Below are 115,343 nucleotides of genomic sequence, written 5' to 3'. Positions count from 1 at the left end.
CAAATCATCCTTCCAAAGCAAAAGATCTCCAAACAAATGATATTCCTTCAGAATATCTCCCGGTATATACTCTTGTACCAGCTGGAATAGCCGCGGATTTGCCAGTGCAAACCATCTGCGATGAGTTACTCCATTGGTAACAGCAAGATATTTTTGCGGATAAATACTGTAAGAGTCATGAAAAAGATTTTTTTTCAGCAGATCCCCATGAAGTTCGGACACCCCATTGACTCTCCGGCACACTGCCACACATAAATTTGCCATGCGGATCTGATTATTTCCTATCATGGACATTCTGGAGATTCGTTCTTCATCGTTGGCATAGTAAATCCGCAGTTTTGCGCAATACTTTTCATTTAAAATACATATAATTTGGTACAATCGCGGAAGCAGCAGCTTAAACATATTTTCATCCCAACATTCCAATGCCTCTGATATCATCGTATGATTAGTGTAATGAAACATCTTTTTCACCATCTGGTATGCCTCATCCCATCCAAAGCCTTCCTCATCCATTAAAATTCTCATCAGTTCCGGAATTGCCAGCGTCGGATGCGTATCATTGATCTGTATCACAGCATAATTCGGTAAGGTGTGCAAATCACCGCGGTGCTTTTTATGCGTCTTTACCATCAGCTGCATCGTTGCCGACGCTAAAAAATAAAATTGTTTTAACCGCAGCATTTTTCCCTGCATATGATCGTCTGCCGGATACAGTACTTTTGATATGACCTCTGCAAATGCCTGATCTGCCATTGCCTTATCATAGATCCCCTCATTAAACGAATGCAGATCAAATCTTTGTTTGCTTCTGGCGCTCCACAACCTTAGCGTCGCCGGCATCTGGCTTTGATATCCCACGACCGGAACATCATAAGGAACCGCAACAACCGTATTGTAATCTTTATGAATAATTTTCAGTCCGTCTTCGGTCCAGTTCTCCTCAATGGTGCCGTTAAAATGTACTTCCACGCTTAGCTCCGGACGTTCAACCTCCCAGATGCAGCCATCCCGCAGCCAGTCATCCTCAACCTCAATCTGTCCCCCGTCCATAATCTTTTGCCGAAACAGACCGAACTCATAACGAATTCCACACCCGACGACCGGAAAACTCTGTGTCGCCAAAGAATCTAAAAAACATGCTGCAAGGCGTCCCAGTCCTCCGTTTCCAAGCCCTGCTTCCGTCTCTTCATCTGCAATCACCTCAAAATCAATCCCCAGTTTCTGAAAAGCTTCTCGATAATCCCAATAAACTCCTAAATTGATCAAGTTGTTTGAGAAGGCCCTGCCCATTAAGAATTCTGCCGACATATAATACAGTCGTTTGACTCCCTGCTCTTCTGCTTTCTTCTTTCCGGCTGCCCATAACATCATAATCTCATCCCGGATGCATCCCGCCGCCGCTTTATAAATCTCATCATTGGTGGCGTCCTCCAGCGTTGTACCCAGTGCATTGATTAATTTATTTTCAATTTTTTTTATAATTCTGTCTGCGCGACTGCCGCCACATAAGCTCATCTGTATTACCCCTTTCCACCCGTTAAAAATCAGGCGTGGCTCCAAAATATCTGATATTGAACCCATAATTAAAGACCAATAGAACCCCCAATTGGATGAGCGCCTATTGGTCTTTTCTTGTTTCTCACTATGATTTTATGCTATTATAACACACTTTGAAACATATCCATATATATTTTTGCAGATCTTGCAAAACTATTATCGGATTCCATTGCCCGACGAATCAACCCATGCTTTCTCTTCGGACTCTGCAGTGTCTGCAGAGCATAGCGGATTGCACCAAGCATCTCGTGTGCATTATAATTTGCAAAAGAAAAACCATTTCCGGTATCTTCGTACTCATTATAACTTTGTACTGTATCCTTAAGACCTCCCGTCTCACGAACAATCGGAAGTGTTCCATAACGAAGAGCGATCATCTGAGATATTCCGCATGGCTCAAATTTGGATGGCATCAGGAATAAATCACTGGCAGCATAAATCTGATGTGCAACGGCATTATCATAGGCAATATAAGAACAGATTCTGCCTTTATATTTTCCTTCCATAAACCGGAAAAATTCTTCATATTCGTAATCTCCGGTGCCAAGAATTGCAAATGCTACATTTTCTGTATACATAATCTCATCCAACATGTATTTTACCAGATCCAGCCCTTTTTGCTCCGTAAGTCTGGTTACCATACCAATGATCGGTACTCCCGGGGTAATTGATAATCCTAAGCGTTTGATCAGCTCCACCTTATTTTTTTTCTTTCCGGATAAATCGTCCTTATTAAAATGGTAAGGAATCAGAGGATCCGTTTCCGGATCAAACTCTTCCATATTCATTCCGTTTAAAATCCCCCATGTATCTCCTGCTCTTGCATTTAAGATTCCTTCCTGCCGGTAAGCAAACGCCGGATTTTTAATTTCCTGTGCATAAGTCGGACTTACTGTGCTTAACCGGTCTGCAAATACCAACGCTGCCTTCATAAAGCTGGCACATTCGTAATTATGCATAAACTCTGGAGTATCATACCTGGGATCAATGCCAAGCCACTGCTGAAACTGCTCAAATGCAAACTCACCCTGATACATCATATTATGGATGGTAAAAATTGTTTTCGCTCTTCCGATTTCCCAGTGTCCATACTGTGTTCTCAAAAGAATCGGAATCAAGCCGGTCTGCCAGTCATTGCAATGAATGACGTCCGGAATAAACCCTATGCGGCTGGCTGCCTCGATGACCGCCCGGCAGAAAAATGCATACTGTTCTCCTTCCGCAACTCCACCCCGATATACAGCATCTCCGAAAAATCCTTCATTGTCAATGAAATAATAAATCACATCGTTATAATACAATTCTTCCACGCCGACATATACTTCTCCGCCATTAAACATAACATTAAAGTCTGCCAGATGTCTGGTCTGAGACGCATATTTCCACTTCATCTGACTGTGAAAGGGCATCATAACTCTGGCATCCGCCCCGATTTTATTTAATTCCCCAGGAAGTGTTCCCATAACGTCAGCCAGTCCGCCCAGCTTTACAAACGGCGCGCATTCTGCCCCGACCAGAAGCACATTTAATACGTTATCTTTACTCATTAATATTTGCTCCTTTCGGAATAAACACTGGATGATTTGAGGAACCGGCCAAATGTGCATTGGAATAAACCTTTACGTGACGATCTAAAATTGTACGGCTGATCTCCGCACCAGGTGCAATAAAGCCTTCTGCCATGACAACAGAATTTTTTACAACTGCACCTTCTGCAATCTGAGATCCACGGAAAATCACTGAATTTTCAACTTTTCCATCAATTTCACATCCGCTGCTGACCAGACTGTTGCTGACTTCAGCTTTCGGTCCGTATTTTGCCGGGGCTCCGTCTGCTGATTTGGTATAAATTTTTCTTCTTCCAAGGAACAGTTCTTCATAAACTTCTCTCTTAATCATATCCATATTGACGTTATAATATGCTTCGAGAGAGGTAATACAGCCCACATATCCTTTGCATTCATATCCCTGAATGGTCAGACGATCAAAATTCGGAACAATGACATCAAAGAAAAAATGTTTCTTATTATGTGCAATCGCGGTTTCAATAAAGTCAATGAGCAGTGTTGTTTTCATAATATAAACATCCATGCTCTTCTTATTGGAGCGATGTTTTCCTTCGGAATAGCACATATCAAGAACACGCTCTGAATCATCTGTTTTTAAATATACGCCATCATGGTCACAATTTGTTGCATCATCGCTGTTATCAAAATACATCAATGTCATATCAGCTCCGGATTTTATATGTTTGTCCAGCATGTCCTGAAAATCCACATTAAAAATCACATAAGAACGACCTAACAGCACATACTGTTCTTTTGCTTTCTTTAAAAATCCAAGAGTTCCCCGAAGACCATCCATAACACTGGCATATTCTCCGGATGGAGACGCGTCATTAATATATGGAGGGAAGATATATAATCCTCCTCGTTTTTTGTTCAATCCCCACTCTTTTCCGGAGCTTACATGACTGAGCAGCGAATCATAATTTCTTCTTGTCAGAAGCCCCACATTCTGGATTCCTGCGTTTACCATATTACTCAGCATAAAGTCTACCGTACGATACCGCCCCCCGATTGGAAGCGCTGATAAACTTCTGGAACGCACAAGGTCTTTTAATTTTCTGTTTTCTTCTCCTGCATTAATAATTCCTAACATTTGCTTATCCATATTTCAATCCTCCTAGTGTAAGATGGTATCAGGGTAAATCATTGCTCCGTCTTCAACAACCGCATTTTCCAATGCAACACAATGATATCCGATTACAGTTACTTCATTTCCTTCTCCCACGGAGCATCCCTGCTCTATGACAACTTCTTCATCAATCAGGGCCTTATCAATCTTACAGTTATTTCTTATAACGGTGTCTTTCATAATAACACTGTTTTTCACAACACTTCCTTTTCCAACTTTAACACCGGAATGGATCACACAGTTTTCAACTTCTCCTTCGATATAGCATCCGTCTGCAAGAATACAGTTCTTCACACTTGCGCCTTCCGCAACAAAATGCGGCGGCAGAGAAAATGTTCTTGTATAAATTCTCATTTTATCATCGTTCAAATTAATCTGAGGGTTCTCATCCAAAAGCTCCATATTGGCTTCCCAGAGACTATCGATGGTTCCTACATCTCTCCAGTATCCGTCAAAGGAGTATGCATACATTTTTCTTCCGTCTTCCAACATACGCGGAATAATATTTTTTCCAAAGTCATGTTCAGAATCCGGGTCATTTCCATCATCAATCAGATACTGCCGAATTAATTTCCATTTGAAAATGTAGATTCCCATAGAAGCCTTCGTACTTTTCGGCTCTGCCGGTTTTTCTTCAAATTCATAAATACGTTCGTCCTCATCGGTATTCATAATTCCAAAGCGTTTTGCTTCTTCGTAAGTTACGTTCAGTACAGAAATTGTGCAATCCGCACCTTTTTCTTTATGATATTGAAGCATCTTATCATAGTCCATCGTACAAATCTGGTCTCCGGACAATACGATAATATGATCCGGATCAAAGTTGTCAATGAAGTTAATGTTCTGATAAATAGCGTCTGCTGTTCCACGATACCAGTTTCCTGTTTCACCGCGCATATACGGAGGCAAAACATAGGCGCCACCATTTAAATTATCCAAATCCCAGAAACCACCGGTTCCGATGTAGGCATTCAACTCTAACGGCTCGTACTGAGTCAACACTCCAACAGTATCAATTCCTGAGTTTGCACAGTTGGAAAGCGGAAAATCAATAATCTTATACTTACCGCCATAGGCTACCGCTGGTTTTGCTTTTTTCTGAGTCAAAGCGAACAGTCTGCTCCCCTGACCTCCTGCAAGCAGCATCGCAACAATTTCTTTCTTGTTAATCATAACTTCCTCCTCCTTTATTTTATACCTTTTTCACTATTTTTTTTGGATGGTTTTTGTAACTTTTTTCTTGCTCTGTGAACTCTCCTTTTCTGTATTGTCTTTTGTGATTGGTTGCTTTTTCTTATTTTGAGTCTTCGGCTCCTTTTTCAAAGAATCCTTTTCTGACTTTACAGACTGTTTTAGTACTTTCACAGATTCCGGCGATGCCGCTTTAGCTTCTGCTTTGATTTCTGTTTTCGTTGAAGCCGCTTTGATCTTCTCTTTCTGCGAAGCATTATTGGTTTCTTCTGGAACTTTCGGTTTCTGTGAAATCGATTTATCTTCTTCCCGAACCGAAGTTTTGATCTCTGTCTTTTTTGCCGGAGCTTTCTTCGCTGTTTTTGTCTTTTTCGCCGCTTTCCTCGGTTTTTCTTCAATCTCTTCGATTTTATAATATACAACACTCAGCGGTTTGAGCGATATCAGCGCCGCATTCTGATAAGAAGCCTTGCCTTTTTCTCCCGGAATTTTCACTCGTTTTGTTCGGATTTTCTCTTCTGAGACGTCTCCGTCCCCGCCAAAATCCAATTCGCTGCTGTCCAGAATTTTGGTGAGTTTCGCTTTTCCTTCCAGCGGAATTTCATATTGATCCCACTCTACCGGTGTAAAATTGCAGACACACAAAATCTGCTCCTGTTTCTTTCCGCGATGGACCTTTCCTTTTCTCACAAACGCCAACACACTGTGATCTGCATCTCTTTGAAGTCTCCACTCAAAGCCTTTCGGATCCTGATCCAGCTCGTACAATGCCGGTTCTGTTTTATAAAGTTCGTTTAACCTTGCCACATACTCATGGAAAGAATCATGCATCTCATAATCATCAATTAAAAACCAGTCCAGCTGCTCCTTATCTCTCCACTCTACAAACTGTGCAAACTCTCCGCCCATAAATAAAAGCTTCTTTCCCGGATGTGCGTAAGTAAATCCGTACAACGCCCGAAGGGAAGCAAACTTCTCTTCATAAGCTCCATACATTTTATTAATCATAGAACCTTTTCCATGTACCACTTCATCATGGGAATACGGCAGAATATAGTTTTCACTGTAAGCGTAATCCATTGAAAATACAATGGCTCCATGGTTGTCTTTTCGATACAAAGGATCCAGCTCCATATAGTAAAGGGAATCATGCATATATCCCATATTCCACTTATAACTGAAACCAAGTCCCTCCGGATCATCCACATCGCTGGTCACCTTCGGATATGCTGTGGATTCCTCTGCAATGGTCAGGAATCCATCATATGTACCTCTAAGCGCTTTATTTAAATTCCGAAGGAAATCAACCGCCTCATAATTGATATTGGTTCCATCTTCATTTGGAACAAACTCACCCTCCTGTTTTCCGAAATCCAGATAGAGCATCGCGCTGACCGCATCAATTCGTATACCATCAATATGATAAACATCTGCAAAAAACATGGCGCTGGAAATCAAGAAGCTTTGAACCTCCGGTTTCCCGTAATTAAAAAGCAGCGTTCCCCAGTCCGGTTGGCTTCCCTTTCTCGGATCCTCATGATCATAAATATGCGTCCCGTCAAACATTGCCAGCCCATGCTCATCTCTTGGAAAATGCGCCGGTACCCAGTCGAGAATCACACAAATTCCTGCCTTGTGAAGCTCATTCACCATGTAATTAAAATCTTCCGGAGTTCCATACCTGGCAGTTACCCCATAATATCCGGTAACCTGATACCCCCAGGAAAGATCAAATGGATATTCTGTAATTGGCATCAGCTCCACATGGGTATATCCCATTTTCTTAAGATAAGGAATCAGCATGTCCGCAATCTCACGATAATTGTAAAACTCCCGGTCTTCTTCCTCCGGCATCTTCCATGTTCCGAGATGCATTTCATAAATGGAAATCGGCTGATCCTTCGCCTGCTTTTTCTTTCTCTGATTGATAAATCGCTTATCCGTCCATTTAAATGAATCAAAATCCCAAACTTTGGAAGCAGTCGCCGGACGACACTCTGAATAAAATGCAAAGGGATCACTTTTGTAACGGCATTTTCCGTCATACCCTTCTACATAATACTTATATAAATCTCCTTTTTTCAATCCCTCGATCTCGATGGTATAAATACCATCCTTGTCCCCCTTCATCGGGTGTGCGAGAGGATTCCAAAAATTAAAATCTCCAACAACACTGACCGATTTGGCGTTTGGCGCCCAAACCGTAAATCTATGAGTGTTTGATGCTTTTTGGTAATGACATCCAAAAGTTAAATAAGCTTTTCGCGCCTTACCGGTCTGAAATAAATACAAATCTTCACGATTTATAGTTTCATTCATAGTTCAGTCCTCCTTACATTTTTCAACAAAAAAACGCAAACAACCATATCCGATGTTCTTGTAAATGGTCATTTGCGTTTCTCGATTCTATCTTCCCATCTCCTGGTGTATAGCAAAGAACGTAACTTCTTGTCCCTTCACAAGATCCTCATATGGTCTCCCCATCTCTTTCGTTTCTCTGACACGTTTCAATCATTCATCGGCAAATTTTAACGTGTCAATTAAGCTATCTTTACTATACCAAAATTTGAAGAAAAATTCAATAAATTGCACAAAATTAAATACATTTAATTTTGTGATTTGTGCATATGTTTCAAAAAATCAAAATACAGATTTTGAATCTCTCATCTGTGGGTTATAGCCCTCATCTGTCAGTGCATTAATTATTTTATTTTTGTGTTCTGTTCCAAAGGCTTCCATTGTAATTGTAAGCTCCACCGCACTGTTTCGGTTGATGCTTACAAACTGGTTATGTTCCAGTTTGATAATATTTCCCTGTGCTTTTGCAATCACCTCCGAAACCCTTGTCAGCTCTCCCGGCTTGTCCGGAAGGAAAACAGAAAGTGTAAAAATTCGGTCTCTTAAAATCAAGCCATGCTGAACAAGAGATGCGATTGTAATAACATCCATGTTTCCGCCGCTGATAATGGAAACCACCTTCTTATTTTTTGCTTTCAAATGTTTCAGTGCCGCGATGGTCAAAAGCCCGGAGTTTTCCGCAAGCATTTTATGATTCTCTAAAAGATCCAAAAAACACGGAATCAGCTCTTCGTCTTCTACCGTAATTACGCGATCCAGATTTTGCTGAATATACGGAAAAATTTCTTTGCCCGGCGTTTGAACCGCCGTTCCATCCGCTATGGTGTTTACATGACTGCAGGATACAACGGCGCCTGCTTTTAAAGACGCCTTCATGCAGGCTGCTCCTGCCGGCTCAACGCCGATCACTTTGATTTTAGGATTCAAAAGTTTTGCAAGAGTTGCAACTCCTGTTGCCAGACCTCCGCCTCCAATTGGCACAAGAATATAATCAACCGTCGGAAGCTCTTTGAAAATATCCATGGCAATGGTTCCCTGACCGGTGGCAACTGCGGTATCATCAAATGGATGCACAAACGTACAGCCATTTTTTTCAGCAAGGGAAAGGGCATAATCGCATGCCTCATCATAGACATCTCCATGGAGAATCACTTCTGCTCCCAAATCCTTCGTGCGGTTTACCTTCAAAAGAGGGGTTGTCGTCGGCATCACAATGGTTGCTTTCACTCCCTGTTTTGCCGCAGCCAAAGCCACTCCCTGCGCATGATTTCCCGCAGAGGCTGTAATCAGACCTTTGGCTTTCTCCTCCTTAGTCAATGTGCTGATTTTATAATAAGCCCCCCGAATTTTATACGCTCCTGTCAGCTGCATATTCTCCGGCTTTAAATAAACCTCATTCCCCGTCTGAGATGAAAAACAATCACTTTTTATTAATTTGGTCGGGAGCACAATCTCCTGTACTTTATTATATGCATCTTCAAAGTCTTTTAATTCTAACATTTTACTAATCTCCTCTTTCAAATAGTGCATTTACGAACATATCCGAATCAAATCTCTGCAAATCATTGACCTGCTCTCCGATTCCGATATATTTCACAGGGATTCCAAGTTCTGATTGAATTGCTATGGCGATTCCGCCCTTAGCAGTTCCATCCAGCTTTGTTAAAATAATTCCGGAAATATCTGTCGCCTCCTTAAATTGTTTTGCCTGCGCCAGAGCATTCTGACCGGTTGTTCCATCCAAAACAATTAACGTTTCCAGGTAGGCTTCGCTATACTCTTTTTGTATGATTCGATTGATCTTACTCAATTCATTCATCAAATTCTTTTTATTGTGGAGACGTCCTGCCGTATCGCAAAGAAGAATATCAACATCTCTTGCCTTCGCTGCGGCAACAGCATCATAGACAACCGCAGCAGGATCTGCTCCTTCTGATTGGCTGATAATGTCAACTCCCGCACGATTTGCCCACTCTTTCAGCTGCTCAATGGCACCCGCACGAAAGGTATCTGCGGCTGCCAAAAGCACTTTCTTCCCCTGACCTTTCAAAATTGCTGCCAGTTTTCCTACGGAAGTGGTTTTTCCCACTCCATTGACTCCAATCACCAGCACAACACTTTTTCGGTTCTGATAGTCATAGGCGTGATCGTCCAGCTTCATTTGATCCTTGATGGAATCAATCAAAAGCTGACGGCACATAGCAGGTTCTTTTATCTTCTGTTCTTTTACTTTTTGCTTCAGATCCTCTATGATGTTCATTGTCGTGTCAATGCCCATATCACTCATAATTAAAATTTCTTCTAATTCCTCATAGAAGTCGTCGTCAATCCCGGAAAACCCGCTGAAAATGGAATCAAAACTTGATGCAATACTATCTCTTGTTTTTGACAGTCCCTGTGCAAGTCTTTTAAAAAAACCTTTTTTTTCTGACATAGCTCTCTCCTTTTACTCCTCTAAATCTTTTTCAATTAAGTTTACGGATACCTGTGTTGAAATTCCTTTTTCCTGCATTGTAATTCCATATAATACGTCTGCTGCCATCATCGTTCCCCGACGATGGGTAATGACAATAAACTGCGTATCCTTTGTTAATTTATGTAAATATTTTGCGAACCTTGTTACGTTGGAATCATCCAGTGCGGCTTCAATCTCATCCAACAGACAAAAAGGCGACGGCTTTAGGTTCTGAATTGCAAACAACAAAGAAATTGCCGTCAAGGCCTTCTCTCCTCCGGAAAGCTGCATCATATTCTGAAGTTTTTTCCCCGGCGGCTGCGCAATAATCTGAATCCCCGATTCCAAAATATCATCATCCGTAAGTTCCAGCCTTGCTTCTCCGCCTCCGAATAATTCTACAAATACTTCCTGAAATACTCTCTGAATATCTTGAAATTTTTCACGAAACTGCCGCTTCATCGCCTCTTCTAATTCCTTCATCAGTCCGGTTAAATGCGCCTCCGCCGTTATAATATCCTCATGCTGTTTTTCCAAAAATTCAAACCGCTTAGCTGCTTCTTTATAATCTTCAATGGCATTGACATTGACCGGACCCAGACTTCTAATCTGGCGTTTTAAGTTTGTAATGGTTTCTTTCATTTTGGAGAGGCTTCCAAATTCTTCTGTCTTCACACGCTCTTTTGCCTGATGATATGTGATTTCATAATTCTCCCACATATAATCAAACAATTCTTTTTGTTTTTCTTCCTGTCTCTGTCTGGCGCTTTCCAGACGGAACATTTCTTTATCGTATGCCCCGGCGCGCTCCATCATCTCTTCCCGGATCTTCACAGCCTGCTGGTAACTCTCTGTTTTTTCCTGTACTTTTTGCTGAACAGTCCGGAGCACTTCTTCTTTTTCCTGAATTTTATGCTGTTTCCCGAGAATCTCTTCTTTCAATCGCTGAATTTTATTTTCCAGCTTCTGAACAATTTCCACCGCATTCCCTGTTTCTGACTCACTGGACTGCAGTTCTTTTTCCATTCTCTCGGCTTCCAGACGAACGCGTTCATAATTGCTTTGCTGAAACTCCAGATTCTGTTTTTCTTTGCTGAGACGCATGTGAATCTCCGCAATGAGATGGGAATGTTCCTCCGCTCTGCTTCTCAAATGCTCAAGCTCTTTTGCAATCTGTGCGGCTCTTTCCTCATCGGTCCGATAAGCAGTTTCCAAATCAGATTTGTGCGTGAGCAGTCCTTTTGCATCCTCCTTCGCGGACAAAAGCTGGGCAGCCAGTTCTCCCTTCTCTTTCTCAAGATTTTCCTTCCGGCGAATCAAATCTTTTTCCTGTTCCAAAAGAGCTGTCAATGACATTTCTTCCGTATTTAATCTCAAAGAACTCTCCTGATGTTCTTCATTTAATCTTATCACACTTTGCCGGTATTCCTGCAATTTTTTTGTATTCTGCTCCCATTTTCTCTCTTCCGTTGCCATTTGCTCCCGGAATTTTAACAGTTTTTTTTCTAACTCCTCCACTTCTCTGGCGCGTCCCAGAAGATTTCCCTTATTTTTAAAGGCGCCTCCTGCCATAGACCCGCCACGGTTTAAAGAGTCTCCCTCTAAAGTTACAATTCTTACACTGTGATGATATTGGTTGGCAATGCGAATTCCCGCATCCATAGTTTCCACAATCAAAATCTGCCCCAAAAGAGAAGCAAACAATCCTTCATATTGTTTCTCATACACCGCCAGCTGATTTGCCGTTCCGATGACACCCGACTCCTTGAGCATTTCCGGTTTTACAAAAGCCTTTCCTCTGACCGCGTCCAGCGGAAGAAATGTAACCCGCCCATAACGGTTTTTTTTCAAAAATTCGATCATTCTTTTGGCAGTTATCTGCGTATCGGTGACAATATTTTGAATGCTTCCTCCAAGTGCAGTCTCAATGGCAGTCTCATATTTTGCTTCCACTTTTATGATATCTGCCACAGGTCCGATAATTCCGGAAATCATCGGCTGCTGCTCCATGACTTTTTTGATTCCAAACCCATATCCGTCATATCGTTCTGCCATATTTTTCAAAGTCTCATAATTGGACTGAAGGCGATGAACTTTTTCTTGTTTTGCAGAGATCTCATTCCGAATTTCATGACGTTCCTTCTCGATGGTCTCCCCAACCGCCTGCAGATCTTTTTTTCTCTGCTCCATTTCCTCCATCGTTTCTTTGATATAAGAAATCTTTTCTTGAACCTTTTCCTGCTGTCGTCTGTTTTCCTGCCGTTTTCCCGACAGCTCTTCACTTCCCGCCTCAAGGCCGCACACCCGGGCATTTAATTGTTCTTCCATTGTATCAAAACGTTCCAGAGCTTTGGATACTTCCATACGGCTGCTGTTTGCCGCCTCCATCTGTCTACGCAGACTTTCCTGTTCCATTTCAAGCTCCTGCATTCCCTTTTGATAAAACGCAACGCCGCTTTCCGTTTCTGTCTTTTCCTGTTCAATTTCCCGGCAGATGCCAAAAAGGCGCTTTGCATCATCAGAAAACTGTTTCATCTGTTTCTGCTTTTCCTGCAGCTCTCTTCTCAGACGTTCCCTCGTCTCAAGGAAATGTGTTTCCTTGGTTTTCTCCGTATTGATCTGTTCTCTTAAAACTTTAATATCGCCTTCCTGCCCCTGAACCGTCATTTTAGTTTGAGAAATTTCTGCCGTCATGGCTTCTGCCCGTTGGTTTAATTCCATCAAAGCACTATTTTCTTCCTCGTACTTTTTCTTGGCATCTTCCATCCTTCGATTGGCTTCTTTCATCTCATTCTCTGCAATGTTTATTTTTTCCTCAAGATTTGTCAGTTCCAGCCGAAGCCTCTGATCCTCCGTCAAAAACAGCTTGATATCTTCTTCTTTCAGCTGCTCTCTTAAATTTAAGTATTCCCTGGCGCGCTCCGACTGCTGTTTTAAAGGTCCCACCTGACGCTTTAATTCCGTCAGAATGTCTGTCACTCTTACTAGATTTTCTCTTTCTGCATCCAGCGCTTTCTGGGTTTCCATTTTATTTTTTTTGTACTTTACAATTCCTGCGGCCTCGTCAAAAAGCTCTCTGCGCTCTTCGGGCTTCCCGCTTAAAATCTGTTCAATCTGCCCTTGCCCGATGATAGAATACCCTTCTTTTCCGATTCCAGTATCAAAAAATAATTCTACAATATCTTTTCTGCGACACGCGCTTCCATTGATCAGATATTCACTCTCACCGGAGCGGTATACTCGCCGGGCAACCGTCACTTCTTCAAACTGAACCGGAAGACTTCCGTCACTGTTATCCAGAGTAATTGCCACATAGGCAGAGCCCATGGGACGGCGCAGTTCTGTGCCGGAAAAAATGACATCTTCCATTTTGGAACCTCGAAGCTGTCTGGCGCTCTGTTCACCAAGCACCCAGCGCACCGCGTCCGCTACGTTGCTCTTGCCGCTGCCGTTGGGACCCACAATCCCCGTAATTCCATGCTCAAACTGAAATATCATCTTATGAGCGAACGATTTAAATCCATTAACCTCAATACTTTTTAAATACATGAATGCTCATCCTCATTCTCTGATCCCATTGTCTGATCATGATATTTCTTAATTGCCTCAAAAGCTGCATGCTGCTCTGCATTTTTTTTGCTTCTTCCGGTTCCTGTTCCGATGACCCGCTCTCCGATCCGAGCCTCTACGGTAAATACTTTCTGATGATCCGGTCCTTCCTCCTTCACCAGCTGATAAGAGAGTTTTCCCTTTCCTTCTCCCTGCACAATCTCCTGAAGATTGGTCTTGGCATCGAAAAACAAAGCTTTATTCTCAACATCATGGAATAAATGCGCTTCGATAAATTTCGCTGCGGTCTCCAGCCCCCGATCTAAATAAATTGCCCCAATCACAGCTTCAAACGCATCCGAAAGAATGGAATCCCGGTCTCTTCCTCCTGTCAGAACTTCTCCTTTGCTGAGCTTTAAATATGTTCCAAGATCAATGTCTCTGGCGCAGCCTGCAAGTGTCGGTTCACAGACCAAACTTGCCCTGAGCTTTGTAAGCTTTCCCTCTGATTCTTCTTTATAAGTCTTATACAGATAATCGCTGCTTACAAGCTCCAAAACAGCATCTCCCAGAAACTCCAGACGCTCATTATTTTTTTCCTTCTTCATCTTGTGCTCATTGGCATAAGAACTATGAATCAATGCGTGCTGTAATAATTTTAAGTCTCGAAATTCAATTCCGATGTTCTTCTGAAATTCTTCAATCTTTTCTATTTCCATCATCTGCCTATCCTTTTACAATCTGTTCTTTGATTTTGTCATTAATTTTCTGTTCTGTAAAAGTAATGCACTGAATTATTGCATTTTTCATCTCTTTTGCCGTAGCTGATCCATGAACTTTGACAACCAGTCCATTTAAGCCAAGCAAAGGCGCTCCTCCATATTCCGATGCATCAAATCGTTTTAAGGTTTTTTTCAATGCCGGCTTCACAAGCAAACCGCCGATCTTACTGCGCATCGAGCTCATCATTCCGCCCTTTATTTCTTTTACCAAAACCGAAGACAATCCCTCTGAGAGCTTTAAGATCACGTTGCCGACAAACGCGTCACAGACAACCACATCTGCGGCGCCAAACGGCACATCTCTCGGTTCGATACTTCCCGTAAAATTCAATTCACTGCAGGCTCTCAAAAGGGGAGCCGTCTCTTTCACCAGCTGATTTCCTTTCGCCTCTTCCATACCGATGTTGACAAGCGCGACTCTCGGTTGCTTCACCCCAATGACATGCTCCATATAAATGGATCCCATCTTTGCAAACTCTACCAAATATTCTGGCTTCGCATCCATATTCGCTCCGGCATCCAACAGCAACATCACGCCTTTCTGCGTTGGCATAATGGCCCCCAACGGAGCTCTCTTTACGCCCTTAATTCGTCCTACTACAAACTGACCGCCGACCAAAATAGCCCCCGAGCTTCCTGCGGAAACGAAAGCATCCGCCGTTTGATCTTTTACCATTTTCATTGCTACCACCATAGAGGAATCTTTTTTCTTGCGAATTGCCTCTACCGGAGGTTCGTCGCAGGAAATTTCCTCCTCGGCATTGATAACCTCAATCTGCTCGCTTTTATATTGATATTTTTTTAATTCCTCATGAATTGTCGGCGCTTTTCCAACCAAAAAAACTTTGATATGATTTACTTCATTAACTGCATCCACAGCCCCTTTTACAATCTCCGCCGGAGCATGATCTCCGCCCATTGCATCCAATGCAACCTTCATTAATTTTTCCATTTTAAATTCTCCATTCTTTTAAAAAATGTAAAGCGCCTTTTTATAGGTCAGGAAATTTCGTTCCTGTCCTATAAAAAGCAAAATGCCACACGCCTGATTCTCAAACAAGATCCAAACGCATGGCATTTTCATACTATACCATTATTCAGCATGTGCTGAAACGATTTCTTTTTTATTGTAAGATCCGCAGGCTTTGCATACTCTGTGAGGCATCATCAGCGCACCACATTTGCTGCATTTTACAAGTGTCGGAGCAGTCATCTTCCAGTTTGCTCTACGTCTGTTTCTTCTTCCTTTGGATGATTTATTCTTTGGACAAATTGACATCAGGTTACACCTCCTTAAAATTCTTAAAAATATCCTGAATCGCTGCCATACGAGGGTCTGCCACCGTACGATCGCAGCCACACTCTTTTTCATTCAGATTCGTTCCGCATACCGGACACAGTCCTCTGCAATCCTCCCGGCACAACACTCTGGAAGGAAGCTTCGGAACAATTTCATCGAAGATCAGCATGTCTAAATCAAGAATTTTATTCTCAAGATATGGAAATTCTTCGTGTTCTTCCATCGTTCCAAAATCAATTTCTTCCACCACCTGAATTGATACCGGATAAGGAACTTCCTCAAGACAGCGGCTACATGGAATTCCCAATACAACTTCTGTCTCAAACCGAAAACATACCTTATCTTTGCCGCGGTTTTGAATCAAAATCGGAAAGCCTGTCCTGGTACGAATGGGATAAGACACACCTGTAAGCTTAATCTCATCCATATCGATGGATGCCTCCATTTTTTCCTCATATTTTGGTACTGAAATAAACTTTGATAATTGGATCTTCATACTATCTCCTAAAAAATCATACTGTACTATTATACGAATGCGGTACAAATTTGTCAAGGAATTTTCCCTATTTATTTTGCAAGCGCGACCGTATCTCTCGCAATCATTAATTCTTCATTGGTCGGAATACAAAGGAGTTTTACTTTTGAGGCATCGGATGAAATAATTGCTGCCTCTCCGTGAACATCATTCTTTGCCGGGTCAATTTCAGCGCCCAAGTATCCTAAATAACTGCAGATTGCAGCCCGAGTGGCATCGTCATTTTCCCCAAGTCCCGCAGTAAAAGCAATCGCGTCCACTCCGTTCATCGCTGCCGTATATGCGCCGATGTATTTTGCCACCCGGTATGTATACGCCTCCAACGCCGCATCTGCCGCATGGTTTCCTTCTTCCTTGGCAGCCTTAACATCTCTGAAGTCGGAGGATACACCGGACATTCCATAAACTCCGGACTCTTTATTTAAAATGGTCAGCACTTCAGAGGCTGTCTTGTTCTCTTTATTGGCAATAAACTCAATAATTGCAGGGTCCATATCTCCGGAACGTGTTCCCATAATCAAGCCTTCCAGCGGTGTAAGGCCCATGGAAGTATCCACAGACTCTCCGCCCTTCACTGCTGTGACACTGGCACCGTTTCCAAGATGGCACACAATAATTTTTAAATCTTTGATATCTTTTTGCAGCATCTTTGCAGTCTCTGCAGACACAAACTGATGTGATGTTCCGTGAAAACCGTAACGACGGATTCCGTCCTCATCGTAATATTTTCTCGGAATTCCGTATAAATAAGCTTTTTCCGGCATTGTCTGATGAAACGCCGTATCGAAGACTGCAACCATCGGAAGATTTGGCATCAGCTCCTGACAAGCCCGAACGCCAATCAATCCTGCCGGGTTATGCAGCGGCGCAAAAACTCCGCACTGTTCCACTTCTTTGATGACTTCATCTGTAATCAGGCAGGATTTTGTAAACTTCTCCCCGCCGTGTACAATTCGATGCCCTACTGCTCCGATCTCGTCCAGACTTTCTACAACCCCATTCTCAGAATCTGTCAATTGTTCAATCACAATTCCAATCGCCGTCTTATGGTCCGGCATCGCAGGTGTTGATTTCATTTTTTCTTTTCCCGCCGGCTCATGCGTTAGCGCACCGTCAATTCCGATTCTTTCACATAATCCTTTTGCTAAAACCTTCTCTGTTTCAGAGTCAATCAGCTGATATTTTAATGATGAGCTTCCACAGTTAATAACTAAAACTTTCATGCACTTTCTCCTTCACCTAAAATCTATTTTTCATTTTGTAAAGCTGCTGCCTGAACGCAGGTGATCGCCACCGCTCCGACGATGTCCTCTGCACAGCATCCTCTGGATAAATCATTGATCGGTTTTGCAATTCCCTGAGTAATCGGACCGTAAGCCTGTGCTCCGCCCAGTCTCTGAACCAATTTATATCCGATATTTCCGGCGTCAAGATCAGGGAACACCAATACGTTGGCTTTTCCTGCAACTTCACTTCTCGGCGCTTTCGTTGCGGCAACTTCCGGTACAATTGCAGCATCCAGCTGCAGCTCTCCGCAGATTAAATATTGAGGATATTTCTCTTTTGCAATCGTTGTCGCCTCTACAACCTTGGTAACATCATCATGCTTTGCACTTCCGCATGTGGAATGAGAAAGCATTGCCACTCTCGGAGTTTCTCCTACCAACTGCTGGAAGGTCTTGGCAGAACTTGCAGCAATTGCCGCCAGCTGCTCCGGATTTGGATTTTGATTTAATCCACAATCCGCAAACACAAAACATCCGTTGGCTCCCATATCTTTTGCCTGTGTGTCCATCAGCATAAACGCAGAAACAATCTCTGTATTCGGGGCAGTCTTTACAACCTGAAGAGCCGCACGCAAAACGTTGGCAGATGAATTAATCGCCCCTGCAACCATTCCGTCTGCATCTCCGACTCTTACCATTGTCGCACCGAAAAATAAAGGATTCGACAACAAAATTTCTTTTGCATCCTCCGGCAAAAGTCCTTTACTCTTTCTCGCCTCACATAAAGACTCAATATATGTATTCAAATTCGCACAGTCCGCCGGATCCACAAAAGATGCGCCAGAAAGATCCAATCCCTCTGCCTTTGCTAAAATCTCATCTTTCTTTCCCACTAAAATAACATCTGCCAATCCTTCTCTCAGCACGACATCTGCCGCGGTTAGGGTTCTCATGTCACTGGTTTCCGGCAATACAACGGTCTTCCTGTCTGCTTTTGCCTTCTCTTTAATCTCATCAATAAAACTCATTTACGTTGCTCCTTTCAACTTTCCAAAAAGATGAATTTAATCCTGTTAAATTATACAACATCATTACTTTACATACAATAAAAGATATGTATTTTTCGTTGTACACATTTCAAAAAAGCTATATTCATTCTACAGTTTTTTGGTGTCTATGACAAGATCGTTCCCCTTTATTTTTTATTTTTTGTGCAATTTTACTTGATTTTTCTTATATTTTATAAAATTCCACTTCATAGTGCTTCGCACTGGACGGACTTCGTCCGATAAGGTATACTATCTGTAAATATTTTGGAATTGGAGAATTTTTTATGAAAACTGCCGCAATTATTTGTGAATACAACCCTTTTCACAATGGTCACGCCTACCATATTCAGAAAACCAAAGACTTTACCGGGGCAGATTTTATCATTGCACTTATGAGTGGAAACTATGTCCAGAGAGGAACTCCTGCAATTATGGAAAAACATCTGCGGACACAGGCAGCTTTGCTTGGCGGAGCAGACCTTGTTTTGGAGCTTCCAATCTGGGCAGCCACAAGCTCTGCTCCTTCGTTTGCTTTGGGCAGTATTCATCTGTTAAACAGTCTGGGCATTGTCGATTTCCTTTCGTTCGGAAGTGAGTGCAGTGATCTCCATTTGCTGACTCGGATTGCTTCCTTCCTTTTGGAATCCGATGAAATCATTGAAAAAGAAACGGCCAAATACAGTCAGTCTGGTCACTCCTATCCCAAAGCAAAAGATCTGGCTTTGAGAGCCCTGCTTCCGGATTCTTCCTGGATTTCAATCATCCGTGAACCGAACAATATTCTCAGTTTAGAATATCTTAAGGCACTGCTTTCTCTGAAAAGCTCTATTGTACCCTGCTGTATTCAGCGGGCATCCAGCGGGCATCACGATGCATCCCTTCACACTTCCATAAGCTCTGCTTCCGCCATCCGAAATATCATGGAACAAGAAGGGCTCACTAGGATTCTTGCCCAGGTTCCGAAAGAAGTGCATACTTTATATCAAACTCATTTCACCAAAGATTTTCCTGTGCGCGCCGATGCTTTTTCTCTTTTGCTCCAAAAGAGTCTCTGTGAAACTTCTGACTACACAAATTTTTGGGAAATTTCAAAAGACTTCAGCGACCGTCTTCGCCGTGTATGGTCTCCAAATTTGTCTTTCACCGAAATAACCGAGCAATGTAAATCCAAAAATATTACATGGAGCCGGGTCAGCCGAAATCTGCTTCACATCATGCTTGGCATGACAAAAAAACAGCATGAAACCTTAAAAACTCTGCATATGATTCCCTATTTTCAGATTCTCGGTTTCAAAAAATCAGCTTCCCATCTGATTGCAAAAATGAAGCAACACACTGCAATCCCAATGGTGCGCCATCTCAGAGAGCTTGATGATCCGCTGACCTTTGAACAAAAGCAGCTCCTTGATGCAGAATATCGCGGAAATCTTTTCTATCATCTGATTCTGGGCAATGAATTTCATATTTCTCAAAAAGATCGTCAAATTATCGTCTAGTTTTCCCTCCCGGCTCATAAAATTATGAAGAAACTTCTGAATCAGATCCGGGAGGGTTATTTATGAAACACAGAAATTTACAGATTTTACTTCTTATCCTTTGCTCCATTTTATTTTTCTTTCCTGAAGCTTCCTCAGAAGGTGCAACAAATGGACTTCTCCTCTGGTCTGGAACCATCGTCCCCACACTGCTTCCCTTTTTTCTGCTCACCGGGATTATGAATAAATATCACGCTTTCTATTTGGTTTCTTACTTATTTTTCCCAATCTATCGCCGTTTTGCCTGGCTGAACCGAGATCTTGCCTATACGCTGATTCTTGGTTTTTTCTGCGGATATCCTCTCGGTGCAAAAATTATCAATGATCTAATTGGATCTGGTTCTTACACAAAAAAAGAAGGACAGAGCCTTCTTGCGGTGTGCAATAATGTCAGCCCCATGTTCACCATCGGTTATACCCTGACGCTCATTCTAAAGGATCAATTATCCATCCCCCTCTTTTTTCTTTGCCTCTACACTCCAAATCTTTGTTATTTCCTTTATCTTATGGCAAATGCAAAGAAAAAAAAGATGTTTTTTGACCGTCAAATCAAAACATCTTTGTTAACACAAAAAACGATGGATGAGATCATTTTTGACAGTCTGCGTTCCATCTTCTCTGTCGGTATTTATATTATGATCTTTTCCATCGGTGCAAATCTTTTAAAAGTTCTGGATCCTGTGCCTTATCTCACAGATTTTATGATCGGTATTCTTGAGATCACCACTGCCGTGACACATTTTGGTTCGATGCAGATCTCTCTGCAGACAAAAGCCTCTATACTCTGCGCTGTCAGCTCCTTCGGAGGTTTATCCGCTATGGCTCAAACCATGAGCGTCTGCCGTTTGGGAAATCTATCTTTCAGAAAATACCTGTTTACAAAAACCACATTTGCAATCCTAAGTTTCCTTCTGGCATGGTTTTTGTTTTAGCGCTGTTTTCGCCGTCAACCCTCGTCAGAGATGAAATCTTCAACCGTTCTCGTTTTAGCCTGCGTCATTGAGACTCCGGATAGTTGTTCTTCAATTTCTTTTGCATTGGATTGTATGGATTTCAAATCAGAGTCCAACGCAGAAAGCAATTGATCAAAGACACTCTGCTGTGCCTCCCGAACACTGGAAACATACCCCTGCACATCTTCCATAATTTCATTGACATAGCGAAGCGCCCCGGCTCGAATCTGATCCGCCTCCTCGTTGGCATTATGTACAACCGCACGGGCAGTCTCTCTGGCATTGGTTTCAATCTCGTCTGCACGCATCTTTGCCATCTCCACAATCTCATTGTGATCAATTAACTCCCCGGCTTCTTTTGCAGCCTGATTTACAATGTTTTGAGCTTTCGCACGCGCATCCTCTAAAATTGCATCCTTGCTTAAGATAATTTTATGACTGCGCTCAATCTCCCCCGGAATCTGTTTTCTCAGCTCCTCAATGACCGTTACTAAAACGTCTTTATCAATGTTAATTTTTCCCGGGCTGAACCGCGCCGGCTTTGCCTCGTCAATTAAAACCTCAATATCATCAATCATCTCGTGTAAATATTTTTCACTCATCTTCCTTCTATGCCTCCTTTAAATTATACTTTGCTTTGAGACATTCCTCTACGTAAGGCGGAACCATTTCTGACACATCCCCGTGATAAGACGCAATTTCCTTTACAATTGTGGAACTTACATAAGAATACTCAATACTGGTTGTAAAAAACATGGTGTCCAAATCTTTATTTAGTCTGCTGTTGGTCTGTGCAATCTGAAGTTCATACTCAAAGTCTGTGACTGCCCGGAGTCCCCGTACGGACACTGCCGCATTCTGCTGCTTTGCAAAATCAACCAATAACCCCGAAAACGATTGTACCTCCACGTTTTTCAGGTGTTTTGTTGTCTCCTGAATCATCTCTATTTTTTCATCCAGAGTAAACATTGGTTTTTTAGCGCTGTTGGTTAGAACAGCAATGATCAGCTTATCAAATACCTTAGCAGAACGTTCAATAATGTCAAGATGTCCATATGTAATCGGATCAAAGCTTCCCGGATAAACGGCAATACTCATCTTAAGAATCCTCCCGTGATTTTTTTAAAAATGTATGTTGATTGGTCTTATATTTTTTTATCTTCTCTACTTTGAGATTCTTATAATCTTTTTCCAAAATCACAGTCTCCACGGAAGACTCCACAATAACAACCGTATGATTGCCGCAAATCGACGACCGGTCAAGCAGTGCAAGAATCCGCTGCTCCCAGCCCTTCTTGTACGGCGGATCCATAAAAATATAATCAAACACGATTCCCCGCTTTTCAAGCGTGCGAATTGCCGACTGCACATCCGCTGCCATGACGACAGCCTTTGCTTCCAGATTTGTATATTTTAAATTCTCACGAATGCAGGATACCGCATTTTTTGCCTTTTCTACAAAATAGGCCTGATCTGCTCCTCTGCTTAAGGCCTCAATTCCAATTCCTCCGCTGCCTGCAAATAAGTCCAAAAAAAGACATCCTGCCACATGATATTGTATCATATTAAACAAGGTTTCCTTAATACGATCCTGCGTCGGTCTTGTTTCCATTCCCTCGATGGTCTTTAACTTCAAACTTTTTGCACTTCCTGATATGACTCTCATAGATCAACATTCCTTTTTACTTTTCTTCTATTGTATTATATACAAAAATTTTGTCAAGAACAAAGCAGAGTCCGCACCGTCTCAAAAAAAATAGGAAGGTCAAAACTTTCCGATATTATAAAAATAAATGCCGAAATTCCTGTTTCCCCAAGAATTCCGGCATCTATCATTCTAAAGATTATCGTTTGTTATCCTATCGGGACATTTCCTCTTCCTGTCTGCGGATCATTTTACGAACCATTTCTCCTCCGACAGAACCTGCCTGTGCAGTTGTCAGATGTCCGTTGTATCCTTCTTTTAAGTCTACCCCAATTTCATTTGCAACCTCAAACTTAAATCTGTCCAAAGCTCCTCTTGCTTCTGGTACCTCAACTCTGTTTGTTCCTTTGCTTCTTGCTGAAGTTCGTTCTTCCATTTTGAAAGTCCTCCATTTCTTTTGTCTTGTTTTTTGTTACAATCATAGTATGCTCTAAGACACAAAAGATACTCTGGGAGTTTTTTCATAGTCTGGAATTTTTTATTTTCATCAGTATCGCACATGAAACCCTTTTTCTTTTTCCACAAAAGGCCGCTCCTCTTTTTCGATCCGGTCAATTCTGAGAAAACGATTTCCTTCCTGCATCAGAGTAAGAAACTGTTTTAACTCAAAGGAATTTCCCTGAACTTCCGCTGTCACAGAGCCGTCAGACATATTTTTGACCCATCCGGTTAAATGACATCGTTCTGCATTCATTGCTGCAAAAAACCGAAATCCCACTCCCTGCACTCTTCCCGTAAACCTTACATAAAAACGTTCCATTGAACTTCCTCCTTTATAAGTTTTTGGCAAGACTGATCTGTTTTTCCAAGCGACTGTTTTGAAGTCTCGAAAAATCAAATCCCTCTTCCTCCAGTTCTCTGACTGCATCTGATGCCTGCTTCAAAAGATCTGCATTAGTATAAATATCTGCCAAAACAAAATCCATCATTCCACTCTGGCGTACTCCGAAAAAGTCCCCCGGTCCCCGCAACTTTAAATCTTCATTTGCAATATAAAATCCGTCGTTGGATCGATTCAGCACCTCAAGCCTGCGCATCGTTTCTTTCTTCCTGGACCCTGTCATAAAAATACAATAGGACTGATGCCTTCCTCTTCCCACACGTCCCCTCAGCTGATGGAGCTGCGCAAGTCCAAATCTTTCGGCATTCTCTACCATCATCACCGTGGCGTTGGGTACATTCACCCCAACTTCCACAACGGTCGTAGACACTAAAACATCAATCTTTCCTTCGGAAAATTCATCCATAACTTTTTGTTTCTGTGCAGACTTCATTTTTCCGTGGAGACAGCAGATCCTTACGGATGGAGGAAGATTATTTTTTAACATTTCTGCGTATTGCATTACATTTTCGCCCTCCATTGTTTCACTTTCCTCTACCATCGGACAAATAATATAAACCTGACGTCCCTGTTGCACCTGCTTCGTCAAAAAACGATAAGCCGTCGGCCGATAATTGGTGTTTACCACACAGTTTTTAATCGGGAGACGTTCCGCCGGAACTTCGTCAATGATGGAAACGTCCAAATCCCCATAAAGAATAATGGCTAAGGTTCTTGGAATCGGCGTCGCACTCATCACCAGTACATGAGGCTTTTCCCCTTTCAAAGACAGACTTTGTCTCTGCCGCACGCCAAACCGGTGCTGTTCGTCTGTAACTACCAGCGCTAATTTGTGATACGTTACTTTTTCCTGAATCACCGCATGAGTTCCTATGATAAGATCCACCTGATGACTTTTCACAGCATCATATATTTCTCGTTTTTCTTTTGCCTTGGTCGATCCCGTCAAAAGAACCGTGCGAATTCCAAACGGATTCAAAAGTTCTTGAAACGTCTCATAGTGCTGGTTTGCCAAAACCTCTGTGGGGGCCATTAAGACGCCTTGATATCCCGCTTTTGCACACATAAAAAGCAAAATTACTGCCAAAATGGTCTTTCCGGACCCCACATCTCCCTGCACCAGACGATTCATCACTTTCCCTGATTTCAAATCTTTTGCCATTTCACGCAGCGCCCGTTTCTGTGCTCCGGTTAATTGGTAAGGGAGACGATCAAGCAGCTTCTTAACCTCTTCACAGACCGGAATCACATATCCCTCCCCATCTTCTTTTTCGTCGGAGGAAATCATGTGCATTGCGGAGATAAAGATAAAAAATTCATCGAAAATCAACCTCTTTTTGGCTTCAATGAGCTGCTTTTTTGACTCCGGAAAATGGATGTTCCAAATGGCATCGCTGTAATTCATAGGATGATACTTTTGCAATATTGTCTCGGGAAGATATTCAGGAATCGCTTTCATATAGCGTTCCGCCTGACGGATCGCTTTTGAAACAATCTTATTGGTAAGCCCGCCAGTCAACGGATAAACCGGCTGGAGCGTCTCTTGTTTTTTCCTGTAATCTTCCTGAGTAAAAATTTCCGCATGTTCTATTGTGATCCGACCGTTTTTAAAAACGGGAGTTCCGCAAAAAATATAATCTCCGCCCTGATGAATCTGCTTTTTCAAATACGGCATGTTGTACCACACAAGGGTGATTGTTCCGGTATGATCTCTTCCGAGACACGTTACAAGCTTCATCCTCCGCACATACTGTACATGGACTTCCGAACAAATCCGCACTGAAACAGAGACTCTCTGTCCGATTTCCAAGTCGCAAATATCTTTCGGATCTTCATAGGTCAGATAATATTTCGGGTACATGCCAATTAGATGATCTACACTTTGAATCCCCAGTCTTCCAAAAGCCGCCGCTGTTTTTTCTCCGATTCCCTTCAATTCTAAAATACTGGTTGTTCCATCCATAGGATACTCCTAATCTGTCAAATCAAAAATGACAGCAGTCCTGACTCGCATTTGGTCGGTGCCGCTGCCATTTGATTCACTTGCATTCTTTTTAAATCTCTGAGTTTCCTTTTCTTTATCTTACTCTACAGACAGAAGGAAATAATAAACCGGCTGTCCTCCGTACTCCAACTGCACATCACAGTCGCCGTAGGTTTCCTCAACCTTTTGCAGCAGCGCTTCCGCCTGTTCCTCTGTGGTATCTTGTCCATAGTAAATGCAAATCAATTCACTGTCTTCATCTACCATCTTATCAAGCAATTCCAGCGTCACATCAGAGATACTGTTTCCAACCTTCTGAATTCCGTCATCGTCAATTCCCATAATATCGTCAATTTTGATTTCCATCCCATTGACTGAGGTATTACGGACCGCATATGTGATCTCTCCGGTTTTCACAGACGCAATGATCTCTTTCATTGTTTCTTCATTGGTCTTCGCATCCTGTTCCGGCTCGAATCCAATAATCGCGGAAAGTCCCTGCGGAACTGTTGTTGTTGGAATGATTACGACTGTTTTATCTTCAATCAACGACTGCGCCTGCGTTGCTGCCAAAATAATATTTTTGTTATTCGGGAAAACAAACACAGTCTCTGCGTGCACATTCTCAATGGCATTGAGCATATCTTCTGTACTTGGATTCATCGTCTGTCCTCCCTCAATGAGAGAATCTACTCCAAGGCTTTTAAAAATCTCATTCATCCCTTCGCCGATGGAAACGGCAACAAAGCCATAATCTTTTTTTGGTCCCTGGGATGTCTCTTGGTTTTCGGAATCCTTATTTTGTGCATTCAATCCCAGTCTTTCCCGATGTTCTTCTCTCATATTGTCGATTTTCATATTGGAAAGCTCGCCAAAAGTCAGCCCCTTCTCGATTGCCTTCCCGGGATGATTGGTATGCACATGAACTTTCACAATCTCTTCATCTGCTACCACAACAATCGAATCTCCAATCTCTGTGAGAAAAGCTTTAAATTCCTGCTCCTCCTTCTGAGTCAGCTCTTTTTTGGTCACTACGATAAACTCTGTACAGTAGCCAAATTTGATTTCTTTTTCAGAAATCGGCTGCTCAGAAACCACAGGCTGTCCGGAAGATTTCGGAACCATCGAAACATCGATTTCTTTTCCCATTAAAACGTCCACTGCTCCGCTTAAAAACTCTACCAGCCCTTGTCCGCCGGAATCTACAACACCTGCTTCTTTTAAAACCGGAAGCATCTCCGGTGTCTGTTTCAGAATTTCATTGGCTTCCTTGAGAACGACTGCAGCAAACTTTTCAAAATCCTGCGTTGTTCTGGCACAGCGAACCGCTTTCTCCGCCGTTATCTTGGCTACCGTAAGAATGGTTCCTTCTTTCGGCTTCATCACTGCTTTATAAGCGGTATCTACGGCATTTTTAAATCCTGCCGCAACCGCTTCTGTTGTAAGAACCTGCTGATCTTTGACCCCCTTATAAAATCCTCGGAACAGCTGTGACAAAATAACACCGGAATTTCCTCTGGCACCTCTTAAGGAACCACTGGACAACCCTCTGGCTACTTCCTTGATTGTAAGCTCTGGGGTATTCGCAACCTCCTTGGCTGCCGCTATCGCGGTCATGGTCATATTGGTTCCGGTATCACCGTCCGGTACCGGAAAGACATTCAACTCATTAATATATTCTTTATGCGCCTCTAAACGCTTTGCTCCGCCAATTAACATCTTCTGCAGCAATGCCGCATCTATTTGATTCATTTTTTTCTTTGCCTCCATATTTCTCATTATCCAATATCTTTTACGCCTTCAACGTAAATATTAATCCGTTCTACCTCCAGGCTTGTAAATTCCTCTACCCGGTATTTTACAGACTCCATGAGATTGCTGGCAACCGTAGAAATGGAAACTCCATAAGATACAATAATATGGAAGTCAATTGTGATCTTATTATGATTGACAGAAACGAAAACGCCCTTGCGGATATTGTCTCTGGTGAGAAGCTTGGCAATCCCATCCTTTACATTGACCATCGCCATGCCTACGATACCAAAACACCCAAGGGCACAGATCCCTGCATATTTTGCGATCACCTGATTTTCAATGGAAATCTCTCCATTCTTTGTATTCATATGTCCTTTCATAAATTATACCTCCAAATGAGAATTCATATATAATATGAGTATACCTTATCCTTTGAAATCCGTCCAGTCCAAAGGCAAAAGAATTCAAAGAAAAGCAAATTTCATCTTGATTTTTCATAATCAATCTGTTAGAATGTAATAGTTGTCGAGCCTGGAATGTAACAGGGATAAGATTGGAAAAGGAGGTGCTAACATGGCAAAATGTGCTATTTGTGGCAAAGGCGCTCATTTTGGAAATGCAGTGAGCCATTCACATAGAAGATCAAACAAAATGTGGAAATCAAATATTAAATCCGTAAAAGTAAAAGTAAATGGTGCAGCAAAAAAAATGTACGTTTGTACTTCATGCTTAAGATCCGGTAAGGTTGAGCGTGCATAAGCATTTACAATTTATTTAATATAGAACCACAAAAGAGCCATTGCAGAATGGTTCTTTTTTCTTTGCGATAGCGATGAGTCAAAGTCCGGGCTTGTCCGGAACCTTGGCGTTCGCTTACCATCCCGGAATGTGCCTTTTGGCGCTTCCGGTGATTTTTCAGGAAATGAATTCCTTGTCTTTATTAGTATGTTCATTCTGCCACATCTTTATCACTCTTTTGCATCAATTACAAACGTCTTTGAAAAATCAATGAAAAAAAAGGCAATATGCAATGACGATACATCCGCATCCCATAATCACCTGCGTCAGACTATGGTCAATACATAATCCAACCTGTAACCCCAGTCCAAAAAAGAAAAAGCCAATTCCCCATACACGCTTCATATTTTCACCTCAAGACCTTATATTCAAAACACATCCATGAGCCTTCGCTTGGAATCGCAGTCCACAATGCAGACAAAATCCCACCTGATATATTCTATGCACCGCCTGCAATTTATGTTCCAAATTTCCTAATTATCAGAACAAATCGGACAAGTCTGTCTCGAACTCTCTACATCCCGCAAGCATTTTATGATAAAAAAATGTAAAAACTTTCCTATATCATAGAAAATCCCGAAAACCATTTTAAAGAATTGTTTCCGGGCGTCTTCTCCATCCTTATTTTTCTTTTTTTTGTTCTTTTTCCAAGTCTTCTACGATATCTTCCAAAGTCTCTTCCTTTTTTGTAAATTTATCAATGACATCTGGTACCATATCTAAAAGCTTTACGATGGTTTCCTGATTCTTTACATTGACCAGCTTGGTCTGTCCATTGCGAATCACCAAAACGGCGCTCGGCGTCATTTTTCCTCCGATTCCGCCTCCGCTGCGATTTTTTTTGTCCGCCGCAAAAGCTCCTGCTCCCATCCCAAAGGATACATCGACCAATGGCAAAATGATCGTATCGTTGATATAGATTGGTTCTCCCACAACAGTCTTTGAGGTCAGAAAGCTTTCCATCCCATCAAACAGCGATCCCACCGTATCCTTTAAATTCTCCTTATTCATCATGTCAACCTCCTAACATTGTGATCACACGGTCTTTTTGCTTCAACAAATCTTTATCTCTGAAAATCTTCCACAATAACATCAATATTCTATATCGTCGGATCCTTCCTCGAACCAGAACCTTCCCTTCCAGAATTTCCCTTGAAAAATCCGGTGTGATTTCAAAATAACGGGCACTTGCCGGCATGATTGCCGCAATCAAGCCAAGTATTTTTCCGGTCAGCGCCGGATCATCGGTCCCGAATACAAGATGTCCTTTTATTTTCTGGGGAAGTAAAAGACGAATTCCGTCAAAACCATAGGTTTTGATTCTGACAACGGCATTCTGAATTTTCTCATCTCCAAAAGCTTCTCCCACAGCTTCCATCTTTTCTGTAAATTCTTGAATTTTCTTTGGAATACTTTTAAGCTTATTATAACACTTTTGAAAGAAATCTACGATTTTTTTTTGATCTTTTACCGGTTTTTCAAGCTTTTGCGGCGTTTCTTTTTTCGCTTTCTTTTCTTCTCCCTCCCACACAAGATCGAAGACATCTTCCGTGTCTCGCTCCTTGTCTGAAACTGCCTCAGTATTCGGATCCTTTTTCTTCTCTTTCGGCGGCTTCGATTTCACTCCCTCTTTTTCTGAGCGCTGCTCTAAAGATGTTTCTTTTTCTTCTGAGCCAAACAAGGACCACCTCCGGGAATCTGACCGGTACATAGGAATCCCAAACACATGGATTCCAAACTCCATCTCATCATTATAGAGAAGCCTTCCCCTTACAATCACCAGAGCCCATGAAAATCGAAGCTTTCCTCTCAGTTTGTTCCCATCAAACTCACCCTCTGCCTGATAGCAAATTGGACAAAGCAAAAGTATCAGGAGAAGCGCCACCGGAATCAAAATCAGTATCCCTAATATTTTTAAAGCAACAAAAATAATACTCATGATTTTACTTCTCCATTAAAATAGATATCCGCATTTTCCAGACAGTCTTCCCGGTACAGCCGATCCACAATACGTCTCAACACTACCAGAGCATCTTCTTTTCCTGCCGCCATACCGACGATCACCATCTCTTTTTCTCTGTAAAAAGCTGACAAAAGCTGATTATATTCATAAATTTCCAGAACACTCCAATTCCAAACAGGCAGAGTGATACAATATAGAACCGGAATCCTTTTTCCCTGCCGAATCCGTTCCATCAATCTGTATTTCTGCGATCTTAAGATTTCTGATATGTATACATGTTCCGCGATCTTCATTCTTTCACCTGCTTTAAGAAAATGGGGATGCATTGCTACATCCCCATTTTAACATATAATCTTGTCGATTACTCGCCAATTTTAACGACTTTCAACATATTTGTGACACCTTTTCCACGGTGATCTGCCGGTCCTCCGCCGGTTAACACAAGAATATCATCCTGCTCAGCCAGACCTGCCTCCAAAACGATATCCGTTGCCTCATCCAAAAGATCCTTGGTTGTTTCTGCCTTATGAGATTTGAACGGACGAACCCCCCAATAAATCTGCATCTGACGAACCACTGCTTCATCTGGAGACAGTCCGATAATCTGTGCATCCGGTTTGAATTTTGATACGATTCTCGCCGTAAATCCAGACATGCTGGATGCCAGAATACATTTTGCATTAATATTATGCGCAGTCTGTACTGCGGAATAAGCAACTGCCGCTGAAATTCCACGATTTACATAAATCGGACGATAGTCTTTGATCTTCGTATCCAAATGAAGTTCTGTGGAAATTGCAATCTGGTTCATCATACGAACTGCTTCTACCGGATGCTTTCCTTTTGCTGTTTCACCGGATAACATGATCGCATCGGTTCCATCATAAATTGCATTGGCAACATCTGTCACCTCTGCTCTTGTCGGGCGTGGATTGCGAATCATAGAATCTAACATCTGTGTCGCTGTGACAACCGGCTTAAATGCATTGTTGCATTTTTTGATAATGGCTTTCTGCATAAACGGTACTTCTTCCGCCGGAATCTCCACACCAAGGTCTCCGCGGGCAATCATAATTCCAGCAGACGCCTGAATAATCTCTTCAATGTGTTCCACACCTTCAATATTTTCAATCTTAGAAATCACACCCACATGCATATTGTGCGCTCCGATGATCTCTTTAATTTCTTCCACCGCCGCTGCATTTCGGATAAAAGATGCCGCAATAAAATCAATTCCATTCTCTAAACCAAATTCAATATCTGCCTTATCCTTTTCTGTGATGGACGGAAGATTCACTCGAACATTTGGTACATTGACACCTTTACGGCTTCCCAGCATTCCTCCATTGACTACCTCACAGACAATGTCCGTGCCATCCTTAATTTCTTTCACATGAAGTTCAATCAGACCATCGTCAATCAGAATTGTATTTCCTGTTTCTACGTCTTTTGGAAGTTCAGCGTATGTAATGCTGACAATTTCATTGGTTCCATCTACTTCTCTTGTTGTCAGAACAAAGTCCTGTCCTTCCACCAACTCTACGTCATCATCGGTTGACAGCAATCCAGTACGGATTTCCGGCCCCTTTGTATCAAGCAAAATTGCAATTGGCAATCCAAGTTCTTCTCTGAATTTTTTAATTCTTTTAATTCTTCCCAGCTGTTCTTCATGATCTCCATGAGAGAAATTCAGTCGCGCAATATCCATTCCCTCTATCATCAGCTGCTTTAATACAGCATCATCGTCCGTTGCAGGACCCATGGTACAAATAATTTTTGTCTTTTTCGTTAGCATAATATTCTCCTTTTGCTTTCATATATAGATATTAGTATCTCACTTTTTCACATGCTTATGGGTAAATAAATGATCCTGACAGTATTCGTAATCCCCATCGCATTTTGAACAGTATCGAAACTCCAATGTCGGATCATCCAATTCTGTTCGATGGCACACTGCACATTCATGCAGCGCACCGTTTTTCTTCTTCGGAACAACCTGCTTCTTTTGAAAGTCCCGGCTCTTTTTTTTCTGAACCGTTCTTTGCGCAAAGGCAGCGCCCCGGCTTCTGATTCTTTTCATAGAGAAGAAAAACAGCAAGAAATTTAATAAAGCTGCTACAATGGATACTTTAACTGAAATTCCCTGTGCTGTAAAGCCTGAGAAGAGAAAAATATACGCGAGATATGCCCCGTCCAAATAAGCAAGCCATTTGACACGGATCGGCAAAATCATGTACAAATATACCTGCATGTCCGGAAACATCGCCGCATAGGCTAAAAACAAAGTCATATTCAAGTAAAAGGTATCCATATATACTGAAGCGCCATACATTTCCCCATAGAAAAAGGTCAGCACTCCATATGTAAGAAACGCTCCGAGAATCGTTCCCAACACTCCGATGAAATAGTACATATTAAACCGAAACGTTCCCCACACTTGTTCCAAGGAAACTCCGATTGAATAATAAAAGAACAATACAAAAAGAATAAAAATCAAACTGGAATCCGGTCCAACCATTAAAAACGTAATCAATCTCCAGACCTGTCCGTGAAGAATCAGATATGGATTCAGCTTTAGCATATAATATAAGGAAGGAGATACCATCTGTATTACATACCCTGCCGCATATAATATGACAATCACCATCGGCAGATTGGGGATCGCAAACTTTCCAAACTTCTTTTCTAATTTATTCAGCCACATAAAAACCCTTTCTTAAAACATGTTTTTCTTTCCTAAGATATATCCCCCGACAATGGTCAAAATCAAGGAGATCACCACAAGAACCGCAAAGCCATAAGGAGAATCCGCCATTGGAACCGGTACATTCATTCCCCAAAAACTGGCTATCATTGTCGGAATGGACATGACAATGGTAATCACGGCCAATACTTTCATCACAATATTCAGATTATTGGAAATAACAGAGGCATAGGCATCCATCGTCCCGCTTAAAATATTACTGTAGATATCCGCCATCTCAATTGCCTGTTTATTCTCAATGATAACGTCATCCAACAGCTCCTCATCCTCCGGATACTGTTTAATTTTCTCTATTTTCAATAACTTTTCTAAAACAAGTTCATTGGAGCGCAATGAAGTTGAAAAATATACCAAACTCTTTTCCAGCTCCAGCAGCTCAATTAATTCCTGATTCTTTGTGGAAATATGAAGCTGTTTTTCTACGGAATCACTCTTTTTATCAATGACTCTCAGATATTGAAGATAAAGAGAAGCATTGCGGTACAGAATCTGCAAAATAAACCGTGTCCTCTTAAATGTCCAAAAATTCCGGACCCTTCCATCGCGAAAATCTGTTAATACCGCCGTATCCATCAGGCAGACGGTAATAATCACCTTCTCTGTCAAAATAATACCGCACGGAATTGTGACAAAATATTCTTTTTCCTTGCGTTCCTCGGTTGTCGGGACATCCACAATAATTAAAGTATATCCCTCCTCTACCTCAATATGAGAGCGTTCTTCTTCATCCAGAGGAGCTCTCAAATCATCTATGTCAATCTTATATTCCATAGCAATTTGGGCAAGTTCTGCTGCTGTGGGGTGAATCAACGATATCCATGCACCTTCCATCGGTTCACTGATTTCATGGATCTGATGGTCCATCGTGCGATAATATTTAATCATTGTCCGCTCCTTTCCCATGGCACAACATGTCCCATAATATTGTGTCAAAACAGGAATCTGCCTTTTATGCCATCCCTGTCTCATCACTTTTGCTATTTTGAATTTTTATCCATTTGGTCTTACTTCATTATAAAGAACTCATTTTGCTTTGTCAATTAACACTACTGTACCAACCGGCAAGGTCAAATCCCTAATTGTTTTGTTAGATTTTGCCAAATTTTCTACCGTTGTTTTGTTAGATTTTGCTATACCAAGAACGGTATCTCCTTTTTTTACCACATATGGAACAAAAGCTCCCTGGATCACCGGAGTAAAACCAGGAATACACAATTCATCTCCCGGCTGAAGATTATACACATTTACAAAAGGATTATGTCGCATAATATCCTTTACCCGTATCCCATATTGCTTCGCAATCTGATATAGAGTATCCTTTTCTTTTACTACATAGACACTTCCTAAACATTTTCGTTCCGCCATTGTTCATTCCTCTGCTTTTTTATTAGACTATGCCCGCAGATTCAAATGTTTCCATTATTGTTTCCGTTTTTCTTAATTTTATACCCTCTTGGACACTGGTGAATTCACAGTACCGCAGACTTTCTTCCCCATATGAACATAACCGCATACAGAACATACAAATTTTTTCATATCCGCTCCCCTTTCAACAATAGTAATAGTTATTAATTATAATGTCACATTTGCAGAAGGATTATAATGTATTTGCGGTTTTATGCGAAAAACAGACCCTGCATTGAAATGTTTTATAGGTAATTTTTCCGTTAAAATAAAAAGATTCCATTTGCAATTATGTCCAGAATGTTTATAATAAATATAATGTTACGGTATTTTTGTAAAATACCATAATAGATAATTTGCAACCTTGAAAGAAAGCAGGTATACGAGAAGATGAAACGATTAGGAATTGATATCGGTTCAACAACAGTGAAAGTTGCTGTTATTGACGAACAACATAATATACTTTTCTCCGACTATCAAAGACATTTTGCAAAAATTCAGGAAACTCTGGCTTCCTTATTACAAAAAGCCAGGGATCAGATTGGAGAAACCATTTTTGCTCCAACCGTTACCGGCTCAGGCGGACTTTCTATCTCCTCTTATTTAGAGATTCCGTTTTGCCAGGAGGTCGTCTGCGTATCCACTGCCCTGCAGGACTACGCACCCCACACAGATGTCGCCATTGAACTTGGCGGTGAAGATGCAAAAATTATCTACTTTACCCACGGAATCGATCAGAGAATGAACGGTGTATGTGCCGGAGGAACTGGTTCGTTTATCGACCAGATGGCCTCCCTTCTCCAGACCGATGCCGCCGGTTTAAACGAATACGCCAAAAGCTATGACACCATTTACCCAATTGCCGCGCGCTGCGGCGTATTTGCAAAAACAGACATTCAGCCATTGATTAATGAGGGAGCTACCAAACCAAACCTTGCGGCTTCCATCTTTCAGGCTGTAGTCAACCAGACCATCAGCGGTCTTGCATGCGGAAAGCCAATCCGCGGAAATGTTGCCTTTCTGGGCGGTCCCCTTCACTTTCTGACAGAGCTTAAAAATGCGTTTATTCGCACGCTGAATTTGAAAGATGAGGAAATTATAGCCCCTGTCCACTCCCATTTATTTGCGGCTGTGGGAGCAGCTCTCAATGCCAGAGAGGAAATCTCAACAGATTTTGAACACCTCTTAAATCAATTTGAGAAAAAAATTCAGCTTCAGCAGGAAGTCGATCGTCTGGAGCCTCTGTTTGGCAGCGAGCAGGAATATAAAAATTTTGTCAAAGAACATAACCGCCACGTGGTCAAACGGGGGGATTTAGCTACATATCAGGGCAATTGTTATCTGGGAATTGACGCCGGTTCCACCACAACCAAAGTTGCTTTAGCCGGTGAAGGCGGAGAGCTTCTCTATAGTTATTATAATAACAATAACGGAAGTCCTCTTCACGCGGTAATTGAAGCGCTTCACGAAATCGATGCCAAAATGCCGGGCACTGCCCACATCGTATCTTCTTGTTCCACCGGATATGGGGAACATTTGATCAAAGCCGCCCTCAATCTGGATTTTGGCGAGGTGGAGACCATTGCACATTATTATGCGGCAGCCTTTTTTGATCCGGAGGTGGACTGTATTTTGGATATCGGCGGACAGGATATGAAGTGCATTCGCATTAAAAATGGCGTCGTAGATGATGTGCAGCTAAACGAAGCATGCTCTTCCGGCTGCGGTTCCTTTATTGAAACCTTTGCCAAATCTTTGAATCACTCTGTGGAGGAGTTTGCAAAAGTTGCCCTGACAGCAAAACATCCAATTGATCTTGGTTCCCGCTGTACAGTCTTTATGAACTCCAAGGTAAAGCAGGCACAAAAAGAGGGCGCAGGTGTCGGTGATATTTCCGCCGGCCTTGCTTACTCTGTCATCAAAAATGCTTTATATAAAGTCATTAAACTTACCGATGCATCTGACCTTGGAAAGCACATTGTCGTACAGGGCGGTACCTTTTATAACGATGCGGTCCTTCGCAGCTTTGAGCGCATCTCCGGATGTCATGCAGTCCGTCCCGATATTGCCGGGATTATGGGAGCATTTGGTTCAGCGCTGATTGCCAGAGAACGCTATGAAAAGGGGATGGAAACTTCGATGCTTCCTCTGGAAGAAATTTTTGCCATGAGCGTAGATACTTCCATGACACGATGCAAAGGATGTACCAACCATTGTCTTCTGACAATCAACAAATTTTCCAATGGACGCCGCTATATTACCGGAAATCGCTGCGAACGTGGAATTGGAAAAGAACCCAACGAAGAAAATATTCCAAATTTATATGATTATAAGCTTCACCGCACTTTTGATTATGAGCCGCTTCCCGAAAAGGAAGCTTCCCGCGGTGTCATCGGAATTCCGAGAGTGCTGAATATTTACGAAAATTACCCGTTCTGGCATACCTTTTTTACAGAACTGGGATTTCGGGTAATCGTTTCACCGGAATCTTCCCGCAAGATCTATGAACTCGGAATCGAATCTATTCCAAGCGAATCCGAGTGCTATCCGGCAAAGCTTGCGCACGGACATGTTATGTGGCTGATTCAGCAGGGGATCAAAGATATTTTTTATCCGTGCATCCCATATGAACGAAACGAAACAGAGGGCGCGAATAATCACTATAATTGCCCAATCGTCACCTCCTATGCGGAGAATATCAAAAATAATATGGAAGAACTTTCCACTGAAAACATTCATTTTATGAATCCATTCCTCGCATTGGATAATGAAGAAGCCTTAAAATCACGTTTATTTGAAGAATTGAAAGAATCTTATTCTCTTTCTTTGGAAGAAGTTGAGCGCGCAGTTACTTTAGCTTACGAGGAACTGGATCAAGTTCGCACGGATATTCAAAACAAGGGGGAGGAGGTTTTGGCATATCTTGCCGAAACCGGCAGAACTGGTATTGTTTTATGCGGACGCCCTTACCACATTGATCCCGAAATCCATCATGGCATTCCAGAATTAATTAATTCCTATGGCATTGCCGTTTTAACAGAAGACTCCATTTCCCATTTATCAAAAGTAGAACGTCCGTTAAATGTACAGGATCAATGGATGTATCATTCCAGATTATATGCCGCCGCAAACTATGCAAAATCAAATAAACAACTGGAGGTTATTCAGCTGAACTCCTTCGGCTGCGGTCTGGATGCAGTTACAACAGACACTGTTAAGGATATTCTAACAAAATCCGGTCGTATTTATACGGTCTTAAAAATTGATGAGGTTAACAATTTAGGTGCTGCCAGAATCCGAATCCGCTCTCTTATCAGTGCGGTTCGTGTCCGCAAAAAACACCGCATTGAGCCAAAACCGGTATCTGCTGCAATCAAACGTGTGGAATTTACCAAAGAGATGCGAAAAGATTATACTCTTCTTGTACCGCAAATGTCTCCGATTCATTTTGAATTCTTAGAGCCGGCTTTAAAGGCATGCGGATATAACGTAAAAGTTCTAAAACAGGGCGGCATGAATGATGTAAACACCGGTTTAAAATATGTAAACAACGATGCTTGTTATCCGTCTTTGATTGTCATCGGACAGCTTATGAACGCTTTATTATCCGGGAAGTATGATACTGACAAAATTGCCCTGGTTATCTCTCAGACCGGCGGCGGATGCCGGGCAACCAACTATATCAGCTTTATCCGCCGTGCTCTGGAAAAAGCAGGTTACGGACATATTCCTGTGGTAGGACTCAGCGCACAGGGAATCGAAAAAAACAGCGGATTTTCCTTTACCCCTGGACTGCTCAACCGTGCAGTTCAAGCCGTAATATACGGAGATGTTTTTATGAGAGTTGTCTACAAAACCAGACCTTACGAGGCAAAACCGGGCTCCGTTAATAAACTTCATCGGCAATGGGCTGCCAAGTGCCGTCGTGACGTTGCCAACGGTAATTTCTTTACCTTCCAGAAAAACATTCGGGGAATTATTCGGGACTTTGACCGGATTCCGTTAAAAAATATTAAAAAACCTCGTGTTGGAATTGTTGGAGAAATTCTTGTCAAATTCCTTCCCGATGCCAACAATCATCTGGTGGAATTGTTGGAACGTGAAGGCGCTGAAGCTGTTGTACCGGATTTGTTAGATTTCTTTATGTATAGTTTCTACAACAGCAACTTTAAGTATCGTTATCTTGGGAAATCCAAAAAATCTGCGATGATCAGCAATTCCGCAATTTGGATTGTAGAGCGTTATCGCCAGACATTGCGAAAAGAGCTTGCCAAAAGCCGGCGCTTCGAGCCGCCTGCATACATTAAAGATCTGGCAGCTTACGCCAAACCATTTGTTTCCATCGGAAACCAAACCGGTGAAGGATGGTTCCTGACCGGTGAAATGATTGAACTGATTCACAGCGGAGCTCCGAATATCGTTTGTACTCAACCTTTTGCCTGCCTGCCGAATCATGTGGTCGGAAAAGGCGTCATCAAAGAACTTCGTCAATCCTTCCCGGAGGCAAACATCGTTGCCATCGACTATGATCCGGGTGCCAGCGAAGTTAACCAGATCAACCGAATCAAACTAATGCTCTCCGCAGCAGAGAAAAACTTAAATTCTTAAGAGCTTTCCTATCGCAAAACACAGCAAAGCAGATCAAATTCCGCAATCATGCGGAACTTGATCTGCTTTTCACATCTTCACCCGGCGCCTTTTTTGCTTCCGTAAACGCCATGTTTTATTTTTCTGCTCGATTCAAAATATCATCCAGCAGCATTGCAGCATCCTTTACGCAATCCGAACAGGCTCTTAACATATTTCCTGTTTCAACGCCCTTTAGATCTTTACAAACCGTCGCTTGATTTTTTTCCTTAAAACGTTGAACCAGCTCTCTTGATTGCTGATATGTATTTGCCTTTGAGTTGGGCTTCTGTAAATTTCCGCTGCTGTTTTTGGCTCCCAAAACAGCCACAGCGCCTGTGATTGCCCCACAGGTCCCTTCCATTCCTCCCATTCCAAGTCCGTGACCTTCTGTCAGCTTAAACATCGTCTCCTCATCAATGCCCGCTTCCTGACAAAATGCACATGCCACTGCCTGTGCACAATTATAGCCTTTTTTATGATTTTCTTCTGCTTTTTTTGCTTTTGCATTCATTTCTTTGTCCTCCTTCGTCAGCTGCATCGAAACACACTTCCTCCTATTATCGTCGAACACTGAGTCCCCGCTTTGCCAGATAATCTTTCAGATCAGAGATTTTTAATTCATTAAAGTGAAACAAAGAGGCTGCCAATGCCGCATCTGCTTTTCCTTCCGTCAGGGTATCATAGAAATGTTCCTTTGTCCCTGCTCCTCCCGATGCAATGACCGGGATATCTACATTTTCCGCTATGATCCGCGTCAGCTCATTATCATATCCTGTTTTTGTCCCATCACAATCCATGCTTGTCAGTAAAATTTCTCCGGCGCCACGGCGCTCTGCCTCCATTGCCCATTCCACGGCATCCAGACCGACATCAATTCTTCCTCCGTTTTTATATACATTCCAGCCGGCTGCGTCGGTTCTTTTCTTAGCGTCAATTGCCACAACCACACATTGACTTCCAAATTTATCTGCAGCCTCATTAATAAGATTCGGCGTATTGATTGCAGAAGAATTAATCGAAATCTTATCCGCGCCTTCCCTTAGAATTGCTTTGAAGTCCTCCACTGTACGGATTCCGCCGCCTACCGTAAAAGGAATGAATACAGTCTCCGCAACCTTTCTTACCATATCAATCATAATGTTTCTTGCATCGGATGACGCTGTAATATCCAGAAATACCAATTCATCCGCGCCTGCCTGATCATAGGCTGCACCAACGGCAACCGGATCTCCGGCATCTATCAAATTTACAAAATTTACGCCCTTTACAACTCGTCCGCCTTTTACATCCAGACATGGAATAATTCTCTTTGTATGCATGTCCATCCCTCCCTATAATGAAATAAAATTTTGAAGTATTTGCAGTCCGACGGTACCGCTCTTTTCCGGATGGAATTGACAGGCAAATATATTTCCCTTCTCCACCGATGCATCAATATCTACTCCATACTGGGTGGTCGCCGCAACAATCCCCGGATCTTCTGCCTTCAAATAATAGGAATGTACAAAATAAACGTATGGATGCTCTGTCATTCCCTGAAACAGCCGAGAATCTTTCTTTGTCTTAAGACTATTCCAGCCCATATGAGGAATTTTCAGATCTCCGGTCTTTGGAATTCGCAGAATCTTCCCTTTTAAAAGCCCCAGACCGGAAACTCCCGGCGCCTCATCGCTTTCTTCAAACATCAATTGAAGCCCCAGGCAAATTCCCAGAAACGGAATCTCTTTCTCTGCCACTGTGTAAATCGTATCCTCCAGTCCGAAGCTTCGGATCTTTTCCATAGCATCTCCAAAAGCCCCGACTCCCGGAAGAATCACCTTATCACTTCCAAGGATTTCGTCACGATCTCTTGTGACTCTTGTTTCCTCTCCTAAAAAATGGAGCGCTTTTTCCACACTTTTTATATTTCCCGCATCATAATCAATAATTGCTATCAATGAAACGTCTCCTCTCTTCCTAATGTATGCCCAAAAATTCACGACTGTCCATCGGAATGGCAATTCCCTTCTTCTTCAGCTCCTTCCCAATTTGATAAAGAGAGTGATGTACTCTCACAAAGGATGCTTTCTCATTGTAGAATGCCATTTTCTCAAATGGCCACCGAAACAGGCTTGGTGTTTCAAACCCTTCTCCTAATTCTAATATAAAAAGCTTTTTATTTAAAGTATTTTGCAGCCATTTTGTATAATTCGCCCAGGAATTTAGATAGGCGCCCTCCAGATAAACTGATTTTGTTTCTTCTGTACGGACATTGAAAATCAGTCGCTCTCCACATTTGGGACACTCCAGGTGTTCAATCTCCCCGCATTCCTCATAGTGAGAAATCAAATCGTTTAATCCCAGATGAGCCGGATACAGCTGTTCCTCACACGGCTGACTGCATTGAAAAAAATCTCCGTTCCCGCAGGGCGCTGTTATATGATCTTTTTTCAACTTCGTATGATAGAGCAGTCCATCATCATTACTGGTCACAATAAAATATTCTGTTCCATCCAACACCTGCTCCAGTTCTCTGAACTGATCTGCCTCTCCCATAGAATACAAAAATTCCCTTTCATACACCGTACGCATCCAGACAGAATCTGCATCTTCTTTTCCAATCAGCGCCTGATATCCCGGATTCTTTATCTCCTTTCCAAAATCAATCAGTCTGTCGGCACAAAGCTCCCTCCCGATTCCTACCAATACCAAATCTGCTTCTTTTATCTGTGTCTTAAAATCTTTTATCATTTTTTCATCCTTTTCCTATGCCATTTCTACCTCGAAATAAAACTCCACTCCATGGTCTACATTTGCCACGCCATAGTCTCTGCCATGGGCTCTCATCGTCGCTTCTACAATGGATAAACCGATGCCGCTTCCGCCATACTCTCTCGTTCTTGCCTTATCAACCTTATAAAACTTCACCCACAATTTATCAATATCCTCCTGCGGAATATGTTTTCCTGTATTAAACACTTTGACCCGCAGATTTCCTCCATGCTGGCAGTAGCGGACTTCAATTCTGCCATTCTCACTGACATGATTGCGCGCATTGCTCAAATAATTGCTGACAACTTCTTCGATCATAAATTCGTCCGCCCAAACATGAACAGAAGGTTCCTCAAACAAAATTTCCACGCCTTCTTTTTCCAACAAGATTTTATTGGCATCCACCATGTTCTGAATCAGTTCCGTAATATCAAATCGTTCCATCTCCACCTGATTGCTGCCGAACTCAATCTGATTTAACGTTAAGAGTTTCTGCACCATCCGGTTCATCTTTTTCGCTTCATCTGTAATGACATCACAATAAAACTCTTTGCTTTCATCATCATCAAAAATATTATCCCGCAATCCCTCCGAATATCCCTGAATCAGAGCAATCGGCGTTTTCAATTCATGCGATACATGAGATAAAAATTCTTTTCGCATTTCATCAATCTGAACTTTTTGTTCAATATCCTTTTGCAGTTCATTATTTGCCGTTTTTAATTCCGATATGGTCTGTTCCAGTCTGGAAGATAATTCGTTGATGCTGTTCCCAAGTCTGCCCAGCTCATCTCTGCTGATATCATTCACCTTCACATCAAAATCTAAATTGGACATCTGTTTTGCCGCTTTCGCCATCTCTTCAATCGGTTTTGTAAAACGCTTGCTGTACAGATACATTGCCACAGCCCCGCCTGCAATTAAAATCAGCCCCACATATAATGTAAATTGTCCCGATAGCTTTGCACTGGTCTGAATACTCTCCATCGGAGTGCTGATAATTACCGTATACTGTCCATCCAGATACCCCATCAGATTAATGCTGGTTCCCATATTTTTATTGGTGTTAATCATCACCGCATATCCCCGGGCATTGATCTGATTGCTGATCTTATCAATATTATCCTTGAGAATATTCCAAAGACTCCGATACATCATGCTCTTTTCTCCCTCGGAACTATATACAATCTGCCCGGAAGGATCATTGATTAAAATTCTGTAATCGAAGTTTTTCGCCACCATGTCAATATCCGACTTGCGCACCGTATCCTTTTCAAAAATGCATTGTATTTTTTGGTAAGACTCCCGAATACTTTTCTTCTCTTTCATAATATAATAAGATTTCAGCATCGTAAAATTAATCAGCACAGAAAGAAGGATCACAGACGTCATAATGACAATCAGCATCAGTGTCATCTTTGTTTTGATAGATTGATTTTTCAAAAATTTCTTTTTCAATTCCCGTCAACCTCAAATTTATACCCCATACCCCAAATCGTATGAATATAGGACCCTTTCTCTCCCAGTTTACTTCTCAGCTTCTTTACATGAGTGTCAATGGTTCTTGCATCTCCAAAATAATCATAATTCCATACTTGATTCAAAATGCTCTCTCTGGTCAGTGCCTTCCCCTGATTGGACATAAAATATTGCAGCAGTTCAAATTCTTTGTAGCTTAAATTAATACTTTTGCCGCCAATCGAAACGTGATGACCTCCTACGTCCATCAGGATTCCTCCAGCCTCCATGGACTCACCTTCACTTTGTACGGTTCTGCGAAGAATCGCCTCCACTCTTGCCACAAGAATTTTAGGGCTGAACGGCTTTGAGACATATTCGTCTACGCCCAGTTCAAATCCCAGAAGTTCGTCCTGTTCCTGATCTTTTGCCGTCAACATAATGATCGGTACGGAAGAAATTTTGCGAATCTCCTTGACCACTTCCCATCCATCCATCTTCGGCATCATCACATCCAGAATCAGCAAATCAATTCCCTTCGTCGAAAAGAAAACATCCACTGCCTCCTCTCCGTCCGCAGCTTCCAACACCTGATATCCTGATCTCACTAAAAAGTCTTTTACCAGCTTTCTCATTCTGCTCTCGTCATCTACAACTAATATTTTCAAATCACTCATCGTGCGAATTCCTCCTGTTTTTTCTATTTTATCACAGGAATATGTAAGAAATGTGAAAAAGAACCTGGAAGACTCAAAAAATCTAACAGGTTCTTGCTTCTGCAATTTTTATTTTTCAGAGATGGATTTGACTTTTTCCAAACCAAATAAAATGACAATTCCTATCAGGAAAAAAATCGGATGGAACGTCTGAACACTCATCGCCGCCTTGGCATGTTCTAAAGTTGTCGGTCCCATGATAATAGCATACAAGGACCCGATCATCATCCCGATGATAAAATAAATCATCCGAGAACGATGCTGCTCCAAAGCCCTCCGAATGGTCTTAATGACAACTGCAATCCCAGCGAGCACGCCCAATCCAAAAATCACCACAACCGGAAGATAAGAAAAATTAAGATGGATGACTTCTTTTAATGCTGAGATAATCGGTACATAGAGTCCAAAAATCAAAAGCATCGTAGATCCTGAAATTCCAGGAAGAACCATCGCGGAAATCGCAATCATAGCAACCACAAAAATATACAGAACCAGAGTTAGATTTAAATGCTCTACGCTGATGTTCACTCCCTTTCCGGAAACCGGATTAAAGAAAGTAATTGCGGCAACTAAAACAACTCCAAGAACTGCCCACGGAATATTCTGATAATTCCCCTTCAAAGCATCTTTTTCTTCCTTCCAGATCATCGGAATCGCAAAAATAATAAGTCCCAGAAACAGGGAACTGATTTCATAAATCCTCTGATCAAAAATACTGGCAAGAACAGAAACTGCTGCTCCCATTCCAACAATCCAACCAACACCGATACGCAGTAAAAATTTAATTGCTTCAATTCGCTGGTCTTTTGTTCCTGACATCAAATGATCCAGAGATGTAATAAACCTATCATAAAATCCCAGCAAAAATGCAATTGTTCCCCCTGAAACACCCGGAACACTATCCGCCAATGCCATACAAAAACCTCGTATAAAATTCAGCATAGTACCTCTTCTCCTATTTTTTCGATTACACTGTCTGCAGCAAACAGAATTTATTGTAACATATCTCTTTCTTCCCGAAAAGATCGAAATAAAGAATCTGGTTTTCTTTTTTTGTACATCGAGGCTGCTTTCCCCTATTCATTTCCTGATTTCAGAATCGTTGCTCCGCCTGCTACAAAATCACCGTCATAAAATACAACAGCCTGTCCCGGTGTAATTGCTCTCTGAGGCTCTTCAAATACAACCTTGATCTGATCTTCCCCCGCCTTGTATACTCTGCACAAAACTTCCGGGCTATTGTAACGAATCTTTGCCCGAAGTCTCATTCCCTCATGAAATTCCGGCACAGACATACAATTCACCTGATTTCCGTATAAGACATTTGACAACAGCTGCTCTTTGCTGCCTACAACCACCTCGTTGGAAGACTCGTTGACGCCTATGACATAGCCCGGCGCCTTCAAAGACAATCCAAGCCCTCTGCGCTGCCCGACCGTATAATAGATAATTCCCTTATGTTTTCCCAAAATCTTTCCCTCAGGATCCACAAAATTTCCTGTAGGAATCTCCATTCCTGTCATTTTCTCAATAAACTGACCATAATCATGATCAATGAAGCAAATATCCTGACTGTCCGGTTTGTTCGCTACCAAAAGTCCCAGATCCTCTGCAATTTTTCGGATTTCGTCCTTGGAATACTGTCCAACCGGCATCAGCGTCCTGGATAATTGATTTTGTGTTAAATTATAGAGAGCATACGTCTGATCTTTTTTCAAGGTTTTTGATTTTTTCAGCGCGTAACGCCCTGTTTCCAGTTGCTCAATTTGTGAATAATGACCCGTGGCAATATAGTCTGCTCCGATATCCAGGCATCGTTTCAAAAGAGATTCCCATTTGATATATCGGTTGCATGCAATGCATGGATTGGGGGTTCTGGCATGTAAATATTCCTCACAAAAATAATCAATGACTTTTTCTTTAAATTCTTTGCGGAAGTTCATAACATAATGAGGAATTCCTAACGTCTGTGCCACATGCCGGGCATCCTCCACCGCTGACAGTCCGCAGCATCCTCCATTTTCTTCTTCCACTTCCCTCTCTTCTTCCTGCCAGATCTGCATCGTTACACCGATTACATCATAACCTTGCTCTTTCAGCAGGTAGGCTGCAACCGATGAATCCACTCCCCCTGACATACCAACCACGACTTTCTCTTTCACATTCTCCTCCTAATACTCTTCCTCTTCTTCCTCTTCGCCAATATCAGATTTAGGCTTTTCCAACCCTTCGATTATAATTCCCTTTTTCTCAGCATAATCCCACAGCGCCGCATGAATTGCCTCTTCTGCCAAAAGCGAACAATGCACTTTCACCGGAGGAAGCCCGTCTAAAGCCTCCAGCACCGCTTTATTGGTAACCTCCAGAGCTTCTTTTACCGTTTTTCCTTTCACCAGCTCTGTTGCCATACTGCTGGTTGCTACAGCTGCACCGCAGCCGAAGGTCTTAAATTTCACATCATTGATAACTCCATCCTCACTGATGTCCAGATAGATTCTCATAATATCTCCGCACTTTGCATTTCCAACGGTTCCAACACCGCTGGCATTTTCAATCTCTCCTACGTTTCTCGGATGCTCAAAATGGTCCATTACTTTTTCACTGTACATTGTGAATTCCTCCTAATTCTATCAATCTTCGTTCTTATCCTCGGCTCTTCTTTACGAAATCTTCGTAGAGAGGAGACATTGTTCTTAATTTCTCCACAATTTCTTTTATTTTTTCTATCACATAATCCATATCTTCCTTGGTTGTTTCTTCTCCCAGAGTCATGCGCAGTGAACCGTGGGCAATCTCATGAGGAAGCCCAATTGCAAGAAGAACATGGGACGGATCTAAAGAACCAGAGGTACATGCAGATCCGCTGGACGCACAGATTCCCGCCATATCCAGCATAATCAGCAGGGATTCTCCCTCAATAAACTGAAAGCTTATATTAATATTGTTGGGAAGTCTGTTCCTGGCATCTCCGTTTAATCGGCAATATGGAACTTCTGCAAGAATCCTCTCAATGGCATAATCCCGAACCTCAATTTCTTTTGCCGTACGCTCCTTCATTGTATCAAGAGCAATTTCCACCGCTTTTCCAAGGCCTACAATTCCAGTGACATTTTCTGTACCTGCACGACGCTTTCGCTCCTGCGCCCCGCCATGTACAAAAGAACGCAGCTTTAACCCCTTGCGGATATATAAAAATCCGATTCCCTTTGGTCCGTTTAGTTTATGCCCACTGGCGCTGAGCATATCAATATGATACTCATCGACATCAATCGGAAGCTGACCATACGCCTGCACTGCATCTGTATGAAAAATGATATCATGTTCTTTTGCAATCTCTCCGATTTCTTTAATCGGTTGAATGGTTCCGATTTCATTATTTGCAAACATCACAGAAATTAAAATTGTATCTGGACGAATTTCCGCTTTTAGCTGATCTAAATTTAAAATTCCTTTCTCATCGACATCAATGTAGGAAATCTCAAATCCTTTCTTTTCCAGATACTCACAAGTATGAAGAACCGCATGATGTTCAATTTTACTTGTAATAATATGTCGGCCCTTGTTTTCATAAGCCTCAGCCGCAGCTTTTAACGCCCAGTTATCGGATTCTGATCCGCCTGCCGTAAAATAAATATTAGGACGTTCGGTTCCAAGAGATTTTGCAATGACGTCTCTGGCTTCGTCTACAGCTTTTCGGTTTTCAAGAGCCGGCGTATACACACTGGATGGATTCCAGAAATTTTCTGTAAAATACGGAAGCATTGCTTCTACAACTTCCGGTCTTGCCGCCGTTGTGGCCGCATGATCTAAGTAAATTACTTTTCCCATAATTATAATTCCTGCCTTTCTGCTTCATGATATTTATTATGTATCTTTTTGGATTCTTCCATTAATTCTTTTAAGGTAATGGAATCAACAGTATTGCGAATGCTCTCATCAATTTTCTTCCAGACAGTTTTTGTTACACAAAATTTCTCCCCGCTGCAGGTTTTATTCTCACCTGTAAACGCTGCACAGTCTACCGGCGTCAAATCGCCTTCCAGCGCTCTTAAAATGTCTCCAACGGAAATGGTTTCCGGATCTGCTGCCAGAAGATATCCTCCCTGAGCTCCCCGAACACTTTGAATCATACCTGCCTTCTTCAATTTCGGTAAAAGCTGCTCTAAATATCTGATCGAGATTTTCTGACGTTTTGCAATGGAACTGATGGACACCGGTTTGTCTTCACTGTAAACAGCCAGATCCACCAAAGCCCTCAGTCCGTAACGTCCTTTTGTCGATAACTTCATTCTATCACCTCAATTCCGACTATTAAGCTCGGATTTATGTTCTTATCTTAACACTCCCCCTTTTTTCTGTCAACTAAATTTGTAATATCTCATTTTTTATTTTCATACAATAAAAAAAAGCACAACAGGTATTGTTTATGAAAAAGGCAAGCCCCTTTATTCAGGGAACTTTAATATTAACCGCTGCAAATCTATTTTCCCGTCTGATCGGCTTCTATAATAGAATATTTTTGGCAGGTCTCATTGGTGCACATCAAATGGGAGTTTATCAGTTAATTTTCCCAATTTATCTTCTGGGCTTTTCCTTCTGCTTTCAGGGATTTCAGTCTGCCCTTTCTAATATTATTGCTTCCAAAAAGGCACAGGGAGCTGAGGCAGATGCAAGAAAAATTTTAAAAATCGGAATTTGCTTTACCCTCATTCTATCTCTTTGTTTTTCCATGGCTGTTTTTTTCTTTGCCGATTACATTTGTCTGACATTCTTAAAGGACTCCGACTGCATTCCATGCCTTAAAATTGCCGTCTGCGCTCTTCCGTTTGTAGGAATCAAAGCCTGTATTCACAGTTATTCCCTTGGAATGGGCAATTCGGGACTTCCTGCCGTCTCTCTTTGCGTTGAACAAATTTCGAGAGTTCTCAGTATTTTTTTGATTTCCGTTACCTTTTTTCAAAATCTGCCCTCCGCAGCTATGATTGCGGTTCTGGGAATGGTTATCGGCGAAATCATCTCATTTTTCTTTACTTTGTTTTTCTACTTTTATCATCACACACAAACACAAACATCTGCCGCCGCTGCCCATTCTCTGCTGAAAGAACTTTTATCTCTGGGCATCCCGCTGACTTTAAATACACTCTCTGTCACGCTGCTTCAGAGCCTTGAGAACATTCTCATTCCCATGATGCTAACCCGCTTTTACGGAAATCAGCATCAGTCCATTGAAATTTACGGCATAATGACAGGAATGGCACTGCCCTTTCTTCTATTTCCGTCCACCATTACCGGCTCCTTGTCTGTGATGCTTCTCCCAAAGGTTTCTGCTGCAAAGGCATCCGGAAATTTGCACGCACTGCACCGTTCTTCAAAATATCCGATTCTTTTTTGTGTATTTCTCGGCATTGCAGGGTTCTTTTGTTTCTTTACGTTTGGTCCGTGGATCGGGACAACGGTTTTTCATAGTGTCCTTTGTGGAAATTATCTGCGCTCCCTGTCCTTCCTATGCCCGTTTTTATATCTCTCCGGAACGCTCTCCAGCATTTTAAACGGATTAGGAAAAACAAAAACCACTCTGCTTCACAATAGTATCTCACTCACGATACAAATTTTGTTTATCCTGTTTTTCATTCCGACAAAAGGAATGATCGGTTATATATGGGGACTGATGGCAAGCGCCATTTTTCTTGTCACAATGAATCTTCGCCATTTGAAAAAAAGCCTGGAACAGACAAAGTAAAAAACGTCTCTTTGCAGACGCACATCTCTAAAATATTTTAACAGATCATCGGAAGTGCCAAAAGGCAAATTCCGGGATTGTAAGCGGCCGTCAGGGTCTCGGGCAAGCCCGGACTTTGACTCATCGCTATCACAAAAAGACAGGAACGAGAAGTATTTGCCTTATCGTTCCTGTTTTAAAACGGATTGCTATCTGATTTTTAGAAACGTCTCGTAAAGATCCAAAGCTCCATATCCCCACTCTCGATTAGGATACACGCGATCCGGTTCTCTTCTTGCTCCTCGAATAAAATAATTCTTAATTCTTGTCGTATTAATTTCCGGATCATTTCCTTTTACACTTCCCCATTCCAGCATCAACGCTGACATTCCCGCAGCAATCGCTCCGGAAACACTGGTTCCTGTTTTTCTCCCATAACGATTTTTCGGAAGCGGTCCCAGCACCTCGACTCCCGGAGCAGCAAAATCAGGCTTTATGGTATTTCTTGGATACCCACGGCTGCTGTCAATAAAAATACTGTTATTATTGGAATTATAATTTGCCGCACACATCAGCAGATCCGTATTGCCCGGTGAAGTCAGCGTATTATAAGGAGTCGATTCCAGAAAAAAAGTATCTTCTGATAAAAAATTCGTAATCGGAAGCCACAAATCAAATTGGCGGTTCCCCATACCATCATCGCTAATATAAATATTCCAGATTCCCTCTGCCGGGTGGCGAAACCGCATCACGACAACCGGCGCCCCTGCTGAAGTATCCACAGTAAAATAATCAACGACAAGGTTTGTTTGTTCCAGAAGAAACGAAACTTCTCTTTGTCCTCGGATTCCTCCTGCAATCCGCCCGGTTTTCTGCCCGGAAGGCGACTCAATATCCACATAATACCGATTTGGCGGAAGTCCCCAAAGTTCCAGTGTAAATCCATACTCCGATCCTCCGACTTTTACTTCCGCTTTTGCTGTTCCATCGGAAATTTCTCCGGCATAGTGATGTCTTGCCTGCCCCTCGTTTCCCCCGCTCGTCACAACGGCTGCCCCCTTCAAAGGCGCAATCATAGAAAGATACTGCTCCAGCGGTCCGGTTCCAAGATGCGATCCCTGACTGGTTCCCACTCCAAAGAATAGAACCAACGGTTTCTGGAGTCGTTCGGCTGTCTGCGTAATATAGCGAATTGCAAGGAGCAGATCAGTCTCTGCGTATGCCTCACTCTCCGGAGCCATACAGTAATATTCTTTCAGATATGCCTTTGCCTCCCGAAGTTTCACCACAATAAGCTCTGCACCGGGTGCAATTCCCGAAAAACCTGCACTCAAATCCTCATTCCCCGCAATCATTCCCGATAAAAAAGTTCCATGCCCGGAGCGATCTGTTGTAGGTACTTTCTCCAGAGGACTGGGAGAATTTAACGCCTCCTCAATCTCTTCTTTTGTGTATTCTGTACCGTAATCAAAAGGTGCATTTTCCTGACCGGTTTCTGCCGTCTGATCCCAAATGGAATAAATTTTTGTAGAGCCGTCTGCATAAAGAAACGCAGGATGCTGATAATCAATTCCCGTATCGGCAATTCCAACCAGAACTCCATTTCCGTACAAATCTAAATTCGCTCTTCTCACTTGTGCCACTCCGATATCTTCCATAACAGATTCATCCATCAGCCCAAAGCATCTGGGGATAGAATTATACTGGTATCGCTCGCTCCGAAACTGTTCCTGACCGTTTTTCGGCACGTAGGCAATCGCAAATCTTGAGTTGATCGGCATAACACATTCCGTCCGAAATTCTTCTTTTACATACTCAATCAGACCGCTGTAATCCGCAATAAACTCAAAAAACTCATCTCCCCGGGCAGCATTCTTACAATCCATTGACAAACCTCAGATTTTTTTACAATATATGCCCGTCCTGAAATTTTTATGTCTGCTAGATCCGCTCCGTCAACAACCCTTTTTGATATGCCCAAAGAAGCTGTTCTAAATCAGAAATTTTTTCTTTTAACTCTTTCCCGTTATCGGTATCCTCCACACGTTTCCTGCGCGTCACTTTATTGATCACAATTGTATCTGAATGGATATCTGTCTCCTCTCGAATTGCCGTGTCTCTGGATACAAAGGGTTCATGGGCAGCCAGTTTCAATCCATAGGAATTTGAAACCAGTGTGTACCCCGCAATCCCTGTTGTCTTTTGATATGCCTTGGAAAATCCTCCGTCAATAACAAATAATTTGCCGCCGCACTTTATCGGGCTTTCTCCCTTTTTCACTGCAACCGGCATATGCCCATTGACAATCTTTCCTGTATTGGGGTCCAAGCCAAATTCCTCTAAAATCTGATTGATCACTTTTTCATTTTCATACCATTGATAATAATAATCCTTTTTCTCTTTCTTAATATCTGCATCTTCCAAAAAGTATCTCTCAAACGTTGCCATTTTTGCTTTTCCGTACACCGGTGAGTTTTCATTGGACCATATAAACCACATAATATCCTGTCCGTACCGGCGGGCTTCTCGGTCCTTTTCCTCATAATATCCCTGCCGCGCAAGATGTTCTAAAACATCATATAGTGTTTTCCCTGAATATTTTTGCCCCTGAATTTCAACTTCCCGAAAGCTCCCATCTTCATTTAACGGCACACACCCATGATATAACAGCATATCATTAAAAACCTTATAAAGACTTCCTTTTGCAAATAAAAATCTTACATGCTCCTGCAAATATGCACAATATTTAAAAGCCGTCACCAGATGTTCCATTACGTATTCTTCTTCTTTCGTCAGCTGATAAGGATCTTTCGGATCAATGGTCGGGAAATTGGTATCTTTCAGTTCATATTCTTGTCCGTCGATTACAATGGTTCCTTTTTCATAATTAATTTTATCCAAAAGCAACCTTTGATCCATTTTAAAATCAGGTCTGCGCATAATCAACTGTCCCTCCAGCTTAAATTGTATCACCGCAATGGCTTTATGCATTTTTTTATTTAATTCCTCTTCTCTCATATTGCGGTCATCCACCTCTCCGGACATATGAAAAAGACTGCATTCATCGTCTTTATAACACTCCAGAGCGAATCTTGCCAGCGGAATCAAATTAATTCCATATCCGTTTTCCAGGACATCCATATTATTATATCTGGCGCAAATACGCACCACATTGCAAATGCATGCCCGATGCCCGGATGCCGCACCCATCCACAAAATATCATGATTTCCCCATTGGATGTCCACATTGGCAGACCGCATAATACAATCCATAATTCGATGCGGTCCCGGACCTCTGTCATAAATATCTCCGATTACATGCAGATAATCTACCGACAAATCCTGAATCAAATGTGCCATTGCCGCAATAAATTGGCGTACTCTTCCGGTTGTAATAATTGTCTCCAAAATCTGTTCCACATACTTTTTTTTATCGGCAGTCCGATGCTCTACCATCAGCTCCTCCATAACATATGCAAATTCCGGCGGCATCGCTTTGCGAACCTTTGATCTGGTATATTTGCTTCCCACGGCTCTTGCCACATGAACCAGACGAATCATTGTATCATGCTGCCAGGTCAGCAAAACATTTCTCGGCAGTTTCTCTTCCATTAAATCCATTTTCTGCTCTGGATAGTATATCACAGATGCAAGATTTTTCTTTTGTTCTTTTGTCAGCCGGTTTCCAAACTCGTCCTCAATCTTGCTTCGGATTGCCCCGGAGCCATTTCTGATAATATGACTGAATTTTTCATATTCTCCGTGAACGTCTGAAATATAGTGCTCCGTCCCCTTCGGCAGGTGCAAAATTGCCTGAAGATTAATGATTTCCGTTGAAGCAGAAGCTACATTCGGATATCTCACCGCAAGTTCCCTTAGATATTTCATCTGATCCATCTGGTAAAACCCTCCCTGTTCAAAATTTGTTCACTGTATTGTAATATTATAGCATTATTTTTAAGACTTTCACAAAAACTTTCTTTTATATTTCTTAAGATATGGCTATCTGCACAAATCCAGAAGCATCTTATGGTATAATAAGGTACCTGCGCAGATCACAGGCGTACATACAATAAGGAGGAGATTTTCATGAAACACAAAAGAATTCTTGCAGCCGTTTTGCTTACTGCAGCTGCTTTTTCAGGCTCGGCATGCATGAAAAAACAAATCAAGGAAACACCGAAGGAACTTCACTGGGAATTCAAAAAAAACGACCGCAGCTGGGAAGACAAATTATCCAAATCAAAACTTCAAATTGTCAGTTCCTATGGCGACACTCAGGCATTTCACCCCAAAGTCCTGCATTTTCCCAAGCCATGGAACGGATACCGTTACTGGATGGCATATACGCCCTACCCGGGTGCAGACCAGAAAAGAGAAAACCCTCATATTCAGGTATCCAACGACAAGATCACATGGAAACCGGTCTCAAAAACAGATCAGCCTCTGGATCCTATCGTTCCATTTGAGTACCCGGACAAGCAGTATAATTCCGATACCCATCTGGTCTACCGAAAAGATTTAGATGTCCTGGAATGTTACTGGCGTCAGGTCGATAATATAAAGCGCATTGACCGTATTTTTAAGCGCACGACCACAGACGGGGTGCACTGGAGCGACCGCCAGCTTGTCTTGGAATCTGACGCGCGCATTGACGGAATCCTGAGTCCCTCCATTCTATATGAAGATGGGAAATACAAAATGTGGACCGTCAATTATTTCGGGGAATATCCAATTCTTTACCGCGAAAGTACCGACGGATTTCACTGGAGCGCACCAAAAGAGATTTATCTTAAATATCCGTCAGACAAATTGCGCAGCTGGCATCTGGATGTGATTCATACAAAAAAGGGATATGAAATCCTTGTGGTCGCTTTTTACCACGGTCATCGACACCGGGATATGAACCTTTATTATACCTCATCAAAAGATAATGAAAACTATTCCGAATGTATTACAGTCCTAAAGCCATCCCGCACAAAAAACGCATGGGATAATCGCGGAATTTACCGCAGCAGCTTTTTCATAGAAGATCATACTTACTATGTCTATTACAGCGGAATCGGTTATCCTGCGGGGCCGAAAAGTTCACAGGGGGTCGGGCTGACTCTGGGACCATCCATCCAACAGCTCAAAGGATATGACAAATAAATCATAACCGAGTACCGTCTGTACAGCAAAAAAGTACCGAAACATTACAATCTGTATCATGTTTCGGTACTTTTTTGTTATTGATCCCGAAGATGAATCTGAGGGCTTCCATGTCCTTCAATATAATCTTTGGTAATGGTCACACTTCCGATGGTATCGTCCTTTGGAATCTCATACATAATATCCAGCATAAATTTTTCAATAATTGCACGAAGCGCTCTTGCACCGGTTTTCTTTTCCAAGGCTTTTTCAGCAATTGCCTCCAACGCCCCCTCATCAAATTCCAGTTTTACTTCATCCAATTCCAAAAGCTTCTGATACTGCTTTAAAATCGCATTTTTCGGTTCCTTTAAAATCTGCACTAACATCTCTTTTGACAGTCCTTCTAAGGTAAAAATCATCGGCAGACGTCCGATAAATTCCGGAATCATTCCATACTCCCTCAAATCTTCATTTGTTACATTGGATAAGAGATTCTCTTCCTTATCAAATCGATCTTTTAAGTCTGCCCCAAACCCAATGGAAGTCTTTTTCATCATGCGTTTTTTGATAATCCCTTCCAGATTCGGAAACGCTCCGCCGCAGATAAAAAGAATATTTTTTGTATTCATTGTGGTAAGGGGTACCATGGCGTTTTTACTGGTTGCGCCCACAGGAACTTCCACCTCGGCTCCCTCCAGCAATTTCAGCAGCCCCTGCTGTACAGATTCTCCACTGACATCCCGGCTGTTTGTATTTTGCTTCTTTGCAATCTTATCAATCTCATCAATGAAAATAATTCCGTGTTCCGCCTGATCCACATCATTATCCGCCGCCTGCAAAAGCTTGGACAGAACGCTCTCCACATCGTCTCCAATGTATCCGGCTTCCGTAAGAGATGTCGCATCTGTAATCGCCAATGGCACCTTTAATAATCTTGCCAAAGTCTTCACAAGATATGTTTTTCCACTTCCGGTCGGACCAATCATCAGCATGTTGGATTTATCAATTTCAATTTCATCCATTGTATTTGTGACGACTCTTTTATAATGATTATAAACGGCAACAGACATCACCTTTTTGGCATAGTCCTGCCCTATCACATATTCATCCAACATCGCCTTGATTTTATGCGGAGCCGGAAGATCCTTCAGCTCAAGCTTTGGCATTTCTTCTTTTTCCTTTTTCTTTTTTTTGACTTCCTGCTGTGGTTGTCTCATCTGCATATCATTCATAATCTTTTGAATGTCAAGGTTGTCAAGATCCATATTTCTTGCATCAATAAAACTAAACTGTCCCTGTCCCATTGTGTTTAATGTCCTTTGCATACAATCTGTGCAAATATAAATATGATTTGGAAGCGACAGCATCTTGCCGGTCTGAGATTCCGGACGGCGGCACAGATAACAATAATGCTCTACCTCTTTTGAATCTTCTTCCTGTTTTACTTCTTCGATTTCATTTTGATTTTTTTCTTCTGACATATACATCGTCCCCCATTTCTTATGTTGTTAAACAGAGTACTTCTCTTATGATTCCGGTTCCTTTTATCATATCCTCTTTTGTCATTCTCGTAAAGCCCAAAATATATTGCTCTCTTTCCGGGCATTTCTCAATCCAATAGCGAGATAACGGATAAATCCTGACGCCTCGTTTCTGAAGATCCTGTTCAAACTTCCGGCAATTTTTTACCGGAAATTCTGTAATCACATGGACGCCTGCTCCCTGTCCCGATACTTTCACCTGATCCCCCATCTTATGCAGACAGGACAGCAAAAGATCATGCTTTTCCTTATAAATGCTTCGCATTCGGTTCAAATGCCGTTCGAAATGTCCTTCTGTCAAAAATAAAGTCAAAACTCTTTGATCAATTCTGGAAACTGCACAGGAAAACGCTTTTCCAACCTTCTGATATGCCGGCATAAGCTTTTGCGGCAGCACCATGTAACTAACACGGATTGCAGGCGCAATTGCCCTGGAGAATGTTCCCATATAAATAATTTTTTCACTTTGCGCAATTCCCTGAAGCGCCGGGATGGGCTTTCCCACATAGCGAAATTCGCTGTCGTAATCATCTTCCAGAATATAGCGATCTTTTTTTTGTGCCGCCCAGCGTATTAACTGGCTGCGTCTTCCGATTGGCATAACAACTCCCGTTGGATATTGGTGTGCCGGCGTCACATAGGCCAGTTCTGCCTGAGATTGCTCCAGTTCTTCCACTAAGAGCCCTGACGAATCCATAGAAATCGGACAAATCTCAAAGCCCAATTCCCTTAGCATTCCATGGGCATGAATATAAACCGGATTTTCGATTCCCACCGTTTTTTTTCTCCCAAAAATCTGACGGAGCAAAAACAACAAATTTTCCATCCCTGCGCCGACAACAATCTGCCCCGCCGTTACATGAACCCCCCGGGACTGTCTCAAGTAATACATAATCGCTCTGCGCAGTTCAAAGTCTCCCTGAAAATGACCTTTTTGAAATAATTCACTGTTGTCATCAATCATAATATCCTTTAACAGTTTTCTCCAAATATGATATGGAAACTGTGACATGTCCGCTCCTGACGGTGAAAAATCATATGGAACGGTTTCAGTCTCCGGCTCTTTTTCTTCCTGCAAAACCTCCGGCGGAATGTTGAAATCCGCCAGCTCTTCCATCGGACAGACAAAAAAACCGCGTTTGGGCTCTGCTTTCACATATCCCTCTGCCGCAAGCTGACTATACGCCGTATCCACGGTATTGCGGCTGACTTCCAAATGTCTGGCAAGTCTCCTCGCCGAAGGAAGTTTGGCTCCAAACGGCAGCGCCCCTGTTCTGATTTCTTCTCTGACCGCCATATAAATCTGCTCGTAGAGAGGAGACTTTTTTTCAAAATCCAGTGGAATTAACAGCATACTGCCACCTACCTACTTTGCATTTGAAATCGTAATCTTTTGAATAACAATATCTTTTACCGGCTGACTTTCTTCTCCGGTTCCATTATCCTTGGTCTTAGATGCCGCAATCCGGTCCAGCACATCATAACCATCAATCATCTGTCCAAATACCGTATAACTTCCATTCAAAGAAGGATATCCTCCCTGATCTAAAAACAGCTGCTTCTGCTTTTCTGTAAATTCCATGGTCCCTTCTTCCATGACTTCCTTTGCCGTATCAGCTTTCGCCTGAACAATAAAAAACTGACTTCCATTACTTCCGTCTGTTCCACTGTTCGCCATGCATAAAGCTCCTCTCAGAGGAAGCAGCTGATCCGAAATTTCATTTTCAAAAGTTTCTCCCCAAATACTCTCTCCTCCGGTTCCCGTACCGGTAGGATCACCGCTTTGAATCATAAAATCATTCATCACACGATGAAACTTTTGTCCGTTAAAATATCCGCTGTCTGCCAGCGTCACAAAATTCTTGACTGCCAGAGGCGCCTGTTTTAAGAAAAACTTAAATTTCAGTTCTCCATAGCCTTTGACTTTCATGACCGCGATCGTTTCTCCTTTTTGCGCATCTGCCAGCTGGTCTGTCTTTTTTGCCGCTGTAATTTGAGGTACCTTATATTTTGACAACACCTTTTTTTCCTTCTCTGTCGTCGCAGTTTCTTTTTTTGACTCACTGCTTTTTCCGATCCCGCATCCTGCAAAAATTGCCGCCGAAAGAAGCAGACATCCCATCACAATGACTTTCTTCATAAACCTGTTCTCCTTTTTACTGCTCTCTGATTTTATCCGCCGGAAATACAATTCCCATCTGACGCCGCGCTTCATCGGTAATTTCCATCTCAATTCTGGAGGACTCCAAAAACGGATGTTCCACATTGTTTGTTTTTATCAGTTCCAGAAAATCTCTCGTCTCAAAAATCATTGGATTCTCTCTGGATTCAAACCCCAGCTCTTCCTGACTTCCATCGCGATAAAAAATCGTAACCTTTTGAATAATTGGACACTGTTCAATTACCATACATCCATTTTCCCCCTGAATCTGTGTGGGAAGCATAGAGTCTGTAATCTTAGAATAGAGAATTTCCGCCTGCTTATCTCCATAAGAAGCAATCAAACTTCCAGCGCCGTCCACGCCATTCTTCAAAAAAATACTATCTGTCAGAATCTTATTTGGTCTGCCAAACAGACTTGCCAGAAAATGAATACAATATGAACCAATATCCATCAAAGCTCCATTGGATAATTTTGGATTAAATGCATTTTCAATAATTCCGTTTTTAAATTTATCATATCTGGATGAATATTGGCAATACTGAATCGTAGCCCGGCGAACATCTCCAATTTTGTAAAGATTTTTAAGAATTGCATCAAACCCCGGTGAATGTACGTTTTTCATAGCTTCCATAAAAACGACGCCCTGTTCCTTCGCTGCCTGAATTAAAAGCTCCAGCTCTGTCTGATTGGAACACACCGGTTTTTCACATAATACATGTTTTCCATGATTGATCATGGTAATAGAATGAATATAATGCATAGAAGTGGGACTCGCTACATAGACGGCGTCAATATCCGGATCTCTTGCCATTTCTTCATAATTATCATAAACTGTTTCAACACCATATTTCGCAGCAAATTGCTGCCCTCTCTCCTTTGTTCTGGAATAAACGGCGGTCAGCTCAATTTCGCCCAGCTCTTTGACCCCTTCCATCAGCCAGTCTGTAATAAAATTTGTCCCGATCACAGCCAATCGTATCTTCATAATCTTCCTCCTGATTTTCTTTTATTCTCAGAAACGCACAGCTGCCCGGCGATCCTCTTTTTTCTAAAAACAGGTACCCAAAGCGAACACTTTTGAGCCCCTTCGGCATGAAAGTGTTCGCTTTGGGTAATGCCGTTACGAAATCAGCCCGTTTGCTGAGCCCATACCGGCACATAGGTTGGTAAAAACTCATTTACCTTAAAAAAAATTAGGCATTCTCAAACTGACTGTTATATAAGTCCGCATAAAATCCGCCTTTTGCCAACAGTTCCTCATGATTTCCCTGCTCTACAATATCCCCGTGGTTCATCACTAGAATCATATCTGCATCTTTAATAGTAGAAAGACGATGAGCAATCACAAAGCTGGTTCTTCCCGCCATCAAATTGTCCATAGCCATCTGAATTCTCTCCTCAGTTCTGGTATCAACCGAACTGGTAGCTTCATCTAAAATCAAAATTTTAGGGTCTGCCAAAATCGCCCGTGCAATGGTTAACAACTGTTTTTGTCCCTGAGATACATTATTGCTTTCTTCATTTATTACCATATCATATCCGCCCGGCTGTGTCACGATAAAATGATGGGCAAATGCGGCTCTCGCCGCTCCCTGAATTTCTTCCTCTGTGGCATCCAGTTTTCCATAACGAATATTATCCCGGACAGACGCATGATAAAGCCATGTATCTTGAAGCACCATTCCAAACATTTCCCGTATGTCACTTCTCACAAATTCCCGTATATCATGACCGTCAATTTTAATAGAACCTCCATTCACATCATAAAAACGCATCAGAAGCTTAATTAATGTAGTCTTTCCGGCTCCGGTTGGTCCCACAATGGCAACCTTCTGTCCTTCTTTTACATTCACAGAAAAATCATGGATAATGGTCTGCTCCGGATCATACCCGAATTTCACATGTTCAAAGCTGACATTTCCCTCCAAAGCAGTAACATCGACCGGATTTTCTAAAACTTCTGTCTCTTCTTCTTCTTCTAAAAATTCAAAAACTCGTTCTGCGGAAGCTGCCGTTGTCTGCATCATATTTCCAACCTGTGCGAGCTGTGTGATCGGCTGACTGAAATTCCTTACATACTGAATAAAAGACTGAATCTGTCCGACCTCAATGGCATCCTTCATTACAAGAAATCCACCCAGAATAGAAACTGCAACATAGCCTAAATTTCCCACAAACTGCATAAGCGGCATCATAGCGCCTGAGAAAAATTGTGATTTCCATGCAGAGTTATATAAGCTTTCATTGACTTTTTTAAAATCCTGAATCACACTCTCCTCTTTATTAAACGCCTTCACGATATTATGACCGCTGTAGATTTCCTCTACCTGACCATTTAATTCTCCAAGATTTGCCTGCTGTGCCTTAAAGTACGGCTGAGATTTTGACATAATCAATCCGATTAAACCGATGGATAATGGCAATGTTAACAAAACTGCTCCGGTCATCGGAAGACTGATCCGAATCATCATCACGACCACTCCGATAATTTGTGTCGCGGAAGTAATAATCTGCGTCATACTCTGATTTAAGCTCTGCCCCAGAGTATCAACATCGTTGGTCACACGAGACAGCACCTCTCCATACGTTCTGCTCTCAAAATATTTCATCGGCATTCGATGAATCTTTTCCGAAATATCTTTTCTCATCTGATACGTTACATGATTGGAGACATGGGTCATAATCAATCCCTGAACAAAGGAAAATACCGCGCTGATTACATACAATCCCAGTAAGAGCAATAAAATATTTCTTACTTTCTCAAAATCAATTCCGCCGCTTCCGCTGACTTTGCGAATCAATCCATTAAAAATTTCAGTGGTAGCATCTCCCAAAATTGTCGGTCCCACAATATTAAATACAGTACTTGCAATGGCAAAAAGAATCACCAATACAATCGGAGCATAGAACCGGCGCATATATCTGATTAGTTTTTTCATGGTTCCTTTTAGATCTTTTGCCTTTTCTGCGGCTCCCAATCCTGCCCCGGGGCCTCTCATGTGACTTCTTTTTTGCTGGTTATGATTACTCATGCTCAGACACCTCCTTGGCTTTCTTAAGGTCTTCCTCTGATAGCTGTGACTTGGCAATCTGCTGATATACCGGACAAGTTTCCAAAAGCTCCTGGTGGGTTCCTTTCCCTACAATATTTCCTTCATCCAAAACAATAATCTGATCCGCATGAAGAATAGTACTGATTCTCTGTGCAACGATCAAAGTGGTACTTCCGTGGGTTTCTTTTTGTAGCGCACTCCGAAGTTTTACATCCGTCTTATAATCTAAAGCGGAAAAGCTATCGTCAAAAATATAAATTTCTGGATCTTTCGCTATGGCGCGAGCTATGGAAAGACGCTGCTTTTGTCCTCCTGATACGTTTGATCCACCCTGAGCAATCGGTGACTGATATTTTTCGTCCTTTTCTTCAATAAACTCCTCAGCCTGAGCAATTCGTGCCGCTCTCCTGATTTCTTCCTCCGTGGCATCCTCTTTTCCGTAAGCTAAATTAGACGCAATCGTTCCGGAAAATAACACGCCTTTTTGAGGAACATATCCGATTTTATCGCATAAATCTGCATGACGTACTTCTTTGACATCCCGTCCGTCAACCAAAATGCTGCCTCTTGTTGCATCAAAAAATCTTGGAATCAGATTAATCAAGGTCGATTTTCCACTTCCGGTACTTCCGATAAAGGCTGTCGTTTTACCCGCCGGCGCCACAAAACTAATGTTGTGCAGCACAGCCTCATCCGCATCCGGATAAACAAAATAAACATTTTTGAATTCGACCTCACCCTTTTTCTCCGGCAAAAATTCTTTCGGATTCTCTGGATCTTTGATCATAATCTCCATATCAAGAATTTCATTGACACGCTCTGCAGCCACCTGTGCCCTCGGCATCATAATTGACACCATAGAAATAAATAAAAACGCCATAATAATTTGCATTGCATACTGAATAAATGCCATCAAATCTCCAACCTGCATTTTTCCAAGATCAATATTATCTGCTCCCACATAAACAATTAAAACAGTTAATGCATTCATAATCAGCATCATTACCGGCATCATAAACGTCATCGCCCGATTCACAAACAAGTTGGTTTTCATTAAATTCTTATTGGCCTCATCGAAACGTCCTTTTTCATGTTTTTCCGTACTAAAAGCACGAATCACAGACAATCCGGTCAAAATTTCTCTTGTCACCAGATTCAGTCGGTCGATTAATTTCTGCAGGGATTTAAATTTGGGCATCGCTACAGAAAATAAGATAAAAATCACTGCCATAATCGCCCCAACTCCCAGGGCAATGGTCCATGTCATCTTAGCGTTGGTTGTTAAGACTTTAAAAATCCCTCCGATTCCCAAAAGCGGCGCATAAATAACAATTCGGAACATCATGGTCACGAACATCTGAATCTGCTGTATATCGTTGGTACTTCGCGTTATCAGAGAAGCCGTTGAAAATTTATCAAATTCAGAATTTGTAAAATCCATAACTTTCTGAAAAATACGATTTCTTAAGACACGGCTTAATCCCGCTGCCACTCTTGCAGATAACAAAGTAACGGAAATCGCAGCTGCCATAATTAAAAACGCCAATCCAACCATTTTAATTCCCGTCATCATCAGATAATGAATTTGCACGTCATCCAAATCAATTCCGATTGCCTGATATTCCGATGTCACAAAGGAAATCGCTGCCTGACTGATCAGACTGTCTGGCATTTTTTCAACATCCATTTGTTCCATTTGCGCCATCATTTTCTTCTGATTATCACTCAAATTTGCAGCAGCTTTCGGATTCGCTTTCATTTGCTTTGCCATCTGCGCGGACAGCTGCAGCATCCCCTTGGACATTGTGTTATCCAGTTTTTCCCTCTCGTCTGAGGAAATATTTTTTCTGACATACAGCCGTCCCTTTTGATAATTTTTATAATCAGAGGCTTTCACATCCTTCTTACTGTAAAGCTCATAGGCATCTTTCATACGGTCTGCGTCTTTTTTCTTCATCACAGACGAAAGTCCTAAGAACGTCTCCTCGCGCATAACATCCGGCACTGCGTCCTCGATTCCCTTTTGCTGGATTCCGATATTTACAATATTGGATGTAAATGTCGGAAGTGACAGGTCGCAGACTGCCTGTACGATCAGCAAGAGTGTGATCGCAACCATCGGCAGATACGCTCTTTTTAAATATCGAAATAATTTAAGCATTGTCTCCATCCTTTCCAAGTTGTAATTCTTCGATTTGTTCATCCAAACGATCTGAAAGTTTTTGAAGAAGTCTTATAAATTCTATTTGTTCCTCTTCGGTGAAAGCTTTCATGACCTCTCTTGCCACAGAATGCGACTTCTCCATTGCATTTCGACAAATTTTTCTTCCATTCTCCGTAAAATAAATTAAACTTCTTCTCTGATCCTTTGGATCTTGCTTTTTGATAATGAAACCATTTTTCTCAAGCCTTCCGATCATTACATTCATTGTCGGCGGCCTGATTCCAAGCTTTGAGGCCAGTTCTCTCTGACTCAATCCCTCTTTTTTCAACAATATCATTAAAAGCGGCATCTGTCCGGGATGAATTTTAGCCTCCTTAAAAAAGCGAAATCCATAGACAAAATTCTTATGATTAATTTCCCCCAACAGATGATAAACACCGCCTTCTGTATACATAATAACTCCTTTCTTTGAAATTTATTTCAGTTTCTCATAGAAATCCAAATAATTAGTCACCTAATCATTAGGTGACTAATTGACATGGTATCATTTTTCTCTGGCAAAATCAACCCCTTTTTTTCTTTTCTTCAAAACCCCTGGAACACTGCTCTTATTTCTTTCGCCTGCCTTTCCAAAAAGAGACAGAAAGAGCTGTCAGTATTTTGATAAACCGACAGCTCTCTCTTTTCTCTTATGCATTTTTACCGCAGCATTTTTTATATTTTTTACCGCTTCCACACGGGCAGGGATCATTTCTCCCCACTTTCTTTCCTTTTACAACTGTTGTTGAATTTCTGGACTCTTTGTACAGTTCCTTTCTCCGCTCTTCTGACAAAATGTCATCCCATTCTTTTAAAGTGTAGAGCCATTCTGCACGGCATCCCACCATATTATAATATAACTTCTCATGATCAATATCCAGCTGAACCTGCGTATCCTCTATCATCTCATCAATTGGATTCGGTTCTTTCAAGCTGTCGTTGATTCCATCTAAGAACCCTACAAACATCTGAAGATCTGTCTCATACTGCTCTGCCAGCTCTTTGACCGTTCCGGATACTACAGTATCTTTATCTGCCAAAAGCTTTTCGTAGATTCCCTTCTCAATATTAAAATACGTCAGCCAAAATTCCTGTCCTTCTCTTGTTCGATCATCAAATTTATATGCATAGTCGCGCCACTCCTGTAATAAAGCCATATTCTTCTCCATCCTTTTTTCTAAAATGTTCTTTGCTCTTGCTACTATAACAAATTTTATGTAATTTTTCAACATGATGTTCTCTATTCATTCCATATAAAATAAAAACAGTGGGAATCCCGCAAAGCGTTTTATAAGATAGGAAAGTCAGAACTTTCCTAATCTTACAAAAAATCCCCCATTCCACGGCTTCGTAGAATGGGGGAATACTTAAGGGGAGGATAAGTATTTCTCATCCAATCATTGATTGGATACTACTATTATGTCCTCCTCTCGGATTTCTATACATATTTTTCTCATTTTTTTATCCACTCAAAACAAATGCTTTCTTTGAGGCTGATTTTAAAATGTTTGTTTTGGGGAAGGATAGAATTTTTAAAAATAATATGTTACAATACAAACCAGAAACCTGACTGAAAGGAGTTTTTATGAATACGAAATATAAGCAAATTTTAGCATCCGCTATGATTCTATCCCTCCTTCTTATCATCGGACTCACCATATTTTTCGCAGTCATCGGAAGCCGCTGGTTTTGGATCATGCTGTTTTTGATGTTCTTTTTCCCGATTTTTCTGTGGGCAATGTCCTTTTTATACAGATGGAGCAAGCATACATCTGATTCCTAATCTAAATGCTTTAGATATTCTTTGATTTTTTTTTCGAATCCATTTTCTGTCGGCTCATAAAACGTTGTTCCCAAAAGCTCATCCGGAAGATATTGCTGTTTCACATAATGCTTTGGATAATTATGTGCATATAGATAATCCATCCCATGCCCTAATTTTGCCGCACCCTTATAATGGGAATCCTTTAAATGATTGGGAACCTCCCCGATTTTATGATTCCTGACCATATCCAACGCCTGATCCACAGCAAGATAGGCTGCATTGCTCTTCGGTGCACCTGCTACATAGGTAACTGCCTGCGCTAAGGGAATTCTGGCTTCCGGCATCCCAATCCGCTCCACTGCCTGCGCTGCTGCCACAGCGACCAGCAGAGCCTGAGGATCAGCATTCCCCACATCTTCCGCAGCACAGATCATGATACGTCTTGCAATAAAAGTTACACTCTCCCCGGCGTCAATCATTCTTGCTAAATAATAAATTGCCGCGTCCGGATCAGATCCCCTCATACTTTTGATAAATGCGGAAATCACATCATAATGGTTATCTCCATCCTTGTCATAGCGTGTAACTCTTCTCTGAATACACTCCTGCGCTACATTCAGATCAATCACGATATCACCGTTGTCATTGGGCTGGGTTGTCAGAATTCCAAGTTCTATGGCATTCAGCGCGCTGCGCGCATCGCCCTCTGCCATATCTGCCATAAAATCCAGTGCATCCTCTGTAATTTTGCCATTATAAATTCCCATTCCCCGCTCTTCGTCCAAAACAGCTCTCTGAATCAGTTTTTTAATATCTTCCTTTTCCAGAGCATACAGTTCAAAGACATTGGACCGGGAAATCAAAGCCTGATTTACCTCAAAATATGGATTCTCTGTTGTCGCTCCAATTAAAATCACCGTTCCGTCTTCTACAAAAGGAAGAAGGTAATCCTGTTGAGCTTTATTAAATCTGTGAATCTCATCAATAAACAAAATTGTCTTTTTCTGATACATGCCAAGGGTTTCTTTTGCCCGACTCACGGCTTCCTGCATATCTTTCTTGCCGGATGTCGTTGCATTCATCTGCACAAAATTTGCCTTAGTCGTATTTGCAATAACCTTGGCAAGCGTTGTCTTCCCCGTTCCCGGCGGTCCGTAAAAAATAATCGAGCTTATCTTATCTGCCTTGATTGCCCGATACAGCAATTTGCCTTTTCCAATAATATGAGACTGCCCCACAACTTCATCCAATGTTTTAGGGCGCATTCTCCCTGCCAAAGGAGCTTCTTTTTCCTGATTCAATTCTCTTGCATATTCAAATAAATCCATAGTCTTCCTCCGAATTTCATCTTAGCACAGCCCGGTTATAAAATCTATGAATTCTTAAGAGTTTTTTTATAAATAAGACATGATTTTGCCTCATTCCTTTGCTATAATAAAAACAAGAAACAATAAATGCCAACAGGGGAATTATTATGAACAATTTGATTGAAAAAATTTCTTATACAGAAGTTACAAAGAATATCAGTCAGACAGAATATGATCAGACGCAAGAAGAATACCTGCTTTCAAAGTCTCCCGAAAAATACATGATCAGTCTCCCGATTCGAGTTCTAATGTTCGAGGGAGCCCAGAACAACTCTCCGTTTACTTACTATTTTTATGAGGAAAACGGAGAAGATTTATTCTTAATCCAACGCCAAAGACACGGATCTGTCGTCAACAAAACTCGATTCTCTCTTTCCAGAGAACAGGGACGTAAAATTTTAAACGGGGATTATCAATTTCTTTTAGACAATGAGGAACCCATGCTGAATTCTCTTTATTTTCAATTTACAGTGAATCAGCTTCATCCAATTTATAAAAAGGAATGTACTAGAAAGATTTTTCATCAAAATCGATTTCTGGATGAAATCATTGATATCTCCATCGCACGCACCCCTTATCATTCAGAGGAAGATTTTTTTGCCGAATCGCCCGCCAGACTCCGGGCAATCAACCACAGCAGTCTGCGCCGAAATACCCGGCAGTATTTAAATCTGTCAAAACCTATGATGGAGCTGGTAAACTTTGAAAATACTCTGATTGAGCAAAAATAGGTACTTCAATTTTGAAGTACCTATTTTTTTAGCTTCTGATATTTTCCTCGGGTTGCAAGTCCACCCCGGATATGACGCTCGGATTTATTTACATCCAGTACTTTCCGGGTTTCCTTCGCCAGCGCATGATTGATCATTTCCAGCCGTTCCGTTACATCTTTATGTACCGTGCTTTTACTGACGCCAAACTGCTTGGCAGTCTGCCGCACCGTTGCATTGTGCTCTATGATATAATTGGCGGTTTCAACGACCCTCTCCTCGATATAATCTTTCAAAAATATCCCCCTGCAAACATCGTTTTTACAATGTATGCAAAGGCTTTCCCACTTATACCTCAATCAACGATGATAACACTTTAAGTTCTTTGTTCCCGTCGTTTCATATAATACAAAATTCCAATCATATCTGCCAGCACCCACCCAATAGGAACTGACATCCAAATTCCCACGACGCCAATTGCCGGCATGGCAGAGAGCATATACGCAAGCAAAACTCTTGTGCCAAGTGATACGATTGTAAGAATTACAGACATCATCGGAAGATTTACCGCCCTATAATATCCATACAATAAGAATAAAACTCCAATTCCGGCATAACATGAACCCTCAATTCTTAAATACCGAACTCCCTCCGCAATCATTTGTGTCTCTGCAGGACTGATAAAAATTTCCATCAGTGGTTTGGCAAATAAAAAAACACACGCGCTGATGATCAGGCAAAAAAGTATGGCGCTGATTCCGGCGCTTACAATTCCTTTTTGAATCCGCTCTTTTTGTCCGGCTCCATGATTTTGTGCCACAAATGTGGAAAATGCATTTCCAAAATCCTGTACCGGCATATAGGCAAACGAGTCAATCTTCACTGCGGCAGCAAATGCAGCCATAATGGCAGTTCCAAAACTGTTCACCAGCCCCTGTACCATTAGAATTCCGAAATTCATAATGGATTGCTGAAGACTGGTCAGAAACGATAAATTTAAAATCACAGAAAGGCTCTCTTTATCCCATCGGCAGTCTTCCCTTTGCGGTCTTAACTGTGGAAATCTTTTCAATGTATAGACGGCAATCCCAATTCCGGAAACATATTGCGAAAATACCGTAGCTGCCGCCGCACCGGCAACTCCCCATTGAAATACTAAGACACAGACAAAATCCAACACCACATTCATAATTGCAGAAACTGCCAAAAAGATCAGCGGAACTACAGAATTTCCGATTGCCCGAAGCAGGCTTGCAAAATAATTATAAAAAAAAGTCGCCAAAATCCCCATGAAAATAATGATTAAATAATTTTTCATCAGTGACTGAATCTTCTGCGGTACTTGGAGAATCCATAAAATAGAATCAAGCCCTGCATAAATTATCAGATTGATGGCAATGGAAACTGCCGCAATCAGCACGAAAGACATAAAAATGCTCTGTCTCATCTTCCGATCCTCACCGGCTCCGTACTGTATGGAAACAGCGGCTCCATTTCCCATGCAAAGCCCTAACAGTATCGAAGTAAGAAATGTCATCAAAGTATAGGACGATCCCACAGCTGCCAGTGCATCAGCCCCCAGAAATCTTCCAACCACCCAGGTGTCTGCAACATTATACATCTGCTGTAAAAGATTTCCTGCCATCAGCGGAAGAGCAAAAAGAAGGATATTCACGGTAATAGGTCCTGTGATCAAACTGCGGTTCTTCTTTGTCTCCATATGCTTCCTATCTTTTCCTCTCTTTAAAAATATACCAATTGCTGCTTCGGCGGATCTGCTTTTTCGATTCGTTCTGCTGTTAATATCGGCATTGTTCGATCATATGCCTCCTGATATTCTGAGTGTATCTTTGCTGTAACCGTCACCCATTCTTTATTTAGTACTCTTTTTAAAGTCTTTGATTTTGTTTGGTGCAGTCTGCAAAGATATCCCACAAACGTAATATCATCCTCACAACAGGTCATGGCTTTTCTCCCCGGAATGATCATTCCGGATGGCATCTTAGGACTTCTCCTAACTTCCGCACGAAATTCTATGGTCTTTCCATCATATACCTCTGGGCGTTCCATGGCATCAATATACCAAATCCCATAATCATCATCTGCAATTTGAATCACATCCGCATCTAAATTGTACGGGAGAATCTCTTCCATATTCATCTCCCTGCCGTCTGCCCTCTCAAATCCGACCTGTGCTCTCGGATTCACTGCTTTTATACTTCTTCGGAAACTTCCAACATTAGTTGTATCGTCGCATCGGTTAAAAATAACCAGATCTGCCATTTGAAACATTTCCACAAACAAAGATTTCATATTTTTCAAATACAGCTCTGCCGTGGAGGCGTCAACGGTCACAATTGTCTGATATAATTCCAAATCGCTTTCATCCGTGGTATCCATCAAATCTTCAATTTGATACATTCCATTAAACTCAATCATTACCCGGTCCGGCGCATAATTTTTCTGACAGGATACCACAAACTCTTTCGTAAAATCTTCTATTTTTTCTAATGCAATGACAAAAGAATTGGTTTCTTCCAGCATCTCCTGATCATATTGTGCCTCTCCTTCTTCAAAGACAAGAATCATCGTCCTCTCCCCGTCATTAAAATAATCCTGACTCAGGGTGTCTTTGATCAGAGTGGTTTTTCCGCTTTCCAGAAATCCCCAAAACAAGTATGTCGGTAATTCATACATGGCTTCTTCCCCCTACGCTCTCAAAAAAATAAATCTTCCAATTCATCTTCTTTTAATTTTGAACCAATGACACAAATTCTTCCGGTATAGTCGGCACCGCCCGTTCGGATTTCATATTCTCCCGGTACCAGATCAAATTGAACCCATGCTCCGTCTTCCATCTGTAAAATTCCTTTGGATCTTAAGATCATTCCATAGGAATCATCCTCAGATAATCGTTTTAAAATTTCTTCCAATTTCTCTGCTTTATATTTCTTTGGCGTCTCTCTTCCCCAGCTTGTAAATACTTCATCCGCATGATGATGGTGATGATCATGTCCGCAGCCACAGCCGTGCTCATGATGGTGATGATGATCGTGTTCATGATGATGTTCATGCTCATGATGATGATCGTGCTCATGATGATGATCGTGCTCATGATGGTGGTCATGCTCATGATGATGCTCTCCGCATACCGGACAGATCTCCTCTTCCTCCAGCAATTCTTTCGCCATATCGTTGCCATCTTCCATCACCTTTAAGATCTGATCTCCGGTCAGCTGCTCCCAATCTGTAGTGATCATTGCCGCTTTCTGATTATGTTCGCGAAGCAGCTTTACACAATGCTCCAGCTTTTCTTCCGGCAGATCTCCAGTACGGCTCAAAATAACGACGCCGGCATATTCGATTTGATTATTATAGAATTCTCCAAAATTTTTCATATACATTTTGCACTTTTTCGCATCTGCCACAGTTACAAAGCTGTTCAGATGAAGTGAGGTATCCTCTGCTACTTCCTGCACGGCTTTGATCACATCCGATAATTTTCCCACTCCAGATGGTTCAATGATGATGCGATCCGGTTCATACTGCTGTACAACTTTTCTCAAAGCGGTTCCAAAATCTCCGACCAAAGAACAGCAGATACAGCCGGAATTCATCTCCGTTACTTCAATTCCCGCATCTTTTAAAAATCCACCGTCAATTCCGATTTCTCCGAATTCATTTTCAATCAGAACAACTTTTTCATTCTTTAACGTTTCTTTTAACAGTTTTTGGATCAGTGTTGTCTTTCCTGCTCCCAAAAATCCTGAAATAATATCAATCTTTGTCATATCGTCCACCTTCTTTTATTTTTGTATTCTAATACAGAGTCGTTTCTGTCCAACATAAGATTATTCTACTACTTCCTCAAGATTTGTCAAAACTTTCTTTCTGCATCCGTGCAAATCAAATCCGTCCGCTTCACGCCATATGAGAAAAAGACACGGAATTCCTAAAAAAACTAAATACCGCATCTATTTTTGTTCCTCCTTTAAATCTGATCTACTCTCCAAGAATCTTATGACATTCATCAATAATACTTTGTTTAATCTTATCTTCGTTGATTCCTGAAATCAGTCCAAATACACTGATGGAAGGTTTTTCTACTGGCTTTCTGTAATTTGTTGTTATTAAGATCAAATCAACATCATTTTGTTTTAAAGGAATCTCACTCATACTTCCTTTTAAGATTTTCCCTGGAATATTAGCTTCCTCTAAAATCTTTTTTACCGCTTCCTGCGCCACCGTTGACGTCGCCACTCCACTTCCGCACGCTACTAAGATTTTTACTTCATTTGCCATAATTTTATCCTCCAAATGCTTCTCCAAATTGTATTTCAACTCGTTACTAATTCATGAATTAACTTATGTCATTATAATATATCCAACCAAAAAACCATTCAAGCCAAGTTTTCGTTTGTACATTTTACCCAAAATGTTCTAAGCCAAATTCCGTTCCTGTTCCCAACATCCATTTTGTACCAATAAATAAGGAAGCAGCTTTGCGTCACTATCGTGCAAAGCTGCTTCCTTTTGCATTCCTCAATTTTAACATTTTCTGTTTTATCAGAATCCAAAATGCGGATTTCCTCTGATGTTCCATCATCAGCCGCGCAATCCAAAAAAAGATTAATTCAGCAGATTTTTTTTAATTTCCAAGGGCGTATGCCCATAGAGCGTATATAACCTCAAATTCATCCAAAGCTCCGTTAACTCCTCTGCAAACTCATCTGCCTGCTCTTGATTCAGGAAACAGATACCTTCGTTTTGCAGCATGGCAAACACTTCTTCCGGATGAACGCCGATCTTTAGCATTCCGGCACAAAGCTCGGTAACTCCCATTGTCTCCTCAATTGAAAAGCGCATCTTTTCCATGAGATAGCTTCCGAAAACCATAAGGGACTCATCCCTTCCCTGAGCCAGCTCCTGAATCTCGTTTTTGGATGGAAGATACGGCTTATATGCTGACCGTTCCTTCAAAATTTTGGAAAGCAGTCCTTCCCCGGAACTCAAAAGCTTTTCTGTAAACATATTTTCTCGATATATAATATAAGGATTCTTTTTCTGTGACGGCAGATAGATGTCCGTCACAATTTCAAACTCACTGATCTCCTTTTTTTCGTACTTTCGGTACAAATCCGCAATATCATGAAGAGATACCGCACCGTAAAGCGCCGTCAGACCTTTACAGTAGTTATAAGCGGTCTCATAATTTTTCTGTTCTCTCCAAAAATCATCGGTGCTGATCTGTTCATAAGCCGTCTTTACCTCTTCTGGAATCAAAAGCCGCCCATCTCCGTCAATGGAAACATACCCGCCCCGAAAAAAATAGGATAACATCAGCGCCAGCTCCTCCTGCTGCCGGGGTTCCTCATTTCCATATAACGCCGCTTCAAAAGCCTCCAGCTCCTCACTGTCCGCACACACAAAAAACGGTCTCATATTTTCTGGATCTATGACACTGGAACTCACGTATCTGATTAACTCCTCTTTTCGATATTTATAGGTTCCTGCAATATCATGCATTCTGGCGATCCCTTTGATTTCATCTACGGTAAATTCGCTGTACATATCTTCCATACTATCCTGCCAGACATCTGGAAACAAAATTACATTATCTTTCATTTTCCATCCTCTACATATTTCTTAAACGGCCGCGGTGTCATAAAGGTACCGCTGGCGCTTCCCACCAGCAGCTCTCCCACATAAGCCTTTCCAACGAAATTCATAATTGTTTTTCCCGTGGATACTGCCTCTGCCTCGATCCGAACGACAGACCCAATTGGAATTCCTTTCAAAAAATTCGTAGACAGCTGTACGGTCGGAGCAACATCATAGTCTCCTAATCCCGCCGTCAGCGTTCCAAAAGTAATGTCAAACATTCCAACCAAAGAGCCCCCAAACACAATCCCAAACCCATTTCGATGAAACTCAGTTGCCTCGTATTCCATCGTCAGGCTTTTTTTATCATAATCGTATGCAATGATCTTTCCATTCAATTCTCCAAACACACTATGTTCACCAAATTGACGAATGTCCTGCATTCTTTTTTGCATCTTCCTTTCAAATGTTTCTCTGTCCATCCTCTTCTCCTATGCCAATTTATTTCATGCGAGTGTGCATCGTCAAAAATATTTTACCATATTTCATGTATAGAATCAGTCCTTTTTTGTCATCCTATCAAAAAAGGAGAACATTTATGGATAATGAACAATTATTAAACGCAACTTATCAAAATATTCAAATGGTCCTGGAAAGTCTTCCGGAGCTTCGCAAAATCACCACCGACTGTGACCTAAAATCTCAGTTTATGGAACAGGAGGAAGCCTATCAGGCTCTGTCCGGCCAAGTCAAAGACCGTATCGAAACTCTCGGTTATGAAATGGAGGGATTGAATGATCTGTTAAAAAATTATTCTGAGTGGATGACAAAATTAAAGGCCTATACGGATCGCTCCTCCAGCCATCTGGCAGAAATGTCCATTCAGGGATATACCATGGGCATGATTCAATGCATCCAAAAAATGCATCAATGCAATGATGCGTCCAGGGAAACCTTAAAGCTTTCCCAGGATTTAGAAACCCTCCATCAAAAAAGTATTGAAAATTTGAAAAAGTATTTGTAATCTGCGGTTGGTTGTGCTATGATGAATACGTTATTGATAGATGTAATGTTCACGACCGATACGGCTGCATTCAATTCTATAAATGCAGAGACCGTCAGAGGTTTGTGAATTTTTTTATTTTTCAGAAAGTTTTAGAAATTTTCTTAAAATATGCATCATGAAATAACTGTATCAATTTTTTAAGCAAGAAAGTGGAGGTACCCAAATGAATACTGGTACAGTAAAATGGTTTAACTCAGAAAAAGGTTATGGATTTATTTCACAGGCTGAAGGAGACGATGTCTTCGTACACTTCTCAGCAATTCAGGGAGACGGATTCAAAACTCTGGAAGAAGGACAGAAAGTAAGCTTTGACGTAGCAGAAGGTCCTCGTGGAAAACAGGCTGAAAATGTAGCAAAACTTGCATAGTCTTTTTCTTTTAAGATAAGATTTTCATGAATTTTGCAAAATGGCAGGAACTTTTTGTTTCTGCCGTTTTTTGTCATAGCGATGATATCTTATCAAACTGCTCCTGGAATTGCCTCGGTTTTCATTTCAAGCCCTGCCACACAGATCACATTCGGCGTATTTTTTATATCCCGCAATCCTAATCCGATCATCTTTCCCACAAACGGAGTTGCCATCTCTTTTCCGTCTTTGTTATAAAAATGCCCTCCTATATGCCCGATGACTCCCTTCTGTTCTAAATGATAAAGATCTCTGGCACTCAAATAGGCTTTCCAGCTCTTATAAACAATAGACCCTACACTGGTAAGAATCAAATCCGCATCCTTAGCCAGCTGAAGACAATGCTTAATATTGGGTTCTTTCTCCTCTCCTACTCTTGTGCTTCAAATTCATTGGGCGCCTTTGCCACTTCCTTTGGTCTCTCTGCTTCAATTACGTTATTTATTGTTCTTCTCCTGTTTCTTTTGCATTGTTTACGTTGTTCTTTCTGTCTCCCTTTCTGTTGTTCTCATATTACCACGTATAATCCAATTATCCTCTTTTGAAGGGAATGGATTATTCTCCTTTCTCCCAATCTCTTGGGTTTTATCGAATACTCCATTATAATACTTAAAGCACTGTGGATCTGTCTCTATATCACTACAGCAGCTGACCAGCAGATTGTTTCTAAATTCACCATCACTAATGACAAGGATGACTTTGAACATCTGCTCATTTCACTTAATTCTCTCTCCAATCCTGAGGATATAAAAATAGGGTTTGAATCAACTGCCCATTATGCCTTCAATCTTGAACTCTTCCTTGAGAATGCCCACCACAGCTTCATGGAAGTTAATCCAGTTCTCATCAAAGAATATAAAAAGTCTACAACTTTAAGGCGAACCAAAACCGATTCTGTTGACTGCGAATCAATAGCCCGATGGTTAATGACTGTTGAGTACAAACCCCATTCAAAAGGATTTTACCACGCTTATTCCTTAAAGTCACTAACTCGTTTACGGGACAGACTGATTCGTCAGCGTTCCTTTTACCTTGTGAAGATAACCAATGTTTTAGATCATACCTTCCCGGAATTCAAACCATTCTTCAATGAGCGGCTGTCCAAAACTGCCATCTATCTCCTTGAAAACTATGGCTCTGCCGAAAAAATGGCTCATATGAATTCTGCATCCTATGACAAACTTCGTTGTATTTCAATAAGTAAGTTTTCTATACAGAAGTTCCTGCATTTAAAAGAACTGGCAACCAACACCGTTGGTGTCAATAATTCTATCTTTGATATTGAGTTAAACAGTTTACTAACCTTATACAACTCTCTTTGTAAAGAAATCAAAATCCTTGAAACTGAGATTACCCGACTTATTGAAGAAGTACATCCTCACTATATGTCAATTCCCGGTATTGGTCCTATCTCAGCTGCTGTTATTTATGCTGAATATGGTGATATATCTAACTTTTCCAATCCCGAGCAGATGCTTGCATTTGCTGGAATTGAGCCAGGAATAGATGAATCCGGAACAGAATCTCATGGTGGCAGAATGGTAAAGCATGGTTCTTCACAGCTTCGTTACGTTCTTCTTAATGCTTGCCTTCCTTTAATCCGTTTTGATATAACATTTGCAACCTACTATGCAAAGAAACGTGCAGAAGGCAAAAAACACAGTGTAGCTATTACTCATGTAGCAAAGAAACTGATTAGAGTCATCTATGCATTGGAGAGGCAGGATATAGACTGTAACGTTCAAAAACTGCGCTAATATCTACCTTACATAATTTTATCTGTTCCATCTGAAATACGATATTTTCAGATGGTCTATTAAGATTACCCTTTTTTATTACACAAACTTTTTTCAAAAAACACTTGACTATTTATAGTTTGTCACCTCCTGCACAACGCTTCAACATTTTCTCGATCTTTGCATATTTGTGCATTTTATACAATCTACCTTGACATATAATTAAAGTGCAAAACGTTGCTATCACAAAAAAGACTGCCGCACTTATGTGCGACAGCCCCCTGTCTGACATTCTACCGTATTTTTACTTTTAATGTCTTTTTCACTTTTCCGGATTTTGCATAGACTGTGATCGTCCCTTTCATCCCATCTATGATATACTTATGAAATTTTCACTATGACTGCACCAATTGAATAATTTTTTCAATGTTGTTTTTTCCGTTTTTAAATGCCAGTCCTACAATAATACAGAGCACCACACAGACAGAAGTCCACAAAATACCGATAACGCCGATTGCCTGATACAGTATTCCATTCATCATTCCGATTCCCCAATAAGCAAAGACCGCTCCTATGGATGATAAAACGATCAAATTCCGCATCCACTTTTTTAAATGATTCAGCATCTTGCTTTGATATTCAATTTCCTTTAACCTCTGCTGCTTTGTCTGCATCGTTTTAAAACCTCCTCTTAGTATTTTAATCCCGGATTAAAGAATCCAACCATTACACCGATAAATGCTATAACAACTAAGATTAACATTGTAACAACCGGAGATACTTTTTTCTTAGCCATCAGCCACCAGCAAAAGATGACAAATGCAGCAGTTAAAAATCCAGGATATACAGAATCCAACTGATTCTGAAGATTTAAAAATTCTTTTCCTGCATCATTGACCAAGTGGAAGGATGTTTTAACAGATACCCATGTTGCAGCTACAGATCCCACAACCATGGTTCCCAGCATTACTATTGATTCACGTATGGCAGTGGCTTGTTCTCCTACCAGAACGTCCACGGCTTTTCCACCGAGCTCATATCCTTTAAAGTATAAGAATTTCATCCCGAGAGTTACAATCAGGTTCCATGCGACAATGTAGAAAATCGGTCCTACGACAGATCCTCCGCTGGACAGTCCCAGCGCAATTCCCAGCAAGATCGGAATTAACGTTCCTACCAGAAGAGAATCACCGATTCCGGCAATCGGTCCCATCAGACCTGCACGCAAACCATTGATGGTCTCTGAATCTACATCCTCATTTCCATTGGCCTTTGCCTCTTCCAAACCGGCTGTAATTCCGACAATCACGGAACCAACCTGAGGTTCTGTATTAAAGAACGCAGTATATGTATTCATCGCTTCTTTTTGTTCTTCTTTTGTATCATACAGTTCTTCTACCAGCGGAAGCATTGCGCAAAGATAACCGAATGTCTGCATATGCTCCTGTGAAAAACATGTCAAATGTCCATAATACCAGTTGCGGAATGATTTATTTAACGCTTTTTTTGAAAGCTTTTTCTCTGCCATATTAAATATCCTCCTCATCGTCATCGTCAAAGGAACCACCGGAAGCCAACGCTGCTTCTTTTGCCTTGATTCCAACCATTTTAATATTGTAGTAAATAATCGCGAACATCGCTGCGACTACGGTTACTGAAACCAGGTTCAATCCCATTGCTGCTGCCAATGTAAAGCCAAAGAAAAATGGAATAAAGTCAGCCGCTTTTGTTACAACCTGTTTTAATAAAATTGCGATTCCGACGCAAGGCAGCATACTGCCTACCGTAAATAATGTTTTCATGGCAATCCCGTCCATCGGCAATGTCGTTTTGATCGCCTCAACTACAGGAACTCCTAATTTGCACATTGCAACTGCCGGAATAAAACTGCAGATCATATGAGAAATCCAAGGCAGCACCATATCTACCAGATAAAGTTTCTTAAATTCTCCTTTTTCCACTGCCTGCCATCCGATGTGCTGCCAAACTAAGTTAATCGTTGCAGTTCCGTAGAACAATACGGTACCGATTGTTCCTACCATTGCTCCAAAGGAGGTTGCCATTGCAATTCCCTTGGCAGATGCAGGATCCAGACCGTAAGAATTTAATGCCAGCATTGCCAGCGGAATACCGATATAAGATACGGCACGAACATCGGCTGATACCGTTCCTCCCGGTGTAACCAATGCGATATATACGACCTGCATTGCCGCACCGACTAAAACGCCGGCCTGTACATCTCCGAGAACAATACCGCAGACAAGACCTGCTACCAACGGTCTTCCCAATGTGTAGTTACCAATGGCGCTTCCTCCCATACCCGGCATACTTGCAAGGCAGGCAAAAATACCTAAAATAATTGCTTGTAACCAACTGATTGTCATAATATTTTCTCCTCTCTTTTTTTAATTAAAACCAAATTGGCTTCTAAATTTATCCCATGTTCCGATGGAAGCTTCTTTAATCAATGCAAATTCAATTTCATAACCTGCTTTGCTGATCGCCTCTAAAGCTTCTGCTTCCTCCTGAGTGATGGACTGGTTATTTCCAAGTTTCACAGCTCCCGGACGGTCGTTACAAGGTCCGATAATGACCTTTTTCACATCACTTGGCACGAACCCGTCATCTACCAGAATTTTTTTCATCTGGATCGGATCTTTTGTAATCAGGAAATACTGATCTTTGCTGTCCAGCACTTTCTGACATTTTTTCCTCCATGCTTCATAGGTCCACACAAAGGTTTTTTTCGAGCTTGCACTTTTGTAAGCCATCTTCAGGGCATCGGTTGTAGCCGCCTTATCATTTACGGCAATTAATCCGTCACACGGATACTCCAAAGACCATCTTGTAACAGTCTGTCCATGAATCATACGGTCATCAACTCTTAAAAATGAAACTGACATATCTTTTCTCCTCCTTATATATCGTCGTCCTCATCGTCCTTTGCTGATGTGAGAACAAACTCTTTGACTGCGTCCTTTGCTTCCTTCAGTAAACTTTCCTTTAAGATTCCTTGATCCACATCATCTTTCATCAGTGTTGCCGTCAACGCCATTGCAAGATTCATACCTCCGAAAATAACTGTATTTCCCAGCATTTCCTTTTTTGAAATCTGTTCGATCGCGTTGGTGAGAGGGGAACCTCCGACAATATCTCCCAGAAGAATGATTTCATCATTCACCGTGATTTTTTCAATCGCATCAGAGAATTTTGCCGCAAATTCATCGGCGCTCATGCCATCCTCTAATCCTGCGCTGATCACATCTTCCCGCTCACCGCCGGCAAGCATTTTTAACACACTGTGAAGTCCGGGTGCAAATGTTCCGTGGCTGACCAATACTACATATTTCATCCTCTTTTCCTTTCTTTTGGGTATCTCTTATTTACAAGCTTATTCTATCAATTCATCAAAAAAAGGACATCTGTAAATTGTCATAACTTTCAATTTACAAATGTCCTTTTTTTATATGACAAATGTCATCTTAAGGATTCAGCATCTCATCTGCCTCTTTGTTTAGTTTTAAAATATTCGCATCAAATTCTTCGTCTTCCGTCAAGATTTTTTGCATTTCACTGTCAATATGCCGGAATACTTCATTATATTTGTGGAATTTCGGTGTTTGCAGCGATTCCTTCATGACCTGATCTAAAAGTTTTATTTTTACAATGGTATCCTTTCCCATATCCTTCTCTAAAATTTTCTCTGCTTCTTTTGAATTTGTTACCGATTTTAGAGAAGAAATCCCATGGGAATCCCGAAATAGTTTCTGTTGTGTTTTTGTATCATAGGTTAGTTTCTTGAGAAATTTCCAAGCCAGGGTGCTGTTGGCTGTCCGGCGATTGATTCCCATCATCAAATGATCGACCTTTGTTTTATTTTCTCCGTCCGGTCCCGATGGAAGTTTCATACAATCCCACTGAAACTCAAAATATTTATTAATTTTCCATGGATATGGTTTATACGTTCGGAATTCAGAAAAGGTCATCGGTCGAAACGCGATTTTCCCCGTATCGAAATCATCTGCCGTCATATTCTGGAAATCTGACAGCTGCCGCACTTTTTTCACAAATAAAATGGAGTTTTCTATGTGTTCCGATGAAAGATTACATGCTGTGCCGCTGGGATGAAACAATCCGCCGCCATTGCTGTACACGGCATCGTCCCAGTCATAATCGTAAACGCCGAACTGGTCCAGCCGTCCATCTCCGTTCGTATCTTTTGTAACTTTCTTACATATATTATAAAAATCATCCCAAGTCCACTGGTTGTCCGGCATTGAAACCCCTTCTTTCTGCAAAAGAGATTTGTTGACAAACATCAGGGTCGGCACACTTTCATAGGGCAGTGCATACTGGCCTTCTCCATATTTCCCGGCATCATAGCTTTCCTGATAATAATCGCATTTTTTAAAGCTTCTGTCGCCTTTCATCAAATCATTCAAATTCTTCAGCATCCCGGTGGATGAAAAGGTACTGAAATCTTCCGGCAGAATCATAAAGACGTCCGGCAGATTCCCTTCCAGAGCCCTTTGAGAAATCCACTCTGAATAGTCGTCTTTTAAAATTCCGCTGTCATATTTAACAATAACATTGGGATTTTCTTTTTCAAACTCCTCAATGGCTTCGTCTATTATTTTATAACAATTATCATCCGGGACATCCCATTGATTTCCCGCAAACATTCCAAAGGTTAAAACCGTCTTTTTTTCTTTTGGATACACCACAAAGCCAATAGAAAACAGGCTGACAATTAATCCGGCAGCGATTAACCGCTTCCACCATTTTTCGATCTTACTTAGCATTTACTCACTCCTGTACTTTGCAGAGCCCGATTGAACCTCCCAAATAGCCAGTTGGGTGCGGTCCCTTAAATTCAATTTGCTCAGAATCGTACTCAAATAATTTCTTACCGTTCCCTCGGAAAGCTTCAAAGCACCTGCAATCTCTTTATTGGACATGCCTCTTCCAACCAGCTTCACAATCTCCCATTCTGCATGAGTCAGATCATCCACATTCTCCGGCTGGATCATAACATCATAATGGCTCTGCGCCATTTCCGAGAAAAAATCCACAACCTTTGTTGCCACCTCGGGATTGATCATAGCTCCGCCGTTGTTAACCGTATGAATGGCCTTTTCCAGATCATCCATGGAAATTCCTTTCAAAAGATAACCGCTGGCGCCATGTTTTAATGCACTGAACACAAATTCATCATCATCAAAGGTCGTCAAAATAATAATTTTAATCTGAGGATACTGATCTTTAATGATTTTGGTACACTGTACCCCATCCATCTCAGGCATTCTCACATCCATTAAAATCACATCCGGTTTTTCCTTTCGCACCAGCTGGATCACTTCTCTTCCATCCTTTGCTGTTCCGATGACTTCAATTCCTTCTCTCGTTTCCAGAACAATCTGAAGACTTTGCCGGATCAATTCCTGATCATCTGCAATGATTACTTTTATCATAGTTTTTCACCCCATCGAATCGGTATCTTTGCCGAAATCTTAAACCCGTTCTTTCCATCGTAGGTAACGCTTCCGTTTAGCATCTGAATACGCTCCTGTATGTGAATGAGACCAAATCCGGTGTGAATTTCCTCACATCCGATCCCGTTATCACAAATTTCCAAATACAGCCATTTATTTTCCTTCCATATGCGAATCTGAATCTTTGTGGCTTTGCCGTGGCGAATGGCATTGGTAATTCCTTCCTGAATTACCCGATAAATCATATCTTCCTCATCGAAATTAAATCGAAATTCCTCTACATCACACTGATATGCCACCTTTACCTTAGACACCTGAGTGGTATCCTCAATCAATTTTTCCAATGCCTGTTCCAGATTTCGATGCTCCAAAGCATCGGGGCGCAGCTTATTCACAGATCTCCGAATATCGGAAATTCCCTGTCTTGCCACAAGAGATATTTTATTTAACTGCTTTTTCGTAGCATCCACCGAGAAATCAATCATCGCAATGCACGCGTCGATTCCCGCAGACAAGCCGGTCATGGTGTGTCCCAGCGTGTCATGAATTTCTCTGGCAATACGGTTTCTCTCCCTTGTCTCTACCATTTTTTCGGTCATCTGCGCATAATCCTTTAACTGTTCGTTCATTTCTTTTAATTTCATATTTGCCGTCTGAAGCTGAAGATTTAAAAGTACAATTCTGGCATTTTCTTTCATTTGATTCCTCATTAAAATAATCATATAGACAATAAAGACAATGATGTTGAGAGAAATCAGAATATTTTTGATTCCCGAAATAATGGTACTGATCTTTGCCGGATATACTGCAAGAAATTCCTGAAATGAAATCATTGGAAACATCATAGAGATGATACCGTAATCGGAAAAAATATAAATAATTCCCATGATTCCTAAAAATAGAAAGCGATTGTGTTTATCCCGAATGGCTGTCACAATATCTGCAACCACCAAAAGCAAAATCCCATTATAACTCACATATAAAAATTTCATAATTAAAAGACAGAGCAGTAATTCCACCCCGTACAAGAAAACCGATAATTTTACTGCTTTCCCTTTTTTCCCTCGTATTTCAATAATATAAATTAACAGAAAAAAAGCAATAAATATAATAACCGCAGATCCAACCGGTTCTGACGGAAGGTAAGTGATATTTTCCAAAAAGCTTCTGGCGGAAAAATTTTCATTGATTTGATTTAATGTCACAAGAAACACAAGAGACAGAAACCCTAGGATCACAAAATTTATGATGCTCATAAGAATTTTTAAATAGTACAAATTATTATTTTTTCTATCCATACATCCTCTTCCTACTGCCACCGGCTCACATCTGCCTGCTCTACATTTTCCCTGGTGATCATCTGCACCGGTACTACGTTTCTTTTCTCCAATGTTTTCCCATCCAGAATCTTATAGGCAGATTGAATGGCTGTACCTGCCATCTTTTTCGGAGATTGGGCGGAGGTTCCCTCCATCATTCCATCCAGAATCAGCTTCTTTCCCTCCGGAGATCCGTCGACTCCATAAACAAGCACTCCCTGTCTGGCATTTTTACTGTCCAATGCCGCCAAGGCTCCCATGGCGGCTGGGTCGTTTAATGCCATAATCACATCCACCTGATTGTACTGCTGAATAATTTTTTCCACTTTTGGAAGAGATCTCTCAATCTGTCCCTGTGTATCCGCAGATGCAAGGACCTGATACTCTCTGTGCCCTCTAATGGTATCCAAAAACCCCTGAATTCGGTCTACGCCGGATTTTGCACTTTGGTGAGTCAGCAAAACAATTTTTGCTTTGCTTTTCTTTTTCATCATAGCCTTTGCGCACTGTACTCCCGCCTGATAATTATCCGAGACAATGGTCATGGAAATCAAATCTTCCCGATATACCGGCGTATCAATGACAATCACAGGAATTCCGGCTTTTTTTGCTGCTTTTAACCCCGGCTCAATTCCTTTCCAATCCACCGGATTTAAAAATATTGCATCCACTTTCTTTTTCACAAGATATTGCATTTGTGCATTCTGTTTTTCCTGATCCAAAGCAGGATCCAGAGTGATCAAATGATCTCCCTTTTTTTCTACCTGCGTCCGTATCTGATTATTGACCACCTTATAAAATTCATTGTTCATTGTCATGTAGGTTGCACCGAACACTCGCTGTACTGTGCGATGTTCTTTCCAATAAAGCCAAAACACCTTGGTGTAAATACCCGCGATAACGCCAAACAGCCCTATGACAACCACAATGCCAATCCATTTTTGCCAGATTCTGATTTGCACCTGATTCATATTTCAAACTCCGTATATTTTACAGCCATGCAGACGGACTGGCGTCACTTGGCATTCTAAGATCTCCTCTCGGAGAAACTGCGACACTTCCCACTTTAGGACCATCCGGCAGACAAGATCGTTTGAACTGCTGGCTGAAAAATCTCCAATAAAATTTATCCAGCCATTTCTGAATCGTTTCTTCTTCATAAATTCCGTCAAAGGTCTGCCTTGCCATACGGTACAATTTCTGTTTTGGAAACCCAAAACGCAGCATATAATATAAGAAGAAATCATGGAGCTCATAAGGGCCCACCAGATCCTCAGTCTTCTGGGAAATGACCCCGTCTACCGGCGGAAGTAATTCTGGGCTAACCGGAGTATCCAAAACGTCCTTTAGGACCTCTGACAGTTTTGCATTTTCCACAGTCTCTGCATAGTAAAGTACCAAATAGCGGACCAGGGTTTTTGGTACGGAGCAGTTCACGGCATACATGGACATATGGTCTCCATTATAAGTTGCCCATCCCAAGGCCAGCTCTGACATATCTCCGGTTCCGATTACCATTCCATTGTATTGATTTGCCATATCCATCAGAATCTGCGTTCTCTCGCGCGCCTGAGAATTTTCATAAGTGACGTCATGAAGCTCCTCATCATGTTCTATATCTTTGAAATGCTGGCGAACTGCTTTCTCAATATTAACTTCTTTGAAGGTTGCTCCCAGCTCATGAATTAACGATACCGCATTTTGATACGTACGGTCTGTTGTCCCAAAACAAGGCATGGTAACACAAATAAGATTTTTCCTTGGGATTTTCAGCAGATCAAAGGCACGCGCTGCCACAAGAACTGCCAGAGTGGAATCCAGTCCCCCGGAAATCCCCACCACTGCATACTTACAGCCAGTGTGTTCCAGCCGTTTCTTCAATCCCATAGACTGAAGGGATAAAATCTCGTCACATCGTTTTTCTCTCTCTTCCTTCTGACTCGGCACAAATGGATTTCTCGGAAACGTTCGGGAAATATGATTTTCTTTTACCCTCAATGAAAATGGGATCTCCTGATATTGCGGTACGTTTCCTCCGGGAAACGATGTCATTTTCCTTCGCTCCGCAGATAATTTTTGCACATCAATATCCGCATAGATCACTTCATTGGTAAATCTTTTTGCCTCTGCCAGCACAGATCCGTTTTCGCAAATCACATGATGTCCACTGTATACAACATCCTGCGTTGATTCTCCTTCGCCGGCATTGGCATAGACATATGCGGCAAGAAGTCTGGCAGACTGATTGGAAATCAGATTTCTTCGATAAACCTCTTTGGTTGTGGTTTCCACGCTGGCGGAAGGGTTACAAATAACGGTAGCTCCTGCCATCGCATGGTACGTGCTTGGCGGCAGCGGAACCCATAAATCTTCGCAAACTTCACAGGCAATTGCCAATTCCGGAATTTCATCACAGACAAACAACAGATTAGTACTAAACCAACACATTCGTTCCTTTTCCAAAGAAATCAGCTCTTCCACATCCTGCCCGGATGCAAAATAACGCAGCTCGTAAAATTCACTGTAATTGGGCAGATGTGTCTTCGGTACAATTCCAAGAATTTTTCCGTCGCATAGTACCGCCGCACAATTATATAGTTTTTGTTTTACAGTCAATGGACATCCCACAACCACAACCATATTCAAATCTTTTGTTGCGTCCGCAATGTTTAACAACTGTTTTTTACATTCGTCCAGCAGCGGTTTCTGCAAAAACAGATCTCCGCACGTATATCCGCTGATTGTCAGCTCCGAAAACACCAAAAGACTGGTTCCCCTTGTTCCAGTCTCTTTGATAATTTCTATGATCTTTTCAGCATTATATACGGGATCTGCAACTTTCACTTTCGGTGTTGCGCAGGCAACTTTGATAAATCCGTCTTTCATTTTTTTACCTCATTTTTATCCCTGATCATCCATGTTTTGTTTTCTTAATCCTGCTCCATATTACTGAGCTTGGCGGCCTGATCAGCCGCAGTCAGACTATCAATGAGTTCGTCCAGATCTCCATTCATAATGGAATCCAGCTTATGCAGAGTCAGTTTGATCCTGTGGTCTGTTACACGCCCCTGAGGATAATTGTACGTACGAATCTTTTCGGAACGGTCTCCGGTCCCAATCTGACTTTTTCGCTTTGCAGCTTCTTCATCGTGGGCCTTTTGCTGTTCCAATTCATATAGACGGGAACGCAAAACCTTTAATGCTTTATCTTTATTCTTTAACTGTGACTTTTCGTCCTGACAGGATACGACAATTCCCGTTGGAATATGAGTTAATCGAACCGCAGAGTCTGTTGTATTGACACACTGTCCGCCATTTCCAGATGCACGGAATACGTCAAATTTACAGTCATTCATATCAATCTCAACTTCCACATCTTCCACCTCCGGCATAATTGCCACAGTAATGGTCGACGTATGAATCCTTCCGCCGGACTCTGTCGCTGGAATCCTCTGAACGCGGTGAACTCCGCTTTCATATTTGAATCTTGAGTAGGCTCCCTGACCGGATACCATAAATACCAGCTCCTTAAATCCTCCGATGCCGCTCTCGTTAAAACTGAGCGTATTCACCTTCCATCTGCGTCCCTCCGCATAGCTTCGATACATCCGAGCCACGTCAGCAACAAACAGCCCCGCTTCATCGCCGCCGGCTCCGGCACGCATCTCCACAATGATATTTTTATCATCCATCGGATCCTTTGGAATCAGCAAAATCTTTAATTCATTCTCCAGTCGCTCGATATTTGCCTTGGATTCTGCCAGCTCCTCTTTTGCCAGTTCCTTCATCTCCTCGTCGGTCTCTTCCTCCAACATCTCCAAACTGTCTTCCACGTTTTGTTTTTCTGACTTGTACTCCTTATATTTTTCCACAATTGGAGTTAAATCATTCTGTTCTCTCATAAGATCGCGGAACCGGTTCTGATTGGATGCCACATCCGGATCATTTAATTCCTGTAATACCGTATCCAGTCGATCCACTAAACTTTCTAATCTATCAAACATCTTTCTCTCCTTCTCTAAAGTATCCGAACACCAGACGATCCAGTCCGGCAAGATCTTTTTTCACCGCCACATTTTGAAACCCTGCTTTTCGCATCAAATCCGAGACATCCTCTCCCTGATCCCATCCGATTTCAAAAGCCAGCATTCCCCCAGAATTTAAATACCCTGCAGCGTTTTTGATTATCTTTCTGTAAAAATAAAGTCCGTCTTCTTTCCCGTCCAAAGCCAGCATCGGCTCATGATTTTTCACTTCCGGCATCAGTTTAAGACACTCTCTGCTTTTTATATACGGAGGATTGGAAATGATAAGATCATAGGTTCCCGTCACATGTTCAAAAAGATCACTTTGAATAAATTCTACCATAGGCGCAAGATTTTTACCATTGACTTTTGCGACGTTCAGCGCTTTTTCACTGATATCCGTTCCCACACAAATCCTGGGGTTCATCTGCAGCGCCAAACTAATTGCAATACACCCGGAACCGGTACATAAATCCAAAATACTCTCTGGATGAATTCTCTCATTCATGACCTCTTCCAGCACAATTTCTGTATCCTGTCTCGGAATTAATACATCCGGAGTCACCCAAAAAGAATATCCCATAAATTCCTGAGTTTCCAGAAGATATTGAAGTGGGATTCTCTGCTCTACACGCTTTTTCAGCATCTCCTGATACCGTTTCAGTGCTTCTCCTTCTTCCACCTCTTGTGTCATCCCAAACAAATAGTCTTCCCGGCTCAGCTGAAAACAATGGGAAAATAAATACCACGCTTCACCGGAAGCATTGTCAATCTGTTGTTCTTCTAATATTTTTTGTCCATACAGGACCCATTCTCTTCTATTCATCCTTTTTACGTTCCTCGCGAAGATAATCTCTCCAATCAAAAACACCTTCCACCGATGCAATGGCAACTTCAATCATCGCAGCATCCGGCTCCCTGGTTGTCAATTTCTGAAGGCACAACCCCGGTTTACTGAACAGCTGCACCAGCGGATGGCTGCTATTTCCCGCCAGACGGATCAGCTCATAGGATACCCCAGCCACCAGCGGAAGAAACAATAAACGCAGTACGATCCTAAGCCAGATAGCGTCCGCCCGAATGAAAAAGAAGAACACCATGCTGATGATCATCACAATCAACAGGAAACTGGTTCCGCATCGCTTATGCAGTCTGGAATACTTTTTTATATTTTCCGGCGTCAGATCCTCTCCCGCTTCCAGGCAATTGATTGTTTTATGCTCTGCGCCATGGTACATAAATACTCTGCGTATTTCTTCCATATGAGAAATCAACACAATATAGCCAAGAAATATTCCAATTCGGATCAGCCCCTCCACAACTAAAATAAGATATGGATTCTGCACCCATTGCCCCAAAAATTCCGATGCCAGATAAGGCAAAACCATAAACAAACCGATGGAGATCACCAGAGATGCGATCAATACCAATGTCATTACGACTTTCTCACCTTTCTCTCCCATCCATTTTTCTGCAATCTGATCTAATTTTCCGGCTTCTTCCTCCTCCACAAAGCCTGCAGAATAATTTAACGTCTTCATACCGATGACCATAGATTCCACAAAATTAACCATTCCTCTGAAAACCGGCAGTTGAAATACCGGATACTTCTGTGTAAAACTTACACAATTTTCTACCTTTGTCTCGATTTCCCCATCGGGCTTTCTGACAGAAACCGCATAACGATCCATATTTTTCATCATAACGCCTTCCATCACTGCCTGCCCGCCAATGCGCACCGCCATAACACTCTCCTTATAAAAAGAAAAGGCTGAGATTTATGATAACCTCAACCTGATTCCTAACTTTTCTACTTGACACCATATTTACGATTGAACTTATCAATACGTCCACGAGCCTGTGTAGCTTTCTGCTGACCTGTGTAGAATGAATGACACTTAGAGCAGATTTCCACGTGGATATCTTCCTTTGTAGATCCTGTTACAAATTCATTTCCACAGTTGCATACTACTTTTGCCTGATAATAATTTGGATGGATTCCTTCACGCATGTTTTTCACCTCTTCTAATAATAAACTTTGTTGGATTTTGCCAACATCTACATACTTTGACTTTCGTCACTTGTTGTTTTTATAAACAGCTTTTTTATTCTACCATACCCGACCAAAGAATGCAAATATTTTTTTATTTTCTCAATAAAGATCGTCTGGTCAGCTCAATAAACTCCCGATTGTTCTTGGTTCTTTTAAATAAATCCAGCATCTGTTCCAAAAATTCATCGGATCGATTGCCTGCCAGTTCCTTGTGAAGGGCGCTGACAACATCCCGTTCTTCTTTCCGAAGCAGCAGCTCCTCTCTTCTGGTGCTGGATTTTGCAATATCAACCGCAGGAAAAATTCTCTTCTCAGACAATCTTCGATTCAGAACAATTTCCATATTTCCGGTTCCCTTAAACTCTTCAAAAATAACATCATCCATCTTACTTCCGGTCTCCACAAGGGCCGTTGCCAGAATCGTAAGGCTGCCGCCTTCCCTCATATTTCTGGCTGCGCCAAAAAATTTTTTCGGCATATACAATGCGGCAGGATCCAATCCCCCTGTCAAGGTGCGGCCGCTGGGCGGAACTGTTAAATTGTAGGCTCTTGCCAGACGTGTAATACTGTCCAGTAAAATCACCACATCTTCCTTATGCTCCACCAGACGTTTCGCCCTCTCCAATACCATTTCTGATACCCTTTTATGATGCTCCGGCAATTCATCAAATGTAGAATAGATCACTTCTACATTTTTTCCTTCCATGGACTCTTTAAAATCTGTCACTTCCTCCGGTCGCTCGTCAATCAACAGTACGATCAGTCGAATATCCTTATAATTGGAACTGATACTCTGCGCTACCTGTTTTAGCAAAGTGGTCTTTCCCGTTTTTGGCGGGGACACAATCATCCCCCTCTGACCTTTCCCAACCGGTGATAAAAGGTCCACCATCCGCATGGAAATAGAAGAATTTTCTCTTTCCATTCTCAGTCTCTCATTGGGAAAGATCGGCGTCAGATCTTCAAAATGTTTTCTCTTTGCCGCCGCTCCCGGAGCATATCCGTTGACTGATTCCACAAACAACAGGGCGCTGAACTTCTCACTCTGCGTCTTAATCCGAATGGCTCCCGATAAAATATCTCCGGTTTTTAAATTAAATTTGCGAATCTGTGCAGGTGATACGTAAATATCATTATCTCCTGGCAAATAATTTTCACAGCGAATAAATCCATATCCATCCGGCATCACTTCTAAGATTCCATTTGCTTTTTGCCCGCTGTCCAGACTTTGTATATTTTTAGGAAACTCCTTTGCAGGCTGTTTCTTTTCTTTCTGTTCTCTGTCATATTTTTCTAATACTTCGATTAATTCCTTCTTTTTCAGCGCAGAAATTCCTGTAATTTTCTGTTCTTTGGCAATTTCACGCAGTTCCATTACCGATTTTTCCTCATATGTCATATTCTTCTCCTTTATTCTGGGGAAATAAATGAATTCAAGAATTGTACGATCCTTGTCCTCGAGATTTTGTTGATTAGACTTGAAATAGTATGACTGCCGGAGTCCAAAAGTTCTTTTGACTCCAACATCATATAATTATATTAACACATTTCCCCTGAATGTCCAAGAATTTGTTCTCGAAGTTTCCGAAGAATCTTTTTTTCCATTCTGGAGACCTGTACCTGAGAAATATGAAGCAATTTCGCGATCTCCTGCTGGGTCTTGCCTGAAAAATAGCGGTAATGAATCATTTGCTGCTCTTCTCTCGTTAAACATTTGAAAGATTCCTCCAACAGCACATGATTCAGCACTGTTTCTTCTTCATTTTCCTCCTTCGGCAGCTTTTCCATTAAAAGAATTTCTCTTCCATCTCCCTGATAGGTCGGCTGATGAAGAGATTCCACATCTTTATTTGCTTCAAGAGCCACTACAATTTCTTCTCTTGCCAGTTTCGTTGCCTGGCAAATCTCCTCCATGGTGGCCTCTCTTTGATGCTCCATAGAAAAAGCTTCCCGCGCCTGCTGAATTTTATAAGCATTTTCTTTTAAGGAACGGCTGACCTTAATCATTCCGTCATCTCTTAAAAATCTTTTGATTTCTCCTGTAATCATCGGAACCGCATAGGTTGAAAATCTTACATCATAGCTTAAATCGAATTTATCAATTGCTTTCATGAGTCCGATGCTGCCAATTTGAAACAAATCCTCCGGATCGTATCCGCGATTGGAAAATCGTTTCACTACGCTCCATATTAATCCCATGTTATCCAGAACCAATTTCTCTCTTGCAGTCTCATCTCCTTCTTTGGTAAGCTGTAGCAGTTCCCTTGTGTCATCCATGGAGCTTCTTATTTCCTCCAATGACCTTGGTCATCACAATCTTTGTTCCCTTTCCAACCACCGACTTAACTTCCACAGTATCCATAAAAGCTTCCATAAAAGAAAATCCCATTCCGGTCCTTTCCTCTTCCGGCTTTGTGGTAAACATCGGTTCCATCGCCTTTGGAATATCGGGAATTCCCACCCCGTGATCCTTGATTACAATTTTTAATACTGCTCCGTCATCGGATAAATCCAGCTGAATGACTCCGTTTGTATCTCGATAAGCATGTACAATACTATTGGTTACGGCTTCCGAGACTGCTGTTTTTACATCTGCCATCTCTTCCACGGTGGGATCAAACTTCATCATATATGCCGCCGTCACCACTCTCGCAATTCCCTCATTTTCTGATTCGCTGTTAAATTCCAAATGTATCATCTTTATCCTCCCTTTATTTTTCTCTGATAATTTGGTGCAGTCCTGCCATATGTGCAATTCTTTTGATAGAATCATTCATATGACTTACCGATACGCATCCTCCCATCGGCTGTACTTGTTTATATCTTCCAAGAATCATCCCGACTCCCGAACTATCCATAAACTCTGATTTTGCAAAATCAAATTCAATATCCTTAATCGGATAAGATTTTAAAATAATCTCACACTGGTGTTTCACCTTTTCTGCCAGATGGTGATCCAACTCTCCATCTAATTTGATATATAATGTTCGGTTCTCTACCTGATATTCTGTTGCCATTCTATTTCTCCTTCTCTATTTGTTTTTAGTTCCTATCCTTTTGTTCCAATGAAACAAAATCACCGGAAGTGTCAAAAGGCACATTCCGGGATTGCAAGCGGACGCCAAAGTCCCGGGCAAGCCCGGATTTTGACTCATCGCTATTAAAAAAAGATAAAAGAGAGGAAGACGGCGGCTTTCCATCTTCCTTCTTTTATCTTTTGTATCGTAATATTTTCTGAAACAAAAACCGTTTACACCGGTCTTCGTTCCGATTCGTTTATAAATTTTTTGCAGTTTTTTCTCCCATCGCGTCAATCTTGCTTTGTGCAGTTCTTGCGCTACTGGTAGATGGGAACTTTTTAATAATTGTCTCATACGTTTTCTTTGCATTCTTTTCATCTCCGGAAGCCTCATAAGACTGCGCAAGGAAATTATATGCATAGACATCTGTATCGCTGACTTCAATTGCTTTCTTCAAATAGGAAATTGCAGTTTTGTAATCTTTAGCGTAATAAGCGCTCTTTCCTTTGGTGTATAATCCGGAACGGGCATTTGGATACACTTTTGTCTTCAGGTCATCATAAATACTTTTCATGTTCTTTGTTGTCAGCTTATCCCGATCAATATCCAGCAAAGCCACCGCAGATTCCGTATAATTTCGATCACTGTATTCCTGAAGAGCCTTTAACAAAAGATCATAAATACCGTCTTTTTTGCTGGTTCCCACATATTCTTCCAACTCATCTTCCGCTTTTTTCTGAGCGGCCTGTGCTTCCTTAATTTTTTTCTCATTGGATTTTAACTGAGTATCTTTCGCCAAAATCTGTTCTTTATAATCCTCCACCTGAGAAGAGTTTTTGTGATTAAAACTTGCGCGAACCGTAGGATAGATCAGCACAGCAGCGACAATGACGCCGATGACAATTCCGGTAACCATATAAAACATCGGTCCTTTTCCGGAAGTATTTTCCTGGATGGAAGAAACGTGAAAAGGATTTCCTGATTTCTTTTTCGGAGTCTCAGAAACCTGTTTTGCCGGTTTTTTCTCTTTTTTCTTTTTCTCTGCTTCATCGTTTTCTGCCGGCGCTTCCGTCTCCTGAGGAAAATCAAATTCCTTCTTATATTCCTTTGCAGATTCATTTTCCGGATCAATTGTTAAAATGGTATCCAAAAAGCTGCGGGCAGCTTCCAGATTATCTCCTTTTATGGATAACAAAGCCATCAAAAGATATGCATCCACAAAGTTCGGAATTGCTGCCACAACATTCTTCAGCTGCAGCATTGCCAGATCATCATTTCCCTGTTTGGCATAATTTAATGCCTGATTATATTTTTTAATCATTTGATTGGCTTTATAAAGTTCCGTTTTATTCTTTCTGATTTCTTCTAATTCCGATCCGTAAATATTCTCTTCTGCTTCTTCCAAATCCGCACACGGCTGAAATTTCTCCAATTCTTCGTTAAAATCTAACATCTTCTTCCTCCTGACTTATCAATTCTTTCGCCATCCCTGCCAGATAAAAAGATCCTACAACAAAACAGACATCTTCTTTACCTGAACGATCTATCATCTGCCGAAAAACACTCTCAAACTCATATGGATCAATCCTTCTCCCCCGAATGGATACCGTATCAAACTGTATAATTCCCGGGAGCTTTTTCAGAATGCTTTTCATGTACTCTTCTTCATGTTTATGAGATGCTGCAAATAAAATTCTTTTCTTTCCGGGAAAATACTTTTCAGCTGTTTTTACAAAAGCTTCGATTCCCTGAACATTATGTGCAACATCAATTACAATTCCGGGCGCAATTTCTTCCATCCGTCCCGAAATCTTTACCTTTCTCAATGCCTGATAAATCTGCCCATCCCCGATTTCCGGATAAACAAGCCGTGCAGCATGGATCGCCAATGCAACATTCTCTTTCTGGAAATCTCCGGCAATATTTCTTCTCACATTCCTCTTCTTATCATACGCACTGGCATTTAAAAAATCAATATATTTTCCATGTTTTTCTTGAAAATTAAGATTATCTTCAGAAACACACTGAAAACAGGCGCCATGCGCCTTTGCCTCTGCTCTGAGAACAGTTTGCACCTCCGGTACCTGACTCGCGCTTATGACCGGTACATGATCTTTGATAATCCCTGCTTTGTGCGCCGCAATTTCGCCAAGTGTATTCCCCAGAAACTCCATATGGTCATAACTAATGGATGTAATAATGCTGACTTCCGGAACAATCACATTGGTAGCATCATATCTTCCTCCCATTCCGGTTTCCATCACGCAGACGTCCAGCTGCTCTTCCCGAAAAATCAGCAGCGCCATAAAAAATAAAATTTCAAAAAAAGATGGAGATTCTGCTCCGCCTTTTGCTGCCCTGTCAACCACTTGTTTCACCTGACTGCATGCTCTCGCAAAGACCTCATCCGAAACATCTTTCCCATTTACATGAATTCTCTCATTGATCCGAAGCAGGTGCGGAGAGGTAAAGATGCCCGTATGTACATTATGAGCCTCCAAAACAGCTTCCAAAAAGCCACAAACAGACCCTTTCCCATTAGTCCCTGCAACATGAATAAATTTTAAATGCTCCTGAGGATTTCCGAGACAGCTCAAAAAATATTTTATACGATCCGGCGGTGTTTTTTTGCCGAATCCTGCGACATGGTGCAAATATTTCACAGATTCTTTATATGTCATGATCTTCCATCCTCTGATTTTGTAACTGCGCTATCTTTTTGCACAAGTTAAAATCAATATCTCTCATAGTATTTACAATATAATCTGCTTCTGTTAACTTTTGATTTCCAAACTCTAAATTCTGAAAACCTATGACCTGCATCCCCGCCCGTTTCGCGGCTTTCACACCATTGTCAGAATCCTCAATCACCAGACAGTCCTTCGGCTCAATGGAAAGTCTCGCTGCCGCTAATAAAAAGACATCCGGAAATGGTTTTGCATTTTCACACTCATCGACTCCCGATGCAAAATGTTGAAAATATTTTCCAATCCCCATAGCTTCTGTCACTCTTTCAATTTCTTTTCTCCCGGAAGAAGATGCAATTGCCATTTTCACATTTTTCTTGTGCAGTTCTTTCATCAAAGAAATGGTTCCGTCAATTGGCTGATATCCCTCTCGATCAATTAATTTTTGTCTTTCCCGTCCCATTTCTTTTACGCATTCTTCTACTGACAAGTGAGTGAGCCCTGTCCTCTCCAGAATTGTCTTCCACGTTTGATAAGACGATGTTCCAAAGAACTGTTCAAATTGCTCCTTTTTCCACACCTTCCCATATTTTTTCAGTACGGCATTTGAAGCGTAAAAATAACTTGGCTCCGAATCTACAATCACTCCGTCCATATCAAAAATCACTGCTTTTAACATAATTCACCTCTCAGAACCGCCTTTAAAACCTGCAAAACCCCGTCCTCTTTGTTGGAAGCTGTCATGAAGTTGGCTGCCTCTTTCACCTCATCTCTTGCGTTTGCCACTGCAAAGCTGTGGCTTGCCTGATGCAGCATCTCGATGTCATTGATATTGTCTCCAAATGCCAGCGTTTCATCCGGTGAAATTCCATATTGTTCCTGAAAATGCTTCAGTGCAGACCCTTTGGTCACTCCTTTGTTGGAACAATCTACCCACATTTTTCCGGACACTGTCACATGCATAATGCGATTCCAGCTTTCAATAAACTGCCTTCCCACCGCTTTTTCTGCATTATTGTGATGAAAGATACTGATTTTGCACACATTTTGGGCATATTTTGAAATGTTATCCACAAGCTTTCCCCGATATCCATAATCGTTCACCAAATGCTGGTAAATTCCAAGGTTCTCAAAGTATCCCATATTATCCTGATTGATTCCAACCTCGCAGCCGGCAAATTTTCTGGCATCATCCAAATAAGCCTTTACAACCTCCGGCTGAATTTCATCTACATATTGATAATCCTTGGAATAAATACATGTTCCGTTTTCTGAAATAAAACTCATTTCTTCTAAAACCGGTGTAAATACTTTTTCAATGCTTGCCCTCTGTCTTCCGCTTGCCGCAAGCACCAAGACACCTCTACTTCTCAATTGACGAATCACATCAAAGTATTCCGGATTCAAATTTAATGTTCCGTCTTCTACCAATGTACCATCAATATCTGTTGCAATTAATTTTATCATCTGTTTTCCTCTTTCTTTCTGCCGCCGGTACTTCGCACCGGCAAAATACACCTTGCTCAGAAGTTTATTATAATTCGTACGGAGTTACTTGGTAAACGTAGTAATTAAGCCAATTATAATACATTGCATTGGCATGGCATCTCCACGATTTCACCGGACCTTTCCGGGGATCATCGTCTTTATAATAGTTTTTCGGAAGATCAGGATTTAATCCCCTTTTTAAATCTCTCATATACTCCAGATGAAGTGACATGACATCATATTCCGGATGACCTGTCACAAAAATCTGACTTCCTTTTTGATTTAAAATAATATACGGTCCCGTCTCATCGGACTCTGCCGCAATAATCAATTCTTTATTTTGACGGATTGCATCTCCGTCCACCCCTGTATTTCGAGAATGGGGCACAAAGAACTTATCGTCAAATCCCCGAATAATCGGCAGCTTATTATGTAAAGGATAATGCGGGTAAACCCCCGAAACCTTTTTATCCAAAATGTGCTTTTTAATTCCATAGTGATAATAAAGTCCCGCCTGCGCTGCCCAACAAATATGAAGCGTTGATGTCACATGTTTCTTTGACCACTCCATAATTTCTGCGACTTCCTCCCAATAATCTACATCTTCAAATTCTTTTAACTCTACCGGAGCACCTGTGATAATCAAACCATCGAACTTTTTATCCCGAATTTCCGAAAAATAATGATAAAATTTTTGCAAATGTGATTCCGGCACATGGGTTGGAACATAGGACTCTGTTTGTAAGAATGTAATATCCAGCTGCAGAGGCGTATTGGAGAGACTGCGGAGCAAATGCAACTCCGTATCCAGTTTGTTGGGCATTAAATTTAGTATTGCAATCCGCAGAGGACGGATATCCTGCGTACATGCCCTTTCTTTATCCATAACAAAAACATTTTCTTCCTCTAAAATTGCCCTTGCAGGCAAATCGCTATCTATTCGAATCGGCATATGCCAAATCTCCTTTCCTGTTCATTCCTTATCTGAAAATTATAAAATGCTTGTTCTTTTTATGCAATCTATTCTTTATTTTTTGATCATCTCCAAGAAATCTTCTTCGCTCAAAATCGGTATCTGCAGTTCTTTTGCTTTTTTATTTTTTGATGAAGTGGAAGCCTTATCATTATTAATTAGATAATCTGTTTTCTTTGAAACCGAACCTGTAACTTTTCCTCCAAGCTGTTCTATCTCGTCTTTTAATTGTTTGCGATTCTCAAAATGATTGAGCGAGCCCGTGACAACAAACGTTTTTCCTTCTAAAATCTGCTCTTTTGCATCCTCTTCTTTTGTCTCAAACTGAATATAAGTCAGCAAGCGATCTAACATCTCCCGTCGATGCGATGTATTGAAATAGGATACCATCGCCTCCCCAATCATAGGACCAATCTGATCAATCGCAGTAAAGTCTTCCACCTCTGCCTTTCGGACCCTTGAAAAATCATCTTCAAAATGGCGGCAGATCAGCTTTGCATTGGAAAGCCCCACATTTGGAATTCCAAGACTATAGATAAAATTAGCCAAAGGCACCTGCCTTGCAGCTTCAATGGCACAAATTAAATTGTCATAGGATTTCTCTCCAAATCCGTCCAACTCTAAAATTTCTTCTTTATGATCTTTTAATGTAAAAAGATCATAAAGCTCCTTTAACAATCCGCGATCAATCATTTTTTTCAAGGTTGCTTCTGACAATCCATCTACATTCATGGCATCTCTCGATACAAAATGTGAAAAAGATTTTATCTTTTTCGCACTGCAAAATCTATTGGGACAGACAAGCGTTTTGATGCCGTGATCTTCCGCCATCTCCGTTTTGCCTCCGCATGCCGGACAAACCTCCGGAATCTCAATCTTTCCACTCCTTGTCAGATTCTCTGCCACTTGCGGAATAATCATATTTGCTTTATACACCTTAATTTCATCATTGATTCCCAATTCTAACTCTTCCATCACACTGAGATTGTGAAGGCTTGCTCTGCTGACCGTGGTGCCTTCCAATTCCACCGGATCAAAAATTGCCACAGGATTAATCAATCCCGTCCTTGACGGACTCCACTCAATGTCTGTAAGTTTTGTTACTGCAGTTTCATCTGCCCACTTCAAAGCAATGGAATCTTTTGGAAATTTTGCGGTCCTTCCGAGACTCTTTCCGTAAGCTATATCATCGTAGGTCAAAACAAGCCCGTCGGATGGCAAATCAAAGGTTTCGATTTTTTCGGCAAATCGCTCCACAGCTTCCAAAACAGAGGTCTCATCTACCCGAACATACTCTGCCATGTCGAATCCCAGATTCTTTGCCCAGAGAATTTTTTCCTCCAGCGAATTATGGAATTCCACTCCCTCCACATCACCTATGCTGAAACCGTAAAAATGCACATTTCTCTTTGCTGTAATCTCATTGTTCAACTGACGAACAGAACCGCTGCACAGATTTCTTGGATTCTTATACTGGCTATCTACATCTTCAATCTCCTCATTCATTTTGTAAAAAACAGAATACGGAATCACCGCTTCTCCACGGATCACCAGTCTTCCCTCATAAGAAATTTTTCTGGGAATATTAACGAATACCTTTGCATTATTTGTGACAACCTCCCCGACTTCTCCGTTTCCTCTGGTAACGGCTTTTTGAAGTTCTCCGTTTTCATAGGTCATCACAATGGTAAGTCCATCCAGTTTCCACGAAAGAAGCCCGTCATGCCCCTGAAGCCATGTCCCCAATTCTCCTGCATCCTTCGTTTTATCCAGAGACAGCATCAAAGACGGATGTGTCTCTTTCTCCAGCGCCGTCATCAATTCATATCCCACATGAATCGTTGGGCTATTGGACAGAACCGTCTTTGACTCCTTTTCCAGTTCCAACAGCTCATCATACAGTTTATCATATTCTAAATTGCTGATGATCTCACGATTTTCTTGATAATATGCCTGCCCAGCCTCATTTAATATCTGTATTAATTCTTTCATTCGGTCTAAACTATTCACATTCCAGCTCCTTTTTTAACTCCCGAAGTTCTCCCGGCGTTAAGTTTCGATAGGTTCCCTCTTTTAAATCTCCCAATCGAATATTCATAACCCGGACTCTTTTCAGCTTTGTAACCCGATATCCAAGCGCTTCGCACATTCTTCTGATTTGTCGATTGAGCCCCTGTGTTAAAATAATCCGAAATTGATTGGGTCCTTCTTTTTTTACTTTACATCTGCGTGTCACCGCCCCGATCTCATCCAAATGCATCGGTTCTCTCATCTTCTGCAAAAATTCATTGGTAATTCTTTTGTGAACGGTGACTTCATATTCCTTTTCATGGTAATTGCGCGCTTTCATGATTTGATTGGCGGCTTCTCCATCATTGGTCAGCAAAATCAGCCCCTGTGAATCTTTATCCAGTCGTCCTACAGGATAAATTCTCAAAGGATAATCTATATAATCTATAATATTATCTTTCTCCGCCTTGCTCGCCGTACAAACAATCCCTCTCGGCTTATGAAAAGCCAGAAAGATCAGATCTTTCTGAATCTTTACCGGCTTTCCATCCAACGTAACTGTCTGACCGCAGAATACTTTGGTTCCGCTGACGGCAATCACACCGTCAACAGCCACTCTCTGCTCCTGAACTAAACGGTCCGCCTGTCTTCTGGAGCATATTCCCGCCTGGCTTAAATACTTATTAATCCTTACTGCTTCTTCTGTTTTTCGTCTTCTTTCTTCCATCGCTATCTTTCCCATTTATCACAGAGAGCCAAAATCTGATCTGCAAATTTCCCCAAATCCTTGTTGGTTCCGCCCTCGTTATGCTCGATGACAGACAACAGACGATCTCCCGCTGATTTCAATCTGACATATGCACTGCTTGCCTGCGGCTTTTTCTTCTTCACAAGTTTTCTTGATCCCCACTGCGTCCACTGCCCCAGCGCCAGATCAAATACATCGCCGCTATATGGCGCTCTGGCACAAAAATCATACTGTTCTCTCAAGCATTCTGAAAACAACTCGCAAACTGCATCCTCTCCATGCACTACAAAAATCTGTTCCGGTTTTTTCTCAAAATGTTGTATCCACTTTAACAATCCATTTTTATCCGCATGACCGCTCAATCCTTCCAGACGTACAATATCCGCTTCAACCTTAATGGTTTCTCCAAAAAGTCTGACCTGCTTGACGCCTTCCACCAAAGCTCTTCCAAGCGTCCCGTATGCCTGATATCCCACAAACACAATTGTATTTTCGGATTTCCAAAGATTATGCTTTAAGTGATGCCGAATTCTTCCAGCTTCACACATTCCGGATGCGGAAATAATAACTTTCGGACCCGGTTCAAAATTAATTGCTTTGGATTCTTCTGTAGTTATCGATAGCTGAAGGTTGGAAAATGTGATCGGATTAATTCCCTGTCTTACCAACTCCATCGCTTCTTCATCATAAGTTTCTTCCACATCCTGATTAAAAATTTTGGTTGCCTCCACCGCCAGAGGACTGTCCACAATCACTTTAAAATCTCCATGATTTTTAATTCTGTTTTCTGCCTTGATCTGTCGAATATAGTATAGAAGTTCCTGCGTTCTTCCTACGGCAAACGAAGGTACAACTACATTCCCTCCCCGATCAAAGGTTTCTTGAATTACCCGTGACAGCTCACTGACATAATCTTGTTTCTTTCCATGAAAACGGTCTCCGTAAGTAGATTCTACAATGACGTAATCTGCCTGTTTTGTATAATTGGGATCTTTAATTAAAGGCTGATTTATATTTCCCACATCACCGGAAAAAACCAATTTTTTTTGAACATCTTCCTCTTCCAGCCACACCTCAATACTGGAAGATCCCAGTAAATGCCCAATATCTGTGAACCGGACAGAAATTCCGTCTGCCACTGAAATTTTTTGATCGTAGGAACATTTCACAAAATATTCCATAACATTCACGGCGTCATTCATCGTATAAACCGGAACGACCTCCGGCTTTCCGGACCGTCTGGCCTTACGGTTTTTCCATTCTGCCTCAAATTCCTGTATATGAGCACTATCGCGAAGCATAATCTGACATAGATCGGTAGTCGCACTTGTTGCAAAAATCTGTCCTCGAAATCCTCTCGCGTATAATAAAGGAATCATTCCGGAATGATCAATGTGAGCATGGGTCAGCAAAATGAAATCCAGCTTTCCCGGACTCACCGGAAGTTCTGCGTTTTCATAAACGTTCAATCCCTGCTCCATTCCATAATCCACAAGAAACCTTTTCCCGCAGGCTTCCACATAATGACAGCTTCCGGTAACTTCATGATCTGCTCCGATAAACATTATTTTCATAATTTATACCTCCTCTGAAATATAAACTGGACCCACTGGTACAACCTCCGCAAGATATGGATATTTTTTTAGAAGCTCCTCTGTTTGATAGCCGAAAAAGATCTGCGTCAGCTCATCAATTCCAATCTTTTCCTCACACGCAGTTTTCGGCTCAGGCGTAATGGCAATTCTATGTTCGCGGCATTGAAACCGAAAAACTCCCTCATTTTCCTTCACCCATGGATCTTCCACGTTCAGACAAAAATCAAAATCCTTCCTGCCTTTGAGAAACTCCCCCCACACTTCCAGACATACAATTCTTGCCATAATTTTCGGAATCTCTTTCCCATCACAAAGATCCCCCCCTGTAATCTCAATTTTTTGCCCGCAATAACGTTCCTGAATTTTTTTCAGCATTCTCTCTGGTTTTTTAGAAAATGCCCAAGTGATGGACACTCCATCCCCGTCTATGGTTTCTGCAAAAATTCCCAAAATCTGTTCTTTTTCACGAAATTTATAAAGTTCTCCTCCACCGCTCTCACATTCTTGTTTTTTCTGCTTTAAATAATCCTCGTCAGGAATCGTATAAACTCCGTATTTTTTTAATCTTTCACATAAAAATAACGAGGCCTCAGGATATTCTTCTTCCTTCAGTACAGAAATCTCTCCGGACACTGATTCTTCGCTTCCCCAAAGCTTGGTTTCCTTCCAATTCATAATAAATACAAACTGAAACGGCTCATAATAAGCCTTATTCGCCGGCATCAAATACGTAAACGGCTGACGTTTTTTATACATATCCTCAAGACTTTTCACAAGCATCTTCGACATAATCCCCTGCCGCCGGTATTGTTCCTGCACTGCCACCGCAACAATATAATTTAAACAGTATTTTTTGCCTGACAGACTCACCTGATAGGGATTTAAATGTATCATTCCCTGAAATTCTTTTCCATGACATGCGAGAAGTACTTGATTTTGCGGATAAACATGCTGAAAATAATAGTCTGCAAAAGGTTCCGGATCCTGAAAAATTTCTTGATACATTCTCCGGATCTTTTCCGAAGCTTTATCTTTTTGATATACAATCTCCATCTTAATCCCTTTCTATTAAAAGACAAACAGCCTGAGCGCTGATTCCAAGTCCTTCTCCGGTAAATCCCAAATGTTCCTCCGTTGTGGCTTTAACATTGACTTGCTCTGCCTGGACTTTCAAAACTCTGCTAATATTTTCTCTCATTTCAGGAATATAATTCAGCAGTTTTGGTTTTTGAGCAACCACCGTTGCATCGACATTTCCAACTTGATATCCTGCTCCCTCTATCAATTCTACAACTTTTTCCAATAATTTCAGACTGTCTGCATTATGAAACGCAGGATCTGTGTCTGGAAAATGGCGTCCAATATCTCCAAGAGCCGCCGCCCCCAGCAATGCGTCTGAAATTGCATGGAGCAATACGTCCGCATCGGAATGCCCCAGCAAACCTTTTTCATAAGGAATCAAAACTCCGCCCAAGATCAAATCTCTGCCTTCCACTAATCGGTGAACATCATAACCCATTCCAATTCGCATTGTAATTCTCCTTTTTCTTTTATTATACCACGACTGCCCTTAGAACAAAACGGAGAACTCCCAATATCTAGGAATCTTTGAGGGCGCCGATGCTGCCTTTCTCTGCACGCGGTGTATATCCCCGCGAACCTTTTTGTCTGACAGGAACTTTTTCAAAATTTCCTGCCAAAAGAAAAAAGCGTATTCCTATCAGAATACGCCCAACTATAGTAGCGATGAGCAGATTCGAACTGCTGACACTACGGGTATGAACCGTATGCTCTAGCCAACTGAGCTACATCGCCATATATGTATGAATCATGGTTTCCCATGAAAATGGGACCAACAGGGCTCGAACCTGTGACCCTCTGCTTGTAAGGCAGATGCTCTCCCAGCTGAGCTATGATCCCGTTCTCTGTGCCGCTCTTGCCTCGCGACAAATAATAATATACTACTTCTTAAAACAAATGTCAACACCTTTTTTCATTTTTTTCTTTGTGGCAGCGATGAGCCAAAGTCCGGGCTTGCCCGAGACCTTGGCAGCCGCTTACAATCCCGGAATGTGCCTTTGGAACTTCCGGTGATCAAGGTCACTCCCTTTACTTTTTCTGACATTGAAGAATCGTCACCGTATTCCAAAAAGATCCTTTCACTGCCTTTGTCTCAATCTCTTCCACAACTTTTTCTAATTTTATATCCGACTTCAGTCGATTCCGCTGATCCATAACAGAAACAGTATCGTTAATATCCAGGGAACCAATTGTCACAAACTGTGGTTCATAAACCAAGCTTCCTTTTTTTAACGGAATTTTCAGAGGATAGTTTTTCTGAAGTACAGATTTAATATCCGCATACATTTTTTGAAAAGCTGGTGATGAAACCTTTGTCGCAAATTCCTTTTGCTGCTGTTTCTTTTTCTCTTTTTTTCTCCTGAACAGTTCCCAGCATGGTCCGCCTGCAGAAGCTGATTTCGTCTGTTCTGTCACGTCTCTCAGAGAATATTGAAATCGAGACCTCTTCCTGCTTCCCACATCTGCCACAGTAACTTGATCTTTTTCATCCACTTCAATGAAAACAATAAAATGCCCTTTTTTTGTAAAATATCCCGGTCCCATCAGAGCAACCACCGGATGTCCTTTTTTTAACGCCGCCCGGATTTTACTGACATTCCTTCCAAGCCCCTTACATTCCAGCTGATACCGTTTTGCCAAAGCAGGAATCATTTCATGCGCGGCTCCTTCCGCACTATAATAGCCATGATCATATGCCCACATTGCCGCATCAACCGGTGTTACCCAGCATTTGGTCAGAGAAGAAATACATAACGCCATAGCCGTCGGTCCGCATCCGCTGCTTTTTATTTGATAGCCATTGTCATTCCAAACGGCATCTGCCTGATTAAAGTATACAAAATTCCCTATTCTTTCTTTTTGATCTTGCATTTTTATATTTTGGCGATGATAAATTTTGGGTATGATTTGTGACTTGTTTGTTTTCTTTTTACTGTCTTTCCTCCTTTTTGCTGTTTTTCCCTTTGAGGATTTACTGTGAGTGTTCCGCTTTTTTTGATCAATTTCTACTTTCTTTTTAGAAATCGGGAATTTCTCTTTTGTTTGTGTCTGCACTGCCGTTTCTGTGGTCTGATGCTCCGATTGTTCGGTGGAAGCTGTTGTTTGCGCTGCAGCATTGTCACACTCTGTTGTTTGCAAAACAGCTTGTTCCTGCCTGCCGCCATATTCTGCCTGCACTTTTGAACCCGGACTTAAAAATACTATCACATAAAAAACCAGTACAGCTGTCACTTTGCATATTTCCCTCATTCTGATCTCCCCTTCCATCCCAGAGAATGTTTTATCTACTCATCCAATACAAGTTTTTCGATCGCATAGGCAACCCCATCCTCATTATTTGTTTTTGTAATAAAATCTGCAATTTTTTTCAATTCTTCCATTCCGTTTTCCATAACAACCCCAATTCCAGCCGCCTCAATCATTTTTGTGTCATTTCCTGCATCTCCGCATGCCATAACCTGGCTCATTGGAATGCCCAAATGCTCTGCCAGATGCATCAATCCGTCCCCCTTATCACAGCCAAATTGATTGATTTCTATATTATTTGACAATGAACTGGATACACTGGCAATATTTTTCTCACAAAGCTCCTCAAACGCAGCTTTTCGGACCTTCATATCATCAAAAAAGCTGCTGATCTTTTCAATCCCCAAAGGATTTTTATGAATGTACTCCCTTAGATTCTCTACCGGAAGCCTTGTGTCTTTTACCAGATCATAGGTATGATTGAAAACTCCGTATTCCGGCAAATGATCTAAAAATCTCGGTTCCATATATCCCTGCCCATTTTGATAAATATCATGGGTACAATGATACTTTTCTAAAATATCAAAAATATCAAAAACTGTTTGTTCTGAAAGATGATTGGTATAGAGAATCTCATCTTCATCTTTGTCATATACTGTCGCTCCATTGCAGCACAGTGCATAGCGAACTCCCTCCATATCTCTTATAAATCCGGGAATTGATTTAAAAATTCTGCCCGTGGCAGGTACAATAAAAACCCCACTGTTCATTGCCTCCCGAAGGACACGCTCTGTATATTTTGAAATTTTCTTATCATCATTTAACAACGTATGATCCAAGTCCATTGCAACCAACCGAATATCACCCATTTTTTTCTTCCTCCGTAAAAAAGTAATTTTGTATTTGAATCTGAAGACTCTCATATCCCTGAAATTCATTGAGAACCGGATAATAAGTACATGTTATATACTTCTTCGTCCCCATATTTTCTCGAAAACGGTCTTCTTCCTCGAAAATCATACCATCAATACGGGTGCCTTGGCTACTCCTCAATGATAATTTGATCACATTTTTGTGTTTCCCAAAAACCTGAACCTTCTCCACCTTTAATTTCTTATGGGCAAAAAGAGGTTTTACATTTTCTTTTCCAAATGGCTCCAAAACAGAAAGCTCCTGAATGAGTTCTTTGGAAATATAATCAATGGGCATGTTGATATCAATATGTACCTTATGGACAAAATCCTCAGGCTTCAGCCGACAATTTGCATTCACCTTTTCCCGGAATTCTGACAGCTTTTCTCTCTCCAGGGAACATCCTGCAGCCATGGGGTGTCCCCCAAATTTCGTGAAAACTTCCTGAATTTTCAACATTTCTTCAAACATAGAATATTGTTCGATGGAACGTCCGGAACCTTTGATTCCCTCTCTGGCATCTGTCAGCACAAACACCGGATGATGAAGCCGATCCTTCACCCTTCCTGCAATAATGCCTGCAATACTTTCATGGCAGTCCGGCAAGTATAAAACCAGAACCTTGTCACCTCTTGCCTCATAAAACAAGGCTTGTTTCATTCCGGCTTTCACCCCGTTTTCCGTCATCGCTTTTCGCTGATCATTTAACTCTTTTAATTCTTCCGCCGTCTGCGCCGCCCTGTCCGGATCTGTCTCCAAAAATAAATTTAACGCTCTCTCTGCTGAATCCAATCTCCCGCTGGCATTGATGCAAGGTCCAATGCGAAATCCCAAATCATAGGATTGAATGTTTTGATTTCCCAGTTGGTATGCATTCAGTAAAGCCTTCAATCCAATAATTTCTGTATTCTTGATTCTTTTTAGCCCCTCTTTCACAAAGATTCGATTTTCTCCCGTTAAATCCACCACATCACATACTGTTGCAATGGCCAAGGGCGCCAACAGCTCTTCCAAAATACGTTGATCTGCTTTCAATTCTTGATACAATGCCCGCATCAGCTGAAACGCAACTCCTGCCCCGCACAACAGAGGATATGGATATCTGCATTTCTCCTGCTTGGGATTGATCACCACGTCCGCCGGCGGAAGAATCTCTTCTCTTTTTCCATCCTCCTGTTCTAAAAACGGCACATCGTGATGATCTGTAACGATCATAGTAAGCCCCTGAGCTTTTCCAAACTCCACAGCTTCTTTCGCTGCAATCCCATTATCGCAGGTAAGAACTGTGTCGATTCCGTCTGATACTGCCCTGCATATGAGATTTTCATTGATCCCATATCCGTCTCTCATTCGGTTGGGAATTTTGAAATCAACCGTTCCCCCAACCTCATGAATGGCTTTCCATAGAATATAATTTGATACGACTCCGTCCACATCATAATCTGAGATAATCCTTATTTTTTTCTTCTCCTGTATCTTTTTTCTTAAAATCATAACGCCTTCTTTTACGCCGGCCATTTCAAAGGGATCGGAAATATCCTCCAGACTTCCATGCAGATATTCATAAATTTTCTCGTCTCCTATAATATCCCGATTGCGAATCAGACGCGCAGTGACAGGATCAATATGAAATGTATTGCCGATTTTCTGAAAATCAGCCTTTTTCTGATATAGATACCACTGTTCCATTGTTCTCTCCATCTTTCAGAAAAAGAGTACCCAGCATAATTTCTGAATACTCTTTTCTGTATTACTTTCTTTTCTTCTTTTTCTTTCTCTTGGGTTTTTCCTTTGAGTTTTGCGGCTGCTCTAACATAACTTCTGTCTCCCTCGCCTCCATACTCTTTTGCCTTTTTCCAAACCCGCTCTTCATCAAATACCAGAGCGGACCCGTCAAAAATACAGAAGAAAATGCGCCGCCAATCACTCCGACCATTAATGTCAGTGCAAATTCCCGCAGTGAAGATACTCCCATCAAAAATAGTACAAATACCATTACAAAGGTTGTCAATGTAGTATTGATTGTACGAACCAGCGTATGTGCAATACTTTCATTGACCAGCACTCTGAAATCTGCCGTTTTGGCTGTCCTCATCCTTTCGCGAATGCGGTCAAAAATAATAATGGTAGAGTTAATCGAATACCCTATAATTGTCAGCATACATGCAATAAAAGTACCTCCCACTGATAATCTGCCGATGGAGTATGCGGCAAAGACAAGAAGTACGTCGTTTAGCAGCGCTATAATGGCACTGGACCCAAATTTCATATCTTTAAACCGAATTGCAATATAGATTAACATACAAACCGCTGAAATCGCTACGGAAATGAAGGCGTCTCTCTGCATCTCACTGCTGATGGTAGAACTGATATTTTCCGTGGTCACAGATTTGGCGCCATACTTCTTCATTGTTTTTTCGATCTGTTCTCTTTGTTTCAGATTCAATTCCACACTCTTGATCACCATCTGATTTGTAGCCTTTACTTTCTGACTCTGCACCGATGCTGATTTGCTGACCTTTTCATAGGCTGAGACAACCTTCTTTTCCAGATCGTCATCTACTTTTTGTTGACTGCGAAAGGTAATTGTGGAAGCAGTTCCTCCCGAAAACTCCAAATCATAATTTAAAATGGACCCTGTTTTTCCTTTATTAAATGGCAAAGCAACAAGACCTGCAATCACAATGACCCCCGCAATGACCACATATTTCTTCCCAGCACCGACGAAATCTCTTGTTTTTATCTTTCTGAGTTTTCCATACCATTTTGGATTTCGCAGTCCAAAATGATAGGCTGTGCATACAAGAAAACGGCTGATGACCAACGCCGTGAACATTGAGATCAGCACACTCATTCCAAGAGTCTGGGCAAATCCCTTGACAGTTCCCGACCCTTTGATCCACAAAACAACCACAGCAATCAAGGTTGTCACATTCCCATCCACAATAGCCGAAGCCGCCTTGGAAAAGCCTGCCCTAATCGCTGCTGCCACACTCTTTCCGACTGCAATTTCCTCCTGAATTCTGGCATAGATAATCACATTGGCATCTACCGCCATTCCGATTCCAAGAACGATACCTGCCAGACCGGGGAGCGTCAAGGTTGCATTAAATCCGTTTAATGCAAGGAGCGTCATCAGCATATAAACAGCCAGCGCCACACATGCAATCATTCCCGGCACCGCATAAAAGACTATCATAATCACACATACAATCACAAATCCGATAACCCCTGCTTTGACGGTTGATTCAATGGCATTGACTCCAAGCTTTGCAGATACTACATTAGAGCGAAGCTCTTTCAATTCCACCGGAAGCGAACCAATCCGGATGGAGGATGCCAGATTTTCCGCTGCCTCAAAACTTTCCATCCCATCAATTGTACACTCACCTTTGGTAATAGCCTCCTGAACATTTGGCGCACTTATAATCTGATTGTCATAAATAATATAAATCGGCTTCCCAATGTTTTCCTTTGTTGCTTTTGCAAAAGCCTTCGTACCCTTTGTGTCAAACTCTAAAGCGACCAGATACTCTTTTTTCCCCGTCGTCTGATTTTGATTTGTCACAGCTTTTGCCTGCTTCACATTTTTTCCGGTTAAAATAGTATCAATTTGTGTCTGCGTCGTTGTCTTTCCATTTTTCTTTACTTTTACTTCCTTCGGTACTGCAAAGGTGAGCGTTCCGGGTTTTCCAAGCTCATCTAAAATTTTATCGGCATCCGTCACTCCCGGAATCTCAATGTTGATCCGGTTGCTGCCCTGACGGTATACTTCTGCTTCGGTACTGTATCCCTCCACACGCTTTTGAAGTTTATAGACAGTATCGTCAATATCACTGTCTGAAACATTTTTCCCTTCTACCTCATAAGTAATGCTGACTCCTCCGGCAAGATCCAAGCCTAATTCAATGTTGCTCACCCGTCCGATTTTCTGTTTGGTAATTCCCTTTGCGGCAATAAAGACTCCGAATACACAGAGCACAATCAATAAAACCAAACCTGCAATATATTTGCAGCTTTTATTCTGCTTCTTCATCTTGTGTCTCCTTTTCCAGCGCTAATGCAGCTTTTACCATCAATGCACATTCCACTCTCTTTCTCTCCAACTCACAGCCAATCTCATAAGTTCCATTGATTGTTCCGTTGAAATTGTATGAATTTGCACTGCATCCTCCGCTGCAATAAAATCTGGCAAAGCATTCCTTACAAGAGTCTTTGGAATATACACTGCATGTCTTAAATTCTTTTACAATCTCGGGCTTTTGGATTCCCTTCCAGACATCGCCCATCAAAAATTCTTCCTGTCCCACAAATTGATGGCACGGATATAAATCCCCCCACGGAGTTACTGCCAAATATTCTGTTCCTGATCCGCATCCTGACAAACGTTTTGCCACACAAGGTCCTCCGGTTAAATCAATCATAAAGTGGAAAAAAGTAAAACCCCTGCCCTCTTTTTCTCGTTGGATCATCTCTTTTGCCAAACGGTCATATTCTTCCATTATTTTCGGAAGATCCTCCTTCGTAATGGCATAATCTTCTGTATCCGGCGCCACAACCGGTTCCACAGAAATTTGTTCAAACCCCTCGTCCGCCATATGAAGCACATCGTTTGAAAAATCCAAATTGTGATGAGTAAAGGTTCCTCTCACATAATATTTCTGTTGATTGCGGCTGTCTGCAAACTTTTTGAACTTATCAATAATAAAGTCATAGCTTCCCTTCCCGTTGCGGAACGGACGCATATAGTCGTGCACTTCTTTCCGACCGTCCACACTTAACACAACATTATCCATCTCCCGGTTTGCAAATTCCATAATCTCATCATTTAACAAAACTCCGTTGGTTGTCAATGTAAAGCGAAATTTCTTGTGATAAGCTTTCTCCAGAGATCGACCGTACGCGACGATTTCTTTGACCACGTCAAAATTCATCAATGGTTCGCCCCCAAAAAAATCCACTTCCAGATTTCTTCGATTTCCGGAACTTTTTACAAGAAAATCCAGTGCTTTTTTCCCCACTTCCGCGCTCATTAATGCTCTTCTGCCTTTATATTCTCCTTCTTCTGCAAAACAATATTTACAGGCAAGATTACAATCATGTGCAATATGAAGGCATAATGCTTTTACAACCGTCGGGCGCTCTTTAAACTCACAGATATAGTCCTCATAACAATCTTGTGTAAATAAAACTCCCGCTTCTTTTAGCTCTGTTACTTCCTCATATGCCTCTTTGATGTGATCTGCATCCCATGAGGAAAGCTGCTCTACGATCTCTTTCAATGTAAGCTTCTCATACAATGCAATCACTTCATAACTTAAATCATCAACCACATGGACCGATCCACTGGCCACATCAAGAACCATATTATATCCATTATTTTTATACTGGTGAACCACGTTTCCATTCTCCCTTTTTTGTATTTCTTTATCATTCCAGCAGCATCTGTTTTCATTCATTTAAAAATGAGGCGGCCCGCAAGGAACGCCTCAAGCATAGAATCGTTGATATGCTTTATTATTTGCTGTGTTCGCAAGTCTGATTTCCTACAGTGCAAGATGTTTTACATGCTGACTGACAGGATGTCTGACACTCGCCGCATCCACCTTTTTTTACAGTATTTTGTAATGTTTTATTTGTCAGAGTTTTAATGTGCTTCATCTTATCCTCCTTTTTGATTCTCATCTTAAAATAGCTTGGAATATTATATCACATTCTCTTTTAAATGACAATGGGTGATTCTTTCTCTCCTGTTTTTTTAAGAAAACATTCCCCCCAGTGTTCCCCCGGCAGTACATAAAAGCAAAGCAGTGATTCTTTCTTTTGAAATTAAGACCTGATTTTCATAAAAGAACATGGAGATGACCAGCAAAATTAAGAAATAAAGCAGTCCGATCATGAATCCCCAGATAAATTTTCTTCTTCCCATCTTATGACCCACAAAAAATCCTGCGAATACTGATGCTAAAATGTATGTAACCGTCACTCCAATATTTGCAATTTTGATGCCTGCACTGGTTTGATACATAAAAAATGCAAGCGCACATAACACAATGCCAGTTAAAATATATGCGGCAACCAAACTTTGCACAAGATACATCCCTTTTTTTTCTGTTTTCATTGTTCATCCTCCTTTTATAATTAATCTATGAATTCCCTTTGGCTTCTATTCCTTTTTGTGCTAAACTAGCACATAGAAATCGAATCCATATCCAGCTGGTTTTCACTACACAAATTAGGAGGTCTTTATGATTGATCTGCACATACATTCTACTTGCTCAGACGGAACTTTTACCCCTGAAGAACTGGTTTCGGAAGCTGCCAAAATCGGTCTCTCTGCCTTTTCCATTACCGATCATGACACTACCGAAGGAATTCCAAGGATCCTTGCGCTCCCTCTCCCGGAAAATCTTAAGTTTCTTCCGGGAATCGAAATCTCATGTGATATCGCTCGGCAGGAAATTCATATTCTTGGTTATGGAATTCAGTGGAACCATGAACATTTAAATGATACTTTACGTTCTCTTCAGAAAAAACGAATGCAGCGTAATCTAAAAATAATCCAACGTTTTCAAAAAGACGGATATCCCATAACTTTGGAAAAATTGCAGCAAGGCAATCCAAACACAGTTATCACACGCGCTCATTTTTCCAGAGTTTTGGTTGAAGAGGGAATTTGCACTTCCACAAATCATGCTTTTTCTAAATTTTTAGGCGAGAAATGTAAATATTATATACCAAAACCATCTTTTTCTCCGGAAGACGGTATCAAAATGATTCTTAACGCCGGCGGAACACCGGTTCTTGCCCATCCGTTTCTCTATCATTTTTCCAATTTTCAATTAAAACATCTGATAGAGTCTTTGAAAGAAAACGGTCTGGAAGGAATCGAGGTCTACCACTCTTCTCATCACACAGGACAAATCATGAAGCTTCGTCAGTGGCAGAAAGAATATCATTTGCTTGCCACCGGCGGATCTGATTTTCACGGTTCCAACAAGCCGGACATCGGACTGGGGATCGGACGCGGTCCCCTCTATGTTCCCGATGAACTATTTTACCGTCTCAGAGAGAATATCAATTTGTAATATGAGAAATCCAGAAGAATTTCCCAAAATTACCGGAAGTGCCAAAAGGCACATTCCGGAATTATAAGCGATCCCCAGAGTCTTGGGCAAGCCTGGACTTTGGCTCATTTCTGTCAAAAAAAATAAAGCGGAAAATCCGCTTTATTTTTTACTCTTCCTCAGAACCGGCATTTGGCTTTTCAAGTGCCTTAACCGCTGTCTTTTCCATTGGAATACGGCAGTGTTTATCATTCCCAAACTCTACAATAATTGTAGATTCATCAATCGTATCAACTACGATACCGTAAAATCCACTATGTGTCAGTACACTGTCTCCGACTTCCAGAGCTGACAGCAGTGCTCTCATCTCTTCCTCTTGCTTTTTCTGTGGCCGAATTGTCAAAAAATACATCAATGCGAACATCACCACAAGCAGAAGAATTGTGCCTGTTGTACTCATTTCCTTCCTCCATCTATTTACTTCAAAATTATTGATTCATCATACCATCCAACTTATGCTTCTTATATTCTTTATAATTTCCATGTTCGATGGCTTCACGAATCTCACTCATCATTGTATTATAAAAATACAAGTTATGCAAGACGCATAATCGCATTCCAAGCATTTCTTTTGCTTTCAGAAGATGCCTTATATATGCTCTGCTATAACTTCTACACGCCGGGCATTGACAACCTTCCTCGATCGGACGATGATCCAGTTCATACTTTTTATTAAACATATTCAATTTTCCATGATTCGTATACACATGCCCATGACGCCCATTTCTGGTAGGATAAACACAATCAAAAAAATCTACACCACGATCCACAGCCTCTAAAATATTCGCCGGGGTCCCAACTCCCATCAAATAGGTCGGCTTATTTTCCGGCAAATGCGGCACCGTTGCCTCAATAATTCGATACATTTCCTCATGACTTTCACCAACTGCAAGCCCTCCGAGAGCATATCCATCCAGATCCAGTTTTGAAATCTCCTGTGCGTGTGCAATGCGAATGTCCTCAAAAGTGCCTCCCTGATTAATGCCAAACAGCATCTGATTTGGATTTACGGCATCCTCCAGTGAATTCAGCCGTTCCATCTCAGATTTACAGCGCTCCAACCAGCGAGTGGTGCGGTCTACAGAATTCTGCATATACTCTCTGGTAGCAGGATGCGGCGGACATTCATCAAAAGCCATCGCAATGGTTGATCCCAGGTTGGACTGAATCTGCATACTTTCTTCCGGTCCCATAAAAATTTTTCTTCCGTCAATATGAGAGGAAAAAGATACCCCTTCTTCCTTAATCTTTCGCAGTTTTGCCAGAGAAAACACTTGAAATCCACCGGAATCCGTCAGAATCGGACGATCCCAATTCATAAATTGATGAAGCCCTCCAAATTTCTTGATCAGGCGATCCCCTGTCCTTACGTGAAGATGATATGTATTCGAAAGCTCCACCTGCGTTCCAATCTCTCTCAAATCATCGGTACTCACAGCCCCTTTAATTGCCGCTGCTGTTCCAACGTTCATAAAAACCGGAGTTTCTATCACTCCATGTACTGTTTTAAGACGCCCTCGTTTTGCCATCCCATCCTTTTTCAATAATTCGTACATCTATGCCACCATCACTCATATATTTTTTTAATTTTTGTCATTGTTGATCCCAAATTCCTCAAAATACCATCTAAGACTGTAACTGCAGCCATTGATTCTACCACAACAACCGCTCTTGGAACAATCATTGGATCATGTCTTCCCTGAATCTGCAATTTTACATTTTCGCCTCTCCGGTTAACCGTATTTTGCATTTGCGCAATCGACGGCGTCGGTTTGACTGCTGCCCGAAAAGTAATTAAACTTCCGTCACTCATTCCTCCCAGCACACCTCCGGAATGATTAGTACTCTTTTGAATCTTTTCACCTTCCGAAAGAAATTCATCGTTGTTTTGAGATCCGCATAAATCTGCCGCCGCAAATCCATCTCCGATTTCAAACCCTTTGACTGCCCCAATGGACATGATTGCCTTGGAAAGCTCTGCATCCAGCTTATCAAAAACAGGTTCCCCGATTCCGGGAGTCAATCCTTTTATTACACATTCAATCACACCGCCGACAGAATCCATCTCTCGTATCATTTGATCCGCTTTTTCTCTCACCTTTTGTGCGGCAAACTGATCCGGCATATAGAAAGAATTTCTTTCTA

110 protein-coding genes and 2 tRNA genes (2 of these 112 only partly in view) are annotated in these 115,343 nt (G+C 41.5%); 11 read left to right on the top strand and 101 right to left on the bottom strand.

What is annotated here, in order from left to right; translation table 11 throughout:
• The 14 genes from AC27EF_RS03205 to pta form a co-directional block, all read right to left on the bottom strand.
• Window positions 1–1,518 carry the 5' portion of a glycogen/starch/alpha-glucan phosphorylase gene (locus tag AC27EF_RS03205; RefSeq protein WP_487108804.1) on the bottom strand. The gene continues 933 nt to the left of window position 1, outside the view, so the window shows 1,518 of its 2,451 coding nt (coding positions 1–1,518); it begins with the start codon at window positions 1,516–1,518; its stop codon lies beyond the left edge, outside the window.
• Between the two features lie 143 nt (window positions 1,519–1,661).
• Window positions 1,662–3,107 carry a glycogen synthase gene (locus tag AC27EF_RS03200; protein WP_487108802.1) on the bottom strand — a complete coding sequence of 482 codons (1,446 nt, stop codon included), beginning with the start codon at window positions 3,105–3,107 and terminating at the stop codon, window positions 1,662–1,664.
• Window positions 3,100–4,233, bottom strand: coding sequence for a glucose-1-phosphate adenylyltransferase subunit GlgD (gene glgD / locus AC27EF_RS03195; RefSeq protein ID WP_487108801.1), 1,134 nt, complete (start codon window positions 4,231–4,233; stop codon window positions 3,100–3,102). Before glgD ends, AC27EF_RS03200 begins: the two co-directional genes overlap by 8 nt.
• Before the next feature lie 12 nt (window positions 4,234–4,245).
• The gene (locus AC27EF_RS03190; protein ID WP_487108800.1) at window positions 4,246–5,430 is read right to left on the bottom strand and encodes a glucose-1-phosphate adenylyltransferase; all 1,185 of its coding nucleotides are present in this window, start codon (window positions 5,428–5,430) and stop codon (window positions 4,246–4,248) included.
• Window positions 5,431–5,463: 33 nt separating this feature from the next.
• Entirely contained in the window at window positions 5,464–7,767 is a 2,304-nt protein-coding gene (gene glgB, locus AC27EF_RS03185) for a 1,4-alpha-glucan branching protein GlgB (protein ID WP_487108798.1), read from the bottom strand.
• A gap of 321 nt (window positions 7,768–8,088) precedes the next feature.
• On the bottom strand, window positions 8,089–9,306 hold the full coding sequence (gene ilvA, locus AC27EF_RS03180) for a threonine ammonia-lyase (protein ID WP_487108797.1): 1,218 nt from the start codon (window positions 9,304–9,306) through the stop codon (window positions 8,089–8,091).
• 4 nt (window positions 9,307–9,310) lie between these two features.
• Complete coding sequence (ftsY, locus tag AC27EF_RS03175) at window positions 9,311–10,240, bottom strand: signal recognition particle-docking protein FtsY (protein ID WP_487108796.1); 930 nt, start codon at window positions 10,238–10,240, stop codon at window positions 9,311–9,313.
• A gap of 12 nt (window positions 10,241–10,252) precedes the next feature.
• On the bottom strand, window positions 10,253–13,810 hold the full coding sequence (gene smc, locus AC27EF_RS03170) for a chromosome segregation protein SMC (RefSeq protein ID WP_487108795.1): 3,558 nt from the start codon (window positions 13,808–13,810) through the stop codon (window positions 10,253–10,255).
• Window positions 13,801–14,532 carry a ribonuclease III gene (rnc, locus tag AC27EF_RS03165; RefSeq protein ID WP_487108793.1) on the bottom strand — a complete coding sequence of 244 codons (732 nt, stop codon included), beginning with the start codon at window positions 14,530–14,532 and terminating at the stop codon, window positions 13,801–13,803. The genes smc and rnc overlap by 10 nt, the downstream gene beginning before the upstream one ends.
• Before the next feature lie 4 nt (window positions 14,533–14,536).
• Window positions 14,537–15,544 carry a phosphate acyltransferase PlsX gene (gene plsX, locus AC27EF_RS03160; RefSeq protein ID WP_487108791.1) on the bottom strand — a complete coding sequence of 336 codons (1,008 nt, stop codon included), beginning with the start codon at window positions 15,542–15,544 and terminating at the stop codon, window positions 14,537–14,539.
• Window positions 15,545–15,685: 141 nt separating this feature from the next.
• Entirely contained in the window at window positions 15,686–15,871 is a 186-nt protein-coding gene (gene rpmF, locus AC27EF_RS03155; protein WP_008391606.1) for a 50S ribosomal protein L32, read from the bottom strand.
• A 4-nt stretch (window positions 15,872–15,875) separates the two neighbouring features.
• Window positions 15,876–16,388 carry a YceD family protein gene (locus tag AC27EF_RS03150; RefSeq protein WP_487108790.1) on the bottom strand — a complete coding sequence of 171 codons (513 nt, stop codon included), beginning with the start codon at window positions 16,386–16,388 and terminating at the stop codon, window positions 15,876–15,878.
• 71 nt (window positions 16,389–16,459) lie between these two features.
• Window positions 16,460–17,650, bottom strand: coding sequence for an acetate/propionate family kinase (locus AC27EF_RS03145; protein WP_487108788.1), 1,191 nt, complete (start codon window positions 17,648–17,650; stop codon window positions 16,460–16,462).
• A 23-nt stretch (window positions 17,651–17,673) separates the two neighbouring features.
• Window positions 17,674–18,681 carry a phosphate acetyltransferase gene (pta, locus tag AC27EF_RS03140; protein ID WP_487108787.1) on the bottom strand — a complete coding sequence of 336 codons (1,008 nt, stop codon included), beginning with the start codon at window positions 18,679–18,681 and terminating at the stop codon, window positions 17,674–17,676.
• A gap of 305 nt (window positions 18,682–18,986) precedes the next feature.
• On the opposite strand from pta, the gene AC27EF_RS03135 reads away from it, so the two are divergent.
• Complete coding sequence (locus AC27EF_RS03135; protein WP_487108786.1) at window positions 18,987–20,198, top strand: tRNA(Met) cytidine acetate ligase; 1,212 nt, start codon at window positions 18,987–18,989, stop codon at window positions 20,196–20,198.
• Between the two features lie 62 nt (window positions 20,199–20,260).
• Window positions 20,261–21,169, top strand: a complete 909-nt coding sequence (locus AC27EF_RS03130; protein WP_487108785.1) for a sporulation protein — start codon at window positions 20,261–20,263, stop codon at window positions 21,167–21,169.
• A 14-nt stretch (window positions 21,170–21,183) separates the two neighbouring features.
• On the opposite strand, the gene AC27EF_RS03125 is transcribed toward AC27EF_RS03130, so the two are convergent.
• From AC27EF_RS03125 to AC27EF_RS03090, 8 genes are all read right to left on the bottom strand, one after another.
• The gene (locus AC27EF_RS03125) at window positions 21,184–21,792 is read right to left on the bottom strand and encodes a hypothetical protein (protein ID WP_487108784.1); all 609 of its coding nucleotides are present in this window, start codon (window positions 21,790–21,792) and stop codon (window positions 21,184–21,186) included.
• Window positions 21,793–21,799: 7 nt separating this feature from the next.
• Entirely contained in the window at window positions 21,800–22,288 is a 489-nt protein-coding gene (gene coaD, locus AC27EF_RS03120) for a pantetheine-phosphate adenylyltransferase (RefSeq protein ID WP_487108783.1), read from the bottom strand.
• A gap of 1 nt (window position 22,289) precedes the next feature.
• Window positions 22,290–22,856, bottom strand: coding sequence for a 16S rRNA (guanine(966)-N(2))-methyltransferase RsmD (gene rsmD, locus AC27EF_RS03115; RefSeq protein ID WP_487108781.1), 567 nt, complete (start codon window positions 22,854–22,856; stop codon window positions 22,290–22,292).
• Between the two features lie 193 nt (window positions 22,857–23,049).
• Window positions 23,050–23,271, bottom strand: coding sequence for an alpha/beta-type small acid-soluble spore protein (locus AC27EF_RS03110; RefSeq protein WP_008391621.1), 222 nt, complete (start codon window positions 23,269–23,271; stop codon window positions 23,050–23,052).
• Window positions 23,272–23,382: 111 nt separating this feature from the next.
• On the bottom strand, window positions 23,383–23,655 hold the full coding sequence (locus tag AC27EF_RS03105) for an acylphosphatase (RefSeq protein WP_487108779.1): 273 nt from the start codon (window positions 23,653–23,655) through the stop codon (window positions 23,383–23,385).
• 13 nt (window positions 23,656–23,668) lie between these two features.
• The gene (recG, locus tag AC27EF_RS03100; RefSeq protein WP_487108778.1) at window positions 23,669–25,699 is read right to left on the bottom strand and encodes an ATP-dependent DNA helicase RecG; all 2,031 of its coding nucleotides are present in this window, start codon (window positions 25,697–25,699) and stop codon (window positions 23,669–23,671) included.
• Between the two features lie 120 nt (window positions 25,700–25,819).
• On the bottom strand, window positions 25,820–27,490 hold the full coding sequence (gene fakA / locus AC27EF_RS03095) for a fatty acid kinase ATP-binding subunit FakA (protein WP_487108776.1): 1,671 nt from the start codon (window positions 27,488–27,490) through the stop codon (window positions 25,820–25,822).
• 8 nt (window positions 27,491–27,498) lie between these two features.
• On the bottom strand, window positions 27,499–27,855 hold the full coding sequence (locus AC27EF_RS03090; RefSeq protein ID WP_487108774.1) for an Asp23/Gls24 family envelope stress response protein: 357 nt from the start codon (window positions 27,853–27,855) through the stop codon (window positions 27,499–27,501).
• Between the two features lie 193 nt (window positions 27,856–28,048).
• Here AC27EF_RS03090 and rpmB point away from each other — a divergent pair, with 193 nt between their 5' ends.
• Window positions 28,049–28,234, top strand: a complete 186-nt coding sequence (gene rpmB, locus AC27EF_RS03085; protein ID WP_008391631.1) for a 50S ribosomal protein L28 — start codon at window positions 28,049–28,051, stop codon at window positions 28,232–28,234.
• Between the two features lie 246 nt (window positions 28,235–28,480).
• Here rpmB and AC27EF_RS03080 read toward each other — a convergent pair whose 3' ends face one another.
• The 8 genes from AC27EF_RS03080 to AC27EF_RS03045 all read right to left on the bottom strand — a co-directional run bounded on the left by AC27EF_RS03080 (window position 28,481) and on the right by AC27EF_RS03045 (window position 34,365).
• Complete coding sequence (locus AC27EF_RS03080) at window positions 28,481–28,618, bottom strand: hypothetical protein (RefSeq protein ID WP_487108773.1); 138 nt, start codon at window positions 28,616–28,618, stop codon at window positions 28,481–28,483.
• Between the two features lie 276 nt (window positions 28,619–28,894).
• Window positions 28,895–29,284, bottom strand: a complete 390-nt coding sequence (locus AC27EF_RS03075) for a GerW family sporulation protein (RefSeq protein ID WP_487108984.1) — start codon at window positions 29,282–29,284, stop codon at window positions 28,895–28,897.
• A gap of 4 nt (window positions 29,285–29,288) precedes the next feature.
• Entirely contained in the window at window positions 29,289–30,212 is a 924-nt protein-coding gene (locus tag AC27EF_RS03070) for a DUF2953 domain-containing protein (protein ID WP_487108772.1), read from the bottom strand.
• Window positions 30,209–30,529, bottom strand: a complete 321-nt coding sequence (locus tag AC27EF_RS03065; RefSeq protein ID WP_487108770.1) for a hypothetical protein — start codon at window positions 30,527–30,529, stop codon at window positions 30,209–30,211. Before AC27EF_RS03065 ends, AC27EF_RS03070 begins: the two co-directional genes overlap by 4 nt.
• Window positions 30,530–30,597: 68 nt before the next feature.
• Window positions 30,598–32,031, bottom strand: coding sequence for a pyruvate kinase (pyk, locus tag AC27EF_RS03060; protein WP_487108769.1), 1,434 nt, complete (start codon window positions 32,029–32,031; stop codon window positions 30,598–30,600).
• A gap of 39 nt (window positions 32,032–32,070) precedes the next feature.
• A complete protein-coding gene (locus tag AC27EF_RS03055) occupies window positions 32,071–32,940 on the bottom strand; it encodes a rhomboid family intramembrane serine protease (RefSeq protein ID WP_487108767.1) in 870 nt (289 codons plus the stop codon).
• A 12-nt stretch (window positions 32,941–32,952) separates the two neighbouring features.
• Window positions 32,953–33,885: a magnesium transporter CorA family protein gene (locus AC27EF_RS03050; RefSeq protein ID WP_487108766.1), complete on the bottom strand. Its 933-nt coding sequence runs from the start codon at window positions 33,883–33,885 to the stop codon at window positions 32,953–32,955.
• Between the two features lie 138 nt (window positions 33,886–34,023).
• Window positions 34,024–34,365 (bottom strand): LysM peptidoglycan-binding domain-containing protein, encoded by a 342-nt coding sequence (locus AC27EF_RS03045; RefSeq protein ID WP_487108765.1) that lies wholly within the window; start codon window positions 34,363–34,365, stop codon window positions 34,024–34,026.
• A gap of 429 nt (window positions 34,366–34,794) precedes the next feature.
• Between AC27EF_RS03045 and AC27EF_RS03040 the strand changes: the two genes are divergently transcribed.
• Window positions 34,795–39,012 carry an acyl-CoA dehydratase activase-related protein gene (locus AC27EF_RS03040; RefSeq protein ID WP_487108763.1) on the top strand — a complete coding sequence of 1,406 codons (4,218 nt, stop codon included), beginning with the start codon at window positions 34,795–34,797 and terminating at the stop codon, window positions 39,010–39,012.
• A gap of 115 nt (window positions 39,013–39,127) precedes the next feature.
• Here the strand turns inward: AC27EF_RS03040 and AC27EF_RS03035 are convergent, their stop codons facing one another.
• From AC27EF_RS03035 to AC27EF_RS02985, 11 genes are all read right to left on the bottom strand, one after another.
• Entirely contained in the window at window positions 39,128–39,571 is a 444-nt protein-coding gene (locus AC27EF_RS03035; RefSeq protein ID WP_487108762.1) for a C-GCAxxG-C-C family protein, read from the bottom strand.
• A gap of 19 nt (window positions 39,572–39,590) precedes the next feature.
• Window positions 39,591–40,352: an imidazole glycerol phosphate synthase subunit HisF gene (gene hisF / locus AC27EF_RS03030; protein WP_487108761.1), complete on the bottom strand. Its 762-nt coding sequence runs from the start codon at window positions 40,350–40,352 to the stop codon at window positions 39,591–39,593.
• A gap of 12 nt (window positions 40,353–40,364) precedes the next feature.
• On the bottom strand, window positions 40,365–40,970 hold the full coding sequence (gene hisH / locus AC27EF_RS03025; protein WP_487108760.1) for an imidazole glycerol phosphate synthase subunit HisH: 606 nt from the start codon (window positions 40,968–40,970) through the stop codon (window positions 40,365–40,367).
• Between the two features lie 19 nt (window positions 40,971–40,989).
• On the bottom strand, window positions 40,990–41,763 hold the full coding sequence (locus AC27EF_RS03020; RefSeq protein ID WP_487108758.1) for an SIR2 family NAD-dependent protein deacylase: 774 nt from the start codon (window positions 41,761–41,763) through the stop codon (window positions 40,990–40,992).
• A gap of 15 nt (window positions 41,764–41,778) precedes the next feature.
• The gene (locus AC27EF_RS03015; protein ID WP_487108756.1) at window positions 41,779–43,242 is read right to left on the bottom strand and encodes a sensor histidine kinase; all 1,464 of its coding nucleotides are present in this window, start codon (window positions 43,240–43,242) and stop codon (window positions 41,779–41,781) included.
• On the bottom strand, window positions 43,239–43,919 hold the full coding sequence (locus AC27EF_RS03010) for a response regulator transcription factor (protein ID WP_487108755.1): 681 nt from the start codon (window positions 43,917–43,919) through the stop codon (window positions 43,239–43,241). Before AC27EF_RS03010 ends, AC27EF_RS03015 begins: the two co-directional genes overlap by 4 nt.
• A gap of 108 nt (window positions 43,920–44,027) precedes the next feature.
• Window positions 44,028–44,900: a DUF368 domain-containing protein gene (locus AC27EF_RS03005; RefSeq protein ID WP_487108754.1), complete on the bottom strand. Its 873-nt coding sequence runs from the start codon at window positions 44,898–44,900 to the stop codon at window positions 44,028–44,030.
• 134 nt (window positions 44,901–45,034) lie between these two features.
• Window positions 45,035–46,120, bottom strand: a complete 1,086-nt coding sequence (mnmA, locus tag AC27EF_RS03000) for a tRNA 2-thiouridine(34) synthase MnmA (protein WP_487108753.1) — start codon at window positions 46,118–46,120, stop codon at window positions 45,035–45,037.
• Between the two features lie 9 nt (window positions 46,121–46,129).
• Window positions 46,130–46,567 carry a Fe-S cluster assembly scaffold protein NifU gene (gene nifU / locus AC27EF_RS02995; RefSeq protein WP_487108752.1) on the bottom strand — a complete coding sequence of 146 codons (438 nt, stop codon included), beginning with the start codon at window positions 46,565–46,567 and terminating at the stop codon, window positions 46,130–46,132.
• 34 nt (window positions 46,568–46,601) lie between these two features.
• Window positions 46,602–47,786: a cysteine desulfurase NifS gene (gene nifS, locus AC27EF_RS02990; RefSeq protein ID WP_487108750.1), complete on the bottom strand. Its 1,185-nt coding sequence runs from the start codon at window positions 47,784–47,786 to the stop codon at window positions 46,602–46,604.
• Window positions 47,787–47,788: 2 nt separating this feature from the next.
• A complete protein-coding gene (locus AC27EF_RS02985) occupies window positions 47,789–48,247 on the bottom strand; it encodes an RrF2 family transcriptional regulator (protein ID WP_487108749.1) in 459 nt (152 codons plus the stop codon).
• A gap of 137 nt (window positions 48,248–48,384) precedes the next feature.
• On the opposite strand from AC27EF_RS02985, the gene AC27EF_RS02980 reads away from it, so the two are divergent.
• Window positions 48,385–49,698, top strand: a complete 1,314-nt coding sequence (locus AC27EF_RS02980) for an oligosaccharide flippase family protein (RefSeq protein WP_487108748.1) — start codon at window positions 48,385–48,387, stop codon at window positions 49,696–49,698.
• A gap of 188 nt (window positions 49,699–49,886) precedes the next feature.
• Here the strand turns inward: AC27EF_RS02980 and AC27EF_RS02975 are convergent, their stop codons facing one another.
• Window positions 49,887–51,563 (bottom strand): S8 family peptidase, encoded by a 1,677-nt coding sequence (locus AC27EF_RS02975; protein ID WP_487108746.1) that lies wholly within the window; start codon window positions 51,561–51,563, stop codon window positions 49,887–49,889.
• Between the two features lie 55 nt (window positions 51,564–51,618).
• A complete protein-coding gene (locus AC27EF_RS02970) occupies window positions 51,619–53,574 on the bottom strand; it encodes a fructose-1,6-bisphosphatase (RefSeq protein WP_487108745.1) in 1,956 nt (651 codons plus the stop codon).
• 192 nt (window positions 53,575–53,766) lie between these two features.
• Between AC27EF_RS02970 and AC27EF_RS02965 the strand changes: the two genes are divergently transcribed.
• Window positions 53,767–54,828 carry a hypothetical protein gene (locus tag AC27EF_RS02965; RefSeq protein WP_487108744.1) on the top strand — a complete coding sequence of 354 codons (1,062 nt, stop codon included), beginning with the start codon at window positions 53,767–53,769 and terminating at the stop codon, window positions 54,826–54,828.
• A gap of 77 nt (window positions 54,829–54,905) precedes the next feature.
• On the opposite strand, the gene clpX is transcribed toward AC27EF_RS02965, so the two are convergent.
• From clpX to AC27EF_RS02920, 9 genes are all read right to left on the bottom strand, one after another.
• Entirely contained in the window at window positions 54,906–56,291 is a 1,386-nt protein-coding gene (gene clpX / locus AC27EF_RS02960; protein WP_487108742.1) for an ATP-dependent Clp protease ATP-binding subunit ClpX, read from the bottom strand.
• 19 nt (window positions 56,292–56,310) lie between these two features.
• The gene (pdxR, locus tag AC27EF_RS02955; protein ID WP_487108741.1) at window positions 56,311–57,705 is read right to left on the bottom strand and encodes a MocR-like pyridoxine biosynthesis transcription factor PdxR; all 1,395 of its coding nucleotides are present in this window, start codon (window positions 57,703–57,705) and stop codon (window positions 56,311–56,313) included.
• A gap of 12 nt (window positions 57,706–57,717) precedes the next feature.
• The gene (locus tag AC27EF_RS02950; RefSeq protein ID WP_487108739.1) at window positions 57,718–58,491 is read right to left on the bottom strand and encodes a peptidylprolyl isomerase; all 774 of its coding nucleotides are present in this window, start codon (window positions 58,489–58,491) and stop codon (window positions 57,718–57,720) included.
• A 16-nt stretch (window positions 58,492–58,507) separates the two neighbouring features.
• Window positions 58,508–59,500: a Gfo/Idh/MocA family protein gene (locus AC27EF_RS02945; protein WP_487108738.1), complete on the bottom strand. Its 993-nt coding sequence runs from the start codon at window positions 59,498–59,500 to the stop codon at window positions 58,508–58,510.
• 208 nt (window positions 59,501–59,708) lie between these two features.
• On the bottom strand, window positions 59,709–61,547 hold the full coding sequence (locus AC27EF_RS02940) for an ABC transporter ATP-binding protein (RefSeq protein WP_487108737.1): 1,839 nt from the start codon (window positions 61,545–61,547) through the stop codon (window positions 59,709–59,711).
• On the bottom strand, window positions 61,540–63,729 hold the full coding sequence (locus tag AC27EF_RS02935) for an ABC transporter ATP-binding protein (protein ID WP_487108736.1): 2,190 nt from the start codon (window positions 63,727–63,729) through the stop codon (window positions 61,540–61,542). Before AC27EF_RS02935 ends, AC27EF_RS02940 begins: the two co-directional genes overlap by 8 nt.
• Entirely contained in the window at window positions 63,722–64,186 is a 465-nt protein-coding gene (locus AC27EF_RS02930; RefSeq protein ID WP_487108735.1) for a MarR family winged helix-turn-helix transcriptional regulator, read from the bottom strand. Before AC27EF_RS02930 ends, AC27EF_RS02935 begins: the two co-directional genes overlap by 8 nt.
• 235 nt (window positions 64,187–64,421) lie before the next feature.
• Complete coding sequence (locus AC27EF_RS02925) at window positions 64,422–64,928, bottom strand: SEC-C metal-binding domain-containing protein (RefSeq protein ID WP_487108734.1); 507 nt, start codon at window positions 64,926–64,928, stop codon at window positions 64,422–64,424.
• A 622-nt stretch (window positions 64,929–65,550) separates the two neighbouring features.
• A complete protein-coding gene (locus AC27EF_RS02920; protein ID WP_487108733.1) occupies window positions 65,551–66,864 on the bottom strand; it encodes a replication-associated recombination protein A in 1,314 nt (437 codons plus the stop codon).
• 146 nt (window positions 66,865–67,010) lie between these two features.
• Here AC27EF_RS02920 and AC27EF_RS02915 point away from each other — a divergent pair, with 146 nt between their 5' ends.
• Window positions 67,011–67,634 carry a hypothetical protein gene (locus tag AC27EF_RS02915; protein WP_487108732.1) on the top strand — a complete coding sequence of 208 codons (624 nt, stop codon included), beginning with the start codon at window positions 67,011–67,013 and terminating at the stop codon, window positions 67,632–67,634.
• 20 nt (window positions 67,635–67,654) lie between these two features.
• Here AC27EF_RS02915 and spoIIID read toward each other — a convergent pair whose 3' ends face one another.
• The 8 genes from spoIIID to AC27EF_RS02875 form a co-directional block, all read right to left on the bottom strand.
• Entirely contained in the window at window positions 67,655–67,909 is a 255-nt protein-coding gene (gene spoIIID / locus AC27EF_RS02910; protein WP_487108730.1) for a sporulation transcriptional regulator SpoIIID, read from the bottom strand.
• 80 nt (window positions 67,910–67,989) lie between these two features.
• Window positions 67,990–69,333 (bottom strand): MATE family efflux transporter, encoded by a 1,344-nt coding sequence (locus AC27EF_RS02905; protein ID WP_487108729.1) that lies wholly within the window; start codon window positions 69,331–69,333, stop codon window positions 67,990–67,992.
• A 23-nt stretch (window positions 69,334–69,356) separates the two neighbouring features.
• The gene (locus AC27EF_RS02900; RefSeq protein ID WP_487108728.1) at window positions 69,357–70,310 is read right to left on the bottom strand and encodes a TIGR03943 family putative permease subunit; all 954 of its coding nucleotides are present in this window, start codon (window positions 70,308–70,310) and stop codon (window positions 69,357–69,359) included.
• Window positions 70,311–70,330: 20 nt separating this feature from the next.
• Window positions 70,331–71,404, bottom strand: coding sequence for a CobW family GTP-binding protein (locus AC27EF_RS02895; protein WP_487108726.1), 1,074 nt, complete (start codon window positions 71,402–71,404; stop codon window positions 70,331–70,333).
• A gap of 60 nt (window positions 71,405–71,464) precedes the next feature.
• Entirely contained in the window at window positions 71,465–71,587 is a 123-nt protein-coding gene (locus AC27EF_RS02890; protein WP_487108725.1) for a hypothetical protein, read from the bottom strand.
• 28 nt (window positions 71,588–71,615) lie between these two features.
• Window positions 71,616–71,915, bottom strand: a complete 300-nt coding sequence (locus AC27EF_RS02885) for a PTS sugar transporter subunit IIB (RefSeq protein ID WP_487108724.1) — start codon at window positions 71,913–71,915, stop codon at window positions 71,616–71,618.
• 327 nt (window positions 71,916–72,242) lie between these two features.
• Window positions 72,243–73,238, bottom strand: coding sequence for a hypothetical protein (locus AC27EF_RS02880; RefSeq protein WP_487108722.1), 996 nt, complete (start codon window positions 73,236–73,238; stop codon window positions 72,243–72,245).
• The gene (locus AC27EF_RS02875) at window positions 73,235–73,696 is read right to left on the bottom strand and encodes a PaaI family thioesterase (RefSeq protein WP_487108721.1); all 462 of its coding nucleotides are present in this window, start codon (window positions 73,694–73,696) and stop codon (window positions 73,235–73,237) included. Before AC27EF_RS02875 ends, AC27EF_RS02880 begins: the two co-directional genes overlap by 4 nt.
• 116 nt (window positions 73,697–73,812) lie before the next feature.
• Between AC27EF_RS02875 and AC27EF_RS02870 the strand changes: the two genes are divergently transcribed.
• Both AC27EF_RS02870 and AC27EF_RS02865 read left to right on the top strand, forming a co-directional pair.
• Window positions 73,813–74,238, top strand: a complete 426-nt coding sequence (locus tag AC27EF_RS02870; protein ID WP_487108720.1) for an RNA helicase — start codon at window positions 73,813–73,815, stop codon at window positions 74,236–74,238.
• 205 nt (window positions 74,239–74,443) lie between these two features.
• The gene (locus AC27EF_RS02865; protein WP_487108719.1) at window positions 74,444–74,647 is read left to right on the top strand and encodes a cold-shock protein; all 204 of its coding nucleotides are present in this window, start codon (window positions 74,444–74,446) and stop codon (window positions 74,645–74,647) included.
• 92 nt (window positions 74,648–74,739) lie between these two features.
• Here the strand turns inward: AC27EF_RS02865 and AC27EF_RS02860 are convergent, their stop codons facing one another.
• Window positions 74,740–75,036: a sugar-binding domain-containing protein gene (locus tag AC27EF_RS02860; protein ID WP_487108982.1), complete on the bottom strand. Its 297-nt coding sequence runs from the start codon at window positions 75,034–75,036 to the stop codon at window positions 74,740–74,742.
• Between the two features lie 228 nt (window positions 75,037–75,264).
• On the opposite strand from AC27EF_RS02860, the gene AC27EF_RS02855 reads away from it, so the two are divergent.
• Window positions 75,265–76,443 (top strand): IS110 family RNA-guided transposase, encoded by a 1,179-nt coding sequence (locus AC27EF_RS02855; protein ID WP_487108718.1) that lies wholly within the window; start codon window positions 75,265–75,267, stop codon window positions 76,441–76,443.
• Window positions 76,444–76,817: 374 nt separating this feature from the next.
• On the opposite strand, the gene AC27EF_RS02850 is transcribed toward AC27EF_RS02855, so the two are convergent.
• The 37 genes from AC27EF_RS02850 to AC27EF_RS02670 form a co-directional block, all read right to left on the bottom strand.
• Entirely contained in the window at window positions 76,818–77,096 is a 279-nt protein-coding gene (locus tag AC27EF_RS02850; protein ID WP_487108717.1) for a hypothetical protein, read from the bottom strand.
• A 17-nt stretch (window positions 77,097–77,113) separates the two neighbouring features.
• Window positions 77,114–77,950 carry a PTS system mannose/fructose/sorbose family transporter subunit IID gene (locus AC27EF_RS02845; RefSeq protein ID WP_487108716.1) on the bottom strand — a complete coding sequence of 279 codons (837 nt, stop codon included), beginning with the start codon at window positions 77,948–77,950 and terminating at the stop codon, window positions 77,114–77,116.
• Window position 77,951: 1 nt separating this feature from the next.
• Window positions 77,952–78,806 carry a PTS mannose/fructose/sorbose/N-acetylgalactosamine transporter subunit IIC gene (locus AC27EF_RS02840; protein ID WP_487108715.1) on the bottom strand — a complete coding sequence of 285 codons (855 nt, stop codon included), beginning with the start codon at window positions 78,804–78,806 and terminating at the stop codon, window positions 77,952–77,954.
• Window positions 78,807–78,827: 21 nt separating this feature from the next.
• Window positions 78,828–79,325 carry a PTS sugar transporter subunit IIB gene (locus AC27EF_RS02835; protein ID WP_487108713.1) on the bottom strand — a complete coding sequence of 166 codons (498 nt, stop codon included), beginning with the start codon at window positions 79,323–79,325 and terminating at the stop codon, window positions 78,828–78,830.
• A gap of 14 nt (window positions 79,326–79,339) precedes the next feature.
• A complete protein-coding gene (locus AC27EF_RS02830; protein WP_487108712.1) occupies window positions 79,340–79,774 on the bottom strand; it encodes a PTS sugar transporter subunit IIA in 435 nt (144 codons plus the stop codon).
• Between the two features lie 130 nt (window positions 79,775–79,904).
• Window positions 79,905–81,224 carry an ABC transporter substrate-binding protein gene (locus AC27EF_RS02825; RefSeq protein ID WP_487108711.1) on the bottom strand — a complete coding sequence of 440 codons (1,320 nt, stop codon included), beginning with the start codon at window positions 81,222–81,224 and terminating at the stop codon, window positions 79,905–79,907.
• Window positions 81,225–81,893 (bottom strand): response regulator transcription factor, encoded by a 669-nt coding sequence (locus AC27EF_RS02820; RefSeq protein WP_487108710.1) that lies wholly within the window; start codon window positions 81,891–81,893, stop codon window positions 81,225–81,227.
• Window positions 81,890–83,212, bottom strand: coding sequence for a sensor histidine kinase (locus tag AC27EF_RS02815; protein WP_487108709.1), 1,323 nt, complete (start codon window positions 83,210–83,212; stop codon window positions 81,890–81,892). Before AC27EF_RS02815 ends, AC27EF_RS02820 begins: the two co-directional genes overlap by 4 nt.
• Window positions 83,213–83,223: 11 nt before the next feature.
• Entirely contained in the window at window positions 83,224–84,204 is a 981-nt protein-coding gene (locus tag AC27EF_RS02810) for a sugar ABC transporter substrate-binding protein (RefSeq protein WP_487108708.1), read from the bottom strand.
• A gap of 19 nt (window positions 84,205–84,223) precedes the next feature.
• Window positions 84,224–86,119, bottom strand: a complete 1,896-nt coding sequence (locus AC27EF_RS02805; RefSeq protein WP_487108707.1) for an NAD(+) synthase — start codon at window positions 86,117–86,119, stop codon at window positions 84,224–84,226.
• A gap of 44 nt (window positions 86,120–86,163) precedes the next feature.
• Window positions 86,164–87,237, bottom strand: a complete 1,074-nt coding sequence (gene prfA / locus AC27EF_RS02800; RefSeq protein ID WP_487108706.1) for a peptide chain release factor 1 — start codon at window positions 87,235–87,237, stop codon at window positions 86,164–86,166.
• On the bottom strand, window positions 87,230–88,084 hold the full coding sequence (gene prmC, locus AC27EF_RS02795) for a peptide chain release factor N(5)-glutamine methyltransferase (protein WP_487108705.1): 855 nt from the start codon (window positions 88,082–88,084) through the stop codon (window positions 87,230–87,232). The genes prfA and prmC overlap by 8 nt, the downstream gene beginning before the upstream one ends.
• Window positions 88,077–89,003, bottom strand: coding sequence for a DUF1385 domain-containing protein (locus AC27EF_RS02790; protein WP_487108704.1), 927 nt, complete (start codon window positions 89,001–89,003; stop codon window positions 88,077–88,079). Before AC27EF_RS02790 ends, prmC begins: the two co-directional genes overlap by 8 nt.
• A 65-nt stretch (window positions 89,004–89,068) precedes the next feature.
• On the bottom strand, window positions 89,069–89,269 hold the full coding sequence (rpmE, locus tag AC27EF_RS02785; protein WP_008390552.1) for a 50S ribosomal protein L31: 201 nt from the start codon (window positions 89,267–89,269) through the stop codon (window positions 89,069–89,071).
• A 133-nt stretch (window positions 89,270–89,402) separates the two neighbouring features.
• Window positions 89,403–90,710 carry a transcription termination factor Rho gene (gene rho, locus AC27EF_RS02780; RefSeq protein WP_487108703.1) on the bottom strand — a complete coding sequence of 436 codons (1,308 nt, stop codon included), beginning with the start codon at window positions 90,708–90,710 and terminating at the stop codon, window positions 89,403–89,405.
• 140 nt (window positions 90,711–90,850) lie between these two features.
• Window positions 90,851–91,588, bottom strand: coding sequence for a SigF/SigG family RNA polymerase sporulation sigma factor (locus AC27EF_RS02775; protein ID WP_487108702.1), 738 nt, complete (start codon window positions 91,586–91,588; stop codon window positions 90,851–90,853).
• Window positions 91,581–92,009, bottom strand: coding sequence for an anti-sigma F factor (spoIIAB, locus tag AC27EF_RS02770; protein ID WP_487108700.1), 429 nt, complete (start codon window positions 92,007–92,009; stop codon window positions 91,581–91,583). The genes AC27EF_RS02775 and spoIIAB overlap by 8 nt, the downstream gene beginning before the upstream one ends.
• Before the next feature lie 13 nt (window positions 92,010–92,022).
• Window positions 92,023–92,328, bottom strand: a complete 306-nt coding sequence (locus AC27EF_RS02765; protein WP_487108699.1) for an STAS domain-containing protein — start codon at window positions 92,326–92,328, stop codon at window positions 92,023–92,025.
• Window positions 92,329–92,587: 259 nt separating this feature from the next.
• Complete coding sequence (locus tag AC27EF_RS02760) at window positions 92,588–93,784, bottom strand: tetratricopeptide repeat protein (protein WP_487108698.1); 1,197 nt, start codon at window positions 93,782–93,784, stop codon at window positions 92,588–92,590.
• Window positions 93,771–95,012: a bifunctional folylpolyglutamate synthase/dihydrofolate synthase gene (locus AC27EF_RS02755; protein WP_487108696.1), complete on the bottom strand. Its 1,242-nt coding sequence runs from the start codon at window positions 95,010–95,012 to the stop codon at window positions 93,771–93,773. Before AC27EF_RS02755 ends, AC27EF_RS02760 begins: the two co-directional genes overlap by 14 nt.
• Window positions 95,002–95,697 (bottom strand): HAD family hydrolase, encoded by a 696-nt coding sequence (locus AC27EF_RS02750; protein WP_487108695.1) that lies wholly within the window; start codon window positions 95,695–95,697, stop codon window positions 95,002–95,004. Before AC27EF_RS02750 ends, AC27EF_RS02755 begins: the two co-directional genes overlap by 11 nt.
• Window positions 95,691–96,485 carry a Cof-type HAD-IIB family hydrolase gene (locus AC27EF_RS02745; protein ID WP_487108694.1) on the bottom strand — a complete coding sequence of 265 codons (795 nt, stop codon included), beginning with the start codon at window positions 96,483–96,485 and terminating at the stop codon, window positions 95,691–95,693. The genes AC27EF_RS02750 and AC27EF_RS02745 overlap by 7 nt, the downstream gene beginning before the upstream one ends.
• A gap of 67 nt (window positions 96,486–96,552) precedes the next feature.
• Window positions 96,553–97,458 (bottom strand): homoserine O-succinyltransferase, encoded by a 906-nt coding sequence (locus AC27EF_RS02740; protein ID WP_487108693.1) that lies wholly within the window; start codon window positions 97,456–97,458, stop codon window positions 96,553–96,555.
• Between the two features lie 75 nt (window positions 97,459–97,533).
• Window positions 97,534–99,471: an NAD-dependent DNA ligase LigA gene (gene ligA / locus AC27EF_RS02735; protein ID WP_487108980.1), complete on the bottom strand. Its 1,938-nt coding sequence runs from the start codon at window positions 99,469–99,471 to the stop codon at window positions 97,534–97,536.
• Window positions 99,472–99,481: 10 nt separating this feature from the next.
• Window positions 99,482–100,216, bottom strand: a complete 735-nt coding sequence (locus AC27EF_RS02730; RefSeq protein ID WP_487108691.1) for a pseudouridine synthase — start codon at window positions 100,214–100,216, stop codon at window positions 99,482–99,484.
• Window positions 100,217–100,218: 2 nt separating this feature from the next.
• Complete coding sequence (locus AC27EF_RS02725; protein ID WP_487108690.1) at window positions 100,219–101,811, bottom strand: MBL fold metallo-hydrolase RNA specificity domain-containing protein; 1,593 nt, start codon at window positions 101,809–101,811, stop codon at window positions 100,219–100,221.
• Window positions 101,812–101,814: 3 nt separating this feature from the next.
• A complete protein-coding gene (locus AC27EF_RS02720) occupies window positions 101,815–102,885 on the bottom strand; it encodes a GNAT family N-acetyltransferase (RefSeq protein ID WP_487108688.1) in 1,071 nt (356 codons plus the stop codon).
• A 1-nt stretch (window position 102,886) separates the two neighbouring features.
• Window positions 102,887–103,363: a 2-C-methyl-D-erythritol 2,4-cyclodiphosphate synthase gene (gene ispF, locus AC27EF_RS02715; RefSeq protein ID WP_487108686.1), complete on the bottom strand. Its 477-nt coding sequence runs from the start codon at window positions 103,361–103,363 to the stop codon at window positions 102,887–102,889.
• A 210-nt stretch (window positions 103,364–103,573) separates the two neighbouring features.
• Window positions 103,574–103,647, bottom strand: a tRNA-Met gene (locus AC27EF_RS02710).
• Between the two features lie 32 nt (window positions 103,648–103,679).
• A tRNA-Val gene (locus AC27EF_RS02705) sits at window positions 103,680–103,752 on the bottom strand.
• A 189-nt stretch (window positions 103,753–103,941) separates the two neighbouring features.
• Window positions 103,942–105,162: a C39 family peptidase gene (locus tag AC27EF_RS02700; RefSeq protein ID WP_487108685.1), complete on the bottom strand. Its 1,221-nt coding sequence runs from the start codon at window positions 105,160–105,162 to the stop codon at window positions 103,942–103,944.
• A gap of 35 nt (window positions 105,163–105,197) precedes the next feature.
• Window positions 105,198–106,028 carry a Cof-type HAD-IIB family hydrolase gene (locus tag AC27EF_RS02695; RefSeq protein WP_487108684.1) on the bottom strand — a complete coding sequence of 277 codons (831 nt, stop codon included), beginning with the start codon at window positions 106,026–106,028 and terminating at the stop codon, window positions 105,198–105,200.
• On the bottom strand, window positions 106,021–107,760 hold the full coding sequence (gene recJ / locus AC27EF_RS02690) for a single-stranded-DNA-specific exonuclease RecJ (protein ID WP_487108683.1): 1,740 nt from the start codon (window positions 107,758–107,760) through the stop codon (window positions 106,021–106,023). The genes AC27EF_RS02695 and recJ overlap by 8 nt, the downstream gene beginning before the upstream one ends.
• 61 nt (window positions 107,761–107,821) lie before the next feature.
• Complete coding sequence (gene secD, locus AC27EF_RS02685; protein WP_487108682.1) at window positions 107,822–110,107, bottom strand: protein translocase subunit SecD; 2,286 nt, start codon at window positions 110,105–110,107, stop codon at window positions 107,822–107,824.
• Window positions 110,091–111,470 carry a thioether cross-link-forming SCIFF peptide maturase gene (scfB, locus tag AC27EF_RS02680; protein WP_487108680.1) on the bottom strand — a complete coding sequence of 460 codons (1,380 nt, stop codon included), beginning with the start codon at window positions 111,468–111,470 and terminating at the stop codon, window positions 110,091–110,093. The genes secD and scfB overlap by 17 nt, the downstream gene beginning before the upstream one ends.
• Window positions 111,471–111,588: 118 nt before the next feature.
• Window positions 111,589–111,732 (bottom strand): six-cysteine ranthipeptide SCIFF, encoded by a 144-nt coding sequence (gene scfA / locus AC27EF_RS02675; RefSeq protein WP_009203580.1) that lies wholly within the window; start codon window positions 111,730–111,732, stop codon window positions 111,589–111,591.
• A 97-nt stretch (window positions 111,733–111,829) separates the two neighbouring features.
• On the bottom strand, window positions 111,830–112,192 hold the full coding sequence (locus AC27EF_RS02670) for a TIGR04086 family membrane protein (protein ID WP_487108679.1): 363 nt from the start codon (window positions 112,190–112,192) through the stop codon (window positions 111,830–111,832).
• Between the two features lie 127 nt (window positions 112,193–112,319).
• Between AC27EF_RS02670 and AC27EF_RS02665 the strand changes: the two genes are divergently transcribed.
• Window positions 112,320–113,159: a PHP domain-containing protein gene (locus tag AC27EF_RS02665; RefSeq protein WP_487108678.1), complete on the top strand. Its 840-nt coding sequence runs from the start codon at window positions 112,320–112,322 to the stop codon at window positions 113,157–113,159.
• A 148-nt stretch (window positions 113,160–113,307) separates the two neighbouring features.
• Here AC27EF_RS02665 and yajC read toward each other — a convergent pair whose 3' ends face one another.
• The 3 genes in view from yajC to aroC are tightly spaced (at most 28 nt apart) and all read right to left on the bottom strand, a layout consistent with a single transcriptional unit that may run on beyond the window.
• A complete protein-coding gene (gene yajC / locus AC27EF_RS02660) occupies window positions 113,308–113,598 on the bottom strand; it encodes a preprotein translocase subunit YajC (RefSeq protein ID WP_487108677.1) in 291 nt (96 codons plus the stop codon).
• Between the two features lie 28 nt (window positions 113,599–113,626).
• Window positions 113,627–114,754, bottom strand: coding sequence for a tRNA guanosine(34) transglycosylase Tgt (gene tgt / locus AC27EF_RS02655; RefSeq protein ID WP_487108676.1), 1,128 nt, complete (start codon window positions 114,752–114,754; stop codon window positions 113,627–113,629).
• Between the two features lie 11 nt (window positions 114,755–114,765).
• On the bottom strand, window positions 114,766–115,343 hold the 3' portion of the coding sequence (gene aroC / locus AC27EF_RS02650; protein WP_487108675.1) for a chorismate synthase. 520 nt of this gene lie beyond the right edge of the window; only the last 578 of its 1,098 coding nucleotides appear in the window; the start codon falls outside the window, past its right edge; it ends in the stop codon at window positions 114,766–114,768.

The sequence above is a fragment of the Anaerostipes stercorihominis genome, from assembly GCF_057535655.1.
This window is presented reverse-complemented; position numbering and strand designations above follow the sequence as displayed.

Coding starts and splice junctions, on each gene's coding strand:
- AC27EF_RS03200 (WP_487108802.1), bottom strand. CDS start 3,107: ATGAGTAAAGATAACGTATTAAATGTGCTTCTGGTCGGGGCAGAATGC.
- glgD (WP_487108801.1), bottom strand. CDS start 4,233: ATGGATAAGCAAATGTTAGGAATTATTAATGCAGGAGAAGAAAACAGA.
- AC27EF_RS03190 (WP_487108800.1), bottom strand. CDS start 5,430: ATGATTAACAAGAAAGAAATTGTTGCGATGCTGCTTGCAGGAGGTCAG.
- glgB (WP_487108798.1), bottom strand. CDS start 7,767: ATGAATGAAACTATAAATCGTGAAGATTTGTATTTATTTCAGACCGGT.
- ilvA (WP_487108797.1), bottom strand. CDS start 9,306: ATGTTAGAATTAAAAGACTTTGAAGATGCATATAATAAAGTACAGGAG.
- ftsY (WP_487108796.1), bottom strand. CDS start 10,240: ATGTCAGAAAAAAAAGGTTTTTTTAAAAGACTTGCACAGGGACTGTCA.
- smc (WP_487108795.1), bottom strand. CDS start 13,810: ATGTATTTAAAAAGTATTGAGGTTAATGGATTTAAATCGTTCGCTCAT.
- rnc (WP_487108793.1), bottom strand. CDS start 14,532: ATGATGGAAATAGAAAAGATTGAAGAATTTCAGAAGAACATCGGAATT.
- plsX (WP_487108791.1), bottom strand. CDS start 15,544: ATGGAAAAATTAATGAAGGTTGCATTGGATGCAATGGGCGGAGATCAT.
- rpmF (WP_008391606.1), bottom strand. CDS start 15,871: ATGTCAATTTGTCCAAAGAATAAATCATCCAAAGGAAGAAGAAACAGA.
- AC27EF_RS03150 (WP_487108790.1), bottom strand. CDS start 16,388: ATGAAGATCCAATTATCAAAGTTTATTTCAGTACCAAAATATGAGGAA.
- AC27EF_RS03145 (WP_487108788.1), bottom strand. CDS start 17,650: ATGAAAGTTTTAGTTATTAACTGTGGAAGCTCATCATTAAAATATCAG.
- pta (WP_487108787.1), bottom strand. CDS start 18,681: ATGAGTTTTATTGATGAGATTAAAGAGAAGGCAAAAGCAGACAGGAAG.
- AC27EF_RS03135 (WP_487108786.1), top strand. CDS start 18,987: ATGAAAACTGCCGCAATTATTTGTGAATACAACCCTTTTCACAATGGT.
- AC27EF_RS03130 (WP_487108785.1), top strand. CDS start 20,261: ATGAAACACAGAAATTTACAGATTTTACTTCTTATCCTTTGCTCCATT.
- AC27EF_RS03125 (WP_487108784.1), bottom strand. CDS start 21,792: ATGAGTGAAAAATATTTACACGAGATGATTGATGATATTGAGGTTTTA.
- coaD (WP_487108783.1), bottom strand. CDS start 22,288: ATGAGTATTGCCGTTTATCCGGGAAGCTTTGATCCGATTACATATGGA.
- rsmD (WP_487108781.1), bottom strand. CDS start 22,856: ATGAGAGTCATATCAGGAAGTGCAAAAAGTTTGAAGTTAAAGACCATC.
- AC27EF_RS03110 (WP_008391621.1), bottom strand. CDS start 23,271: ATGGAAGAACGAACTTCAGCAAGAAGCAAAGGAACAAACAGAGTTGAG.
- AC27EF_RS03105 (WP_487108779.1), bottom strand. CDS start 23,655: ATGGAACGTTTTTATGTAAGGTTTACGGGAAGAGTGCAGGGAGTGGGA.
- recG (WP_487108778.1), bottom strand. CDS start 25,699: ATGGATGGAACAACCAGTATTTTAGAATTGAAGGGAATCGGAGAAAAA.
- fakA (WP_487108776.1), bottom strand. CDS start 27,490: ATGGAGGCAAAGAAAAAAATGAATCAAATAGATGCGGCATTGCTGCAG.
- AC27EF_RS03090 (WP_487108774.1), bottom strand. CDS start 27,855: ATGAAAGGACATATGAATACAAAGAATGGAGAGATTTCCATTGAAAAT.
- rpmB (WP_008391631.1), top strand. CDS start 28,049: ATGGCAAAATGTGCTATTTGTGGCAAAGGCGCTCATTTTGGAAATGCA.
- AC27EF_RS03080 (WP_487108773.1), bottom strand. CDS start 28,618: ATGAAGCGTGTATGGGGAATTGGCTTTTTCTTTTTTGGACTGGGGTTA.
- AC27EF_RS03075 (WP_487108984.1), bottom strand. CDS start 29,284: ATGAATAAGGAGAATTTAAAGGATACGGTGGGATCGCTGTTTGATGGG.
- AC27EF_RS03070 (WP_487108772.1), bottom strand. CDS start 30,212: ATGAGTATTATTTTTGTTGCTTTAAAAATATTAGGGATACTGATTTTG.
- AC27EF_RS03065 (WP_487108770.1), bottom strand. CDS start 30,529: ATGAAGATCGCGGAACATGTATACATATCAGAAATCTTAAGATCGCAG.
- pyk (WP_487108769.1), bottom strand. CDS start 32,031: ATGCTAACGAAAAAGACAAAAATTATTTGTACCATGGGTCCTGCAACG.
- AC27EF_RS03055 (WP_487108767.1), bottom strand. CDS start 32,940: ATGTGGCTGAATAAATTAGAAAAGAAGTTTGGAAAGTTTGCGATCCCC.
- AC27EF_RS03050 (WP_487108766.1), bottom strand. CDS start 33,885: ATGATTAAATATTATCGCACGATGGACCATCAGATCCATGAAATCAGT.
- AC27EF_RS03045 (WP_487108765.1), bottom strand. CDS start 34,365: ATGGCGGAACGAAAATGTTTAGGAAGTGTCTATGTAGTAAAAGAAAAG.
- AC27EF_RS03040 (WP_487108763.1), top strand. CDS start 34,795: ATGAAACGATTAGGAATTGATATCGGTTCAACAACAGTGAAAGTTGCT.
- AC27EF_RS03035 (WP_487108762.1), bottom strand. CDS start 39,571: ATGCAGCTGACGAAGGAGGACAAAGAAATGAATGCAAAAGCAAAAAAA.
- hisF (WP_487108761.1), bottom strand. CDS start 40,352: ATGCATACAAAGAGAATTATTCCATGTCTGGATGTAAAAGGCGGACGA.
- AC27EF_RS03020 (WP_487108758.1), bottom strand. CDS start 41,763: ATGATAAAAGATTTTAAGACACAGATAAAAGAAGCAGATTTGGTATTG.
- AC27EF_RS03010 (WP_487108755.1), bottom strand. CDS start 43,919: ATGAGTGATTTGAAAATATTAGTTGTAGATGACGAGAGCAGAATGAGA.
- AC27EF_RS03005 (WP_487108754.1), bottom strand. CDS start 44,900: ATGCTGAATTTTATACGAGGTTTTTGTATGGCATTGGCGGATAGTGTT.
- nifU (WP_487108752.1), bottom strand. CDS start 46,567: ATGTACAGTGAAAAAGTAATGGACCATTTTGAGCATCCGAGAAACGTA.
- nifS (WP_487108750.1), bottom strand. CDS start 47,786: ATGGGAAAAGTAATTTACTTAGATCATGCGGCCACAACGGCGGCAAGA.
- AC27EF_RS02985 (WP_487108749.1), bottom strand. CDS start 48,247: ATGAAGTTATCGACAAAAGGACGTTACGGACTGAGGGCTTTGGTGGAT.
- AC27EF_RS02980 (WP_487108748.1), top strand. CDS start 48,385: ATGAAAAAGGCAAGCCCCTTTATTCAGGGAACTTTAATATTAACCGCT.
- AC27EF_RS02975 (WP_487108746.1), bottom strand. CDS start 51,563: ATGGATTGTAAGAATGCTGCCCGGGGAGATGAGTTTTTTGAGTTTATT.
- AC27EF_RS02970 (WP_487108745.1), bottom strand. CDS start 53,574: ATGGATCAGATGAAATATCTAAGGGAACTTGCGGTGAGATATCCGAAT.
- AC27EF_RS02965 (WP_487108744.1), top strand. CDS start 53,767: ATGAAACACAAAAGAATTCTTGCAGCCGTTTTGCTTACTGCAGCTGCT.
- clpX (WP_487108742.1), bottom strand. CDS start 56,291: ATGTCAGAAGAAAAAAATCAAAATGAAATCGAAGAAGTAAAACAGGAA.
- pdxR (WP_487108741.1), bottom strand. CDS start 57,705: ATGCTGTTAATTCCACTGGATTTTGAAAAAAAGTCTCCTCTCTACGAG.
- AC27EF_RS02950 (WP_487108739.1), bottom strand. CDS start 58,491: ATGAAGAAAGTCATTGTGATGGGATGTCTGCTTCTTTCGGCGGCAATT.
- AC27EF_RS02945 (WP_487108738.1), bottom strand. CDS start 59,500: ATGAAGATACGATTGGCTGTGATCGGGACAAATTTTATTACAGACTGG.
- AC27EF_RS02940 (WP_487108737.1), bottom strand. CDS start 61,547: ATGAGTAATCATAACCAGCAAAAAAGAAGTCACATGAGAGGCCCCGGG.
- AC27EF_RS02935 (WP_487108736.1), bottom strand. CDS start 63,729: ATGCTTAAATTATTTCGATATTTAAAAAGAGCGTATCTGCCGATGGTT.
- AC27EF_RS02930 (WP_487108735.1), bottom strand. CDS start 64,186: ATGTATACAGAAGGCGGTGTTTATCATCTGTTGGGGGAAATTAATCAT.
- AC27EF_RS02925 (WP_487108734.1), bottom strand. CDS start 64,928: ATGGCTTTATTACAGGAGTGGCGCGACTATGCATATAAATTTGATGAT.
- AC27EF_RS02920 (WP_487108733.1), bottom strand. CDS start 66,864: ATGGATTTATTTGAATATGCAAGAGAATTGAATCAGGAAAAAGAAGCT.
- AC27EF_RS02915 (WP_487108732.1), top strand. CDS start 67,011: ATGAACAATTTGATTGAAAAAATTTCTTATACAGAAGTTACAAAGAAT.
- AC27EF_RS02905 (WP_487108729.1), bottom strand. CDS start 69,333: ATGGAGACAAAGAAGAACCGCAGTTTGATCACAGGACCTATTACCGTG.
- AC27EF_RS02900 (WP_487108728.1), bottom strand. CDS start 70,310: ATGTATGAATTACCGACATACTTGTTTTGGGGATTTCTGGAAAGCGGA.
- AC27EF_RS02895 (WP_487108726.1), bottom strand. CDS start 71,404: ATGACAAAGATTGATATTATTTCAGGATTTTTGGGAGCAGGAAAGACA.
- AC27EF_RS02890 (WP_487108725.1), bottom strand. CDS start 71,587: ATGCGGTATTTAGTTTTTTTAGGAATTCCGTGTCTTTTTCTCATATGG.
- AC27EF_RS02885 (WP_487108724.1), bottom strand. CDS start 71,915: ATGGCAAATGAAGTAAAAATCTTAGTAGCGTGCGGAAGTGGAGTGGCG.
- AC27EF_RS02880 (WP_487108722.1), bottom strand. CDS start 73,238: ATGAAAGATAATGTAATTTTGTTTCCAGATGTCTGGCAGGATAGTATG.
- AC27EF_RS02875 (WP_487108721.1), bottom strand. CDS start 73,696: ATGGACAGAGAAACATTTGAAAGGAAGATGCAAAAAAGAATGCAGGAC.
- AC27EF_RS02870 (WP_487108720.1), top strand. CDS start 73,813: ATGGATAATGAACAATTATTAAACGCAACTTATCAAAATATTCAAATG.
- AC27EF_RS02865 (WP_487108719.1), top strand. CDS start 74,444: ATGAATACTGGTACAGTAAAATGGTTTAACTCAGAAAAAGGTTATGGA.
- AC27EF_RS02850 (WP_487108717.1), bottom strand. CDS start 77,096: ATGCAGACAAAGCAGCAGAGGTTAAAGGAAATTGAATATCAAAGCAAG.
- AC27EF_RS02845 (WP_487108716.1), bottom strand. CDS start 77,950: ATGGCAGAGAAAAAGCTTTCAAAAAAAGCGTTAAATAAATCATTCCGC.
- AC27EF_RS02840 (WP_487108715.1), bottom strand. CDS start 78,806: ATGACAATCAGTTGGTTACAAGCAATTATTTTAGGTATTTTTGCCTGC.
- AC27EF_RS02835 (WP_487108713.1), bottom strand. CDS start 79,325: ATGTCAGTTTCATTTTTAAGAGTTGATGACCGTATGATTCATGGACAG.
- AC27EF_RS02830 (WP_487108712.1), bottom strand. CDS start 79,774: ATGAAATATGTAGTATTGGTCAGCCACGGAACATTTGCACCCGGACTT.
- AC27EF_RS02825 (WP_487108711.1), bottom strand. CDS start 81,224: ATGCTAAGTAAGATCGAAAAATGGTGGAAGCGGTTAATCGCTGCCGGA.
- AC27EF_RS02820 (WP_487108710.1), bottom strand. CDS start 81,893: ATGATAAAAGTAATCATTGCAGATGATCAGGAATTGATCCGGCAAAGT.
- AC27EF_RS02815 (WP_487108709.1), bottom strand. CDS start 83,212: ATGGATAGAAAAAATAATAATTTGTACTATTTAAAAATTCTTATGAGC.
- AC27EF_RS02810 (WP_487108708.1), bottom strand. CDS start 84,204: ATGAATCAGGTGCAAATCAGAATCTGGCAAAAATGGATTGGCATTGTG.
- AC27EF_RS02805 (WP_487108707.1), bottom strand. CDS start 86,119: ATGAAAGACGGATTTATCAAAGTTGCCTGCGCAACACCGAAAGTGAAA.
- prfA (WP_487108706.1), bottom strand. CDS start 87,237: ATGTTTGATAGATTAGAAAGTTTAGTGGATCGACTGGATACGGTATTA.
- prmC (WP_487108705.1), bottom strand. CDS start 88,084: ATGAATAGAAGAGAATGGGTCCTGTATGGACAAAAAATATTAGAAGAA.
- AC27EF_RS02790 (WP_487108704.1), bottom strand. CDS start 89,003: ATGGCGGTGCGCATTGGCGGGCAGGCAGTGATGGAAGGCGTTATGATG.
- rpmE (WP_008390552.1), bottom strand. CDS start 89,269: ATGCGTGAAGGAATCCATCCAAATTATTATCAGGCAAAAGTAGTATGC.
- rho (WP_487108703.1), bottom strand. CDS start 90,710: ATGACATATGAGGAAAAATCGGTAATGGAACTGCGTGAAATTGCCAAA.
- AC27EF_RS02775 (WP_487108702.1), bottom strand. CDS start 91,588: ATGGATGACACAAGGGAACTGCTACAGCTTACCAAAGAAGGAGATGAG.
- spoIIAB (WP_487108700.1), bottom strand. CDS start 92,009: ATGATACATTTGGAATTTAACAGCGAATCAGAAAATGAGGGAATTGCG.
- AC27EF_RS02765 (WP_487108699.1), bottom strand. CDS start 92,328: ATGGCAACAGAATATCAGGTAGAGAACCGAACATTATATATCAAATTA.
- AC27EF_RS02760 (WP_487108698.1), bottom strand. CDS start 93,784: ATGTTAGATTTTAACGAAGAATTGGAGAAATTTCAGCCGTGTGCGGAT.
- AC27EF_RS02755 (WP_487108696.1), bottom strand. CDS start 95,012: ATGACATATAAAGAATCTGTGAAATATTTGCACCATGTCGCAGGATTC.
- AC27EF_RS02750 (WP_487108695.1), bottom strand. CDS start 95,697: ATGTTAAAAGCAGTGATTTTTGATATGGACGGAGTGATTGTAGATTCG.
- AC27EF_RS02745 (WP_487108694.1), bottom strand. CDS start 96,485: ATGATAAAATTAATTGCAACAGATATTGATGGTACATTGGTAGAAGAC.
- AC27EF_RS02740 (WP_487108693.1), bottom strand. CDS start 97,458: ATGCCGATTCGAATAGATAGCGATTTGCCTGCAAGGGCAATTTTAGAG.
- ligA (WP_487108980.1), bottom strand. CDS start 99,471: ATGAAAGAATTAATACAGATATTAAATGAGGCTGGGCAGGCATATTAT.
- AC27EF_RS02730 (WP_487108691.1), bottom strand. CDS start 100,216: ATGGAAGAAAGAAGACGAAAAACAGAAGAAGCAGTAAGGATTAATAAG.
- AC27EF_RS02725 (WP_487108690.1), bottom strand. CDS start 101,811: ATGAAAATAATGTTTATCGGAGCAGATCATGAAGTTACCGGAAGCTGT.
- AC27EF_RS02720 (WP_487108688.1), bottom strand. CDS start 102,885: ATGGAGATTGTATATCAAAAAGATAAAGCTTCGGAAAAGATCCGGAGA.
- ispF (WP_487108686.1), bottom strand. CDS start 103,363: ATGCGAATTGGAATGGGTTATGATGTTCACCGATTAGTGGAAGGCAGA.
- AC27EF_RS02700 (WP_487108685.1), bottom strand. CDS start 105,162: ATGAGGGAAATATGCAAAGTGACAGCTGTACTGGTTTTTTATGTGATA.
- AC27EF_RS02695 (WP_487108684.1), bottom strand. CDS start 106,028: ATGGGTGATATTCGGTTGGTTGCAATGGACTTGGATCATACGTTGTTA.
- recJ (WP_487108683.1), bottom strand. CDS start 107,760: ATGGAACAGTGGTATCTATATCAGAAAAAGGCTGATTTTCAGAAAATC.
- secD (WP_487108682.1), bottom strand. CDS start 110,107: ATGAAGAAGCAGAATAAAAGCTGCAAATATATTGCAGGTTTGGTTTTA.
- scfA (WP_009203580.1), bottom strand. CDS start 111,732: ATGAAGCACATTAAAACTCTGACAAATAAAACATTACAAAATACTGTA.
- AC27EF_RS02670 (WP_487108679.1), bottom strand. CDS start 112,192: ATGAAAACAGAAAAAAAAGGGATGTATCTTGTGCAAAGTTTGGTTGCC.
- AC27EF_RS02665 (WP_487108678.1), top strand. CDS start 112,320: ATGATTGATCTGCACATACATTCTACTTGCTCAGACGGAACTTTTACC.
- yajC (WP_487108677.1), bottom strand. CDS start 113,598: ATGAGTACAACAGGCACAATTCTTCTGCTTGTGGTGATGTTCGCATTG.
- tgt (WP_487108676.1), bottom strand. CDS start 114,754: ATGTACGAATTATTGAAAAAGGATGGGATGGCAAAACGAGGGCGTCTT.